Annotated in this window: 85 protein-coding genes, 4 pseudogenes and 1 riboswitch (1 of these 90 cut by a window edge); of the genes and pseudogenes, 39 read left to right on the forward strand and 50 right to left on the reverse strand. The window is 66.9% G+C overall.

What is annotated here, in order from left to right; genetic code table 11:
* Positions 1 to 14 precede the first annotated feature (14 nt).
* From ACQY39_RS23485 to ACQY39_RS23540, 12 genes and pseudogenes are all read right to left on the reverse strand, one after another.
* Entirely contained in the window at positions 15 to 6,365 is a 6,351-nt protein-coding gene (locus ACQY39_RS23485; protein WP_428510423.1) for an amino acid adenylation domain-containing protein, read from the reverse strand.
* Positions 6,366 to 6,413: 48 nt separating this feature from the next.
* The gene (locus tag ACQY39_RS23490; protein ID WP_428510425.1) at positions 6,414 to 6,620 is read right to left on the reverse strand and encodes an MbtH family protein; all 207 of its coding nucleotides are present in this window, start codon (positions 6,618 to 6,620) and stop codon (positions 6,414 to 6,416) included.
* Positions 6,621 to 9,836 (reverse strand): non-ribosomal peptide synthetase, encoded by a 3,216-nt coding sequence (locus ACQY39_RS23495; RefSeq protein WP_428510427.1) that lies wholly within the window; start codon positions 9,834 to 9,836, stop codon positions 6,621 to 6,623. It abuts the gene before it with no gap.
* A 4-nt stretch (positions 9,837 to 9,840) separates the two neighbouring features.
* Positions 9,841 to 11,160: an MFS transporter gene (locus tag ACQY39_RS23500; RefSeq protein WP_428510429.1), complete on the reverse strand. Its 1,320-nt coding sequence runs from the start codon at positions 11,158 to 11,160 to the stop codon at positions 9,841 to 9,843.
* Positions 11,153 to 11,935 (reverse strand): 4'-phosphopantetheinyl transferase family protein, encoded by a 783-nt coding sequence (locus tag ACQY39_RS23505; protein WP_428510431.1) that lies wholly within the window; start codon positions 11,933 to 11,935, stop codon positions 11,153 to 11,155. The genes ACQY39_RS23500 and ACQY39_RS23505 overlap by 8 nt, the downstream gene beginning before the upstream one ends.
* Complete coding sequence (locus ACQY39_RS23510) at positions 11,932 to 14,604, reverse strand: lantibiotic dehydratase (RefSeq protein ID WP_428510433.1); 2,673 nt, start codon at positions 14,602 to 14,604, stop codon at positions 11,932 to 11,934. Before ACQY39_RS23510 ends, ACQY39_RS23505 begins: the two co-directional genes overlap by 4 nt.
* Positions 14,601 to 17,777 (reverse strand): non-ribosomal peptide synthetase, encoded by a 3,177-nt coding sequence (locus ACQY39_RS23515; protein WP_428510435.1) that lies wholly within the window; start codon positions 17,775 to 17,777, stop codon positions 14,601 to 14,603. The genes ACQY39_RS23510 and ACQY39_RS23515 overlap by 4 nt, the downstream gene beginning before the upstream one ends.
* 560 nt (positions 17,778 to 18,337) lie before the next feature.
* A pseudogene (locus ACQY39_RS23520) lies at positions 18,338 to 18,802 on the reverse strand (transposase); the annotation flags it as partial.
* 42 nt (positions 18,803 to 18,844) lie between these two features.
* Positions 18,845 to 19,990: pseudogene (locus tag ACQY39_RS23525) on the reverse strand (IS3 family transposase); the annotation flags it as partial.
* Positions 19,965 to 21,314 (reverse strand): IS110 family transposase, encoded by a 1,350-nt coding sequence (locus ACQY39_RS23530; protein WP_428510437.1) that lies wholly within the window; start codon positions 21,312 to 21,314, stop codon positions 19,965 to 19,967. The gene ACQY39_RS23530 and the pseudogene ACQY39_RS23525, both read right to left, overlap by 26 nt.
* A 208-nt stretch (positions 21,315 to 21,522) precedes the next feature.
* Positions 21,523 to 21,975, reverse strand: a pseudogene (locus ACQY39_RS23535) (IS3-like element ISAzo10 family transposase); the annotation flags it as partial.
* Positions 21,976 to 21,984: 9 nt separating this feature from the next.
* The gene (locus ACQY39_RS23540; RefSeq protein WP_428510439.1) at positions 21,985 to 22,533 is read right to left on the reverse strand and encodes a transposase; all 549 of its coding nucleotides are present in this window, start codon (positions 22,531 to 22,533) and stop codon (positions 21,985 to 21,987) included.
* A 48-nt stretch (positions 22,534 to 22,581) separates the two neighbouring features.
* Here ACQY39_RS23540 and ACQY39_RS23545 point away from each other — a divergent pair, with 48 nt between their 5' ends.
* Together ACQY39_RS23545 and ACQY39_RS23550 are read left to right on the forward strand one after the other, a co-directional pair.
* On the forward strand, positions 22,582 to 23,349 hold the full coding sequence (locus ACQY39_RS23545; protein ID WP_428510441.1) for an SDR family NAD(P)-dependent oxidoreductase: 768 nt from the start codon (positions 22,582 to 22,584) through the stop codon (positions 23,347 to 23,349).
* 34 nt (positions 23,350 to 23,383) lie between these two features.
* Positions 23,384 to 24,439, forward strand: coding sequence for an IS630 family transposase (locus ACQY39_RS23550; RefSeq protein ID WP_428510443.1), 1,056 nt, complete (start codon positions 23,384 to 23,386; stop codon positions 24,437 to 24,439).
* 641 nt (positions 24,440 to 25,080) lie between these two features.
* On the opposite strand, the gene ACQY39_RS23555 is transcribed toward ACQY39_RS23550, so the two are convergent.
* The 3 genes and pseudogenes from ACQY39_RS23555 to ACQY39_RS23565 form a co-directional block, all read right to left on the reverse strand.
* Positions 25,081 to 25,824, reverse strand: a complete 744-nt coding sequence (locus ACQY39_RS23555; RefSeq protein WP_428510935.1) for a FecR family protein — start codon at positions 25,822 to 25,824, stop codon at positions 25,081 to 25,083.
* A 138-nt stretch (positions 25,825 to 25,962) separates the two neighbouring features.
* A pseudogene (locus ACQY39_RS23560) lies at positions 25,963 to 26,187 on the reverse strand (FecR/PupR family sigma factor regulator); the annotation flags it as partial.
* Positions 26,187 to 26,666 (reverse strand): RNA polymerase sigma factor, encoded by a 480-nt coding sequence (locus tag ACQY39_RS23565; RefSeq protein WP_428510445.1) that lies wholly within the window; start codon positions 26,664 to 26,666, stop codon positions 26,187 to 26,189. The pseudogene ACQY39_RS23560 and the gene ACQY39_RS23565, both read right to left, overlap by 1 nt.
* 392 nt (positions 26,667 to 27,058) lie before the next feature.
* Between ACQY39_RS23565 and ACQY39_RS23570 the strand changes: the two genes are divergently transcribed.
* On the forward strand, positions 27,059 to 27,286 hold the full coding sequence (locus tag ACQY39_RS23570) for a helix-turn-helix domain-containing protein (RefSeq protein WP_428510447.1): 228 nt from the start codon (positions 27,059 to 27,061) through the stop codon (positions 27,284 to 27,286).
* A gap of 1,400 nt (positions 27,287 to 28,686) precedes the next feature.
* Here the strand turns inward: ACQY39_RS23570 and ACQY39_RS23575 are convergent.
* Positions 28,687 to 28,995 (reverse strand): hypothetical protein, encoded by a 309-nt coding sequence (locus ACQY39_RS23575; protein WP_428510449.1) that lies wholly within the window; start codon positions 28,993 to 28,995, stop codon positions 28,687 to 28,689.
* Between the two features lie 445 nt (positions 28,996 to 29,440).
* Between ACQY39_RS23575 and ACQY39_RS23580 the strand changes: the two genes are divergently transcribed.
* The 4 genes from ACQY39_RS23580 (at position 29,441) to ACQY39_RS23595 (ending at position 33,996) form a co-directional block, all read left to right on the forward strand.
* Positions 29,441 to 30,682, forward strand: a complete 1,242-nt coding sequence (locus tag ACQY39_RS23580) for a hypothetical protein (RefSeq protein ID WP_428510451.1) — start codon at positions 29,441 to 29,443, stop codon at positions 30,680 to 30,682.
* The gene (locus tag ACQY39_RS23585; protein WP_428510453.1) at positions 30,679 to 31,140 is read left to right on the forward strand and encodes a three component ABC system middle component; all 462 of its coding nucleotides are present in this window, start codon (positions 30,679 to 30,681) and stop codon (positions 31,138 to 31,140) included. The genes ACQY39_RS23580 and ACQY39_RS23585 overlap by 4 nt, the downstream gene beginning before the upstream one ends.
* The gene (locus ACQY39_RS23590) at positions 31,137 to 33,242 is read left to right on the forward strand and encodes a DUF3732 domain-containing protein (protein WP_428510455.1); all 2,106 of its coding nucleotides are present in this window, start codon (positions 31,137 to 31,139) and stop codon (positions 33,240 to 33,242) included. Before ACQY39_RS23585 ends, ACQY39_RS23590 begins: the two co-directional genes overlap by 4 nt.
* Positions 33,243 to 33,768: 526 nt before the next feature.
* On the forward strand, positions 33,769 to 33,996 hold the full coding sequence (locus ACQY39_RS23595) for a hypothetical protein (protein WP_428510457.1): 228 nt from the start codon (positions 33,769 to 33,771) through the stop codon (positions 33,994 to 33,996).
* Positions 33,997 to 34,031: 35 nt separating this feature from the next.
* Here the strand turns inward: ACQY39_RS23595 and ACQY39_RS23600 are convergent, their stop codons facing one another.
* Positions 34,032 to 34,454 carry a cold-shock protein gene (locus tag ACQY39_RS23600; RefSeq protein ID WP_428510459.1) on the reverse strand — a complete coding sequence of 141 codons (423 nt, stop codon included), beginning with the start codon at positions 34,452 to 34,454 and terminating at the stop codon, positions 34,032 to 34,034.
* 367 nt (positions 34,455 to 34,821) lie between these two features.
* Here ACQY39_RS23600 and ACQY39_RS23605 point away from each other — a divergent pair, with 367 nt between their 5' ends.
* The gene (locus ACQY39_RS23605) at positions 34,822 to 35,295 is read left to right on the forward strand and encodes a (2Fe-2S)-binding protein (protein WP_428510461.1); all 474 of its coding nucleotides are present in this window, start codon (positions 34,822 to 34,824) and stop codon (positions 35,293 to 35,295) included.
* Between the two features lies 1 nt (position 35,296).
* The gene (locus ACQY39_RS23610; protein WP_428510463.1) at positions 35,297 to 37,474 is read left to right on the forward strand and encodes a molybdopterin cofactor-binding domain-containing protein; all 2,178 of its coding nucleotides are present in this window, start codon (positions 35,297 to 35,299) and stop codon (positions 37,472 to 37,474) included.
* On the opposite strand, the gene ACQY39_RS23615 is transcribed toward ACQY39_RS23610, so the two are convergent.
* Both ACQY39_RS23615 and ACQY39_RS23620 read right to left on the reverse strand, forming a co-directional pair.
* Positions 37,461 to 38,789 carry an HD-GYP domain-containing protein gene (locus tag ACQY39_RS23615; protein WP_428510465.1) on the reverse strand — a complete coding sequence of 443 codons (1,329 nt, stop codon included), beginning with the start codon at positions 38,787 to 38,789 and terminating at the stop codon, positions 37,461 to 37,463. The two genes, ACQY39_RS23610 and ACQY39_RS23615, sit on opposite strands and share 14 nt — an antisense overlap.
* Before the next feature lie 44 nt (positions 38,790 to 38,833).
* Positions 38,834 to 39,028: a heavy-metal-associated domain-containing protein gene (locus ACQY39_RS23620; RefSeq protein ID WP_428510467.1), complete on the reverse strand. Its 195-nt coding sequence runs from the start codon at positions 39,026 to 39,028 to the stop codon at positions 38,834 to 38,836.
* Positions 39,029 to 39,104: 76 nt separating this feature from the next.
* On the opposite strand from ACQY39_RS23620, the gene ACQY39_RS23625 reads away from it, so the two are divergent.
* The 3 genes from ACQY39_RS23625 (at position 39,105) to ACQY39_RS23635 (ending at position 43,383) form a co-directional block, all read left to right on the forward strand.
* Positions 39,105 to 41,540: a heavy metal translocating P-type ATPase gene (locus tag ACQY39_RS23625; protein WP_428510469.1), complete on the forward strand. Its 2,436-nt coding sequence runs from the start codon at positions 39,105 to 39,107 to the stop codon at positions 41,538 to 41,540.
* A gap of 130 nt (positions 41,541 to 41,670) precedes the next feature.
* Positions 41,671 to 42,543: an FRG domain-containing protein gene (locus ACQY39_RS23630; protein WP_428510471.1), complete on the forward strand. Its 873-nt coding sequence runs from the start codon at positions 41,671 to 41,673 to the stop codon at positions 42,541 to 42,543.
* Positions 42,544 to 42,642: 99 nt separating this feature from the next.
* Positions 42,643 to 43,383, forward strand: coding sequence for a hypothetical protein (locus tag ACQY39_RS23635; protein ID WP_428510473.1), 741 nt, complete (start codon positions 42,643 to 42,645; stop codon positions 43,381 to 43,383).
* Between the two features lie 19 nt (positions 43,384 to 43,402).
* Here ACQY39_RS23635 and ACQY39_RS23640 read toward each other — a convergent pair whose 3' ends face one another.
* Both ACQY39_RS23640 and ACQY39_RS23645 read right to left on the reverse strand, forming a co-directional pair.
* Complete coding sequence (locus ACQY39_RS23640) at positions 43,403 to 44,293, reverse strand: pirin family protein (RefSeq protein ID WP_428510475.1); 891 nt, start codon at positions 44,291 to 44,293, stop codon at positions 43,403 to 43,405.
* Positions 44,294 to 44,342: 49 nt separating this feature from the next.
* On the reverse strand, positions 44,343 to 44,966 hold the full coding sequence (locus tag ACQY39_RS23645) for an FMN-dependent NADH-azoreductase (protein ID WP_428510477.1): 624 nt from the start codon (positions 44,964 to 44,966) through the stop codon (positions 44,343 to 44,345).
* A 154-nt stretch (positions 44,967 to 45,120) separates the two neighbouring features.
* On the opposite strand from ACQY39_RS23645, the gene ACQY39_RS23650 reads away from it, so the two are divergent.
* Entirely contained in the window at positions 45,121 to 46,050 is a 930-nt protein-coding gene (locus ACQY39_RS23650) for a LysR family transcriptional regulator (protein WP_428510479.1), read from the forward strand.
* A 24-nt stretch (positions 46,051 to 46,074) separates the two neighbouring features.
* Here ACQY39_RS23650 and ACQY39_RS23655 read toward each other — a convergent pair whose 3' ends face one another.
* Both ACQY39_RS23655 and ACQY39_RS23660 read right to left on the reverse strand, forming a co-directional pair.
* Positions 46,075 to 47,121, reverse strand: coding sequence for an SGNH/GDSL hydrolase family protein (locus tag ACQY39_RS23655; RefSeq protein WP_428510481.1), 1,047 nt, complete (start codon positions 47,119 to 47,121; stop codon positions 46,075 to 46,077).
* 146 nt (positions 47,122 to 47,267) lie between these two features.
* The gene (locus tag ACQY39_RS23660; protein WP_428510937.1) at positions 47,268 to 47,606 is read right to left on the reverse strand and encodes an ArsR/SmtB family transcription factor; all 339 of its coding nucleotides are present in this window, start codon (positions 47,604 to 47,606) and stop codon (positions 47,268 to 47,270) included.
* Positions 47,607 to 47,748: 142 nt separating this feature from the next.
* On the opposite strand from ACQY39_RS23660, the gene ACQY39_RS23665 reads away from it, so the two are divergent.
* The 3 genes from ACQY39_RS23665 to ACQY39_RS23675 are packed head-to-tail and all read left to right on the forward strand — an operon-like array spanning position 47,749 to position 52,429.
* A complete protein-coding gene (locus ACQY39_RS23665) occupies positions 47,749 to 48,945 on the forward strand; it encodes an efflux RND transporter periplasmic adaptor subunit (RefSeq protein WP_428510483.1) in 1,197 nt (398 codons plus the stop codon).
* Positions 48,942 to 52,214, forward strand: coding sequence for an efflux RND transporter permease subunit (locus tag ACQY39_RS23670; RefSeq protein ID WP_428510485.1), 3,273 nt, complete (start codon positions 48,942 to 48,944; stop codon positions 52,212 to 52,214). Before ACQY39_RS23665 ends, ACQY39_RS23670 begins: the two co-directional genes overlap by 4 nt.
* Positions 52,215 to 52,219: 5 nt before the next feature.
* Complete coding sequence (locus tag ACQY39_RS23675) at positions 52,220 to 52,429, forward strand: YgaP family membrane protein (protein WP_263519176.1); 210 nt, start codon at positions 52,220 to 52,222, stop codon at positions 52,427 to 52,429.
* A 24-nt stretch (positions 52,430 to 52,453) separates the two neighbouring features.
* Here ACQY39_RS23675 and ACQY39_RS23680 read toward each other — a convergent pair whose 3' ends face one another.
* The gene (locus tag ACQY39_RS23680; RefSeq protein WP_428510487.1) at positions 52,454 to 53,257 is read right to left on the reverse strand and encodes a TonB family protein; all 804 of its coding nucleotides are present in this window, start codon (positions 53,255 to 53,257) and stop codon (positions 52,454 to 52,456) included.
* A gap of 134 nt (positions 53,258 to 53,391) precedes the next feature.
* Positions 53,392 to 53,518: riboswitch (TPP riboswitch) on the forward strand.
* A gap of 259 nt (positions 53,519 to 53,777) precedes the next feature.
* On the opposite strand from ACQY39_RS23680, the gene thiC reads away from it, so the two are divergent.
* The 6 genes from thiC to ACQY39_RS23710 are packed head-to-tail and all read left to right on the forward strand — an operon-like array spanning position 53,778 to position 60,344.
* A complete protein-coding gene (thiC, locus tag ACQY39_RS23685; RefSeq protein WP_428510489.1) occupies positions 53,778 to 55,664 on the forward strand; it encodes a phosphomethylpyrimidine synthase ThiC in 1,887 nt (628 codons plus the stop codon).
* Between the two features lies 1 nt (position 55,665).
* Positions 55,666 to 56,745, forward strand: a complete 1,080-nt coding sequence (locus tag ACQY39_RS23690) for an FAD-dependent oxidoreductase (RefSeq protein WP_428510491.1) — start codon at positions 55,666 to 55,668, stop codon at positions 56,743 to 56,745.
* A complete protein-coding gene (gene thiS, locus ACQY39_RS23695) occupies positions 56,742 to 56,957 on the forward strand; it encodes a sulfur carrier protein ThiS (RefSeq protein WP_428510493.1) in 216 nt (71 codons plus the stop codon). The genes ACQY39_RS23690 and thiS overlap by 4 nt, the downstream gene beginning before the upstream one ends.
* 24 nt (positions 56,958 to 56,981) lie before the next feature.
* Positions 56,982 to 57,791, forward strand: a complete 810-nt coding sequence (locus ACQY39_RS23700; protein ID WP_428510495.1) for a thiazole synthase — start codon at positions 56,982 to 56,984, stop codon at positions 57,789 to 57,791.
* Complete coding sequence (locus ACQY39_RS23705) at positions 57,788 to 59,446, forward strand: PfkB family carbohydrate kinase (protein ID WP_428510497.1); 1,659 nt, start codon at positions 57,788 to 57,790, stop codon at positions 59,444 to 59,446. Before ACQY39_RS23700 ends, ACQY39_RS23705 begins: the two co-directional genes overlap by 4 nt.
* Before the next feature lie 10 nt (positions 59,447 to 59,456).
* Positions 59,457 to 60,344 (forward strand): ion transporter, encoded by an 888-nt coding sequence (locus ACQY39_RS23710; protein WP_428510499.1) that lies wholly within the window; start codon positions 59,457 to 59,459, stop codon positions 60,342 to 60,344.
* A gap of 257 nt (positions 60,345 to 60,601) precedes the next feature.
* Here ACQY39_RS23710 and ACQY39_RS23715 read toward each other — a convergent pair whose 3' ends face one another.
* The 3 genes from ACQY39_RS23715 to ACQY39_RS23725 all read right to left on the reverse strand — a co-directional run bounded on the left by ACQY39_RS23715 (position 60,602) and on the right by ACQY39_RS23725 (position 64,740).
* Positions 60,602 to 61,330 carry a PEP-CTERM sorting domain-containing protein gene (locus tag ACQY39_RS23715; protein WP_428510501.1) on the reverse strand — a complete coding sequence of 243 codons (729 nt, stop codon included), beginning with the start codon at positions 61,328 to 61,330 and terminating at the stop codon, positions 60,602 to 60,604.
* Positions 61,331 to 61,522: 192 nt separating this feature from the next.
* The gene (locus ACQY39_RS23720; RefSeq protein WP_428510503.1) at positions 61,523 to 63,856 is read right to left on the reverse strand and encodes an ATP-dependent DNA helicase; all 2,334 of its coding nucleotides are present in this window, start codon (positions 63,854 to 63,856) and stop codon (positions 61,523 to 61,525) included.
* Positions 63,853 to 64,740, reverse strand: coding sequence for a hypothetical protein (locus tag ACQY39_RS23725; protein ID WP_428510505.1), 888 nt, complete (start codon positions 64,738 to 64,740; stop codon positions 63,853 to 63,855). The genes ACQY39_RS23720 and ACQY39_RS23725 overlap by 4 nt, the downstream gene beginning before the upstream one ends.
* A gap of 216 nt (positions 64,741 to 64,956) precedes the next feature.
* Here ACQY39_RS23725 and ACQY39_RS23730 point away from each other — a divergent pair, with 216 nt between their 5' ends.
* From ACQY39_RS23730 to ACQY39_RS23745, 4 genes are all read left to right on the forward strand, one after another.
* Positions 64,957 to 65,514 (forward strand): TlpA family protein disulfide reductase, encoded by a 558-nt coding sequence (locus tag ACQY39_RS23730; RefSeq protein ID WP_428510507.1) that lies wholly within the window; start codon positions 64,957 to 64,959, stop codon positions 65,512 to 65,514.
* Between the two features lie 103 nt (positions 65,515 to 65,617).
* The gene (locus ACQY39_RS23735; RefSeq protein WP_428510509.1) at positions 65,618 to 66,250 is read left to right on the forward strand and encodes a DJ-1/PfpI family protein; all 633 of its coding nucleotides are present in this window, start codon (positions 65,618 to 65,620) and stop codon (positions 66,248 to 66,250) included.
* Positions 66,251 to 66,283: 33 nt separating this feature from the next.
* Positions 66,284 to 66,754, forward strand: coding sequence for an ASCH domain-containing protein (locus tag ACQY39_RS23740; RefSeq protein WP_428510511.1), 471 nt, complete (start codon positions 66,284 to 66,286; stop codon positions 66,752 to 66,754).
* 126 nt (positions 66,755 to 66,880) lie between these two features.
* Positions 66,881 to 67,861 carry a hypothetical protein gene (locus ACQY39_RS23745; RefSeq protein ID WP_428510513.1) on the forward strand — a complete coding sequence of 327 codons (981 nt, stop codon included), beginning with the start codon at positions 66,881 to 66,883 and terminating at the stop codon, positions 67,859 to 67,861.
* 34 nt (positions 67,862 to 67,895) lie between these two features.
* Here the strand turns inward: ACQY39_RS23745 and ACQY39_RS23750 are convergent, their stop codons facing one another.
* Both ACQY39_RS23750 and ACQY39_RS23755 read right to left on the reverse strand, forming a co-directional pair.
* Positions 67,896 to 69,161, reverse strand: a complete 1,266-nt coding sequence (locus ACQY39_RS23750) for a sensor histidine kinase (RefSeq protein ID WP_428510515.1) — start codon at positions 69,159 to 69,161, stop codon at positions 67,896 to 67,898.
* A complete protein-coding gene (locus tag ACQY39_RS23755; RefSeq protein WP_428510517.1) occupies positions 69,151 to 70,482 on the reverse strand; it encodes a sigma-54-dependent transcriptional regulator in 1,332 nt (443 codons plus the stop codon). The genes ACQY39_RS23750 and ACQY39_RS23755 overlap by 11 nt, the downstream gene beginning before the upstream one ends.
* Positions 70,483 to 70,642: 160 nt before the next feature.
* Between ACQY39_RS23755 and ACQY39_RS23760 the strand changes: the two genes are divergently transcribed.
* The 4 genes from ACQY39_RS23760 (at position 70,643) to ACQY39_RS23775 (ending at position 77,672) form a co-directional block, all read left to right on the forward strand.
* Entirely contained in the window at positions 70,643 to 71,932 is a 1,290-nt protein-coding gene (locus ACQY39_RS23760) for an efflux RND transporter periplasmic adaptor subunit (protein WP_428510519.1), read from the forward strand.
* A gap of 45 nt (positions 71,933 to 71,977) precedes the next feature.
* Positions 71,978 to 72,655 carry an ABC transporter ATP-binding protein gene (locus ACQY39_RS23765; RefSeq protein ID WP_428510521.1) on the forward strand — a complete coding sequence of 226 codons (678 nt, stop codon included), beginning with the start codon at positions 71,978 to 71,980 and terminating at the stop codon, positions 72,653 to 72,655.
* A 159-nt stretch (positions 72,656 to 72,814) separates the two neighbouring features.
* Positions 72,815 to 75,220: an FtsX-like permease family protein gene (locus ACQY39_RS23770; RefSeq protein WP_428510523.1), complete on the forward strand. Its 2,406-nt coding sequence runs from the start codon at positions 72,815 to 72,817 to the stop codon at positions 75,218 to 75,220.
* Between the two features lie 22 nt (positions 75,221 to 75,242).
* Positions 75,243 to 77,672 (forward strand): FtsX-like permease family protein, encoded by a 2,430-nt coding sequence (locus ACQY39_RS23775; RefSeq protein ID WP_428510525.1) that lies wholly within the window; start codon positions 75,243 to 75,245, stop codon positions 77,670 to 77,672.
* Positions 77,673 to 77,739: 67 nt separating this feature from the next.
* Here ACQY39_RS23775 and ACQY39_RS23780 read toward each other — a convergent pair whose 3' ends face one another.
* On the reverse strand, positions 77,740 to 78,177 hold the full coding sequence (locus tag ACQY39_RS23780; protein ID WP_102766072.1) for a MerR family transcriptional regulator: 438 nt from the start codon (positions 78,175 to 78,177) through the stop codon (positions 77,740 to 77,742).
* 90 nt (positions 78,178 to 78,267) lie between these two features.
* Between ACQY39_RS23780 and ACQY39_RS23785 the strand changes: the two genes are divergently transcribed.
* Positions 78,268 to 79,413 (forward strand): MBL fold metallo-hydrolase, encoded by a 1,146-nt coding sequence (locus tag ACQY39_RS23785; RefSeq protein WP_428510528.1) that lies wholly within the window; start codon positions 78,268 to 78,270, stop codon positions 79,411 to 79,413.
* Positions 79,414 to 79,754: 341 nt separating this feature from the next.
* Here the strand turns inward: ACQY39_RS23785 and ACQY39_RS23790 are convergent, their stop codons facing one another.
* The 7 genes from ACQY39_RS23790 to ACQY39_RS23820 all read right to left on the reverse strand — a co-directional run bounded on the left by ACQY39_RS23790 (position 79,755) and on the right by ACQY39_RS23820 (position 87,548).
* Positions 79,755 to 80,570 (reverse strand): M48 family metallopeptidase, encoded by an 816-nt coding sequence (locus tag ACQY39_RS23790; RefSeq protein ID WP_428510530.1) that lies wholly within the window; start codon positions 80,568 to 80,570, stop codon positions 79,755 to 79,757.
* Positions 80,571 to 80,585: 15 nt separating this feature from the next.
* The gene (locus tag ACQY39_RS23795; RefSeq protein WP_428510532.1) at positions 80,586 to 81,398 is read right to left on the reverse strand and encodes a lysophospholipid acyltransferase family protein; all 813 of its coding nucleotides are present in this window, start codon (positions 81,396 to 81,398) and stop codon (positions 80,586 to 80,588) included.
* Positions 81,398 to 82,018 (reverse strand): D-glycero-beta-D-manno-heptose 1,7-bisphosphate 7-phosphatase, encoded by a 621-nt coding sequence (gene gmhB / locus ACQY39_RS23800; RefSeq protein WP_428510534.1) that lies wholly within the window; start codon positions 82,016 to 82,018, stop codon positions 81,398 to 81,400. Before gmhB ends, ACQY39_RS23795 begins: the two co-directional genes overlap by 1 nt.
* A gap of 63 nt (positions 82,019 to 82,081) precedes the next feature.
* A complete protein-coding gene (gene glyS, locus ACQY39_RS23805) occupies positions 82,082 to 84,187 on the reverse strand; it encodes a glycine--tRNA ligase subunit beta (protein WP_428510536.1) in 2,106 nt (701 codons plus the stop codon).
* A 3-nt stretch (positions 84,188 to 84,190) separates the two neighbouring features.
* On the reverse strand, positions 84,191 to 85,132 hold the full coding sequence (glyQ, locus tag ACQY39_RS23810; protein ID WP_428510538.1) for a glycine--tRNA ligase subunit alpha: 942 nt from the start codon (positions 85,130 to 85,132) through the stop codon (positions 84,191 to 84,193).
* 89 nt (positions 85,133 to 85,221) lie between these two features.
* Positions 85,222 to 86,739 (reverse strand): apolipoprotein N-acyltransferase, encoded by a 1,518-nt coding sequence (lnt, locus tag ACQY39_RS23815; RefSeq protein WP_428510540.1) that lies wholly within the window; start codon positions 86,737 to 86,739, stop codon positions 85,222 to 85,224.
* A 5-nt stretch (positions 86,740 to 86,744) separates the two neighbouring features.
* Entirely contained in the window at positions 86,745 to 87,548 is an 804-nt protein-coding gene (locus ACQY39_RS23820; protein WP_428510542.1) for an HlyC/CorC family transporter, read from the reverse strand.
* Between the two features lie 214 nt (positions 87,549 to 87,762).
* On the opposite strand from ACQY39_RS23820, the gene ACQY39_RS23825 reads away from it, so the two are divergent.
* The 6 genes from ACQY39_RS23825 to ACQY39_RS23850 all read left to right on the forward strand — a co-directional run bounded on the left by ACQY39_RS23825 (position 87,763) and on the right by ACQY39_RS23850 (position 94,683).
* The gene (locus tag ACQY39_RS23825) at positions 87,763 to 88,797 is read left to right on the forward strand and encodes a CobW family GTP-binding protein (protein ID WP_263519111.1); all 1,035 of its coding nucleotides are present in this window, start codon (positions 87,763 to 87,765) and stop codon (positions 88,795 to 88,797) included.
* 169 nt (positions 88,798 to 88,966) lie between these two features.
* Positions 88,967 to 89,689 (forward strand): RNA polymerase-binding protein DksA, encoded by a 723-nt coding sequence (dksA, locus tag ACQY39_RS23830; protein ID WP_428510544.1) that lies wholly within the window; start codon positions 88,967 to 88,969, stop codon positions 89,687 to 89,689.
* Between the two features lie 107 nt (positions 89,690 to 89,796).
* A complete protein-coding gene (locus ACQY39_RS23835; protein ID WP_428510546.1) occupies positions 89,797 to 91,707 on the forward strand; it encodes a hypothetical protein in 1,911 nt (636 codons plus the stop codon).
* Positions 91,708 to 91,903: 196 nt separating this feature from the next.
* Entirely contained in the window at positions 91,904 to 92,488 is a 585-nt protein-coding gene (gene hslV, locus ACQY39_RS23840; RefSeq protein ID WP_428510548.1) for an ATP-dependent protease subunit HslV, read from the forward strand.
* Positions 92,485 to 93,813 carry an ATP-dependent protease ATPase subunit HslU gene (hslU, locus tag ACQY39_RS23845; protein WP_428510550.1) on the forward strand — a complete coding sequence of 443 codons (1,329 nt, stop codon included), beginning with the start codon at positions 92,485 to 92,487 and terminating at the stop codon, positions 93,811 to 93,813. The genes hslV and hslU overlap by 4 nt, the downstream gene beginning before the upstream one ends.
* Positions 93,814 to 93,891: 78 nt before the next feature.
* Positions 93,892 to 94,683 (forward strand): potassium channel family protein, encoded by a 792-nt coding sequence (locus ACQY39_RS23850; protein ID WP_428510552.1) that lies wholly within the window; start codon positions 93,892 to 93,894, stop codon positions 94,681 to 94,683.
* On the opposite strand, the gene ACQY39_RS23855 is transcribed toward ACQY39_RS23850, so the two are convergent.
* The 9 genes from ACQY39_RS23855 to ACQY39_RS23895 form a co-directional block, all read right to left on the reverse strand.
* Complete coding sequence (locus ACQY39_RS23855; protein ID WP_263565039.1) at positions 94,684 to 95,463, reverse strand: type III pantothenate kinase; 780 nt, start codon at positions 95,461 to 95,463, stop codon at positions 94,684 to 94,686. It abuts the gene before it with no gap.
* Positions 95,464 to 95,563: 100 nt separating this feature from the next.
* The gene (cobA, locus tag ACQY39_RS23860; RefSeq protein ID WP_428510555.1) at positions 95,564 to 96,418 is read right to left on the reverse strand and encodes a uroporphyrinogen-III C-methyltransferase; all 855 of its coding nucleotides are present in this window, start codon (positions 96,416 to 96,418) and stop codon (positions 95,564 to 95,566) included.
* Complete coding sequence (locus ACQY39_RS23865; RefSeq protein ID WP_428510557.1) at positions 96,415 to 99,276, reverse strand: molybdopterin-dependent oxidoreductase; 2,862 nt, start codon at positions 99,274 to 99,276, stop codon at positions 96,415 to 96,417. The genes cobA and ACQY39_RS23865 overlap by 4 nt, the downstream gene beginning before the upstream one ends.
* 4 nt (positions 99,277 to 99,280) lie before the next feature.
* A complete protein-coding gene (gene nirD, locus ACQY39_RS23870) occupies positions 99,281 to 99,673 on the reverse strand; it encodes a nitrite reductase small subunit NirD (RefSeq protein ID WP_428510559.1) in 393 nt (130 codons plus the stop codon).
* Between the two features lie 17 nt (positions 99,674 to 99,690).
* Positions 99,691 to 102,198, reverse strand: a complete 2,508-nt coding sequence (gene nirB, locus ACQY39_RS23875) for a nitrite reductase large subunit NirB (RefSeq protein WP_428510561.1) — start codon at positions 102,196 to 102,198, stop codon at positions 99,691 to 99,693.
* Entirely contained in the window at positions 102,195 to 103,043 is an 849-nt protein-coding gene (locus ACQY39_RS23880) for an ABC transporter ATP-binding protein (protein WP_263519121.1), read from the reverse strand. Before ACQY39_RS23880 ends, nirB begins: the two co-directional genes overlap by 4 nt.
* Before the next feature lie 8 nt (positions 103,044 to 103,051).
* Positions 103,052 to 103,957, reverse strand: a complete 906-nt coding sequence (gene ntrB, locus ACQY39_RS23885) for a nitrate ABC transporter permease (protein WP_428510563.1) — start codon at positions 103,955 to 103,957, stop codon at positions 103,052 to 103,054.
* 57 nt (positions 103,958 to 104,014) lie between these two features.
* A complete protein-coding gene (locus ACQY39_RS23890) occupies positions 104,015 to 105,256 on the reverse strand; it encodes a CmpA/NrtA family ABC transporter substrate-binding protein (RefSeq protein ID WP_428510565.1) in 1,242 nt (413 codons plus the stop codon).
* A 529-nt stretch (positions 105,257 to 105,785) separates the two neighbouring features.
* Entirely contained in the window at positions 105,786 to 106,439 is a 654-nt protein-coding gene (locus ACQY39_RS23895; RefSeq protein ID WP_428510567.1) for an ANTAR domain-containing response regulator, read from the reverse strand.
* A 182-nt stretch (positions 106,440 to 106,621) separates the two neighbouring features.
* Here ACQY39_RS23895 and ACQY39_RS23900 point away from each other — a divergent pair, with 182 nt between their 5' ends.
* Together ACQY39_RS23900 and ACQY39_RS23905 are read left to right on the forward strand one after the other, a co-directional pair.
* The gene (locus ACQY39_RS23900; RefSeq protein WP_428510569.1) at positions 106,622 to 107,506 is read left to right on the forward strand and encodes an ABC transporter ATP-binding protein; all 885 of its coding nucleotides are present in this window, start codon (positions 106,622 to 106,624) and stop codon (positions 107,504 to 107,506) included.
* 11 nt (positions 107,507 to 107,517) lie between these two features.
* Positions 107,518 to 111,117 carry an ABC transporter permease/M1 family aminopeptidase gene (locus tag ACQY39_RS23905; protein ID WP_428510571.1) on the forward strand — a complete coding sequence of 1,200 codons (3,600 nt, stop codon included), beginning with the start codon at positions 107,518 to 107,520 and terminating at the stop codon, positions 111,115 to 111,117.
* A gap of 358 nt (positions 111,118 to 111,475) precedes the next feature.
* Here ACQY39_RS23905 and ACQY39_RS23910 read toward each other — a convergent pair whose 3' ends face one another.
* The 4 genes from ACQY39_RS23910 to ACQY39_RS23925 all read right to left on the reverse strand — a co-directional run.
* Positions 111,476 to 111,982, reverse strand: coding sequence for an FKBP-type peptidyl-prolyl cis-trans isomerase (locus tag ACQY39_RS23910; RefSeq protein WP_428510939.1), 507 nt, complete (start codon positions 111,980 to 111,982; stop codon positions 111,476 to 111,478).
* A 143-nt stretch (positions 111,983 to 112,125) separates the two neighbouring features.
* A complete protein-coding gene (locus ACQY39_RS23915) occupies positions 112,126 to 113,442 on the reverse strand; it encodes an MFS transporter (RefSeq protein ID WP_428510573.1) in 1,317 nt (438 codons plus the stop codon).
* Positions 113,443 to 114,216, reverse strand: coding sequence for a MerR family transcriptional regulator (locus tag ACQY39_RS23920; RefSeq protein WP_428510575.1), 774 nt, complete (start codon positions 114,214 to 114,216; stop codon positions 113,443 to 113,445). It abuts the gene before it with no gap.
* Positions 114,217 to 114,355: 139 nt separating this feature from the next.
* A protein-coding gene (locus ACQY39_RS23925) for a hypothetical protein (RefSeq protein ID WP_428510577.1) crosses the window boundary here: on the reverse strand, positions 114,356 to 115,343 show its 3' portion. It continues 869 nt past the right edge of the window; the window shows 988 of its 1,857 coding nt (coding positions 870–1,857); the start codon falls outside the window, past its right edge — the gene reads right to left on this strand; it ends in the stop codon at positions 114,356 to 114,358.

Raw genomic sequence — 115,343 nt, forward strand, 5'->3', positions numbered from 1 at the left:
AAAATAATATCGACTTACTCCACGAGCATCGATACAACTTCCGAAACATCGGCCAGTGTCGTCTGCATAAACAATTGGCGGACAGGGATGGAAACTCTGAACGCAGACCTGATTTTGGCGGCGACCCGGGGAATGTCAAGAGAAGTTCCACCCAATGAGAAGAAATTATCAGACATGCCTACGCGCTCCAACTTCAACACGTCGCACCAAATCCCGGCCATGACTTTGTCAATATCTGAAACCGGCTCGACATACTCGATCCCGGAGGCCGGACGCGAGAGCTCGGGGACGGGCAGGGCGGCCCGGTCGAGCTTGCCGTTGGCGTTCAATGGCAGGGCCGGCAGCAGCACCCAGGCTGCGGGCACCATGTGCGCTGGCAGCCGGGCCTGCGCCGCCAGCGTCAGCGCCTGGGCTGAGGGCGCCGCCCCCGCCGCGGCCACCACGTAGCCCACCAGCCGCAGGTCCGTCTCGTCCGGCCCGCTCCCCAGCACCGCGACCTCGCTCGCCAGCCCCGTCTCCAACACCGCCTGCTCCACTTCCGCCGGCTCCACCCGGAAGCCCCGGATCTTGAGCTGCTGGTCGATGCGCCCCATGTACTCAACCACCCCGCGCTCATCCATGCGCGCCAGGTCCCCGGTGCGGTACATGCGCGCCCCCGGCGCCCCGTACGGGTCCGCGATGAACCGCTCCGCGGTCTGTCCGGGCCGGTTCAGATACCCCCGCGCCACGCCGCCCCCGCCGATGTAGAGCTCCCCGGCCACCCCGGCGGGCACCGGCTCCAGCGCCGCGTCCAGCACGTACACCCGCATGCCCGCCATCGCGCGGCCCAGCGCCATGCGCTGGCGCGTCACCTCGTCACCGGTCACCTCGCCGGCCACCGCCCCGATGGTGGCCTCCGTCGGCCCATAGTGGTTGTGGATGCTCAGCCCCTCGCGCCGGCACCTCGCCACCAGCTCCGCCGTCAGCGGCTCCCCGCCGAAGACCAGCCGGCGTCGCGGCAGGAACCCCGCTGCGTCGCGTCCGCTCATCAGCGCGGCGAGGTGCGACGGCGTGATCTTCAGGCAGTCCACCCGCCACCTCGCCATCAGCTCGGCGACCCGCTCCGCGTCCAGCTGCGCCTGGGGCTCCAGCAGGCATAGCGTCCCGCCCGCGCTCAGCGCCAGGAACAGCGTCGTGTTGCCCAGGTCGGCGAAGAAGGGCGAGGCGTACAGGTAGATCATCCCCGGCTCGATGCCCAGCCGCTGCGCCGCGGCCGCCACGTAGCGGCTCAGGTTGCCCCGGGACACCATCACCGCTTTGGGCTGTCCGGTGGAGCCCGAGGTGTAGATGCAGTACGCCAGCTGCTGCGGCGAGCCCTGCTCCCCCACGCGGTTCACCGGCCCCTGCGTCCACCCGGGCTCGCCGTCGTCCAGCGCCAGCGTCACCCCCTCGTGAACCGGCAAACGCTCGCGCAGGTGTTGCTGCGTCAGCACCACCCGAACCCCCGCGTCGCGCAACTGCGCACTCAACCTCGGCCCAGGATGCTCCGGATCCATCGGCACATACGCCGCTCCCGCCTTGAGCACCCCCAGCAGCGCCACCACCATCTCCAGCGACCGCTCCATCGCAATGGCGACTCGCGACTCAGCCCTCACCCCGTATGCCTGGTGCAAGCGCCACGCCACCCGGCTCGACCACTCGTCGAGCTCCCGGTAGCTCAACGTGCGCCCCCCGCAAACCACCGCCACCGCCTCCGGCGTGCTTGCCGCCTGCGCCTCGAACAACTCATGCACCCCGCGCTCGTCCTGCGCTAGCTCTCCGGGCCCCTTGCCCACCGCCAGCACATGCTCCCGCTCCAGCTCCGACAGAACCTTTAACCCGCCTACCGCCCCCTCCGGATCCGACACCGCCGACGCCAACAGCGTCTGGAACTGCTCCGCCATGCGTAGCATCGTGGCCCGGTCGAACAGATCCGCATCGAACAGGAGCACGGATCGGATCGACTCGCTGCGGTCTGACACGTTCAGCGACAGGTCGTACTTAACGCGCTCACGCAGGCCGGCGAGGCCGCAGCTCTCGATACCGGGCAGCACGAGCCGCTGGTCCGCCGCATCGCTCATCCCCAGCATGACCTGGAACAACGGTGAATGGCCGGCGCCGCGGTCGGGCTGGAGTTCCTCGACGAGCTTCTCGAACGGCAGGTCCTGATGCGCGTCGGCATCGAGCACGCTCGCGCGCACCCGGCGAAGCAGTGCATCGAAACGCTCCGCCGGATCCAGCTTCACGCGCAGCACCAGCGTGTTGACGAAGAATCCGATCAGCCCCTCGAGCTCGGGCCTCGTGCGGCCCGCGCTGGGGTACCCCAGGCAGAAGTCGTCCTGGCCCGAGTGCCGCTGCAGCACTACGCTGAACGCGGCCGCGATCACCATGAACAGGCTGCATTGCTCGCGTCGCGCAAGCTCCCGCAAGGCGCGCACTACGTCGGCTCCGAGCTCGAACTCGACCTGCCCCGCGGGCCGCTCCGACCTCACCACCCGCGGCCGGTCCAGCGGCAGCGCCAGCAGCGGCGGCGCCCCCGCGAGCGCGTCGCGCCAGTACGCCAGTTGCTCCTGCAGCGCCGCTCCCCGCAGCCAGTCCCGCTGCCATTCGGCAAAGTCCGCGTACTGCACCGGCAAGTCCGGCAGCCCCGCGTCGCTCCCGTCGAGCGCGGCCCGGTACAGCGCGCCCAGCTCCCGCATCAGTACGCCCCCCGACCAGCCGTCCGAGACGATGTGGTGCACGGTCAGCTGCAGCACATGCACCTCCGGCGCCAACCGGTACAGCCGTGCCCGCAGCAAGGGCCCACGCGCCAGATCGAACGGCCGTGCGGCCTCTTCGTCCAGCTTGCGGCGCAGCGCCGCCTCGTCACCGTCCTCGATGGGCTCGACCCGAGGCGCCACCGACAGCCCCGGCGCGATCACCTGCACCGGCGCGCCGCCCTCGGCCTCGAAGGTCGTGCGCAGCACCTCGTGCCGCGCCACGATGGCGTCCAGCGCCAGGCCCAGCGCCCGCTCGTCCAGCAGTCCCTCCAGCCACCAGGCCTTCGGGATGTTGTACAGCGCCGTCCCCGGCTCGTACTGGTCGAGGAACCACAGGCGCTGCTGGCCGAACGAGGGGCGCACACCGAACTCGCCGGATGAACGTCGGCGCAAGGGCGGCAACGACGTGGCGGTGCCGGCGGACTCGCGCTCGGCCGATAGAAGCGACGCCACCGTCGGTGTCTCGAACAGGCTGCGCAACGCAATCGTCAGGCCCAGGGAGGCACGGGCACGCGCCACGACCCGGGCGGCCAGCAACGAGTGACCGCCAAGTGCGAAGAAATTGTCGTGAACGCCGACCCGCCCGACCTGGAGCACGTCGGCCCAGAGGGCCGCCAGCGCGGCTTCGGCGGTGGTGCGCGGGGCGACGTACAGGTCCGGCTCCGCCCGGTGCGAGAAATCCGGCGGGGGCAGCGCGCGGAGGTCGAGCTTGCCGTTGCCGTTCATGGGCAGGTCGGGCAGCAGGACCCAGGCCGTCGGCACCATGTAGGCGGGCAGCCGGGCCTGGGCGGCCAGGGTCAGGGCTTGCGGCGTCGGCGATGAGCCAGACGCAGGCACGACATAGGCCACCAGGCGCCGTTCATCCTCGCGCTCACCATGGCCCAGCACGGCCACCTGCCTCGCCAAGCCAGACTGCCGTACCGCCTGCTCGATTTCCGCCGGCTCGACCCGGAAGCCACGGATCTTCAGCTGCTGATCAGCACGACCGAGGTACTCGATCGTGCCGTCATGGGCCATTCGCGCCAGGTCGCCGGTGCGGTACATGCGGGCGCCCGGCGGGCCGAAGGGGTCGGCGATGAAGCGCTCGGCGGTCAGCCCGGGCCGGCCCAGATAACCGCGGGCCACGCCGGCGCCGCCGATGTGGAGTTGACCGGCCACGCCCGCAGGCACTGGCTCTAACGCGACATCCAGCACGTAGACCCGCATGCCGGCGAGAGCGCGACCAATCACCGGACGCGACGAGCTGTCGTCGATGGCGGCGCAAGTCGCATCCACGGTGCATTCAGTGGGACCGTAGACGTTGAAGGCCCGCACGCCCACGTCGCGCAGCGCGACGACCCGCGCCCAGAGCCTGGCGTCAACCGCTTCGCCGCCCAGCAGCAGCCGCTCCGGCCACGCCCGCGGTTCGTGGACCTCGAGCAGCGCGCGCAGCATGGACGGCGTCACGTCGAGCGAGGTGATCTCGTGACGGACGAGCCAGCGGCGCATGGCCGGCGGATCCAGGCGAACCTCGGCGGGCACGATGTACAGACCATCGCCGCGCAGCAGGCGGGTCCACTGTTTCACCGACGAATCGAAGGCGAAGGGCGCATTCATCGTCACGCGACGTGGCGCATGCGTCGCCTGTGGTCCGTCGATGGCAGCCTCCAGGGCCATCAACAGGTTCGACACCGAGGCATGGGTGACCCGCACGCCCTTGGGTTGCCCGGTCGAGCCGGAGGTGTAGATCACATAGGCTTCCCGCGCCTCGGCGGCGCGGGGCGTCGCATCGGATGGGGGATCCGTAGCCGGGCCTCCCAGCCACGGGGCGGAGTCGTCCTCGAGATCGAGCACAGCCGGTCCCTCAACGCTCGTCGACGCCGCCAGGCGGGAGCGCGAGGCCGCGTCGCAGATGAGCACCCGGGCGCCACAGTCGTCGAGCATGCGCGCCAGACGTTCCGGTGGATGTTCCGGATCCTGCGGCACAAAGGCAGCCCCCGCCTTCATCGCCGCGAGCAAGGCCACGATCTGCCCTGATCCCCGGTCCATGCGGATCGCCACGTAGTCCCCCGGACCGATGCCATGCGCCGTCTTCAACCAGTGCGCAACCCGGTTGGCCTGCGCGTTGAGAGCGCTGTAGCTCAGGCGCGTCCGGTCAGAGACCACCGCGATGGCTTCCGGCGTGGCGGCGACCTGTGCCTGGAATTGCTCGTGGAGCAGCACCCCGCCGCTGCCGCCGGCCGTCGTCCCGGAGCCGGCTTCCAGCCGTTGGCGGCGCTGCTTCGGCGTGAGCAGCCGCAGGTCCCGGACGGACGCGTCAGGTCGGGCTGCAACGTCCGCCAGCAAGGTTTGGCACTGCTCGGCAATGGCCGCCACTGTGGCGTGATCGAACAGGCAGGCGTTGTAGACCAGCGTGGCTGAGAGTGTGTGCTCGCGCATCAGGAACTCGGCCGACAGGTCGAATTTCGAGACCTGCTGCCCGTTGCGGATGCGGGTGGCCGAGATCCCGGGCAGCGCCAACTGCATATCGCCCGTTCCGCCCTCCAGGGCGTAGAGGCTCAACATGACCTGGAACAACGGTGAATGGCCGGCGCCGCGGTCGGGCTGGAGTTCCTCGACGAGCTTCTCGAACGGCAGGTCCTGATGCGCGTCGGCATCGAGCACGCTCGCGCGCACCCGGCGAAGCAGTGCATCGAAACGCTCCGCCGGATCCAGCTTCACGCGCAGCACCAGCGTGTTGACGAAGAATCCGATCAGCCCCTCGAGCTCGGGCCTCGTGCGGCCCGCGCTGGGGTACCCCAGGCAGAAGTCGTCCTGGCCCGAGTGCCGCTGCAGCACTACGCTGAACGCGGCCGCGATCACCATGAACAGGCTGCATTGCTCGCGTCGCGCAAGCTCCCGCAAGGCGCGCACTACGTCGGCTCCGAGCTCGAACTCGACCTGCCCCGCGGGCCGCTCCGACCTCACCACCCGCGGCCGGTCCAGCGGCAGCGCCAGCAGCGGCGGCGCCCCCGCGAGCGCGTCGCGCCAGTACGCCAGTTGCTCCTGCAGCGCCGCTCCCCGCAGCCAGTCCCGCTGCCATTCGGCAAAGTCCGCGTACTGCACCGGCAAGTCCGGCAGCCCCGCGTCGCTCCCGTCGAGCGCGGCCCGGTACAGCGCGCCCAGCTCCCGCATCAGTACGCCCCCCGACCAGCCGTCCGAGACGATGTGGTGCACGGTCAGCTGCAGCACATGCACCTCCGGCGCCAACCGGTACAGCCGTGCCCGCAGCAAGGGCCCACGCGCCAGATCGAACGGCCGTGCGGCCTCTTCGTCCAGCTTGCGGCGCAGCGCCGCCTCGTCACCGTCCTCGATGGGCTCGACCCGAGGCGCCACCGACAGCCCCGGCGCGATCACCTGCACCGGCGCGCCGCCCTCGGCCTCGAAGGTCGTGCGCAGCACCTCGTGCCGCGCCACGATGGCGTCCAGCGCCAGGCCCAGCGCCCGCTCGTCCAGCAGTCCCTCCAGCCGCCAGGCCTTCGGGATGTTGTACAGCGCCGTCCCCGGCTCGTACTGGTCGAGGAACCACAGGCGCTGCTGCGCGAAGGAGGTCCGGAAGCGGTCGGTCATGGGTCGATGAAGGACAAAGGAGCGCGTGGTCGCGGACGGCCTGGCCGATCAGCTTGCGGCGGTGGAAGCGGAGGACATGCCGCGCAGGCTGGCTGGCGTCATGTCCGTCCAATGGGCGTCGACGTAGGCCAGGCTCTCCGCCTTCGTCCCCGCGCCGGTCCGGGCTTCCCACCCCGCCGGAACGGGCCGGCCGGCCGGCCAGAGCGAGTACTGGCCTTCCGCATTAATGACGACGATGAACTGGTCCGATTCCATTCAATTTATCCCTTCAGAGATGGACATGGGTGATGCGCCGTTGCGGGCGCGTCGTTGAATCGTGGGAGGGGCTACGGCAGCCGGGCTTTCTGCGGCGGTCCGGTCGAGCAGTTCGGCCAGCGCCTCGAGCGTGGGCGCCGCGAACAGGTCCTTCATGGTCCATTGCCGGCCAAGACGCGCGTTGACGCGTCCAATCATCTGGACCACGAGCAGCGAGTGCCCGCCGAGCGCGAAGAAGTTGTCGTGGACCCCGACTCGCTCGATCCGGAGCACCTCGGCCCAGATTGCCGCCAGCGCCGCTTCCGTGGGCGTGCGCGGCTCGACATACTCGATCCCGGAGGCCGGACGCGAGAGCTCGGGGACGGGCAGGGCGGCCCGGTCGAGCTTGCCGTTGGCGTTCAATGGCAGGGCCGGCAGCAGCACCCAGGCTGCGGGCACCATGTGCGCTGGCAGCCGGGCCTGCGCCGCCAGCGTCAGCGCCTGGGCTGAGGGCGCCGCCCCCGCCGCGGCCACCACGTAGCCCACCAGCCGCAGGTCCGTCTCGTCCGGCCCGCTCCCCAGCACCGCGACCTCGCTCGCCAGCCCCGTCTCCAACACCGCCTGCTCCACTTCCGCCGGCTCCACCCGGAAGCCCCGGATCTTGAGCTGCTGGTCGATGCGCCCCATGTACTCAACCACCCCGCGCTCATCCATGCGCGCCAGGTCCCCGGTGCGGTACATGCGCGCCCCCGGCGCCCCGTACGGGTCCGCGATGAACCGCTCCGCGGTCTGTCCGGGCCGGTTCAGATACCCCCGCGCCACGCCGCCCCCGCCGATGTAGAGCTCCCCGGCCACCCCGGCGGGCACCGGCTCCAGCGCCGCGTCCAGCACGTACACCCGCATGCCCGCCATCGCGCGGCCCAGCGCCATGCGCTGGCGCGTCACCTCGTCACCGGTCACCTCGCCGGCCACCGCCCCGATGGTGGCCTCCGTCGGCCCATAGTGGTTGTGGATGCTCAGCCCCTCGCGCCGGCACCTCGCCACCAGCTCCGCCGTCAGCGGCTCCCCGCCGAAGACCAGCCGGCGTCGCGGCAGGAACCCCGCTGCGTCGCGTCCGCTCATCAGCGCGGCGAGGTGCGACGGCGTGATCTTCAGGCAGTCCACCCGCCACCTCGCCATCAGCTCGGCGACCCGCTCCGCGTCCAGCTGCGCCTGGGGCTCCAGCAGGCATAGCGTCCCGCCCGCGCTCAGCGCCAGGAACAGCGTCGTGTTGCCCAGGTCGGCGAAGAAGGGCGAGGCGTACAGGTAGATCATCCCCGGCTCGATGCCCAGCCGCTGCGCCGCGGCCGCCACGTAGCGGCTCAGGTTGCCCCGGGACACCATCACCGCTTTGGGCTGTCCGGTGGAGCCCGAGGTGTAGATGCAGTACGCCAGCTGCTGCGGCGAGCCCTGCTCCCCCACGCGGTTCACCGGCCCCTGCGTCCACCCGGGCTCGCCGTCGTCCAGCGCCAGCGTCACCCCCTCGTGAACCGGCAAACGCTCGCGCAGGTGTTGCTGCGTCAGCACCACCCGAACCCCCGCGTCGCGCAACTGCGCACTCAACCTCGGCCCAGGATGCTCCGGATCCATCGGCACATACGCCGCTCCCGCCTTGAGCACCCCCAGCAGCGCCACCACCATCTCCAGCGACCGCTCCATCGCAATGGCGACTCGCGACTCAGCCCTCACCCCGTATGCCTGGTGCAAGCGCCACGCCACCCGGCTCGACCACTCGTCGAGCTCCCGGTAGCTCAACGTGCGCCCCCCGCAAACCACCGCCACCGCCTCCGGCGTGCTTGCCGCCTGCGCCTCGAACAACTCATGCACCCCGCGCTCGTCCTGCGCTAGCTCTCCGGGCCCCTTGCCCACCGCCAGCACATGCTCCCGCTCCAGCTCCGACAGAACCTTTAACCCGCCTACCGCCCCCTCCGGATCCGACACCGCCGACGCCAACAGCGTCTGGAACTGTCGCAGCATCGATGCTGCGAGATCCCCGTCGAGGGCGGCGCGCTCATGGGCCAGGCGCACGACCACCGACTCGCCGCTGTCGTCGACCTCGATCTTCAGTTGGTTCTTCGCGTGCAGGACGGGCACGTGCGACACGCGCAGCACCGCCTCGCCGCAGCGCATGTCCTGCCGGGCGAGCCTCTGATAGTTGAATGCGATCTGCATCAACGGACCCTGGAGGTCCTGGCGGCTGCGCTTCAGCGCCCGGACCAGGACGGGGAACGGAAGCTGCCGCTCGTCGAGCAGGTCGAATAGGCCCTCGGAAGTCGACGCTAGTAGGGACGACAGGCTCTTGCGGGCATCGATGCGCGCGCGCAGGATCCCCAGGTTGGTCAGATATCCGATCGCGCGGTCGGTGCCGGGGGCGTCCCGGTTGCTGACCGGCAGGCTGATGCCGAAGTCCGTCTGGCCCGTGTTGCGCCAGACGAGCAGTTGCGTGACCGCCAGGTAGACCGCGGCCGGATTCACGCGCCGCTCCGCGCACACAACCCGTACCGCTTCGACCAGGGAAACGGGCAGCTCGAGTTCGAGCTCGCCTGCCAGGCCGGTCCCTACGAGGCTAGGCGCTGGATCGCGCGCTGGCCATTCGACGCGCGCGGGCAGATCGCGCAAGCGCTGCACCGCCTCGACGCACAGGTGACGTCCGGCGTCGCCCTGCAGGAAGGCGGACTCTCGGTCCGCCAGTGCCTGCGCCGATGGCGGATCAGCTTCCGCCGCACTCCGTGTCAGGGCGGCGGCGTCACCCAGCTCGTCCAGGAAGACTTGCAACGAAGGGCCGTCGAAGACCAGATGCGCGAACGTCAAAACGAGACCCTGCCGGACCGAGCCGTCCGGCGACGTCCACGACGTGAGAACCGCGCGGAACAGCGGCCCTTGCGTGTCATCCAGCGGCACCGCGCGCTCCCGCAGGGCGATGTCCGGAAGCGCGCCCTTGCACGTCGACAGCACCTCAGTGGCGGGGGCGTCCTCGTCGACCTCGAAGGACGGCGTGCCGTCCTCGACGACGACGCGGGCACGGAGCAACGGATGACGACGCGCGACCGCGTCGAGCCGCGTCGACAGCGCGATGGCGTCCAGCCGGCCCGACACGACGTTGCAGGCTATGACCACGTTGTAGGCGGTGCTCACGCTGCGGTCCGTCTGGCTCAGGAACCAGATGCCCTGCTGAGCAATCGTCATCGGAAACTTCATCTGATCAACCTTTCGTGACCGCGCCCTGGGGCAGGTCGCCCGTCGGCGTCGCCACCCCGAAACCGCCTCTCACCGCGAGCACCACGCAACCCATGGTGATGCCCAGACCCAACAGCGACAGCACCGCACCGAGCGACGCGGTGGCGCCGTCGCCCCAGAACCAGCGCGCCCAACTGGCCTGTACCAGCAGCGGCTCGCCGACATACGTCGCAAACGGCATCGATGCCAGCACCGCCACCGGACGCAGCAGGTAGGAGGTCATCAGCCGAGCCGCGAACACCTTGCCCTGGATGTCGGGTGGGACCTCGCGCTGCCACAAGGTCTGACTCGACGACATGACGAGCGAGGTCAGCACACCCGCCGCACCGGCCAGCGCGATGAGAACGGCTGTTTGCCGGCTCATGCCCCAGAGCGTCATCACCACACCGAAGGCCAGCGCGCCGAAGACGACGCCGGCTTCCGCGTCGAAGCGCCCGCGCCAACGCGCCAGCGCCAGGCCTCCCAGGAAGGCCCCGGCCCCTTGCGTGCTCAGGCCCCAGGCTAGGAGCGGCCCTGCGCCGTTCGCCAGCAGGTAGGGCGTGAAGGCCACGCCATAGACGGCGACGCCCAGATTGAGGATGGTGAAGAACAGCATCAGCCGGAACAGGCCGGGACGGGCGGCGATCCAGCGCCATCCGAAGGTCACCTCCTGCCAGAAGGTCATCCGCGCCGCGTCACGGCTGGCGCGAGACTGGTCCGGTTCCGGGATACGGATGCCCAGAAGCGTGATCGCGGCCACCACGCTCAGCGCGAGGTCGGTCGACAGCAGTCCGGCGGGGCCGACGACCTGGATCGCGGCCGCCCCCAGCGTCGGCCCGAGCACCGTGGCTGCGCCCGCGAACGATTGCTGCAGTCCGTTAATGCGCGCTCGATCAGGTGCCTCGACCAGGGTGCTGACCACGACGCCCATCACCATCCATCGCATCGTGGCGGTCACCGCCATGACGAGGTTGAGCGCGCCGACGGCCAGCGGCGTCAGGACCCCGGCCTGCATCGCGCAGAGGGCGGCCACGAGCGCCGCCATCGGAGCCAGTTCGCAACCAAGAAGCAGGTGGTGCTTTTTCCATCGATCGACGAGCATGCCTGCGAACGGCGCCAGCACTAGGTTGGGCAGCATGGTGACGATGGCCAGGATCGCGAACACGGCGTAGGACTGCGTGCGTTCAAAGATCCAGACGTTCAAGGCGAACGAGGTCAGCGCGGAACCCATGCCGCTCAGCCCGCGCGTCACCACGAGCCACAACGCGCGCGGCGGCAGGCGCGGGGCAGCCGAAGATTCATGCATATTCCGCGCCTCCTGTCGACGGGTCGGCGACAAGGCCGACGAAAAGGATGCCCGCCTGGATGCGGAAGGCTCCGCGGGCACGCGGCAGCACGCCGTCGAAGCGCGTCCGCGGCGTGGGCTCGACCGCGACGCGACCAGTCGCCGGATCGAGTTCGGCGAGCACGACTTCGTCGAACTCGACGAAATCGCGCGCCAGCGGGAACACGCACTTGTAGTACGCCTCCTTGGCAGAGAAGAGCAAGGTCGCGGCCTCGTTCTCCCGACCTAGCCTCTCCAGCCGGGGCAGTTCCTCCGCGACGGCGCAGATCGACAGGATGTCGGCCCTGGTCCGCGAGTCGACCACAACTTCCGCATCGATGCCGATGCCAGCGGGTCCCGATGCCCGCGTCGCGACGGCGTAGGCGTGGGACGCCGTATGGGAGATAGATCCCGTCCATCCCGCGGGCCACTCGGGCTGCCCCCGCGAGCCGCGCGCCACCGGTGCCTCGGGGTTCGCGCCGGCCCGCGCCAGCGCGCGCTCCGCGGCCAGCCTGCCGCCGATGAACTCGATCTGTCGACGACGAGACGCGCGCGACGGCAATCCCGGCAGATCGTCCAGACACTGCCCGTCGAACAAGTCCTCCAGGCGACGCAGGTCGGTGACGACTTGGACACGGTCGGGCCCGAGCGGGAAAGCCCGCGTCGACGCGAGCAGGCCCGGCGCGTCCAGCGGCAGTCGACCTGCGAGTGCGAGGTGCAGTCGGGTCCCGGCAACGAGCATGCGGGTGGTGCTCATGCGTCGGCTCCGGCCGCTGCGGCCCGGACATCGTCCCGGTGGACGGCGACCATACGCAGTTCGCTGGTGAAGGTCGCGCCGGTGACGTCGCGCAGCCACAGCTGCTCGAAGCACGGCAGCATCTCGCTGCAGACGATCGTGGTGCCGGGCTTCACGCCGTTGCGTTGTGCCCCGCGTAACTGCTTCAGCAGCGCGCGCACGTGCACGGGGCTCGCGAAGTCGACGAAGAAGGGCTTGTTCTCCCACGGCACCTTCACGAAGATGCGCTCTGGCAGTCCCAACGATCGTGCCGCGGCGTGTAGGGCGAGGTAGGCATCCGCCTCGCTGTCCGTCTCGAGCGGCCACCAGGCTTGGATCTCGACACGCCACGTCTCCCGCTGCCACACCACGCGGTCGACGGTAATGCGTGGCTGATGGCCCTCACGCGTAGCCAATCGGAAGCGGCTGGTGGCGGCGAGCACGATGAAGTCGCCGAAGAGGTCCAGCAGCCCGCAGCGCCAAGCGCCGCCGCGTTGACGGACGATGGTCTTTCCGTGTTCGCGGGTCAACTCCAGGTCCCCGATGGGCAGCGCGGTCCTGGCCTCGGTTGGACGCGCTCCGGTCGAAAAGAGGACCTCGATCCCTCGACGCGGATCATCGATCCATTGCGTGCGGATCGGCCTGCGCGATCCGACGCCACTGAGCTTGGGCATCACGCCCGCGCCGCCGAGATCGTGAAGCCGGGCGTCGATCAGGACCCACGGGTCCGGATGCTGCCCGACGAAACCGTTGGTCATCAGCGTGTTGCCGCCGATATGGACCTCGCCGAGGACCGCCACCGGTTCGAGGCTGACGCCGGGGACCTCGCCGGGCGCGGCGCCCTGCAACAGCAGCAGGTCCGGGCTTTGGTAGTACGCCTGTTGCCAGAGTTCCTGTCCGGGATTGACTCGGAACAGGTCTGCCGCAGGTCGGTGCAGGGTCTCGGAGGCCAGTGCAATGCGGGACAGTCCGTCCGACGCTGGCAGGATCGACCGCCAGCGGCGCGCGACCTCGTCCTCGATGTCCGCGAAGGGCAGTTCATCACCGAAGAACAGCGACTGGGCGCGCAGCCAGAAGGTGGGTAGATCTACGACGCCGGCAGTGCCGACGGCCAGTTCGGCCCACAGCGCGTCTAGTGCCTCGACATAACGAACCGCGACCGCATGCGTGAACCAGCGGCAACTCATCAGCACCAGGTCGAGCGAGGGCTGGAGCTGCTTCAGCAGCCCGTCGCCCAGGGTGACCTCAAGATCCCGTCGACAGTCCTCGTAGACAAGCGCCCGCCCGCCATAGGCCTCGCCGTGGCGCCGACGCGCCGGGGCGCCGGTGATCGAGGTGAAGACCTGCTCCATTTCGCGCAGCGCGGCACACAGTTCGTCGGGACGGCCCCGCGCGGCCTCGATCGCCGCCCGCGCCGTCTCGAGCGCCTGCAGCCGATCCAAGGCCTCGTCGCGCAGCGCCGGGGGAGCGATGCGGGCAAGCTCGGCGCGCAGCGCGCGTTCGGGCCGGGCGTCGCTGCTTGAGATGGGAAACGCGAGGTCGATTCGTCCGGCGTCGCGCAGACCCCGCAGGGTCTTGAAGACGTCCCGCGGTTCGTCGAACGCGGAGAAGGGGTTGGCCAGCAGCCGCTGGACGATCTCTGCCACGCGGCGCACGCCGTCGCAGGCGCGCAGCAGTTCGCGATCCTCGGCCGACAACGGCAGCGTCGCACCGCCTGGAAAACGCAACCCCTCGTCGACCAAGGCCAAGAAGGGCATCAGCCGGGGTGTCAGCCATGGCGTCAGGCGTTCGTCCTCGGCCAAGCCGGCGGCCAGGACCGCGATGGGCCAATCCTCGAAGTAGATCCGTCGGTCGGCCAGCGGCCCTTCGCCCGCGACGGCATGGAACGCGGGGGCGCCGTCCTCGATGGTTCCCCAAGCGATCGGACCGAAAAATCCGATCGTGTCGTTCTTAACACCGTAGCGCTGCGCGTAGTTGGCGATCAGTTCCTCGCGTTGCCGCCGTTTGGCGCCCGGCATCGTAGCGCCACGGGCGATCGGGTCGATCGCTGTCGCGACGGCCTCATGGTTCTGCCAGGCCACCGCCTCCCGGAAGCGGTCGTCGCGGGCGAGTTCCGCTAGCATGTCCGCGTTGCTGGACAGCGCGCGCGCATGCGCCGCCTCGAAGCTCGCGCGGGCCGCATCGCGACGCGCCAGCACAGCGGTCAGCCGGTCCAGGTCCGAGGTCGCCAGCACGTGATGAAGGGCATCGCCCGCTTGCCGGGCCGCTAGCAGACGCGCGGCGCGGCGCAGGTCGGCGAGCCGGGCCGGCAAGGCGGATACCGGCTTATCGCCGGGAGCCGTCACGCCATGAGCAGAGAGCATGGCTGCGATCTCCTGGCTGAGCACATGCCCGGCGTCATCCCATTGCTGTGTTACGGCAGCCTCGGCGGCGAGCCGCTCGTCCGCGGCGGCGGTCAGCTGCGGGCAGCCGAGCCGCTCGACGATATGGGCGGGGAAACCGGCACCACGGATTCCGAAGGTCCGCCAGAAGCTCCAGCCCGCGGGACTAGGCGCCGTGAGGTGTTCCGGCCACGCAAGGGTCGGATCCCGGGCCTCGTCCTGGCGGTCGGCATCGTGCGGCGCTGACGACGCCGTCGCGGCGATGTTCATGTCGACACCCGTTGATGATCGATCGCAGCCGCGATGCGCGCCACGGTCCCGCAGCGATGGACCTCGCGGGTGCGGAGGTCTACGCCGAACCGCTCTCTGCAACGGGCGATCAGCTGGATCAGGAGCAGCGAATGGAGCCCTTGCGTGAAGAGGTCGTCGTCCTTGTCCAGCACACGCTGTGGCAACAGGCCCGAAACGAGGCCAAGGACCACCGACAGCGTCGTGCCGCCGGGCTCGGTCATCCTCGATGCCTGCGCCTGATGGTCGGACGAACGGACCGCCGCGCGCTCGATGTCGGCGGCCAGTCGCCGCCGGTCCACCTTGCCATTTGGCGTCAGGGGCAGCGCGTCCATCACGAGCCAGTCGCTCGGCACCATGTGGGCGGGCACGCGCGCGCTCATGCCGGCGGAGATCCGCCCGGTAGTCCCGAGAGCCACGACGGCAGGAACCACGCACGCCACCAGCGTCCGGCCTCCGGCTTCGCCAGGCCGGTCGAGGGCGACCGCTTCGCGGACCAGGCCGGTGGCCATGATCTCATGCTCGATCTCGTCGAGCTCGACACGGAAACCCCGGATCTTCACCTGGCGATCCTCGCGACCGAGGAACTCGATCTCGCCGTCCCCGCGCATCCGGGCGAGATCTCCGGTCCGGTACATCCGGCTTCCGGGTGCTCCGAACGGGTCCGGCAGGAAACGCTCGGCGGTGAGCGCAGGCTGGTTCAAATAGCCGCGGGCGACGCCCGCGCCGGCGATGTGAAGCGCGCCCGTCACGCCGAAGGGGACTGGCTCCAGGCGGTCGTCGAGCACGTAGGCCTGGGTCCCGCGGATCGGCCGACCGATCGGCGCCCGTCCGCCCGCGAACGTCGTCGGGAAGCGGTGGGTCGTGGCGAAGGTAGTCGTCTCCGTCGGCCCGTAGCCGTTGATCATGCGGCAACGCGGCCAGCGACGCAGCACCTTGCTCACCGCCGAGGCGGACAGGACATCGCCGCCCGACAGCATCTGCCGCACGGGCGCCAGGGCGTCGATCTCGGACTCGCAGAACTGCTCGAACAGCGCCGCAGTCAACCACAATGTCGTGATGGCGTGATCCAGCACGAGTCGACCCAGCTCCGACAGCGTGGGAACGCCCGGCGGCGGCACGACCAGACAGGCGCCGTTCAGCAGGGCGCCCCAGATCTCGAAGGTCGACGCATCGAAGGCGAGCGGCGAAACCTGCAGCAGCCGGTCTTCTGGACCGAGCGTCACATAGCCGGGTTCGCACACGAGCCGGACGATGCCGCGGTGGGACACCATCACCGCTTTGGGCTGTCCGGTGGAGCCCGAGGTGTAGATGCAGTACGCCAGCTGCTGCGGCGAGCCCTGCTCCCCCACGCGGTTCACCGGCCCCTGCGTCCACCCGGGCTCGCCGTCGTCCAGCGCCAGCGTCACCCCCTCGTGAACCGGCAAACGCTCGCGCAGGTGTTGCTGCGTCAGCACCACCCGAACCCCCGCGTCGCGCAACTGCGCACTCAACCTCGGCCCAGGATGCTCCGGATCCATCGGCACATACGCCGCTCCCGCCTTGAGCACCCCCAGCAGCGCCACCACCATCTCCAGCGACCGCTCCATCGCAATGGCGACTCGCGACTCAGCCCTCACCCCGTATGCCTGGTGCAAGCGCCACGCCACCCGGCTCGACCACTCGTCGAGCTCCCGGTAGCTCAACGTGCGCCCCCCGCAAACCACCGCCACCGCCTCCGGCGTGCTTGCCGCCTGCGCCTCGAACAACTCATGCACCCCGCGCTCGTCCTGCGCTAGCTCTCCGGGCCCCTTGCCCACCGCCAGCACATGCTCCCGCTCCAGCTCCGACAGAACCTTTAACCCGCCTACCGCCCCCTCCGGATCCGACACCGCCGACGCCAACAGCGTCTGGAACTGCTCCGCCATGCGTAGCATCGTGGCCCGGTCGAACAGATCCGCACTGAACTCGATACGTCCACGTACCGCCGGTGCCGTGGACATCACCGTCCAGGACAGGTCGAAGGGCACCTGTCGCACGCCTCGCGGCAGCGGCACGACCCCTAGCCCCGCCAGTGTCAGAGCGGCCTCATAGTTCGGATTCAGGTTGACGAGGATCTGCGGAAGCAGGCGGCCGGTGCCGGAGGCCCAGGCCAGCGGAGTCGGTGCCCGCGCCGACGACGCCGCAGCAGCAAGGCCCTCGCGCTGTGCAATGATGGCCGCGCGAATGTCGCGGGCCAGCCCGTCGATCGAGGTCTCGGGTGATAGCGTGCAATGCAGCGGTACGGTCGAGACGAAGCAGCCCATGACGTCGCTTAGGGCACCGTCAAAGCGGGTTGACATCGGGCAGCCGACAGTGATGTCGGACGCGCCGGTATGGCGATGCATCAGGGCGACGATCGCAGCGGTCAGCCAGGAGAACACCGTCGACCCACCCGCCCGCGCTTGTTCCGCGAGTCGCCGGGAGATCGCCTCCGGCACTTCGATTGGCACCCAGTCGCCCGGAGACACCAGAGCGGCGTTTGGCAAATCGCTTCCGAACCGGATGTCGCCCCATCCGGTCGCACGGGGTTCCGGGACGAGTTCCGGCGGGACGCTCGCGCACGTCCCGCCCGGCGCCGCCATCAATGCCTGGAGATGTCTTCGGTAGGCGTCGCCTACTGGCGCGACCGGGGGCGCGACCGTGGCGCCGGACAGTCGGGCTTCGCACTCGCCCGCATAACGGCGCTCCAAATCTTTGACCAACAAGCCGACGGAGTAACCGTCGGAGACCAGGTGGTGAAGCGTGATGAAGAGAACATGCTCGAGCAGTCCGAGCGTAGCGAGCGCGGCCCGGATGGGCGATTCGTTGGCGAGATCGAAGGGCCGGCCGGCTTCCTCCGCCTGCCAACGGATCAGTGCGTCGGACTCCGGCTCTTGGTTGATGGGCGCGAGCCGGCGGATTGTCGGCAACGCGTGGCCCCCAAGGCGCTGTATTGGTCCATCCGGCGATTCCACGAATCGCAGCCGCAGTACCTCGTGAGCAGCCACCATGCCGTGGAAGGCCCGCTCCAGCGCAGCTACATCGAGCATGCCCTCCACCCGCCACGCGAGAGGCAGGTTGTAAAGATTCGGGGTGCCGGAAATGACTCCTGCCGCCCAAATGCGCGATTGCTCGGCAGTCAACGGGAAATGCATGGCGCTACCAATCTTTTCCTGTCGTCATTCAATTGAACGCGCAGGATCACTCCAGCCGCACAATTGCGGCGTGCATAAAGCGATTCAACTCGAACGAATGAACCGGTCAATCGATCCGAAGCGGACGGGCAGACGAGCTGGCGCCCGCCAGCGACGCGAGCATCATTGGATGCCGCGCAGCTGATCGACGAAAGACGGTTGCTGGGTCGAGGCGATTAAGTCCGAATCGGATCGGGTCCGATCGGCGCGCATAAAAGGAGCCGGACGTTAAACGTCTCGTTCCGCGCGATCTCGGCAGGTGCCGATGGATGGTCATCGCATGGCCTGTGTGGCGCACTGCGCCGCCCTCGATGTCCCGAGGTTTTCTTATTCATTTTTTCTTCTCCCATATCTACTTCTATTCGAAAATTATAGGACCGCGATAGAGTAGTCGAATTAGTGCATTCCATTAGGCTATCGACTGTAATCGCAGACTGTCAAATACTAGATCCCCCTCTTTTGGGGGTGACGGCACTCTTCAGTAGGTCTAACGAGGCTGTCCAAAAACCCGAAATCCGCGATCAAGCCCACCGCTCGGTGCACATGAAGACTTGCGAAATCAGCCTGCTGGACTCATCGGTCAATTGAGCTGTAAAAGGGGTTTGCGCACTGCCTGAGATCGATTGTGCGGCCTGCTGGCCTCCATATTGAACCCGCGCATTTCCGAATCCCGCTTTCGAGAGCTTTTCAATGTTGTGCACCATGCAGTACAGGCTCCACTGCGTCTTGACTTTGGTTTGACCGCGATAGTTCAAACGATTCAGACGCTTGTTGTGCCGCAGGTTCGCAAACACGGGCTCGACGGTGCCGATGCGCTGACTGTAGAGCTGCCGACCTCTGGGCGAATCGATGGCCTGGCGCATGCGTTCGCTGGGATGGCCGGGGTCTGGCGCCTTGGGCAAGAAGCGACTGACTTGCCGGACCCGCGGCGCCTGGCTCTCGTCTGCACCGCGACTCTTGAAACACTTCTTGTGCAGCGTGCAGCTCCCGCAGTCTGTCGGCGCGCGTCAAGCTATCTGTCGCCTGAACTAAGCAGCTATTTGCTGGTTTCCTTTTCCTCCTGAGTGCGCATCAACGATCGCTTGTCGCTCCGGATTCAGGGTCACGGCGCCGATCGGCGACCAGTTGCGCGTGTCGCCAGACCAGCGAGCCGGATTGCATTCCCTGGCCCTGAGGTAGAGCTCGTGGCGAGCTCCGAGAATCGCCGCATCGTCACCTGAATGGCGCTGCGCCGGACTCACGTACCGGATGCCGCTGTGTCGATGCTCATGGTTGTACCAGTGCACGAATCGATGCGCCCATTCTCGCGCCGCGCTCAGATCAGCGAAGCCGGCGCTGGGGAACTCCGGGCGGTACTTGGCCGTGCGGAACAGGCTCTCGACAAACGCGTTGTCGTCGCTGACCCGAGGCCGCGAGTACGACGGCTTCACGCCGAGCCAGTGCAGCATCGCCAGCACCGTCGTCGCCTTGAGCGTTGCGCCGTTGTCTCCGTGCAGCACTGGCCTGCCTTCACGCGGCACGGCGTGAATGTCCTCAGCCAGCGCTGTTCGTTGAACCAGTCGCGCGGCGTGGTCGGCATCGTCGCTGTCATGCACTTCGAAGCCCACGATCTTGCGGCTGAACACATCCAGGATCAGGTACAGGTAGTACCAGCGCCCCGCCACGTGCGAAGGCAGGTACGTCATGTCCCACGACCACAGCTGCCGCGGCCCGGTAGCCACATGCGTGCTCGGCGGCCTGCTCTGACGCGGCGCCCTGGCGCGACCCCGGTGACGTGTCTGGCCCTGTGCGCGCAGCACGCGCTGGAAGCTTGACTCGCTGGCGATGTACTGGCCTTCGTCGGCCAGCATGGGCACGATGCGCGCCGGCGGCAGGTCAGCGAAGCGCGGCTCGTTGGCCACGCTCACGATCTGCTCGCGCTCCTCGGGGGCCAAGGCGTGCGCGGGTGTCGGCCGCACCGCATCCGGCCTGCCATCGCCCGATACAAGGCCGTCCTGGGCCTTCCAGCGCTGCAGCGTGCGCGCAGCGATGCCAACGACTTTGCAAGCCTCGCTCAGCCGGGAACCGGCCTGGCAGGCGGCTTCGATGTTGCGGGCATGTTTTTGGCGATCTTCCAGGCCGATCATTCGTCCTGATCCTGCGCGTTTCCTAAGAAACACCCTCCGCTGCCGGCTGTAAAGCGAAGCCAAAGTGCGCGGCGCGCCGCTGCAACTGCTTGACGACTCGCTCCCGGTACCGTTGCTCGTACTGATCTGCGCCGGGGTCCTCATACCGCATGCCGAAGCGCATGGCTCGATAGAAGAGGATGGCGATTTTTCGTGCAGTGGCAGTCAGCGCCTTGGCCTTGCCGATGCGCGCAGCCAGCCTCCGATAGAAGGCGCCCAGCGCGGTCTCGGTACGACCTACCGCGGTGGCGACCAAGCGCAATCGCGATGCGAGGCGGTTCTTGCTTTTGCGTGTGTGTGACGACAGCACTTTACCTCCACTGATCTTGCAACCTGGTGACAGGGCTAGCCAGGACGTAAAGTGCTTTTCAGTGGGCCAGCGTGCCAAGTCGGTGCCACACTCTGCGATCAGATCCATGGCCACACTGGGGCCGATGCCATGGATCTGGGTGAGGTCTATCCCGGTCAGTTGGTACAACTGCAGTCGGACATCAAAAGAATAGTCGTTGATCTGCTTGCCGCGGCGGCGAGGCTTGGGCAAGAGCTCGTCGGGCTCGCTCATGTCAGCGTTCAATAGTTGCAAGACCTGTTGGATCTGGGCATCGCAGTCGGCGATTCGCTCCTGGTAGGCGTCAAATAGCGCCAACGCCTGCGCGAGCGCGAAGACGTGCTCGGGCTGGTAGTTACCAACCATGGCTGCACGAATGGTTTGGATGCTCTCACGGCAACGCACGTCTCGCATGGCCGCCAGCACATCGGGGTCCCGCTCACCAGCCACAATTGCCCTGACGATCTTCATGCCAGTCACACCACTGATGTCGCTGATGACATGGTGAAGCTGAAGATTCATCAGGGTCATCGCCTTCTGCATGTGTTGCATATGGGCCGCTGCATACTCAAGGAGGCGATCTCGCAGTCGGACGTACGTGCGCAGAGCCGCGATGTCGCGGCTGGGTCGGAAGCTCGCCCGTAGCAGCCCGCAAGCATGCAGGCGTTGCAGCCACTGTGCGTCGTTGACGTCGCTCTTGCGTCCCGGTACGGCCTTGCAGTCTCGGGCATTGACCAGCACGGCGGTCAGCCCTCGATCTTCCAAAATCTCATACACGGGGATCCAGTAGACGCCCGTCGACTCCATCGCCACGGTCGTGATTCCCAACGAGACAAGCCAATCAGCCATTCGCTCGATATCAGCAGTGAAACTTTGGAAGGTCTGCACCGGGGCATCGCACAGTTCAGGCGGCACAGCCGCGACCTGAATGCGCGAACCGATGTCGATTCCCGCAGCCCTTGAGTTGATGATCGGCAGCCCGATCTCCTTACCTTTCTTGGACATAGAAACCTCCTGTGGGCAAAGTGCCGGACAGGGGAGCGGTACAAATCACTTTCCTAAACGGGGTCGCACAAGGCGCCACCACAAACGGGTCCGCAAGATCCCCATGGGCCATGTTTTTTGACGGGGACGATTGCCTCCAAAAATCGAACGGCCACGATCCGGCAACTCAGTGTAGGCACCCCAGTGTTTCTTGCCATAGGGACGTGGGATCGCCACGAAGGAGGTTTTTTGAAAGCACCAGCAGTGCTGCCGCCTCCGCCAAAGCCGATTCTTTGCGCCGAAGCTCGCGCTCAAGCTCCTTGATACGGCGCCGATCCGCCTTGGTCTGCGACGGGCTCGCCCGCGTCTCTTCGGGCGCCGCCAGCGACTGCGTGGCGCTGTCCTTCCATTGCTGCAGCTGATGCGCGTACAGCCCGTTCTCGCGGCACCAGGCGTTGCGGGTGACCTCGTCCATCGCCGCCGTGACAATCACGGCCTGCAGCCTCGCTGCGGCTGTCCACACCTTGGCTTGAGCGGGCTTGCCCAGGGACTGCGAGCGCCACTTCTCCAGCGTGCTCACGCCCACACCAATCTCACGCGACACCACCTCCGGCGATGCGCTCTCCGGCGGCAGCATGCGCGCTACCGCTCGGTCTTTGAATTCTTGTCCGTATCGAGCCAACTCGTTCTCTCATCTGCGCCCCCATTCTGAATCTATGGAGACGACAGGTATTTTGACGCGGAGGGCTGTCGCTTGGGCGATGTAGGTCTGGTAGGGCTGGCCGCTAGCCGAGATGTAGATGCTTCCCCTGCTGCTCAGCACTTTGCCTGCCGGACAGGTCGCCGTGTTGTCGTCGTTGAAGCTGAAGTCCTTGGGCCGGAAGAGCTTGCCTTCGCGCTTTTGCTCAGCGGCCTGTTTGTCGTAGAGAGGGTCAGGCTTGGCCTTGTGTTTGTCTTGACCCGCGAGGCGCTCATCGCGCTTGCGCATCTGGTTGTCGGCAATCAGGGCGGGAGTGCCGTTGTCATGCAGCTGCTGCACATTGGCATCACTGTGATACCCGGCGTCTGCAGTAACCAGGGTGTTGTCGTCGCACCAGGGCTTGGCCTGCTCGATCATGGGAGCCAGCATGGCTTGCTCCGAGCCTGACCCCACCACATCGGCAGCGATGATGATCTGGTGGCTGCTGTCCACCGCCGCCTGCGCGGCATAGCCCTGCATAACACCCTTGTTGGTAGCCATCTTGGCGCTGTCGGGGTCCCAATCCTGAGATTCCCATCCCTCATTGCCATGACTAAGCGTTTCGAAAACAAAGTTGTTATTGCCACCGGAGCGGCCTCTGGTCTGGGGCTCGCGACTGCCCGGATGTTTGCTGAAGAAGGTGCAAATGTCATCCTCGTCGACCTGAACGAGGCGGACGTCAAGACTGCAGCCCAGCAACTTCGAGAGGCCGGCGCACGCGCCGAGGCCATCGTGGGCGACGTGTCCAATCCCGAGACCGTCAGGGCCGCTGTAGCTGCCGCCACCAAGGATACCGACCGCATCGACATCCTGTTCAATAACGCAGCCATCGACCCTTGGAGCGCGACCTCTCTTGAGGAGACGCCTGAGGAGATCTGGGGTCAGGTCATCGACGTGAACCTGAAGTCCGCCTACATGTTCACCCGGGCGGTCCTTCCCTTCATGCGCAAGGCGGGCGGTGGCGCCATCGTGAATACGGCTTCAACGGCGGGTCTCAAGGCTTCTCCTCGCGAATCTGTGTACGGCATCAGCAAGGCCGCCCTGATTCAGCTGACGAAGTCCGTCGCTCGAGACCATGCGGGCGAAGGAATTCGCTCGAACTGCATCTGCCCGGGCTTCCTGGAAAAGGTCATGACCGACCGTCGCGAAGACATGGACGACGAGTTGCTGGTGCGCCGAAGCGAGCGTGCATCCAGCCTCGTCCCCATGGGCCGAGAGGGGCGCTACGACGAAGTCGCGCGCGCTGTCCTGTTCCTGGCCGACCCCAAAGACTCCAGCTACATCACTGGAGCTTCCCTAGTGGACTGTAACGTTTAATTCAGTAGTAAAATCGTACCCATTGGAGGGTGCGATGAAGCTTATCGAATCCGAGTCCAGAGAGTTGCAGCGGCGAGCCAATGCGAGGACCGAGAGAGCAGAGTCCGCGCGTCATGCGCGGCTGATTCTGTTGCTGGCTGACGGCCTGACTTGGGCCGAGATCCGCGCCAAGCTTGATTGCAGCGACAGCTTCATCGACCGCTGGAGTAAGCGTTTCACTGCGGATCGGCTGGCAGGTTTGTTCACCCGGCATTGCGGACGCGCACGCTACAAGGTGACAGACCGCTTCGAAGCCCGCGTGCTCGCGCGCACGACGAAACACAAGCCCGCTGATGGCTCCACGCATTGGTCCACGCGCAAGCTGGCGGCCGAGTTGGGCGACGACATCTCGCACATGACGGTGGCGCGAATCTGGGCCAAGCATGGCATCAAACCGCATCGGCTCGAAGGCTACCTGGCCTCCAACGATCCGGACTTCGAGACCAAGGCCGCCGACGTCATCGGCCTGTACCTGAATCCGCCGCAGCACGCGGCCGTGTTCTGCGTCGATGAGAAGACGGCCATTCAAGCCCTGGATCGCAAGGACCCTGTACTTCCTTTATCGCCGGGTCGCGCCGAGCGCCACGGCTTCGAATACTTCCGACACGGCACGCTGTCGCTGTATGCAGCCTTCAACACCAAGACCGGGGAGGTGCTGGGCAAGACGGCCACGCGCCATACCTCGGCGGAGTTCGTGGCCTTCCTCAACGACATCGTCGCTAACCAGCCGCGCGGCAAGGAGATTCACATCATTGCCGACAACCTCTCGGCGCACAAGACCAAGCTGGTCGCTGTGTTCTTGGACGAGCATCCGACCGTGCACATGCACTTCACGCCGACCTATTCATCCTGGCTCAATCAGGTCGAGTTGTGGTTCGCCAAGATTGAGCGCGATGTGATCGCGCGCGGTGTCTTCACCTCGCTGACTGACCTCAAGCGCAAACTTATGCGTTACATCCGCAAGTACAACGAGCAACCAAAACCGGTGAAATGGAAGTACTTCGATCCGACCCGACGGATTACTCCCGATTCAATCGTTACAGGTCACTAGTGATTGACGGCGGTTTCACGCTCGTGTGATCTACGCCGTGAGTTGCAACTTCCACCCAACTGGAGAAATCGCATTGGCTACTGGCCTTGAGACGCCTCGCGACAACGCAAGCATCGATAGACGAGCTGCGCATTGAGATGGCTACATCTGCAACATACCGCCCCTTGCATCCAAATGCTGGCACTCAGCCTATCCTGCACTCAGTTTTTTCTACTGTTCTTGGTCTTCAAAGGTGTGGCTAGGCGCTGAAATTCAGGCCCAAATCACCGACGATGCCTAACTTTCCGAGCACGCGGTGAGCCTGGTCGCTGGCCAAACGGCAGCAACCAGACGGATGTGAACCAAAACCGGACCATATCCGGACCGTAAGCGAACCGTATCCGGACCGTATCCGGACCAAAAGCGGACCATATCCGGACCGCTCAGTGCACGATTGGCATCCCAGGCCCGACAACCAGTCGGCCGGAACGGGCTCCGGCGGCCCGGCATCGGGCGTGGCGGGTGTCAGCGGTGCCGGTCTGGCCGAAGGCCTGTCCGGCACGGGGGCGCGTTCATGCATCGCATGAATGCACTGAAGCCCCCATCCGCTGGCACGGGAGCGGGCCGCCTCTCCCCTTCCCTGCCGATGCCGCAGCTGCCCTTCAGCCCGGCGCCAGGTCCAAACGATCAGAGTGCTCTCGGACGTCCAAACCATGCAGCGCCGCCACAGCTCGCGCAAACCTCGCACTGTCGCCCGTCCTGAACAGGCCACTGACTCGCAGCGCCTTGAGCCTGGCGGCTTCGACCATCACGATGGGCTTCGAGCTATAGCGGTTCATCTCGGCCACGGCCTCATTGAGGGTGACATCGTCAAACGAGGCCTCTCCACGTGTCCAGGCCACAGCTCGGTCCAGGCCTGGCCCTTCAACTCGCACCTTGGAGACCCCTGAAGCGGCCATTGCGCCATCAACGCGCACACGCTCCCCAGCAGTCATCACGACCGGACCAGCCCCCGCCGCTACGCCAACAAGACCTGCCTGAGGCCGCAAGACAACCTGCCCCTCGATCAAAGTCACTTCGAGCGAGGTGCTGACCTCTTGACTGCTCGACTGCAAGCGCACGAGAAAGGCGGTCCCTGTCGCTTTGACCTCAGTCTCACTCGCAGTCACCAGGAAGGGGCGACTTGCGTCCTTGGCCACTTCGAACAGCGCCTCCCCGGACTCGACCACAACGACTCGTTTCGACGGACTCAGACTCGCTCGGACCTTTGTGGCAGTGTTCAAAGACATGCGACTGCCATCCGCCAGCATCACCACCCGGTGCTCCCCCACTCCCGTGGCGTACACCTCTCCGGTTTGCCACGGCTGCAGCGCCAAGACCAGCACGGAGGCCAGCACCAGGAACACGGCCGCCAAGGCCCACTGCATAGGCCTGGCGACTCTCACGCGCTGCTCTGGAGGCCTTTTGGCGTTGCTCCAGGCGTTGGCGTAGGCACTGAGACTGAGACTCGCAACCTCCTGCCATGTCTCCGTACACCGTTCAAAAGCAAGCCGATGCGCGGGTGACTGGGCCTGCCAGGCCATGCACTCGCGCACCATTGCTGGCGTACGGCTGGGGCCATGCAATCGCGCGATCCACACAGCGGCTTCGGCAGCGATGTCAGGCGTCACCAAAGGCGGTGAATGTCCTCTCGCATCCTCAGACAGCCCAAGACGTTCACTGTCCACCCGCCCTGCCCTACCGGGCTCCCCATCAAACTCAGCGACCACTACCAACCTTCCATCCAGCTAGTCAGCTGCAGGGTGGCCTTGGCGACATGCTTCTCCACCGTGCTGATGCTCAAACCATGATTCTGGGCAATCTCTTGGTAAGTCAAACCGTCGATCCGGTGCGACAGAAAAATGTCCCGGGTCTTTTCAGTCAGGCGCCCTAACCCGAGACTCAGACGCGCCATGCGCTCCCGTGCCAGCACGATTGCCTCGGTGCCCGGAGCAGTGTCGAGCAGGACCACCTCATCCACTAACAGCTGTTCACCGTGGCAGACGCTGGACCGGTGAGCATCAATGGACAGATTCAGAGCCGTTCGCATCATGAAAGCCTCAGGTTTGGCAACCACCTGCTCACCTTCATAGCAAGCCAAGCGAACCCAAGCCTCCTGTACAAGGTCGTCCGCGTCATGGGAGGAACGACCGCTGCGCATCAGCGCGGTGCGTATGCGGAGAAAGACCGGGGGTAGGTTCTTGAGCATGGGAGATCCCTCCAGGCAGGGTCAGACAGATAGAGCCGGCACCAAGACGGCCAATTCAGATCGAACAGCGGCTCGGGCCACAGCGCGGCCGACCGGATGCGACGGAAAAGGCAGCGGCGGCAGCTCGGCCCCGTCAGCCAGCACGCCCACTGCCCAGGTCACAGTCAGCTCAGTCAAGGACCCAGCGCCCCTAACGAGCACTTCGACTCGCTGCTCCTCAACGTGCGCATTGAAGTACTGCCAGCACAACGCAATCGGCGCCCATGAATTAAAAATGGTCAGTACTCCGGTCATCGCTCGCTCCTGGTGAACCGAGAGGCGTACCTGCCACTAAGTAGATTATATGAATTAGTGTTTATGTGAATTGAAGCATAGCACCGACAGTCGGCGCCGTGAGCAACGGCCTAGCAAAACAATTTGGAATTTGTGTTCGAGAGCTTCGCACCGAGGCTGGCCTTACTCAGGTCGAGTTCGCCGAGAAGTGCGGCTTCTATCAGACGTATCTGAGCCGGATAGAGACGGGTCAAGCAAACCCAACGCTAAATGCGATTGAAGTCATCGCGAACGGTTTGGGCCTTAGCGTGTTCGATCTGTTTGATCGACTGCGTCGCGTCGAGTAGGAAGGCTCGAACAAAAGTGCTGCCGTCACTTCCGACGCCATCTCACCATGGCAGATTTAAAGTGTCAGTCGCCCCCCCAGGAAGTAGGCAAGCCTCTCGGATTGCCGTTTCAAGCTGATAGCTGCTGTTTGGGCCACGCCTTTCCAGTGCCCGGTATCCACCCTGGTCTGCCACAGAACGCGCAGGATTCGCCGCCCAGAAGTAGTCCCCGGCATATGAACTCAGCCGGTCGCTAGATGAAGCGAAGACACCATCGGCCGTTCGATAGGGGTGACCGGATGAGCCGCGTGACTCTTCTACGTACGTTCGTGCTCCTCCAACATTAAGCTCCAGACGCCTCGGGAGAAAGGCAGATGGGTGTGGAATTGCACGGCAAAGCGTCGGACGACGCTTCCGGCATACGAGCGAAACGGCTTATCGGGAGCACAAGTTGTACGAAAGCATCAGCCGCGTGGAGATCGGCGGCCTGCCATTCCCGCCCGGCGCAACGACTTTGATGCCAGCCAAAATTGGCGCGATTCTGGCTAAGCAGTACCCAGAGTTGATGGCCGGGTCAGAGGCGACTGAGGCTGGCCAGACCACATAACGGGAAGGCAAGGTGTTGCCAACGCCGCCAGATTGACCCAGGGCGCCAACCCTAAATTGCCCCTGCCGCCGATGATGGTTGCCCAGCAGCAACGTCAAGCACCCCTGAAGTCGCAGGGTCAGTCGGCTGTCGGCACAAGTGCCGCAATGGGTCACTCTATGGATGGCGCACACAGCCCAGTAAGTACATGGCGGGTGGTCAGCAGTACAGGCCCAATGGATGACCTGTCCACGAACCCTGTTGCATCTGAAAGCGTGAATCCCTCGATCGTGGAACCAACATCAGCGCGATGAAGGTTTCGCGGTTTATGCGAAATGCCGTGCCTGCCGCCATGGTGAGCCCCTCGGTTGAGAGTTGTTTTTCCAGTTGTAGGAAGGGCAAGCTACCGCGCTCAGCGTCTGCAGCTACGCCCGCTCTTTGGATACTTGATGCGCCGCCCATCGGCAGGGGGAGTTCCACTCAGCGCGACACATGTCGGGTCTAGCTCGTCAATTCCGTTTGTCTCAATTGGAGGTGCGTTTAGACACCACCACCTTTGATAACCCGCGCCGTCGTCGGCGCAACCTCAAGGAGGACGAGACCATGCCCAACTTCATTGTCAACAGCAACCCGCAGCCGAACGGTGATCACGAGGTGCACAACACAACCACTGGCTGTTCGTACATGCCGGCATCTCAAAGCCAAGTTTCGCTCGGCCAACATGCCTCATGCCGGGAGGCAGTAGCTACGGCCAAAGCAAAGTGGCCGAACAACAGGATCAACGGCTGCTACTACTGCTGCAACGCCTGCCACACCACATAGGCCCACGCAGGCTTTACCCTTCGGACGAACCGAAAAAGTTGAACGGCCGCTTCTGGGCTGCAAAGTCACTGTCGGCGAGGAATGCAACGGGTCGGCACACAACCGACAGCTTGCAGAGCGTGCGCACCGCCGCAAAGCAGTCGACCCGCCAAACGCCGACGCACAGATCGTCAGGCCGGCGGCGCGCCTCCAATCCAGGCGGCCAGCTTGCGCGAGAAACTCCGAATGACAAATGACACACCCTTGCATTTTTCTCCGGGGCCTGCCGTTTGTGGTGGAACTCGCTTCGGCTGGGCTGCGCGCTCGACAGCACGACGGGCATGCTCAGGGCTGCGGGCGATCTCTGAGTCCAAGGCAGACGCCTCCCAGTCGAATGAATCGCCCAGGGGCGATTCACAAAGCTGCCCAACAAGCGGCAAGCACGAGTGGCGGCAACCGCTGCAGACCTGCCTGGCACCATTTGTTGGGCAGGTTCAGGCTGTGAGCCGCTGGTTGGCCGCCTTCCCCTAAATGACGGCTGCCAGCAAGAGCAGACACTTGAGAGCAACCGGGCTCGCTACTCATATCTGAAAACCTGATGCAGCCAGCGTGGTCAACAGCCCAAGCATTCCAATTACAGTCTGTTTACATGTCAAGAATCAATGCCAGCACTGGCCGTTTCCTGACCCATGCAGGCCGCGCGGGATGGTGACTGCGGGCATGCTCCATCAACCCAGACGCCAGAAACAGAGGAAACAGGAGACTCCGAGTTGCAGCCGACACCGCCCATGCCACCTCCGTCCAGACAGCTGCAGACCGATACGCAAGCTCTGCCCTTCGATGCAACTGTACTTTTCGTAGCGCTGCAGTACCAGTTGCTCGTGGCCGTAGAACAGTGCCACGACCTCATGCCCGGAGAGTGCCTATGGATTGAAGCGATGGGTGATGTCACCGTGCCGGGCAAGACGCAGATCGAGGTCAAGCACTACAGCGACAAGCTGACCGACAGCCACCAGAACTTCTGGAACACGATCCGGAACTGGCTGCATGAGCGGTTTGACCGCAGCAGCTACAAGTCCCTGGTGCTTCTGACGACTCAGGAGTTCGGCGCCCAGAGCCGCCTCAAGGACTGGAACATGCTGACCGCTGTTCAGCGGCTTGAGCGCATGCAGGAGATCGGCACTGACGGGGCTGGCGCGTCGCGGACGCAAATGGAGGAGCCACCCGAGCCGCAGTACGAGGCCGTCCAAACTGCTGAAACTACGGCCCGCAAGCCGTCGAAGGCGCGGGCACTACAGCAGGAGGTGCTAGCTCCCGAGAACCGCGCGGCGCTGATGGAGGTGTTGAAACGCATGCTCATCATCCCGGGCGAAGACGCCCTGCCTGAGCGCATCGACAGCTACAAGACCCGCTACCTCAAAGCCATACGACCGTCGCTGCAGCAACAGTACCTGGATGACTTGCTGGGCTTCATGTTCAGCACCGAACTCGTCCTGAACGGCTGGAAGATCACCCACGAGGCGTTCACCGCCAAGCTGACTGCTCTGAACTCCTCGTGCATGAAGCATCCGCCAGAGTTCCCTTGGAGAGATCTTCGGCCGCTGGAAGAAAAAGTCGATATCGACGTAATCAGGCCCATGCTCTTCGCCAGGAAAATCCTCGAGATTGGGGGCGAAAAATATCTCAAGCACGCGGCCCTGCACCGCCTGTTTGCGCAGGACACGATTTCCGGGCTCCTCAAGGATCAGATTCCCATCAAACCCTCTCTTGACCTTTATCTCCACAACCACCGCAGCAACCATTTTGTGGAGCGAGAAGCGGCCATTCTGGATTGCGACGGCCTGCAGGACGACGCGGCTCTCAAGAAGGCGTCACTCAGGTTCTACCTGGCACGTCTGAGAGCTTCGACGGAACCTTTTTGCGCCATGGAAAATACCATGCCCGAATTCCGCAATGGCATCTATCACATGCTGGCAGACGAGAATCCAGAAAATAAGGACGAAGAATTTCACTGGAAACTCTGGGAATGATGAATACCGCCGCCGATCATCTCTATACCTTGCATCGCAACTCGTTTGCGCTCGCGCCAGCGATCCAAAGCTTCTACCTGAACAGGGAGCCGATGGAGAAAGACATCCTGCTGAGCTATTTAGTTCTGCCCCTTGTGTCCTTTCCCGCGATGCAGGAATATTTGCATACTGCCAATCGAACCAGTTCGATCCGGACCATGACATCCGACGCCTCCCGACTGGTCGGCTTGTCGCTTCGTATATCGGAATATAAGCCCATCACCAACAAGGCGCTGTTGATATTGCGCTCGGATGAGAGCCTCCAACTCAGCGACGACCTGTCTGTTCTCGTCAATAAAAACCCACATTCAGAGAATGCAGACCCCAAGATGCTGCGTTGTGCGCGTCAGCTTGCCATGGTGTTCCGGAATGAAAGTGTCGTCACCATTTATAGATTGCTGGGATTGAAGTCGCTATGAAATGTTATGTTCGATACATCGGCGTGATCGATCAGGAAAATGAGTCGCACAGTGTGAAATTCAAGCAGGGCTTGAATATTGTTACCGGCAAGTCTTCAAAGGGCAAAAGTGCCATTCTCGACATCTTCGACTACTGCATGGGCAGTTCCGAGGACACGATTCCGCAGGGCATTATTACCCAGCGGGCGAAGATATTCTTTACTGTATGGCGCTTTTCCGAAATGGCAGTCGTCGCCGGTCGCAAGGCAGGCAACGCCAACCAATGTTTCCTGAGAGAAGTAAGTGGCGAGCAGGCCAGGGATGTATTGGCCTACGTCAAGGACGTGGACAACTTCTTCACCGCACAATACCAGCTTAGCCGGATCGAATTCTCCAAGAGCCTGGGGCGATACTTCGGCGTCACCATGGACGACATCGACACCGACCCGCTGCAGAAGCAGCTCATGGGTCAGAAAAGCCCGACGCCTTCCATCCGCAGTTTTGCCTCGTTCATGCTTCAGCATCAAAACCTGGTGGCCAACCGGCATGCGATCTTTTACCGCTTCGACGAAAAGCGAAAACGCGAACAGGCCATCGATCACTTCAAGATCTTCATGGGGATCGTGGGAGAGGACTATTTCGACTTGGCCAAGGAACTCGCCGAAGCTGAAACCGAGCTCAAGCGTGCCCAGGCCGTCATCCCCAAGCAGGAGCAGATCAAATCGGCCGGCATCGGAGAGATGGCGGGCTATCTGCGTGAGTTCCACGCCCTGGCGGGTACGCCGCTGACAGAGTTGACCGCCGAAGAAATCTGGATGCGCCCGGCGCAGGCCCTGGAACGCTTGACGGGCATCGCCGTCACGGTCGATGGGCAGTCCGATACCTTCGACGTCACCCGCAAGGAACTGCGGACACGCAAGGCCGAACTCATGGCCGAGATCCAGAAGGCCCTGAACACTCGCTACCTGCTTGACGTCTCGACACAGCAAGTCGAGGGATTCGCCGGTGCCATGACTGATTTGCCCATCCCGAAAGCGACCCATCTGGACCATGCCGTTTGCCCGGTCTGTGCGTCACCCTCGGAAGCCGCCGAAGATGAGGCCAACAGACTCTCGGCGGCCATCCACTGGCTCAACGGTGAGCTGAAGGTCTCAGCCTATGCCCGCGAGGGCTTTGGCCAGGAGCGTCGGGACATTGACGAGCAACTCAAGAAGGCGCGCCAGGCCTTGCGGCAGGTCGAACGCACACTGCGGCCACTGGACCAGGAGGCCGACCGCCTGCAGCGCTCGAAATCTGTCGATGCGGCAGCGCAGAAAGCCAAGCTCAAGCTGGAAATCGCCATTGAGCGCCGCATCGAGAGTCCGCCCACGGAGACCACGGAGTTAGTGAAGTTGCTCCGGGACCGGGTGGCGGACCTGAAATCGAAGATGGCTTTGCTCGATGTCGCGCCACGGCTGCTGGCCTTGCAGCGCGACATCAACCGGCGTCTGGAGATCGTCGGCACACATTTCGACTTCGAGGACTCCTACAAGAATGGGTCCCTGAAGTTCGACATCGATTCCTTCGACCTATGGCATGAGACACCGGGGGTAAACGGCGCGCCGGAGAAGAAAGTCTTCCTGCGGTCGATGGGCAGTGGCGCGAATTGGCTGTATTCGCACCTGACGCTGTTCCTGTCCCTGCACTACCAGTTTGCAGCCTACGCAGACTGCAAGCTGCCGCCCGTGCTGTTTCTCGACCAACCGACGCAGGTCTACTTCCCCTCCGCCGATTACGGCAAGGAATTCAATGCTGCCCAATTGCGCGCGAACAAGGACAACACATCCGCCAGCGCGCCCGGCAGCCCGCAGTCCGTAGAGACTGCGGACGAGCCCGCGACACCCGCCGCGAACTCGCCTGTGGACACCCACACACGCATCTCGACGGCCGATGACGACTTGAATACCGTCGCCAAGATGTTTACCGTCCTAGCCAAGTTCTGTGATGACACGGCACAGGAGGTCGGCAACAAGCCGCAAATCATCGTCTGCGACCATGCCGACAGACTAGAGCTCGGCGAGGGCTACGACTTCGAGGACTTCGTCGCCGACCGCTGGCGTGACCGTGGCTTCATCGCGACGTGACCCTGCAGCAGGCCCTGGCCCATATCGGCCCGCACGCATCGCCTGGATGGACCTTGCGAGCTTTGTTCTGGTGGCTTACTGGGTTAGTTCCAGATGAAAATTGACACCCAGCCGTAACGACCCAATCAACTGGCGAGCTTTCATTTCGGCTGCGTGAGCACTAGGGTAGGTCTGAGCAGGTCACCCATCGAACTCGGGTGTCGGGTTTCGCTTTCGATGCTGACGTTGGAGGCACCGAGGGCGACGACGGCAATCGCTGCGTAGCGGTAGTTGGTGCCCGGTTACCCGGCTCCGTGCAGAACGCAGTCAAATGCCATCGCCAGCAAAAATGCTGATGCCGCGAGGCTAAAAACATCCAGCAAGAGCCCTCAACAGCCAATCGCCGGTTTACCCATTGGTTTACCCATTGAGCGCAATCACTGCCGGAAAAGAAAAACGGGTTAGCCGCTTTCGCTGCCAACCCGTTGATTTACTTCAATAAAATGGTCGGAACGGTGGGATTCGAACTCACTACCCCTTGCAAGCCATGCTGGCGGTCTCTGTCACCCACCCGGCCGTGGCCAAGGAGATGCTGGCGCCGGCGATCAAGCAGTTCCGTCGCGACACCGACAGCCTCAGCAGCGAAGACATGAACGGCCTGCTGGTGGCCATCAGCAACGGCGCCCAGCAGGCCTTCGAAGCGGTGCTGCGCACGCGCAAAAACGCAGAGCGCAAAGGCGGTGGCGGTGGCGGTGTGTCCTGGGTCAAGGACTGAGGCTGGGCGCTGGAGCCAGCAACAATCGCCCACGCTCAGCGGCCGGGCGCATGGGCCAGATGCTGCGTCAAGACCGGGCCGGCATCGGCGCGGCTCAAGTCCAACCAGACCACGGTGCCCAGCGCCAGCAGCAAGGCCGCGCAGGCCGTGGCCCAACGCAGGCGGCGCTGCAGTTGCCGGCGCTGATGGTAGACGGCACCCTGCAGACGCCCGCCGGGCGAGGTTGGCGGCGGCAAGTCGGCGAGCTTGCGCGTCGAGCGCATGACGCGCTGCGCCTGCTTGCGGCCGTCCCGCCCGCTGACCACCTCGAAGCTCAAGACCTCACCCAGCACCGGCTGCTCGCCGTCGGGCGGAAATGCGGAAATGTGAACGAACAACTCCTGCCCGCCATCCAGCGGGGCGATGCTGCCGAAGCCGCGCAGGGCGGTCCACGTGCTCAGCCTGCCTTCGAATCTCATGATGTACCCCCATCGACGCCGTGAAGGGCACTGTCCTTGAACAGGCCCCACTCTTTTCGTTCTTTCTTACGCGTCTCCATGGTGCCGCGCCGGCACGGGCAAGGCTGCAACAAGGGGTAAGGCGCTGTAAAGAGTGCCAAGTTCGTCACGAAGCGCGGGGCGAGGCACGGTTCTGACAAGGTGCCGAAAAGGTGCCGAAAGCGGGCATGGATCAGCGCCCAGACTCAGAGCACGAGCCTGCCTCTCCGGCATGGCGCGGCTGGCAAGCAAGAAAGTCTGGCTCTGTGTAAGCTGCGCGACGCCCCCGCCGGGTCTTCGTGCCCGGACGCCCCGTCTTTTGCCCCGTCTTTTCCCCCAGGAGCCCCTCATGAGCATCAAGCTGACCGTGAACGGCCAGGCCGCCACCCTCGACGCCGACCCCGACATGCCCTTGCTGTGGGCGCTGCGCGAAGACCTTCAATTGACCGGCACCAAGTTCGGCTGCGGCATGGCTTTGTGCGGCGCCTGCACCGTGCATCTGGACGGCCAACCCGTGCGCGCCTGTTCCACGCCCTTGTCGGCCGCTGCCGGCAAGAAAATCACCACCATCGAAGGCGTGGGCGCCAGCAAGACCGGGCGTGCCGTGCAGGCCTCCTGGGTCAAGCTCGATGTGCCGCAGTGCGGCTACTGCCAGAGCGGCCAGATCATGAGCGCCTGCGCCCTGCTGGCCGCCAAGAAGAAGCCCAGTGACGCCGACATCGACCAGGCCATGAGCGGCAATATCTGCCGCTGCGGCACCTACCAGCAGATCCGGGTCGCCATCCACGACGCCTCGGCCACGCTCAGCCAGAAGGGAGCTTGAGATGGACGCCCGCCAGCCTAACACCGCCACCCTGAACCGCCGCCAGCTGCTGCAGGCCGGCGCCAGCGGCGCCGCCGCCCTGAGCATCGGTTTCGCCCTGCCGCTGGCCGCGCGCCGCGCCCAGGCACAAACCGCCAGCAACACCTTTGCCCCCAATGCCTGGTTGCGCCTGACGCCGGACAACCGCGTCACCGTCATCTGCGGCAGCTCGGAAATGGGCCAGGGCGTGCTGACCGCCATCCCCATGCTGCTGGCCGAAGAGCTGGATGCCGACTGGCGCCTGGTCGGCGTCGAGCAGGCGCCGGCCGATGGCCGCTACAACAACCCCATGTTCGGCATGCAGGCCACCGGCGGCAGCACCACGGTGCGCGCCCACTGGACGCCGCTGCGCCAGGCCGGCGCCGCGGCACGCGAGATGCTGGTGGAGGCTGCAGCGGCCCAGTGGCAGCTGCCCGCCGCCCAGCTGCGCACCGAGCGCGGCCATGTGCTGGGCCCAGCCGGACAGAAAGTGGCCTACGGCGCCCTGGTCGCTGCGGCCTCGCAGCTGCCCGTGCCCAGCGCGCCCAAGCTCAAGGCCTCGGCCGACTTCAAGATTCTGGGCCGCCCCACCCGCCGCCTGGACACACCGGCCAAGACCAATGGCTCGGCCCGCTACGGCATCGACGCCCAGGTCGAGGGCATGTTGATCGCCGTGCTGTCGCGCGCGCCCTTCGATGGCGCAAAACCCAAACGCATGGACGAAGCGGCAGCACGCGCCGTCAAGGGCGTGGCGCAAGTCATCACCCTGCCCTTCGGCGTGGCGGTGCTGGCCCAAGGCTACTGGGCCGCACAACAAGGCCGCCAGGCCCTCAAGCTGGAATGGGATCTGAGCGCCAAGCCCGAGCAGGCGGCGCTGTCCACAGCCCAGGTCAGCGCCCTGCTGCAGCAAGGTGCCGAGCAGGCCTCGGCCGTGGCCGTGGATCAGGGCAATCTGAAACACGCAGTGGCCGAATCCTCCAAGACCCTGAACGCGCGCTACGAGGTGCCCTATCTGGCCCATGCCTGCATGGAGCCTCTCAACTGCCTGGCCTGGGTGCAGGCCGACCGGGCTGAGGTCTGGACCGGCACCCAAGGCTCCGGGCCGACACAAATGGTGGTGGCCCAGGTGGCCGGCGTGCCGCAAGCCAATGTCAAGGTCAACACCAGCTTGCTGGGCGGCGGCTTCGGCCGGCGCTTTGCGCATGATGTGACCATTGCCGCGACCCTGCTGTCCAAGATCAGCGGCCGGCCGGTCAAGCTGATCTACGACCGTGCCGACGACATGGCCGCCGGCTTCTACCGCCCCGCCTCGGTGGTGCAGTTCGAAGGCGCGCTGGACGCCCAGGGCCGGCCGACCATGCTGCGCGCCGATGTGGGTTCGCCGTCCATCATGGCGGCCTCGGGCTTTATGAAGATCCCCGAGAACGGCGTGGACTCCATGGCCGTGGAGGGCCTGGCCGACCAGCCCTACGACATCGCCAATCTGCGCATCGCCTATGGCCGCGCCGAGCCGGGCCCGCAGGTCTGGTTCTGGCGCTCGGTGGGGCATTCACAGAACGCCTTCTTCCTGGAGAGCTTCATCGACGAAATGGCCCACGCGGCCGGCGCCGACCCGCTGCAGTTCCGCCTCGCGGCTCTGGGCAAACAGCCGCGTATGCAGGCGGTGCTGCGCCTGGCAGCAAGCAAGGCCGGCTGGGGCAAGAAGCTGCCCAAGGGCGTGTTCCGTGGCATAGCCGTGGCCGAAAGCTTTGGCAGCTTTGTCGCCGAGGTGGCCGAGGTCTCGGTCGGCAAGGACGGCGTGCCCAAGGTGCACCGCGTGGTGGCGGCCGTGGACTGCGGCCAGACGGTCAACCCGCTGACCATCCAGCACCAGGTCGAGAGCGCCATCTGCTACGGGCTCTCGGCTGCGCTCTACGGCAAGATCACGCACAAAGACGGGCGCGTCGAGCAGAGCAATTTCCACGACTACCCGGTGCTGCGCATGAACGAAATGCCCAAGGTGGAGGTGCATCTGGTGGCCAGCCAAGAAGCGCCTGGTGGCATCGGCGAACCCGGCACGCCGCCGCTGGCGCCGGCAGTGACGAACGCCATCTTTGCCGCCACCGGCGTGCGCCTGCGCCAGCTGCCGATCGACCCGGCCCAGCTGATCAAGAAGGGCTGAGGTCGGCCTTGAGCGTGTCGATCAGGCCCTGCAACAGGGCCTGATCTTCGGCGCTGAACTGGCTGGCGCGCATCAGCGACTCGCGCTCCAGCTCGCGCATGCGCCAGCTGAATTCGCGCACCAGAGAGACCGTCTCGACCTTGACCTGGCCAGCCTCCGCGACCAGCTCACCGAACACGGTCGCAGGCGCGCCGGTGTCCAAGCCGGCGCTGCTGAAGGACGTCTGCAGCTGCTGCATGCGATGGAGCAGCAGCTCCAGCATGCGCCGCAAGGCCGGGCTGGCGTAGGCCATGCGCGCGTCGATCAGCTCGCGCGAGGCGCGGAAGCTGCGCAGCACGGCTGCAACGCGCACCACCTTGGGCAGGGCATCAGCCAGGCTGGCCGCCTCATCGGGCAGGGCATTGGGCCCAGCGCAGGCCAGCGACACCCGGCGCAGTTCCTCCAACAAGCCGCTGCCGAACTCGCCCGGGATCAGCTTGGTGGCGATGCTGGCGTGCACGACGGCGCTGGCGCCGCTCTCCATCAGGCCGACCAACCACTCAGCCGCGGCCAGGATCTGCGCCGGCAGACCCAGCTGAGCCTCGCCGCGCAGGCCTTGCGGGTAGCCAAAGCCATCCAGGCGCTCATGGTGGCTGATCACCAAGTCGGCCAGGGCCGGGCCACCGCCGGCAATGCCGCTCAGAACCCGGTGGCTGATGATGGAATGGCTGACCAGATGGCGCCACTGCTCGGCATGCAAAGGCAGGTCGCGGCGCAGGTACTCGGGCTGCAGATAGAGCTCACCGACATCGTGCAGCAGGCCGGCACGAGCCAGCAGGCGGTGGCCCTCGATGTCGCCGGGCAGCAGGCGGCGGGCCAGGCCCAGCGCGGCCAGGGCCACGCCGACGGCGTGTTCAAGCCGATCCGGGCCATGCTGGGCGTAGACGGTCAGCAAGGCTTGCAAGGGCTGCGACAAGGGCAACTGCCCCAGTGATTCGGCCGCCGGACGGGCGCGCTCGTGCTGGCACAGCTGCAGCAGCAGCGGGTGACGTTGCATCAGCGCCTGCGCCAGCGCGCTCAAGCGCTGCGGCGCGATGCCCTCGCTCAGGCCCAGGCAATGCTCGAGCGGCTTTTGCAATTTGTGCTGCAGCAGGCGCTCGCGCTGGCTGGCGCTGATCTTGCTGCCGCGCGCCAGCAGCTTGACACCGCTGCCGCTGACGATGTCCTCGGTGGCCTCGATCTCGCGCTGCTCGGCGGTGGCAACCAGATGGTCGAGGTAATGCGGGTTGACCGAGCCGTCGTCTTCGGCTGCGGCGCGCTTGATGGCGTCCAGCATGGGCAGTGCGGGGCGAGCTGCAGGGGAAGAAGCGCCGGCGCCGCTCAGGCCGGCGGGTAGCCCGCTTCGCTCAGCGCCAGAGCCAGCGCGGCCTCGCTCTGGGCGCCGCCCTCGACCTGCAGGCGATGGGCGGGCAGATCGAAGCTCAGCTTCGCTTGCGGGTCCAGCGCCTTCAGGGCCGCGGTGATGGCGGCCACGCAATGGCCACAACTCATATCGGGGAGGGTGAATTCACTCATGGGGTTCCCGGCGCAAAAAGGTCAATGGCTGCCAGTCTAGGGCAGCCCGGGCGGCTTGGCCCGACACTAGCCGCATATGAATGCCACCTTTGCACGCCATGAGTCCTCCGCCAGCCTGCGCCTGCCGCTCTCGGGCATGAGCTGCGCTTCCTGCGTCGCCCGCGTCGAGACCTTGCTGCGCAAACAAACCGGGGTGCTGGCGGCCGAGGTCAATCTGGCCACCGAAACCGCCGTGCTGACGGGTTCGCCGGATTTGCCCAGCCTGGCCGCCGCCCTGGCGCAGGCCGGCTATCCGCTCAAACTGAAAACCTGGCGCCTGCGCATCCAGGGCATGACCTGCGCCTCCTGCGTCGGCCGGGTCGAGCGGGCGCTGCTGAAGCTGCCGGGCGTGCTGACGGCCGAAGTGAACCTGGCCATCGAAAGCGCCAACGTTCAGGTGCTGGAAGGCATCACGGCGGCGACGCTGACGGCCGCCGTCGGCAAAGCCGGTTACGAAGCCAGCCTGCTGGACACCCAGGATGCCGGCGCGAGCGGCCCGCCCTGGTCCGCCAGCGTCTGGCCGGTGCTGATCGCCGCCCTGCTCTGCGCGCCCCTGGTGCTGCCCATGCTGGGCATGCTGGTCGGCCAGCACTGGATGCTGAACAGCTACTGGCAGCTGGCTCTGGCGGCACCGGTGCAATTCTGGCTGGGCGCACGCTTTTACAAGGCCGGCTGGGCCGCCCTGCGCGCCGGCAGCGGCAATATGGACTTGCTGGTGGCCCTGGGCACCAGCGCGGCCTTTGGTTTGTCGCTGTACGAGCTCTGGGCCCATGGGCCGATGAGCATGGCCTTGTATTTCGAATCGGCGGCCGTGGTCATCTGTCTGGTGCTGCTGGGCAAATGGCTGGAGGCGCGAGCCAAGCGCCAAACCACCGAGGCCATCCGCGCCCTGCAGGCCCTGCAGCCGCAGAGCGCACGCGTGCTGCGCGAGGGCCGGGAACAGGAGCTGCCGCTGGAGCAGCTGCGCCTGGGTGACGAGGTGCTGGTGCGGCCGGGCGAACGAATTCCGGTCGACGGACTGGTGCTGGAGGGCCGCAGCCAGGTCGACGAATCGCTGATCACCGGCGAGAGCCTGCCGGTGGCCAAGCAGGCCGGCGAACACCTGACCGGCGGCGCCGTCAATGGCGAAGGCCTGCTGCGCCTGCGTTGCACAGCCCTGGGTGCGGAATCGACCCTGGCCCGCATCGCCCGCATGGTGGAAGACGCCCAAGGCCACAAGGCGCCGATTCAGCGCCTGGTCGACCGGGTCAGCGCGGTGTTCGTGCCCGTGGTCCTGTTGCTGTCCCTGCTGACCTTGCTGGGCTGGGGTCTGGGCACGGGGCTGTGGGAGCCCGCCCTGCTGCATGCCGTCTCGGTGCTGGTGATCGCCTGCCCCTGTGCCCTGGGCCTGGCCACGCCGACCGCCATCATGGCCGGCACCGGCGTGGCGGCGCGTTATGGAATCCTGATCAAAGACGCCCAAGCCCTGGAGCTGGCCCACAGCCTCAAGCTGGTGGCTTTCGACAAGACCGGCACCCTGACCGAGGGCCGGCCGCGTTTGCTGGCGCACGAGGGCCATGCCGATCTGCTCGCCCTGGCCGCCGCCGTGCAGGCCGGCAGCGAGCACCCGCTGGCCCGCGCCGTGCGCGAGGCGGCGGCCGAGCAGGCAGGGCTGCAGATCCCGGCCGCGCGCGAGATGCGGGCCGTGGCCGGCCGCGGCGTCGCCGCCCAGGTCGACTGGCAGGGCGAAGCCCGCGAGCTGCGCCTGGGCAGCAGCCGCTATATGAACGAGCTCAAGCTGGACCTGGCGCCGCTGCAGGCGCGCGCCACCGCCTTGCAGGACGAAGGGCGCAGCCTGTCCTGGCTGGCGGCACTGAGCCGCAACGAGCAGGAAGCGCCGCAGCTGCTCGGCTTGCTTGCCTTTGGCGACCGGCTCAAGCCCAGCGCCGCGCAAGCGATCTTGCGCTTGCACGCCATGGGCGTACAGACGGCCCTGATCAGCGGCGACAACCGCGGAAGTGCCGGCACGGTGGCCCGGCAGCTGGGCATTGACGAGGTCCATGCCGAGGTGCTGCCGAAAGACAAGGCCGACATCGTCAGCCAGCTCAAGCGCGGCCCGGATGGGCAGACCCGCAGCGTGGCCATGGTCGGCGACGGCATCAACGACGCGCCGGCCCTGGCCGCGGCCGATGTGGGCCTGGCCATGTCCAGCGGCACCGAGGTCGCCATGGCCGCCGCCGGCATCACCCTGATGCGCGGCGACCCGGCCCTGGTGGCTGACGCCATCGCCATCTCGCGCCGGACCTACGCCAAGATCCGCCAGAACCTGTTCTGGGCCTTTGCCTACAACGCCATCGGCATTCCGCTCGCGGCCTTCGGCTTGCTCAACCCGGTGCTGGCCGGCGCGGCCATGGCGTTCTCCAGCGTGTCGGTGGTCAGCAATGCCTTGTTGCTGCGGCGCTGGCGGCCAGAAACCGGCGAGCCTCGCACCTGACGATTCGTCGCCCCAGGCGCGGCTGAGCCTTCTTTCAGGGACAGGGCCTGGGGAATGTTCAGCTCGGCAGGAGCCGGGTCTGAAGGCATGCTGCCGGCTGCGGGCGAGCAGTGCCCGGCAGGAGGCACCCATGAAGCTCGACGCCCAGGAACTACAAGCCATCACGGCACCGTCCGCCATCACCGCCGTGGCGGAACTGATTGACCTGTTCGAAAGCCACCGCAACCAAAACCGGAGGTGGGCCTACCGCGGCCAATCGCGCCTGTTCGGCAGCCTGCAGCCCTCGTTCCAGCGCCAGTTCACCCGCCCGTCCAGCGCCACGGCCGAGCTGATCGAACGCCATCTGGCGCAGGCTTTTCGTGAGCACTATGTCAAGCTGCCCGATCGGCATGGCGATATGCCCACCCCCAGCCAGATCGACGACTTCCACACCTTGCGCTGCCTCAGCGTCATGCAGCATTACGAGATTCCGACCCGCCTGCTGGATTGGAGCGCCGACTACTGGACCTCGCTCTACTTCGCCTGCGCCAGTGATCCCGGCGAAGACGCCGAACTCTGGTTCTACGACCGCTACATCTTCATCGAACAAAGGACCGAGGATGGACGCTGGAACGCCCTGCAAGATGCCAGCCCGCACCCGCCCGCGGAACCCGCCTATCTTTACCAGCCTGATGTGCCGCCCCTGGTGGAGCTGGACCCAAAGATCTCGCCGCGCATGCGCACCCAGCAAGGCCACCACACGGTGGCCAGCGAGGTGTTCTCAGACCACGCCAGCCTGATCCGCGCACTCGATCTGAAAAGGCAAGGGCTGCGGGCCGACAACGGGCTTGATGCACAGCCACATCTCGGCCGCGTCACCATCACCGCCGCGTGCAAGAGCCGCGCCCTGCAGTTCCTGGCCGAGCACCACCAGATCACCGCCAGCAGCATCTTCCCGGACGTGGTCGGCCTGGGCCGCTTCCTGCGCTGGCAATTCGACTCACTGCGAACCATGTTGCTCTGAATACCCGCTGCACAGCGCTGCGGGGGTCACAGCCGAGGAGCCGTGAAGCTGACGCAAAATATGCGCTGACTCCGCCACGCTGGACCCAAGCCAATGTCAATGCCCACACCTCTACGCCGGCCCACACACTCAAGCACCTCAGGGCGCCCGGCGCGCGCCGCACTGGCGGCTCTGCTGAGCACCCTGCTGCTGGGCCAGGCGCCGGCCAACGCACAGGAAGATGCGCAAGCGCTGGCACTGAGCAGCTCGCGGGACCGCTACGAGGTCTGGGCCGATGTGCTGTTCGGGCCGGACGGCCGCAACCTGGCCTTCAACCTGCCGCAGGAATCGGAGCTGCCGACGCCCTTCGCTGAGCTGGTCAAGCGCCAGCTCCAGGGCGCGCGCATCACAGCCAGGCAAGACAAGGACGGTTCGCCGGCCACCTTCCGCACCGGCGTGCGCCTGGTCTACCAGCTGCTGCCCGCCGCCACCGAGGGCGAAGTGAGCCAGGTCAAGTTTCTGGGGCTGAACCTGGCGCCTTTGCCCGTCAAGCGCTACCTGGCCAGCTACCCCAAGGACATCCGCAGAAGCGCCGGCTGGGAAGGCGGCGTCCAGGCACGTTGCCAGGTCAGCGTCGAGGGCCTCTGCCACAAGGTGGATGTGGACATGCTGCCGGGCATGCCGGCCTCGGTGCGGCGCTTTGCCAAGGCGTCGTTCGAGGGCTGGGCCTTCGATGCCCAGCGCATCAATGACCGCCCGATCGAGGGCGAATTCAGCGTGCGCTTCGCCTTGCGCACGGAAGACACCCTGCCCACCAATTTCCGTATTCCGGCCTTCGAGCGCTACATTCGGGAGCGCTGAGGCCCCGGCCCGTTCTCGCTCAGGCCAGCACGCCGGCCTGATAGTCGCGCACCGCCTGCACCAGCTCCTCGTGGCTGTTCATCACGAAAGGGCCATGTTGGGCGATCGGCTCGCGCAGCGGTCGGCCGGCGATCAGGATGGCGCGGGTCGCCGTGTCCGCCGCGGCCTGCAGCACCAGGCCGTCGCTGCCCGGCGTGTTGGCCAAGATGGCCATGCGCTGAGCCGGCACGCGGCAGCCGCTCGGGAAATCCAGAGCACCCCGGTACACATAGACGAAGGCGTTATGCCCCTCGGGCAAGGCCTGCTCGAAGCGAGCACCGGCCGGCAGGTGCAGGTCCAGATACAGCGGCTCGGTGTGCTCGCGCTGCACCGCGCCGGCCACGCCGTGGCTGTGGCCAGCGATCACGCGCACGGTGACGCCGGCCTCGGTTTGGAACTCGGGAATCTCGCCGGAGGGGATGTCGCGGTACCAGGGCGCGCGCATCTTGTCGTGGCTGGGCAGATTGAGCCAGAGCTGGAAGCCCTCCATGCGGCCCTCTTCCTGCTCGGGCAGCTCGCTGTGGATGACACCGCGGCCGGCCGTCATCCACTGCACCCCGCCATTGCCGAGCAGGCCTTCGTTGCCGGCGGAATCGCGGTGGCGCATGCGGCCTTCGAGCATGTAGGTGACGGTCTCGAAGCCACGATGCGGATGGCTGGGGAAACCAGCGATGTAGTCGTCGGCCTTGTCCGAGCCGAAGGCATCGAGCATGAGGAAGGGGTCGAGGCGGCGCTGCAGGTCCTGGGTCAGCACGCGGGTCAGCTTGACTCCGGCGCCGTCGCTGGTGGCCTGGCCGGCGACCAGGCGCTCCACCGCACGAGGCGTGCGCACGGGGGCTTGCACAGAGACTTGGGGCTTGCTGCTGCTCATCGGGTGTGACCTTTCTTCGTTCTCGTTGGCTTCAGTGGCAAGAAGCGGCTCAGGCGATGGTAGCGAGCGCGCCGCTGATCTGTTCGCGCGCGGCTTCCCAGGCGGCCGCTTCCGCATCGGGGCCCATGGCCAGACCTTCGGCGTAGATGAACTGCACATCGCTCATGCCCAGGAAACCCAACACCGTGCGCAAATAGGGCACGACCGTGTCGCTGGGCTGGTCGCGGTAGATGCCGCCGCGCGCCAGCAGTACATAGACCTTCTTGTTCTTGAGCAGGCCTTCCGGGCCGTTCGCCGTGTACTGGAAGGTCACACGGGCCCGTGAGATGGCATCAATCCAGTTCTTCAGCTGGGCGCTAACGCCGAAATTGATCATGGGCGAGCCGATCACCAGCACATCGGCGGCCTGCACCTCGGCGATCAAGGCGTCATCCAGGGCGACACGGGCGGCCTGCTCGATGCTGCGTTGCTCGGCCGGGGTGAACAAGGCTTGCAGGGCCGCCTCGTCCAGCACCGGATGGGGCTGCAGGGCCAGGTCGCGCACGGTCAGTTCACTGCCGGGCTGCTGGGCTTGCAGGCATGCGACCAGCTCCTGGGCCAGACGGGTGGACACGGAGCCCTGGCCGTCGACGACACGGCGGGCGCTGGAGTTGATTTGCAGAATGCGGCTCATGGGGGTTTCCTTCGCTGTGGGTCAATGCCGCATCCCTTGAAGCGGCGATGGGCTCACTGTATTGAGAACCCCGGAGCTACAGAAGCCATCGGTTTGGATAAGATTGTTCCACCAAAGCATCAATCAAAGCATCATTCAAAGGAACCACGCCACCATGAGCCCCGATGCCGACGACCTGCTGCTCTTCGCCCGTGTGATGGACAGCGGCAGCTTCAGCCGTGCTGCCGAACGGGTGCAGCTGCCCAAATCGAGCGTGTCCCGGCGCATCGCCGCGCTGGAGCAGCGCCTGGGCGAAAAGCTGCTTCAGCGCAGCACCCGGCGCCTGGCCTTGACCGAATTCGGCGCCGGCGTGCTCGAGCATGCGCGAGCGCTGACGGCCGAGGTCGAGAGCGCCCTGGCCCTGGCCTCAGAGCGCCAGCTGCGGCCCAGCGGCCGCCTGCGGGTGTCCATGCCGGCCGATCTGGCCCACCATGCTTTTGGCGAGATGCTGGCGGAGTTCACACGCCGCCACCCTGACATCACCTTGATGCTGGACCTGTCGCCGCGCCGTGTTGACCTGATTGCCGAGGGCTTTGACCTGGCGGTGCGCGTCGGGGAGCTGCCCAGCGACAGCCAGCTGGCTGCGCGCCGCCTGGCCGTCTTCAACAACGGCCTCTACGCTTCGCCCGCGTACCTGCAAGCCCATGGCGAGCCACAGGACCCCGAAGACCTGCTGGACCAGCATGGCCTGATGATCCTCAACCGCGCCGGCGACGCGCCGCCCTGGCAGCTGCAGCGCAGCGCTGCCGATGGTTCAACACAAAGCTGGAGCGGGACACCGGCCCGCCGCAGCCTGGTCAACGCCCCCGACATGCTGCTGCGCCTGGCCTGCGCCGGTGTCGGCATCACCGCCGTGGGCGAGCATTTCGCCGGACCCTGGGTCGCCGGCGGCCAGCTGCGGCGCGTGCTGCCGGGCTGGAGTCTGCCGACCGTGAGCTGCTGGGCCGTGTTCCCAGAGCGCCGTTTGATGCCGCTGCGCACCCGGGTGTTTTTGGAAGCCGCCGCGGCGACCCTGGCCAGTTGCCCGGGCCAGCCGGCCGGCTGAGGCGGCTGAGGCGGCTGAGGCGGCTCAGGCCGGCTCGGCCTGACGGCGCCGACGCGCCAGCACACAAACGCCACCCAGCAGCAACAAGACAGCGCTGCTTGGCTCCGGCACCGCGGAGCTGAAGACCAGGTCGGCAATCAACCGGTGGCCATAGGCGGTGGGGTGCTGGCCGTCGTAGAACAAGGCCGTGGCGGGATCACAGGCGTTGATCAAGGCGCCGCAGGCCTGGCTGACATTGCTGAGCCCATAGTCCGAGCCATGGGCCACCACCTGGTTCAGGCTGCCGTACAGATCGAACACGCGCACGCCGGGCTCGGTGTTGAGGGCCAGTCCCAGGGCATCGTTCATCAGGCCGGCGGCCAGCGAGCCCAGCGCGGCGACCTGGGGCCCATAGCTCTGCGCGCGCGGCGTCAGGCCGAAGTTCGGCACATTGAGCACCAGGATGTGCTCGGCGCCAGCGACCTGCAGGCCGTCGACCATGGCGGCGATGTCGAAGGCATAGGCCTGGGCCGAGGCCGACAGGATGCCGAAGGCCTGCTCGGGATGCAGGGCTGCGGCCTCCATGGCCGCGCTGACATTGACCGAGCCGCCCGACAGCACAAACAAGCTCTGCGCCGGCGCCGGCGTGCCGGCCATGGGCACGGTGGCCAGGTACTGGCCAAGCTGGCTGCGCATGCTGTAGGGGAAACCGGGGATGGGCGTGCCCGTGCCATCGCTGCCGGTGGCGGCGCCGCCATAGGCGAAATTGCTGCCACCCAGCTGCGAGGCCGTGGCGCTCAGGCCCAGCCGCTCGGCCAGATGCTCAACCCACACCGGCCCATTGCTGTAGCGGCCGGTGGCAAAGGGCAGGCTGGCGAAGTAGCTGTCACCTGTGATCTGCTGCGTCGGGTCGGTGCCGACCAGGAGGGCGTTGTTGCCGCTGTCGGCCAGGCTGTCGCCGAACACGACCAGACCGGCGTAGCCCGATGTCGGCAGCAGGCCCGTCGCCGAGGCCTGAGCGCGCACCTGCGCTGTGCTCAGGGTCAGCGCGGCCAGCAAGAGCAAGCGGGCCGCGTTCAATGCCTTCTTCATATCGACTCCCTGTTGAGGCGCCTGCGCTCACGGGCGAGTGGACGGGCAGGCGAAAGCCGGCAAGGTTCCGCCAAAGCGTCGGGCGCGTCAATGCGCCCGGCCAGGGATTGACCCTTGAAGGGCCACCGTTTTTGTAACGGAATATGTCAGCGGGTCTTGAGAAAGGCCGCGCCCGCCTCGGCGGCACGCGCATTGTTTCCGGCGATGCTGCCGCAGACCAGATCGCAGAGCTGGTAGACCGCCGGATCGGCGATCCGGAAAAAGGCACTGGTGCCGCGGCTCTCGCGCTCAACCAAGCCTTGCTGCTGCAGCACGCCGAGATGGCGGGAGACATTGGCCACGCTGCAGCCGCAGAGCTCGGCCAACTCGCCCACCTTGCACTCACGCTGGCGCAGCAGATTGAGGATCTGCAAACGGGTCGGCTCGGACAAGGCCTGGAAATAGGCCGCCACCTGGGTCAGCGCGGCAAGGGGCAGGTCTTCCATGGTGTGCAGGATTCGGCAGGAGGCTGGCAAGCTTGTCATTCTAAAGGCTCCTTGCGTGTTCACTTGATTGACTATTTGCGTGATTGCGCAAATAATGAACCATCAATCATCTTTCGTCCAGCCCCGCGCTGGTCTGCCGACCATGAATCTGCCCCACGCTTTCATGACCTTGCGCGCTGCAGCCGCAGCGGCGCTTCCGGCTCGCGCCCTGCTGCGGCACGGGGCGGCCGGCCTGCTGCTGCTCAGCGCTGCCGCGACCGCAGCACCAGCAGCAAGCACAGCTTCTGCGCCCAGCTTGCAAAGCCTGGTGGTGCAGGCGAGCGGAGCCACACGCAGGCAAAGTGTTGACGGCGTGGTCGAGGCCCAGCGCCAGACGGTGCTGGCGGCCCAGGTGGCCGGCGCCATCGTCGAAATTGCCGTGCGACCGGGCGACCGGGTGCGCGCCGGACAAATGCTGATGCGCCTGGACGCACGTGCCGCCGAACAAGCGGCCAGCGCCAGCGAAGCGCAAGGCCAGGCGGCACGCGCCGGCCTGCAGCTGGCCCAGCGCGAGCTGGAGCGCCAGCAGCAGCTGTTCAAGCAGCACTACATCAGCCAAGCGGCGCTGGACCAGGCCCTGAACCAATACCAGGCCACACGCGCCCAGCTGGACGCTCAGCTGGCCCAGCTGGGCGTGGCGCGCACGCAAAGCGGCCAGCATCTGCTGCGCAGCCCCTACGACGCGGTGGTGGCCGAGATCCCGGTGTCCCTGGGCGATATGGCCATGCCCGGCCGCCCCCTGCTGACCGTCTACGACCCGAAGGCCCTGCGCGTGACGGCCCATGTGCCCCAAAGCCAGGCCGGAGCACAGACCACCGAGGGCCTGATCGAGATCGAGATCCCGGGCCAGGCCGCACGCCTGCTGCCGCTGCGCCGCCAGTGGATGCCCACCGTGGACGCGGCCACGCACAGCCAGCAGCTGCGCCTGGATCTGCCACAAACGTCCGCACGAACGGAGGCGGAAGTGGCGGCAGGAACGGCAGCTCAGCCCGCCCTGAGCCCGGGCATGTTCGCCCGCGTCTGGCTGGACGACGCCAGCCCGGCGCCGGCCGTGCAAGCCGGCCGGCCACTGCTGATCCCACGCAGTGCCGTGCTGCGCCGCGCCGAACTGAATCTCGTCTATGTGATCGTGCCGCAGACCGGCCAGGCCCTGCTGCGCCAGCTGCGCCTGGGCGCCAAGCGAGGTGATCAGGTCGAAGTACTCAGCGGCCTCAGCGCCGGTGAACGCATTGCCACCGACCCGGCCGTTGCCGCCCGCCAACCGGTTCCACCGCTGGCACAAGGAGGACAAAAGCCATGACTCCGACCCCTGTTCAAGAGACGCCCGAGCACAAGCTGGGCGTGTCAGGCCGCATCGCGGCCTACTTCCAGTCGGCACAGATCACGCCGCTGCTGGCCTTGCTGGCCCTGCTCCTGGGTGTCTTCGCCGTGCTGGTGACGCCGCGCGAGGAGGAGCCACAGATCGATGTGACCATGGCCCAGGTGATGGTCGCTTTTCCGGGTGCGGGCGTCGGCGACGTCGAGCAGATGGTGGCCACACCGGCCGAGCAAATCCTGTCGCAGATGACGGGCGTCGAGCATGTGATGTCGCTGTCGCGCCCCGGCATGGCACTGCTGACCGTGCAATTCAAGGTCGGCGTGCCACGCAGCGAGGCGCTGGTGCGCCTGCAAGAAGCGGTGGGCGGCCATGCCGACTGGCTGCCGCGCGGCCTCGGCGTTCAACCGCCGCTGATCAAGCCCATGGGCATCGCCGATGTGCCGATGATGAGCTTCACCCTGTTCAGCCGCAAACCCGAGATCGGCGCCTATGAGCTGGAGCGGGTGGCGCGCAGCCTGGAGATCGAGCTCAAGCGTGCGCCCGGCACACGCGAAGTCAAGACCATCGGCGGCCCGGGTCGGGCCCTGCGCATAGCGATGGACCCGGCGCGCCTGGCCAGCATGGATCTGACCGTGGCCGATTTGCGCCAAGCCCTGCAGGGCGCGCACGGCTCAGCCGAGCTGGGCTCGCTGCTGATCAACAACCAGGCCCTGGCCCTGGAGGCCGGCGCCTGGCTGGGCACGGCCGAAGAGGTGCAGCAGCTGGTGGTCGGCGTGCATGCGGGCAAGCCTGTCTTCCTCAGCGAGGTGGCGAGCATCAGCGAAGGGCCGATGCGAGCGAGCCAGTCGGTCTGGCACGGCGAAGCCGGCGGCAAGGAATACCCGGCGGTGACCCTGTCGATCAGCAAGAACGCCGGCGAAAACGCCATCGACGTGGCCCTGGCCCTGCGCGAACGCATGGAGAGCCTGCGCAACAGCTTGATCCCGGCCGACATCGAGGTTGCCGAGACCCGCAACTACGGCGCCACCGCCAATGACAAGGCGCAGAAGCTGATCCAGAAACTGCTGTTCGCCACGGCGGCCGTCGTGGCCCTGGTCTTCTTCGCCCTGGGCCGGCGCGAGGCCGCCATCGTCGGCACCGCCGTCATCCTGACGCTGATGCTGACCCTGTTTGCCAGCTGGGCCTGGGGCTTCACCTTGAACCGGGTGTCGCTGTTTGCGCTGATCTTCTCGATCGGCATCCTGGTGGACGATGCCATCGTGGTGGTCGAGAACATCCACCGCCACCAACAGCTCTTTCCCGGCAAGCCCCTGGTCGAGCTGATCCCCGGCGCGGTGGACGAGGTCGGTGGGCCCACCATCCTGGCCACGCTGACCGTCATCGCCGCCCTGCTGCCGATGGCGTTTGTCAGCGGCCTGATGGGCCCGTATATGAGCCCCATCCCCATCAACGCCAGCATGGGCATGCTGCTGTCACTGGCCATCGCCTTTGTGCTCACGCCCTGGCTGGCCCGGCTGTGGATGAAGCCTTCGCTGCCGGCTGCACCAGACACAGGCAAACCCGCAGACGCCCATGCTCTGCACGGCTTCAGCGCCCGGCTCGCGCCCCTGTTCGAGCGCATCTTCCGCCCCCTGCTGGACGCCCGCAGCGGCCGGCGCATGCGCGGCCTGCTGGGTCTGGCCGTCGCCGCCCTGATCGCTGTTTCACTGGCCTTGCCGGCCACGGGCCTGGTCTTGCTCAAGATGCTGCCCTTTGACAACAAGTCGGAGTTCCAGCTGATCGTCGACCTGCCCGTGGGCACGCCGATGGAGCGCAGCGCCGGCGTGCTGCGCGAGCTCGGTGCCCTGCTCGCTCGCCAGCCCGAGGTCCTGAACTACCAGGCCTATGCCGGCACGGCCTCGCCGATCAACTTCAATGGCCTGGTGCGTCAGTACGGCTTGCGCAGCGCGCCGGAGCAGGCCGACATCCAAGTCAATCTGCTCGACCGCCATCAGCGCAGCGAGCAAAGCCATGCCATCGCCACCCGCCTGCGGCCGCTGCTGCAGGAGATTGCCCGACGCCATGGCGCGACGCTGAAAGTCGTGGAAGTGCCACCGGGCCCGCCGGTGCTGTCGCCCATCGTGGCCGAGGTCTACGGCCCCGACGCCGCCGGACGCCAGCAGGTGGCCCAGCAACTGCGCGCCCTGTTCGAGCGCACACCGGGCCTGGTCGACATCGACGACTCGGGCATCGCCAGCGCACCGCGCCAGCTGCTGCAGGTCGATCGCCGCAAGGCCGCCCTCCTCGGTGTGCCGCAGAGCGCCATCGTTAGCACCCTGGCGGCCGGCCTGGGCGGCGAGGCGGCCATCTATCTGCACGACCAGAGCAAGCTGCCCATGCCGGCCTGGCTGCAACTGCCCGACAGCACGCAAGGGGATATCGCGGCCTTGCTGGCCTTGACCGTGCGCGGCAGTGCCGGGCAGGCCGTGCCGCTGCGCGAATTGGTCCAGATCAGCGACAGCACACGCGAACAGCCCATCTTTCACAAGGACTTGCTGCCGGTCCACTTCGTCTACGCCGACATGGCCGGGCGCATCGACAGCCCGCTCTACGGCATGTTCAGCCTGCGCGGTGAACTCAAGGACATCCAAGTGCCCGGTGGCGGGCCGCTGCTCGAGTACTTCGTCCGGCCGCCCAAGGAAGCCCAGCGGGACTATGCGGTCAAGTGGGACGGCGAATGGCAGATCACCTACGAGACCTTCCGGGACATGGGCCTGGCCTATGCCGTGGGCCTGGTGCTGATCTACTTGCTGGTGGTGGCCCAGTTCGGCTCCTACCTGACGCCGCTGATCATCATGGCGCCCATCCCGCTGACCCTGGTCGGCGTGATGCCCGGACACGCCTTGCTCCATGCCCAGTACACCGCCACCAGCATGATCGGCATGATCGCCCTGGCCGGCATCATCGTGCGCAACAGCATCCTGCTGGTCGACTTCATCGAAGTGCAGCTGCGCAGCGGCATGAGCCTGGAACGCGCCGTCGTCAGCGCCGCCATCACCCGCGCTCAGCCGATTCTGCTGACCGGCCTGGCGGCCATGCTGGGTGCCTTCTTCATCCTCGACGACCCGATCTTCAATGGCCTGGCCATTTCGCTGATCTTCGGCATCGCCGTCTCCACCGCGCTGACGCTGGTGGTGATTCCGCTGCTGTACTTCATGGCCTATCGCCAGCCAACCGTCTCTACCACCCAAGCCGAAAGGAACTTCACATGAACACTCTGAGCACCTGGCAAATCGTGCGCATCGCCGCCGGCAGCTTCATCCTGATTTCGCTGGCCCTGGGCCTGCCGTCCAGCCCGCTGTTTGTCTCCAGCTGGTGGCTGGCCTTCACCGCCTTCGTCGGGCTCAATCTGCTGCAGAGCGGCGTGACGAAATGGTGTCTGATGGAAAGCCTGCTGGCGCGACTGGGCGTGCGCCGCGGCAATTGAGAAGGGCCGCTCGCGCGGCTGCCTTCACTCGACCCGGAAGACCAGCTCGACCGTGGCCTCGCGGGCCTTGGCAATCGGCTCGAAGCGCCACTGATTGACCGCATCGAGAGCGGCCGTGTTGAGCCGGCGATGCGTGGTCTGGATGGCCTCGGCGCGGCCCACTGAGCCGTCCGGCATGACCGTGAAGCGCACCTGAACAGTGCCCGAGCGCAGCGTCGATTGCAGCTGGCGAGGGAACTCCGGCTCCACCATCTTGATGGCCTTGAGCGGGGTTTCCACCACCGGTGGCGGTTCGGCAAAGACAGCGGCGGCAGCAGCCGGTGCGGCCGTCGGCGCCAAGGTCTCGGGCAGCACGGCCGGCACATTTGTCGCGCTCAAGCTGGCCGCGGCCAGCTGGGTGGCTTCAGGGCTCAGGGCCGCGGTCGATTCAGCGCGGCCCGCCTCGACCGCCACATCAGCGACCGTTTCGGTGATACCACGCCGGTCAGGGTTGCCCGCAGCAGCATTGCGCCGCGCACCGGCCGCATCGGCATTGCGCTCAGGGGCCCGGTTATTGTTGGGCTTGGCGGCCACCGCGGCGGGCGCCGCAGCGCCCTGCCCCGGCAAGATGATGGCCGGCTTGGCGCCCGGCTTGTCGGCGTGAAAGCGAATCCACTGGAACACCTTGTCGGCGTCACGCTGGGCCCGCTCGGTGGGGCTCAACTCCGTTTTGGCCTTGCTGGCGTCCGCTCCGGCTTGCGCCTGGGCGGCCGGCACGGCGGCCAGACTGGTGACCAGGGCCACGGCCAGACCCACCAGACTCGGGGCCCGGCGCTTGCTTCGACACATGCTGTGCTCCTTGAAAATGGGGGAATGCGCGCGGCCGCAGACTGCGGCGAACCGAAGTTTAGGGAAGGCCGGGCCTTGCGCTTGCTCGGGTTTGCCCGCAGTACAGAGTGCTGCACCTAATGTGGATATACTGCGGCCTCGCTCCGGGGGGCCCTGTTGTGCAATCGTTCACGATGCACCGGGCTGAGATGTGGTGGAAGCCACGGACCCGCTGAACTTGATCCGGTTGATACCGGCGTAAGAAGAGCCCGACCCCCGCCTGGGGTGCGGGCCCTGGACATGCATCGCACCAGGGCCAGCCGCAGTGAACGCGAACGAGACCACGCCTCAAAGGTGGCGCCCAGTCCGCCCTCACCGCCGCTGTGACACCCCGGCACCATGCCCGTCCTGGGCGCCCGCGTTCCCCAGTCCTGTTGAAGCAGCCCCGCAGCTGCCCGGTCGTGCCCGCCCTTGTGCCGCGCCGCAGCCATGTCAATGCCAGCCCTCGCAGCCCCACCAGCACAGCGAGGAATGCATCACCATGAACAGCATCACCGACCCCGGCCTGCAAACCGCCAGCGCCAGCGACAGCCTTAACACCAGCCTTGAGCTGACCCGCACGCCCCTGCCCGGCTCCAGCAAGATCTATCTCGCCGGCCAGCAACACCCCGAGCTGCGCGTGCCCATGCGCGCCATCGCGCTCAGCAACGGCGAGGTGGTCAGCGTGTACGACGCGTCCGGCCCTTACACCGATGCAGCCGCAGCCATCGATGTGAAGCGTGGCCTGCCCACGCCGCGCGCCGCCTGGGTCGAAGCGCGCCAAGACACCGAGCCCTACGCCGGCCGCGCCATCCAGCTGATGGACGACGGCCTGCGCGAGAGCGCGCAGCAAGAAGCTCTGCTGGCCCTGAGCGCCGGCCTGCGCCGCACGCCGCGCCGCGCCAAGGCTGGCTTCAATGTCACCCAGCTGCACTACGCCCGCCGCGGCATCGTCACGCCCGAAATGGAGTACATCGCCATCCGCGAGAACCAGCGCCATGAATGGATGCGCGAGTACGAGGCCGATGCCGAGCGCGAAGCCCGCCTCGCCGGCACGCCCATGGGTGCAGCCATCCCGCGCATCATCACGCCCGAGTTCGTGCGCGAGGAGGTGGCACGCGGCCGCGCCATCATCCCGGCCAATATCAACCACACGGAACTGGAGCCGATGATCATCGGCCGCAACTTCCTGGTGAAGGTCAACGCCAATATCGGTAACTCGGCCGTCACCTCTTCCATCGAGGAGGAAGTGGAAAAGCTGGTCTGGAGCACCCGCTGGGGCGCCGACACGGTGATGGACCTGTCCACCGGCCGCAACATCCACACCACCCGCGACTGGATCATCCGCAACAGCCCCGTGCCCATTGGCACCGTGCCGATTTACCAGGCGCTGGAGAAGGTCGGCGGCGTGGCCGAAGACCTGACCTGGGCGCTGTTCCGCGACACCTTGATCGAGCAGGCCGAGCAAGGCGTCGACTACTTCACCATCCATGCCGGCGTGCGCCTGCCCTTCATCCCGATGACGGTCAAGCGCCGCACCGGCATCGTCTCGCGCGGCGGCTCCATCCTGGCCAAGTGGTGCATTGCCCACCACCAAGAAAACTTCCTCTACACGCACTTCGAAGAGATCTGCGAAATCATGAAGGCCTATGACGTCAGCTTCTCGCTGGGCGACGGCCTGCGCCCCGGTAGCCTCTCGGACGCCAACGACGAGGCCCAGTTTGCCGAACTGCGCACGCTCGGCGAGCTGACAAAGATCGCCTGGAAGCACGATGTGCAGACCATGATCGAAGGCCCCGGCCATGTGCCCATGCACCTGATCCAGGCGAACATGACCGAGCAGCTCAAGCACTGCGACGAGGCGCCCTTCTACACACTCGGCCCGCTGACCACCGACATCGCCCCAGGCTACGACCACATCACCAGCGGCATCGGCGCGGCGATGATCGGCTGGTTCGGCTGCGCCATGCTCTGCTACGTCACGCCCAAGGAACACCTGGGCCTGCCCAACCGTGACGATGTGAAAGCCGGCCTGATGGCCTACAAGATCGCCGCCCATGCGGCCGACATCGCCAAGGGCCACCCAGGCGCCCGCGCCCGCGATGACGCGCTGTCCAAGGCCCGCTTCGAGTTCCGTTGGCAAGACCAGTTCAACCTCGGCCTGGACCCCGAAACCGCACGCGATTTCCACGACGAAACCCTGCCCAAGGACAGCGCCAAGGTCGCGCATTTCTGCTCCATGTGCGGCCCCAAGTTCTGCTCGATGAAGATCACGCAGGACGTGCGCGAGTACTCGGCCCAGCTGGAGGCCGAGGCCGGCATGGCGGCCAAGAGCGCGGAGTTCAAGGCTCAGGGCAGCGAGATCTACATCCCCATCCAGCCCGTCTGAGATGGGCTTGCAGATCGCCATCGCGGGCGCCGGCCTGGCCGGGCGCCTGTTCGCTTGGGCGCTGAGCCGAGCCGGTCATGAGGTCGAGGTCTTCGAGGCCGGTCCCGGCCCGGAGCCGCGCTTTGACGGCCAGGGCGCGGCCGCCTTCACCGCCGCCGGCATGCTCAGCCCCCTGGCCGAGCTGGACCGGGCCGAGGCCGAGGTGGCCGCGCTCGGTTGGCGCTCGCTGCAGCTCTGGCCCCAGGTCTGCGAGGCGCTGGGGCTCAGGTCTTGCCTGCAAACCCAGGGCAGCCTGCTGCTCGCGCACCGCCAGGACCTGGGTGCGGCCGAGCGGGTGCTGTCCCGCCTGAGTGAGCACCCCGAACTCGGCCGGGCGCAGGCCTTGAGCGAGGCCGAGCTGCAGTACCTGGAGCCCAGCCTTTTGCGCGGGCCGCGCGCCTGGCTGCTGCCCGGCGAAGGCTTGATCCACCCGCCGCGGATGATGGCTGCGCTCCACGATCAAGCCACCGGCGTGCGCTGGCATTGGCAATCGCCGGTGGAGGCCGTGCATGCCGGCGAAATTCGTCTGCACACCGGCCAGCGCATCGCCGCGGACTGGGCCATCGACTGCCGCGGCCTGGGCGCCCGGCCGCAGGCCACGGGCCTGCGCGGCGTGCGCGGCGAGGTCGTGCACCTGAGCCTCAGCGGCCACGGCCTGCAACGGCCGCTGCGCCTGCTGCATCCGCGCCATCGCATCTATCTCGTGCCGCGCACGCCGGATAGCCTGCTGCTCGGCGCCAGCGAGATCGAGAGCGAAGACCGTTCGCCCGTCAGCCTGCAAAGCGCCGTCGAGCTGATGGCCGCCGCCCACAGCGTCATGCCCTCGCTGGCAGAGGCGCGCATCACGCGGCTCGATGTCAATCTGCGCCCCGCCCTGCCCGACCACCGCCCGCTGAGCCTGGCTGAGCCCGGACTGCTGCGCCTGAACGGCCTCTACCGCCACGGCTGGTTGCTGGCCCCCGCCCTGGTTCAGCAGCTCTTGCTGCAATGCGGCCTGGCCTCGCTCGCGGCCCACGAAGAATCTTGCAACGCCCCGACATGAACGCCACCCACATCACCATCCGCCTCGACGAGCAAGACCTGACCCTGCCGGCCGGCCACACCGTGGCCGATCTGCTGGCGCAGCTGCAACGCCCGCCCGAGAGCGTGGGCACGGCGCTGAACGGCCAGTTCCTGCGCCGCGAAGCGCGGGCCAGCACCACGCTTCAAGCGGGCGATCAAGTGCTCTTGTTTCAACCCATCGTCGGCGGCTAAGCCCGATTGCAATACCCCTCCGCCATGACCGTCAACACCGATCTTTTCCAAGTCCCCGGCGCGGCGCTGAACAGCCGCTTCCTGCTCGGCAGCGCCGGCTACCCGGACCCGCAGACCCTGGCGCGCGCGATTGCCGCCTCGGGCACCCAGGTCCTGACGGTCGGCCTCAAACGCACGCTGCAGGCGGGAGACAACGGCTTTGTGGCCGGTGCCCTGCAAGCGGCGCAAGCCCAGGGCGCGCGCCTGCTGCCCAATACCGCCGGCTGCCGCAGCGCGCGCGAGGCCATCAACCTGGCGCAGATGGCGCGCGAGCTCTACGGCACGCGCTGGATCAAGCTGGAAGTGATCGGCGACGAGCACACGCTGCAGCCCGATCCCTTCGAGCTGCTCAGCGCCGCCCAGACCCTGGTGCGAGAAGGCTTCGAGGTCTTCCCCTACTGCACCGAAGACCTGGTGCTGTGCCGCCGCCTGCTCGATGCCGGCTGCCCCCTGCTCATGCCCTGGGGCGCACCGATCGGCTCGGGCCAGGGCCTGAACAACATCGCCGGCCTGCGCAGCCTGCGTCAGCGCCTGCCCGACACCACCTTGATCATCGACGCCGGCATTGGCGCGCCCTCGCATGCCGCCCAGGCCCTGGAGCTGGGCTTCGATGCCGTACTGCTCAATTCCGCGGTCTCGCAGGCGCGCGACCCGGTGGCCATGGCAGGCGCTTTCAAGTCCGCCATCGAGGGCGGCCGCGCCGCCTACCGCGCCGGGCTGATGGCCACACAGGATTTCGCCGTGCCATCGACCCCCGTCAGCGGCCATGCCTTTCTGCTCGGGAGCGCGCCATGAGCGAAGGTGCAAGCTCAACCGTCACAGCGAGGCTCTACCCCCACCCCAGCCTGCCCTCGCCCTGGCCGGCCGAGCCGCCGCTGGCGGACTGGCTGCAAGACCCGGCGCCGCCCGTGATCTGGAGCCTGGCCGGCCACGACAGCGGCGGCGGCGCGGGCCTCTCGGCCGACACGCGCGCAGCGGCAGCCTTTGGCGTGCATCTCTGCCCAGTGCTGGCCGCCGTGACGGCGCAGAACTCGCAAGGCGTGGCGGCCGTCTTCCCGCTGCCCGCCGACCAGGTCCGCGCCCAGTTGCAGGCCCTTGCGCAAGACCTGACCCCGCGAGTGATCAAGACCGGCCTGCTGGCTTCGGTCGCCGCCGTGCAGGCTTTGTGCGAGATCATCGACGCCTTGCGGCGCGATCAAACGGTGCTGCTGGTCATCGACCCGGTGCTGGGCGCCACGGCCGGCGGCGCGGCGTTTTGCGACGAGGCCTTGCTACAGGCCTACCGCGAGCAGCTGCTGCCGCGCTGCGATCTGCTGACCCCCAACCGCCGCGAGGCCGAGCGCCTGCTGGGCCTGCCGCCCGGCAGCTCCGACAGCCCACCGGCCCTGGCCGCAGCCCTGCGCGAGCTGGGCCCGCGCGCGATCTGCATCACTGGTGGTGACGACTCCTCCGCCCCGGCCCAGCGCGAGCTGGCCTTGGATTGGATCGATGTGCAGGCGCCAGACCATCAAGCCCAGGGCTGGCTGGCCCTGCCCCGCCTGCCCAGCCGCCACCACCATGGCACCGGCTGCAGCTTTGCCAGCTCCGCGGCGGCAGCCCTGGCACGCGGCTTTGCCCTGGCCGACGCCCTGGTGCTGGCCAAGATGGCCACCTGGAGCGCCTTGCGCGCCGGCCACGCGGCGGGCGCGGGCGCCGGGCCGGTGCGTGCCGCGCCCGGCTTCATCGCCGACCCCAGCGCCATGCCGGTGCTGAGCTTCGGAGCTGAACCGCTCAATGCCGGCACCGTGGAACGTTGGCGTCATGTTCTGGAAGCAGCGACCAAGGTGCAGCCGTTGGAGATGGGCCTGTACGCCATCACCGAGGACCCGCGGCGCCTGCCCGCGTTGGCCGAGGCCGGCTATGCGCAGCTGCAGCTACGTATCAAATCACGGCCGGGCTTGAGCGAAGCGGCGCTGCGCCAGGCGATCGCTGCCGCCGTCGACGGCTTGAACTCGCACCCGCACGCCACCCTGTGGATCAATGACCACTGGCAGCTGGCTCTGCAAGCTGGCGCCCGCGCCCTGCACATGGGCCAGGAAGACTGGTCGGCTTTGGCGGCCGACCAGCGCCAGCAGATTCTGGACAGCGGCGCTCTGCTGGGCCTGTCCAGCCACAGCCTCTGGGAGCTGGCGCGCGCGCGCAGCATCGCGCCGCACTACATCGCCTGCGGCCCGGTCTGGGCCACGGTCACCAAGGACATGCCCTGGCGGCCGCAAGGCCTGGACAACCTGGCCTGGTGGGTGCGCATGGCCGGCCGGCCGGTGGTGGCCATCGGCGGCATCACCGAGGCCGAGCGCGTGACGGCCACGCGCCGGGCCGGTGCGGCCTCGGCCTGCCTGGTGCGGGCACTTGACCAGGCCGATGCGGCACACTGGCGGACAGCTTGGAAAGCGGGCGGCGCAGAGACCTAGCAGCGGCACAATGACCAGCATGACTTCGTCTTCACGCCACTCCGTCAAGCCGCCCGAGTTCGGTCGCCCCCTGCAAGGCTGGCGCCTGCGCTGTTACACCATCATCTTCGAGGCCGACACCCGCGCCGGCCGGCTCTTCGACCTGGGCCTGATTGCCCTGGTGCTGCTGAGCCTGTTGACCGTGATGCTGGACAGCGTGGCCAGCATTCACGCCGAGCATGGCGGCTGGCTGACCGGGCTGGAGATCTTCTTCACCGCCATCTTCACGGTCGAGTACCTGCTGCGCCTGGCTTGCGTGCGTCAGCCGCTACGCTATGCGCTGAGCTTCTATGGCATCGTCGACCTGCTGGCCGTGCTGCCCACCTACCTGGCCTTCTTCGTACCCGAGCTCTATGCCCTGGTCGATGTGCGTGTGCTGCGCCTGCTGCGGGTGTTCCGCATCCTCAAGCTCAATGCCTATGTGGCCGAGTACGCCAGCCTCGCGCATGCGCTGCGGGCCAGCTCACGCAAGATCTCGGTCTTCATCACCGGCGTGCTGATGATCGTGCTGGTCATGGGCACAGTGATGTATGTGGTCGAGGGGCCGGCCAACGGCTTCACCAGCATCCCGACCTCCGTCTACTGGGCCATCACCACCATGACCACGGTGGGCTTTGGCGACATCACGCCCAAGACCGATCTGGGCCGCGCGATTGCCTCACTGATGATGCTGCTGGGCTGGGGCGTACTGGCCGTCCCCACCGGCATCGTGACGGCGGAAATGAGCGCACTTCGCATGGGCGCCCCTCTCAAGGCCACCACACGCAGCTGCCACGCCTGCCTCAGCGAAGGCCATCAGGCCGATTCCAAGTTCTGTCGGCATTGCGGGGCGGCACTGCCTGCCTATCAGCGCGATTGAGAGCGAAGCAGAGCCAGGGCGGGCGCACTGCGGCAACTGGCGGACTGCGGCCGATCACAGGTCGCGAAGGACTGTCACTTCGCGCCCATTGCAGGCAAGCATCCTCCGCAAAAAGCACCCATTCGCACCGGCGCTTTGCCAGCCGAGCGGGACTATGAGCTGAGGCTTGCCGGCCGCACGGGATTCGAGCCTCGATCGGCGCCAACAGCCCACCGTCCTGCCGGCGCCTGAGCTCAGCGCCCCCCAGACTCAAAGCCTCAGAAAGTGCGCCGGCGACTGGCCCACAGTGCGCCGGTCAAGGCGAGCAGCGTCAGAGCCAGGCTCTGGGGCTCCGGCACTGCGGCGAAGACATCTCCATCGCGCACAGCCAGCACGTACCTGGCGGTGTTCTTGGAGGCGATGTCCTGGAAGCCCAAAAGCATGTGGAAGCCCCAGGCGCTGCTTTTGGGATTGGTCACGTTGTCCGTACCGGACCAGTAGCCACGGGAATCCAGATGTTCGAAATCACCCGAGTTCGTCAAACCATAACCCTCTTGCTGAGCGTAGCTGCCTGGTACCCGTATGCTCTTGTTGCCCAGAACCTGAAAGAACAGGTGCGCCATCTCACTGCCGGTGGTGACGCTGCTGTCCGGGTTGTAGCCACAATCGGTGCCACCCGTGTTGCTGTAGCTGCATCCGTCCTTGCCCTTGTCCACCGTGGTCGGCAAGCGCCAGCCGCTCAGGCCGAAGCGATCCTGCTCGGCCCAACTCTTGGCTGTTGCCCAGACCATCCCTTTGCTGCTGCCGGCACGCAGCCAGGTGACCTTGAAGACCGTGTCGTAGAAGGCTTCAAAGCCATTCGCGGCATTGCCGTCGAGATCACGCCCCAGCAAGGTGGTTTCCCAGGTACCTTGCCCAGACACCGGGCCGGCTTGCGCCAGGCCCGCGCAGCTCAAGGCGCCCAGCAGGGCGACCGTCTTCAAGGTCTGTTTGGTCAAAGCATGCATCGGTTTCTCTCGGGTTGAAGGGTGTGGAAGGCACGGCGGGCTGGCTTCGCCCCACAGGCTCACCAACACTTCAGCCGGGTCAGTGTCCGAACATGCGGACTGCTGCGCAATCCGACCTTGGACCCAAGACCTGGTCTCGAGACCCATCGGCACAAGCGCTGCCGAGCCAAGCGCCGCTCATGAGCCCAGGCCTCAGCCCTCCACCCGCCACCAGCTCGGCAGCAAAGCCCGCACTTCGCGCCGCGCGAAGCGGTCGTCCAGCAGATGGATCACGCCTCGATCTTCGGTCGTGCGGATCACGCGGCCGGCGGCTTGCACCACTTTTTGCAGGCCCGGGTAGAGGTAGGTGTAGTCGTAACCCGCACCCTTGAGTTGCTCTAGGCGGGCGCGGAATTGCTCATTGACCGGGTTGACCTGGGGCAGGCCCAGGGTGGCGATGAAGGCGCCGATCAGGCGCGCGCCTGGCAGGTCCACACCTTCCGAGAAGGAGCCTCCCAGCACCACAAAGCCGATGCCCTGGCTTTCGGGCGTGAAGCGCTGCAGAAAGGCCTGCTGCTCGGCCTCGCTCATGCGCCGCGCCTGCGGCCAGAGCGGCACGCCGGGATGCTCGCGCGCGAACAGCTCGGCCGCTTGCTGCAGGTAATCGTGGCTGCTGAAAAAAGCCAGGTAGTTGCCGGGCCGGGCCTCGAATTGCGCGCCGATCTGGGCCACCAGGGCGGCCAGAGAACGCTGGCGGTCGGCATAGCGGGTGGAGATCTGGCGTGCCACCTTGACCTCCAACTGCGCCGCCTCAAACGGCGAATCCACTTCCAGATAGGCCCAGTTCTCGGGCAGGCCCAGCAGGTCGGCGTAAAAGCCGGCGGGCTGCACCGTGGCCGAGAACAAGGTGGCCGTGTGGGCGGCCAGCAGGCGCGGCCGCAAAAAGGGCGCGGGCACGATGTTGCGAATCGCCAGGGTGGTGTGCAGCTTGGCTTGGCTCTTCGCGAAGCCCGGGGCATTGCTGTTGCGCAAGGTCAAGTCGCAGAGCGAATTGGCGTCAAGCTGCTCGGCCAGGCGGGCAAAGGCCAGGGCTTCGAAGAAGAAGTTCTGCAGCGCCGGCTCCAGCGGCTTGGCCGAGCCGGCCTGTTGTTGCTCGCTGATGGCCGCGGTGGCCTGCTGCAAGGCCTGCATCCAGGCCTCAGGCAGCGCTTTCAAGACTTGGTAGGGTTCGGCCGCTTCATCGCCGGCCGTGCTTTTGCTCAGCTTGGTCCAGGCCCGCTGCAGGCGGTCAAGCGGCGCTTTCAGCGAGGGCGGCGCCACCAGCTTGGCGCCGCGCAAGCTGTCCTGCTCCAACTCGGCCGAGTACATCTTGCGGCCACGCTCGAGCAGGTTGTGCGCCTCGTCCGCCAGCAGGCCCACGCGCCAGCCGTTCTGCTGGGAGAGGCCATGCAAGAGCGCGCTGCTGTCGAAGAAGTAGTTGTAGTCGCCGACCACCACATCGGCCCAGCGCACCAGCTCCTGGCTCAGGTAGTAGGGGCAGACCTCGAAGGCCAGGGCCAGGGCGCGCACGGCGGCCCGCTCCAGCGCCAGGCCACTTTGCACAGCGGCAGCGCGAGCCTGCGGCAAGCGGTCGTAAAAGCCCTGAGCCAACGGGCAGCTCTCACCGTGGCAGGCCTTGTCGGGGTGCTCGCAGGCCTTGTCGCGCGCCACCAACTCCAACACACGCAGGCTGCCCGGGGGGGTCTTCAGCTTCCCCACGCCTTCCAGTGCCAGCTGGCGACCGGAGCTCTTGGCCGTGAGGAAAAACAGCTTGTCCAGCTTCTGGCCCGGCATGGCCTTGAGCATGGGGAAGATGGTGCCCACCGTCTTGCCGATGCCGGTGGGCGCTTGGGCCAGCAGCACCCGGCCCGAGACCGCGGCCTTGTAGACCCCCTCGGCCAGGGCGCGCTGGCCGCGGCGAAAGTCGGCATGGGGAAAGGCCAGAGCCAGCAGGGCTGCTTCGCGCGCCTCGCGGTGCGCCTGCTCTTGCTGCGCCCAGGCGACATAACGCCCGCATTGTTCGGCAAAGAATGCCTGCAGATCGACGGCGCTGTGCGTCTCCGCGAACACGGTTTCGCTCTGCGCCATGACGTCGAAATACACCAAGGCCAGCTCGACCCGGGCCAAGCCCTCCTGCGCGCACAGCAGGGCACCGTAGACCTTGAGCTGGGCCCAGTGCAGTGCGCGGTGGTTGGCGGGCTGAGCGTCCAGGCTGCCTTTGTGGGTCTTGATTTCCTCCAGGCGCTGGCGGCCAGCGTCCCAGCCATCGGCGCGGCCGCGCACGCGCAGACGGGTGCCGCTGTCTGACTCCAGGAAAACGCCGCTGAGGCTCAACTCGGTCTGGTAGCCGCTGCCACGCCGGCCGGCCACCAGGGCATGGCCGGCCATGCCCTCCAACGCCGTGGGTGCCGGCGTGAAGCGCAGATCCAGATCGCCGGCCTTGGCGCTGAACTCGCACAGGGCGCGGACGGCGACGAGCAGCTCTTCGGCTGCAACGAGATCGCTCACACCGTGCTGCCTGGATCGCCGAGCAGATCCGCCTCGGGCTGCGCCCCCGGCTCGCCCAGATGGGCTTGCGGGCTCTCGCCCTCCAGCCGATCGGGCGTGGCCTTGGCCAGCGCCATCCAGACGGCAAATGGCAGCTCGCAAGGCTGGTAGCGCGCCGGGCGCAGCAACTCCATCCGGCCAGTCTCGACCTCGCCATGCAGCACCCAAACGCCGAATTCAGGCGGCAACTCTTCCGGCTCGGCCACGCCCGCTGGGAAGACGTAGTAGCAGGCGCTGCACAGCCATTGGTAGGACTCGCGCTTGGCCGCATGGCGCAGATCGGACTGCAAATCGGCCCGGCTGGCCTTGATCTCGTGCACCACGGGCTGCAGATAGGCCGCCACCGAGGTGTTGCGCACGGAAAAAAGATCGGGGCGGGCCATGCGCCAGGGCCGCTTCGAGCGGGCCTCGTTCGGCGCGTCCAGCAGGTCTTCGCCGAACAACAAGGGCGTCGGCGAAGCCGCCATGGTGGGCACCATCTCCTCGGCCTGAACTTGCGCCCGCAGCGACAGCTCGCGCCAGACGACGCGGCCGTCTTTCTGCATCAGCTGCTCGCTCATGCGCCGGGCCAGACGGTCATGCAGACTCAAGGCCCGCTGGCCACGCTGGCGCGAGGCCGCCAACGCGGCGATACCGGCCGGCGTCAGCTGCAAGGTCTCGTGGCCGCCGGGCGGGCAGCGCAGCTCGACCCAGCCGCCGGCCAGCAGATCGATCTCCAGCGGGTCGCGGCAGGGCCAGCCGCCCGAGCGCCAAATCTTCATCAGGCGGCTGAGCTGGGCACGGCCCAGCGCCGGAGCGGATGCTGCAGAGGCGGCGGAGAGGCTGGAGTCGTCGGAGGCAATCACTGGATAAGTTTACAGTGGCCACTGGGTGATATTACCCCCCCCCTGAATCGCAGTTGAATTCCTGGCCCAAGCTGATCATGCTGGCCTTCACCCAACAGCCCAGGACACTCAGCGATGCCACTGACGTCATCACGCAAGCCCAGCCCCTTGTCTCGCCACAAAGGCTCTATCCTTGGTTTTCGACCCGTTCGCCTCGCCGCACTCGCCCTCGCTGCCTTGAGCCCGAGCGCCTTTTGTCAAACCCAGACTCCGATTCAGGCCCCGGCCAGCCCCAAGCCCGCCGCGACCCTGCTCGCCAAGGCTGCCAGCAATGCCGCCGCCGACCCCGGCCAGCTTCTGATGAGCAACCCGAGCAGCGCGGGCATCCCCAGCAACTGGCAGGTGCAGGCCAGCAGCCTGAGCGGCGAGGTCTTCGCGCCCAAGCAACTCCAGGGCCGGGTGGCCGTGGTGTTCTATTGGTCCACCAACTGCGCCGTCTGCCGCGACACCTTGCCCGAGCTGCGCAGCAACCTCGAAGGCTGGCGCAAGAAACCGGTGGCCGTGGTGCAGGTCAACGTCGACAAGCAGGCCGCGGACTGGCGCAGCTATGAACAGATCCGCAACGTCATGCACAAGCCCGTGCCCGGCCTGTTCTCCTTGCGCATGGACGCCGGCCTGTCGCCGACCAAGCTGCCCCTGACCCTGGTGGTCGACGCTCAGAACCGGGTGGTGCGCCGCTACGAGGGGCGCATCGCGCCGGAGGCCTGGAACGACGTGGCGGATCTGCTGCCCTGAGGCCGCCACCCAGCCCACAGAATGTCGAACACCAGCCGGCCGCTTCATGCAGCAGCCGCCTGCATCGCTTTCCACACTCTGTTTCGCACTGGACCCACGCCGCATGCACATTGCCATCCTCACCTTCGACGGCTTCAACGAGCTCGACTCCCTGATCGCCTACGGCGTCCTGATGCGCGCGCGAACGCCTGATTGGCGCGTCAGCATCGCCAGCCCCGTGGCCCGACCGGTCTCGATGAATGGGCTGACCATCGAAGCTCATTGCACGGTGGAAGACGCGGTCTCCGCGGATGCCGTCTTGATCGGCAGCGGCATCAAGACCCGCGAGCTGGTTCAAGATCCAGCCCTGATGCAACAACTGAAAGGCCTGGACCCGCAGCGGCAGCTGCTGGCCGCGCAATGTTCGGGCGCTTTGATCCTGGCAAAGCTGGGCTTGCTGGGCGGCCAGCCCGCCTGCACCGATCTGACGACCAAGCCTTGGGTGCAGGAAGCCGGTGTCGAAGTGCTGAACCAGCCCTTCTTCGCCCGCGGCAATGTCGCCACCGCCGGAGGCTGCCTGGCCTCCAGCTACCTAGCCGCCTGGTTGATCGCTCGATTGCAAGGCGTCGAGGCGGCGCGCGAGGCGATTCACTATGTGGCGCCGGTGGGGGAGAAGGAGGATGTGGTGAGGCGGACCATGGCTTTGCTCGAAGCCCATATGCCGCTTGGATTGATGGCTAGCGACGCAGCACCTTGAACTGGCTTTTCGCCCCGAGACAGAATGCGAGTCATGACCCAGATCCCATCCCATCTGCGACCCATCTGGCAGGCCTATGCCGACCATATTGGCGACCTCGACGATGAACGCTTCTACGAGGCCTGCCAGTTCGGAGACTCACCAGCCATGATCGACGAACTGGCGCAGCTGGTGCTGGCCGGCCGCAAGCAAGCGACGGCTGGCGCCGTCTGGAGCTACGAAGCCTCAGGTCTTGGGCTGCCGCGCGCCGGCCTGCTCAGCATCGTCACCGATTCACACGAACGCGCGCTGTGCATCATCGAGACCACGCAGGTAAATCTCGTTCCCTTCAATCAAGTCACGGCAGAGTTCGCGGCCACCGAGGGCGAAGGCGATGGCTCCCTGGCCTATTGGCAGCGTGAACACCGAGCCTACTTTCAACGCGAGTGTGAGCTAGCAGAACGCAGCTTCAGCGAAGACCTGCTGCTGGCCTGTGAGCGCTTTCGCGTGGTGTGGCCGCGCTGAAGGCTCCGCAACAGCAAGCACGCAAGCAAGGTCTCTCCTGATCCGAGCTTGGATCAAAGGCCCACTCAAAGCCGACATAATCTTCAGAATGCAGGCCATTTCCCGCGCCAAAAGGCTGCCTTCGACATGATCGTTCCCGAGTACTGGGCTGAGGCCCGAAGAACCGCACAGCTTGGCACCAAGGCCATCGAATTGCGCCGTTTCGGCTGGTCCAACATCAGCCCGGAGGACGCACAAGCCATGGCCGAGGCGCGCGTCGAGGAGGCTTGGGCTCGCCTGCGGGCCGGTGAGACGCTGCCGCACCGGGAACCCAAACTGCCCTATAACGGCAGCGAGGGCGTGCCGATCCGCGAGGAGGTGCTGGCCCGGCATGGCGAGGCCGTGATCACCCGCAATGCCTATGGCGCCCATTGCCTGAACACCGAGCAGGCCTTGTTTGCCGACATCGACTTCACGTCTGAGTTCAGCCTCAAGTCAGGCCTGCTTGGTTTCGCCCTGCTGAACTTCCTGAATCTATTGCTTGCGCTGCAACTGCGCAGCAGCGGCGTTTTCCTTCTATGCATGCTGGTCTCGATGCCCTTCTCGGCGGCAGCGGCCCGGCAGGTCGAGCGCCTGTTGGTGGGCTTGCGCGGTGGCCGCTTGCACCTGGCCCGGCAGCGCATGCAGGTATTTCTGTCGACGCACCCTGACTGGAGCCTGCGCCTGTATCAGACGCCGGCGGGCCTGCGCGTGCTGGCCACTCAACAGCCCTTGGCAGCGCGCTCGGCCGAGGTGCGGGCCTTCTTCCAGGCCGTTGCAACAGACCCTGTCTATGTGCGCATGTGCCTGCACCAGAACTGCTTTCGCGCTCGCCTGAGTGCCAAGCCCTGGCGCATCGGCATTTCGAACTCGATGCGGCCGCGCCCCGGCGTCTGGCCGGTGAGCCCAGAAAAGCTGCCCATTCGTTCCGCCTGGATTGAAGGGTACGAGGCCAAGGCCGCAGGCTATGCCGCCTGCCGCTACCTGGAGACGCTGGGCACGGGCCAGATTCACGCCGAGCTGCAAGACCTGGTGGACCTGCATGACCGCGAGTCCGGCGCCTTGCGCCAGGATGCGCCCCTGGCCTGAGGGAAACGCGCAGCGCCAGCGGCCGCAACTGCCCTCAGAAACTCAGAACAAAACACGCCCCACCCGCCACCGGCTTGACGTAGCGCACCGTTCCGCCCATGCCATGGATCAGCTTGCGGACCAGGGCCAGGCCGATGCCGTGGCTGCCGTCGTCCCGAGCCAGGGGGGCGCTGCGGGTGCTGAAGAAGGGCAGGAAGATGTCGTTCTCCAGACCCGGAGGCACGCCGGGGCCGTTGTCGCGCACCTCCAGGGCCAGGCGGCCGCCGCGCACCAGGCGTGCGCGTACGTTCAGGCGCGGTTGGGCCAGGCCGGCGGTGGCCTGGGCGGCGTTCTTGATCAGGTTGAGCAAGGCCTGTTCCAGCTGGCCCGGGTCGGCGCGCAGGCTCAGGCTCTCGGGCTCGACGGTGAAGCTGGCCTCGCCGCCACGGGCGCGCCAGTCGGCAGCCACCAGTTGCTCCAAACGCGCAAACAGCTCGGACAGCTGCAGCACCTCGGGCTGGGGCGCTGGCAGCTCGCTGATGCTGCGGTAATGGCCCACGAAGGCCGCGAGCGAGGCGGCGCGGCGGGCGATGGTGTCCAGGGCCAGGTTGAGGTCGGGGCCGGCCTCGGGGTCGCCCAGCATCTCGCGCGCGGTGCGCGAGAGCGAGGCGATGGGGGTCAGCGAATTCATGATCTCGTGCGTCAGCACATGGACCAGTTGGCGCCAGGCCTTGAGGGTTTCCGCCTCCAGCTCCGACTCCAGCGGCAGCAGGGCCAGCAGGCGTGCGTCCACGCCCCCCAAGCTCAGATGGCTGCCGGCCAGCAACCAGCGCTCCTGGCCGCGCTCGGTGGCGATGCTGAGCAGCTCGCGCCCGGCCTCGCCGCGGGCCTCGCGCAGCTGGGCCAGCAGGGCCTCGCGCTCCAGCGCCCCACCCGGCGCCAGCAGGCGGCGTGCGCGCACATTGAGCGCCGTCACATGTTCGCCGCTGATGCGCAGCAAGGCCACCGGCACATGCTCGAGCTCGCCCTCCAGCAGGCTCAGCTTTTGCTGCAGATCGGCCTGCAGCGCTGAATTGCCCTGCGGCTGATCGAGGGCGGGCGCGGGCAGCTGCAAACGCCCCAAAGCCAGCCAGCCCCAACGCATCACGGCCAGCTGGGCCAGCAGGATCAGCACCTGCCAGCGCGGCGAGCCTTGCTGCCAGACCAGGCCCGCGGCGCCCAGCGCCAGCAGGAAGGCGGCGAGCAGCACGCGGCCCCGCAGGCGCTGGCTGCGCCCCTGCTGAAGCTGTGCCGGCGACAGCGGCGTGTGCTCAGAGCCCATGCTTTTCCATGCGCCGGTAGAGCGCTGCGCGGCTCAGGCCCAGCAGACGCGCGGCCTGGCTGATATTGCCCTCGGCCTGGCGCAGGGCTTCGTCCAGGGCCTCGCGCTCGCGCTCGTGCAGGCTGAGGCTCGGGCCGGCGCTCGATGTCGCGGCAGCCGCTGGGACGAGCATGGTGACGGCGCTCAAGCCAAAGTCTGCCGCCTCCAGCTGCGCGCCCTGCCCCAGGATCACGGCCCGCTCGCAGGCATGGCGCAGCGCGCGCACATTGCCCGGCCAGTCGTTCGCCTGCAAGGCCTGCCAGGCGGCGGCACTGCAGTCGCGCAGGGGCTTGCCGTACTGCTGGGCATAGGCGGCCAGGTAGTGGCGGGCGAGCAAGGGGATGTCTTCACGGCGCTCGCGCAGCGGCGGCACGCGCAGCACGATGGTGTTGAGGCGGTAGAGCAAATCGGGGCGGAAGCGCTGCGGGTCGAACAGCGCCGCCTCGTCGAGATTGGTGGCGCTGACGATGCGCACATCGACCGGCAGCGCCCGGTCGGCGCCCAACGGCGTCACCTCGCGGCGCTCCAGCACGGTCAGCAGCTTGGCCTGGCCGGTCAGGGGAAGGTTGGCCACCTCGTCAAGGAACAGGGTGCCTCCGGCCGCCGCCTGAAAACGGCCGGGCCGCTCCTGGCGCGCATCGGTGAAGCTGCCGCGCTTGTGGCCGAAGAGCTCGCTCTCCAGCGTGGTCTCGGACAGGGCGCCCAGATCCACGGCCAGGAAAGTCTCGCCGCTGCGTTTGCTCCAGGCATGGATCTCGCGTGCCACCAGCTCCTTGCCCGAGCCCATCTCGCCCAGCACCAGTACATTGGCCTCGGTTGGCGCCACGCTCTGGATCAGGGCCCGCAGCTCGCGCATGGCCGGTGCTTCGCCTAGCAAGGTCGAAGGCTGGCCGGCTCCGCCCTGCGACGCGCGCCGGGCCAGAGCCGCGGCCACGGTGGCGCAGAGCTTGGCGTTGTCCCAGGGCTTGGTGACGAAATCGAAAGCGCCCGCCTTGAGCGCGGCCACGGCCAGGTTCACTTCGGCGTAGGCCGTCATCACGATCACCGGCAGCTCGGGGCTGTGCGCCAGAGCGCGCTGCAGCAGCTCCAAACCCTGAGCTCCATCGGTGCGGCCGGGCAGGAAATTCATGTCCAGCAGCAGCAGTTCCACATCGCCCGAGTCCAGGGCCGGGGCCAGGTCCTCGGGCTGCTGCAGCAGACGCACCGGGCCGAAGCGGCGCTGCAGCAGCAAGCGCGCCGCCAGGGCCACATCGGGGTCGTCGTCCAGAATCAAAATCGCCATGGCGCGAGGTTAGCAGCGCGCTGGGCCGGCCACCTGTCCGATTCCGGACAGGTGTTCAGGCGAAGCGGCAGCCGGGTGCCCGCTCCCGGACAGCCCCGGCGCCATTGCGCCCCAAAACCAGTCTGTACTGCCTGGCACGCGCTTTGCGTACAGAGGTGGCATGAATGCGAATTTGCACAGTCTGCCCCCCGTCACCGGCGCCGCCATGGACCGCCCCCTGCCGAAGAAGAAATACGCCCGCGCCCTGCGCTGGGCCGGCTTCAGCCTGGCCGCGCTGGCGGTGGCCTCCGCGCTCTACCTCAGCGTGCCGCGCGGCTTGTCGGTGCCGCTGAGCGAGCTGAGCCTGTCGACCGTGGCCGACGGCGAATTCCGCGATGAGCTGACCCTGCGCGCCCAGGTCGTGCCCGCCCACCAGGTGCTGCTGGATGCGACCGACGCCGGCCGCGTCGACGCGGTGCTGGTGCGCGACGGCGACATGCTCAAGGCCGGCGCCCTGCTCTACCGCCTGTCCAACCCGCAGCGCGAGCAGGAGGTGCTGCAGCGCTCGGCCGAGGTGGCCCAGCAGCAGGCCAATCTGGCCATGCAGCGCACGGCGCTGGCCAATGCGCAAAGCATGCTGCGCCGCGACCTCAGCAGCCTGCAGCACGAGCTGACCCGCGCCGAGAACGACCTGGCCCGCCAGCAAAGCCTGGCCGCGCAGGGCTTTGTCTCCAAGTCAGTGCTGGAGGATGCCCAGCTCAAACGCGAGCAGCAACAGCGCCTGCTGGCCCAGGCGCGCGAGGACGGCGCCGCCGAGATCCGCACCCGTGAGCAGGCCGTGGCCGAGATGGAACGCGCGGTCAAGGGCCTCAGCGAAGGCCTGGCCGTGGTGCGCCAGGCCGCCGCCGGCCTCTCCGCCCGGGCGCCGCGCGACGGCCAGCTCAGCGGCTTCAGCCTGCAGGTGGGCAGCAGCGTCAAGCCGGGCGACCGGCTCGGCCGCATCGACGACATCGCCAGCTTCAAGCTGGCCGGCAATGTCGATGAGTTCTACCTGGCGCGCGTGCAGAAAGGCCTGCAAGCGACGCTGGAGGCCGCAGGCAAGACCTGGCCCCTGACGGTCAGCCAGCGCCTGCCGCAGGTGAAGGACGGCCGCTTCGGTGTCGAGCTGGAATTCAGCCAGGGCATGCCGCCGGCCCTGCAGGCCGGCCAGAGCCTGGATGCACGCATCGTGCTGGGCCAGCCCAGCCGCGCCCGCCTGATCGCCGACGGCGCCTTCTACGGCGACAGCGGCGGCGCCTGGGTCTATGTGCTCAATGCTGAAGGAAGCGCCGCCGAGCGCCGCACGGTGCGCCTGGGCCGCCGTGCAGCCGGCCGCATCGAGGTGCTGGACGGCCTGCAGCCCGGCGAGCGCGTGATCGTTTCCAAGGTGCGCGCCTACGGCGACGCGCCGCTGCTCAAGCTCAAGACCTGACCCCACCCCATTTGCCCAGAACACTCCACGAGGAAGGAACACCCCATGATCCAACTGAAAAACCTCAGCAAGCTGCACCGCAACAGCGAGGTCGAAACCACCGCTCTGAACCAGATCGACCTGCAGATCGAGGCCGGCGAATACCTGGCCATCACGGGGCCCTCGGGCTGCGGCAAATCGAGCCTGCTGTCCATCCTGGGCTTGCTGGACGCACCGAGCAGCGGCGAGTACTGGTTCGAGGGCCAGAACGTCACCGGCTGGAACGAGCGCCAGCTCAGCGCCCTGCGCCGCGGCCGCATCGGCTTTGTGTTCCAGAGCTTCAACCTGATCGACGACCTGAGCGTGCGCGAGAACATCGAGCTGGCCCTGGAGTACGGCGATGTACCGCGCAGCGAACACGCCGGCCGAGTGGATGCCGCCATGCAGCGCCTGGGCATTGACCACCGCGCCAATCACCGGCCTTCACAGCTCTCGGGCGGCCAGCAGCAGCGCGTGGCGATCGCCCGCGCCATCGTCTCGCGCCCGGCCCTGCTGCTGGCCGACGAGCCGACCGGCAACCTCGACAGCGCGCAAGGCGACGAGGTGATGCGCATCCTGCGGGAGCTCAACGAGGAAGGCACGACCCTGGTGATGGTGACGCACTCGCCGGCCCATGCCGCCCAGGCCTCGCGCTGCCTGCGACTCCTGGACGGCCGCATCCTCGTCGATGCCATGGCGGCTTGAGAGCTTGTGAATTTTCTACTGCGCGACTGCCATGCGTCGTTGGTCCGGTGCTCGGAATCCTCACGTACAGGAAGTACGTTCCGGTTCCTGTGCTCCGTCCGCCTAGCCTGACAGCCGCTCGCTACAAAAATTCTCAAGCTCAGGCCTGAAAGGACTCTCATGAAACTCAAAGACCTGCGCGTCAGCTGGCGCCAGCTGCTGGCCGAACCTGCCTACTCCCTGGTGGTGGTGCTGGGCCTGGCCGTGGCCATCGCCGCGGCCTATCTGATCGCCCTGCTGCTCAATGACCGCTGGCTGCCTGATCCCAGCGTGCCGCGGCCCGACCGGGTCGTACGCCTGGAATTCAAGGGCAACATCCCCGGTCGCAACGACGACTGGTTCAGCTCCATGCCCTATGTCTTCCGCTCCGCCCTGCGGGATGCGAAAGCTCCGCTCAGCCATGTGGCGCGGGTGACGGAGAGCAACCTCGGCCTGCGCGTGGGCGAACAGATCAGCAAGAACCGCATCATGTTCGCCGACCCGGAGCTGGCCGACATCTTCGGCCTCAAGGCCTTGAGCGGCGATGTGAAGGCGGCGCTGAGCAAGCCGGACACGGTGGCACTCACCACCAGCGCCGCCGAGCGCCTGTTCGGCCGCAGCAGCGATGTGCTGGGCCAGCGCCTGCGCATGCGCGGCCAGGAGATGACCGTGGCCGCCTTGCTGCCGCGCCAGGCCGCCAACAGCGAGCTGGAGTTCGATGTGCTGGCCAGTTTCGAATCGCCAGCGGCCAACCAAGCGCCGTGGATGCTGAGCGCCTGGTACTACATCAACGGCAATGTCTACGCCCGCCTGGCCGACGGCGCCGGCGCGGCGCAGATCGGTACCCTGATGCAGTCCATCTTCGACCGCAGTCCGGGCACGACCGAGGTGCCGCCCGAGTGGCGCGCCGGTGGCCGCAAGACTGCTTTCGTGCGCGCCGTGCCCCTGAACCGCATCCCCTTCGAGGGCAGCGGCAGCCAGACCCGGCTGATGCTGTACAGCGCACTCAGCCTCATGGCGCTGACCATGCTGGCCCTGGCCGCCATCAACTACGTCAACCTCAGCAGCGTGCGCACCCTGCGCCGCCAACGCGAGATTGCGGTGCGCAAGAGCCTGGGCGCCAGCCCGGCGCGCCTGGGACTGCAGTTCGTGCTGGAGTCCAGCCTGGTGGCCTTGCTGGCCGGCGGCGTGGGCCTGCTGCTGGCCTGGTTGCTGGCACCGGGCTTTGCCGATTTGCTCGATGTGAAGTTCGCCACCAAGTTGTTCGCCCCGGCGCAGCTGATCAGCCTGGCCCTGGCTTGCCTGCTGCTGGGTGCGCTGACCGGGCTCTACCCGGCGCGCGTGGCCCTGGGCGTGCACTGTGCACCGGCTTTGCAAGGCCGCAAGCAAAGCGAAGGTGCAGCCGGCCGCCGCCTGCGCCGCGCCATGACGGTGCTGCAGTTCGGCGCAGCGCTGACCTTGTCGGGCGCCGCCGTGGTGGTGGTCTGGCAAAGCGAGTTCGTGGCCCGCATCAACCCCGGTTTCAAGACCGAAGGCCTGTTGGCTATCGACCTGCCCGAGACCGCCAAGCGAGAGGCCAAGCGCGGCCTGTTCGATGTCCTGCAAGCCCAGGCTGCGGTCAAGCAGTTGGGAATGAGCGACGACATCCCGGGCCGCAACGGCATCGGCAGCGTGACCACCATGGTGCGCGGCGAGACCAAGGTCTCGACCCGCAACAGCGCCGGCGATGCGGGCTTCTTCCGCAGCTACGAGATCCCTTTCCTGGCCGGCAGCCTGGAGGGTGTTCAGATCCCCGAGCAGCCGCCCCGCGGCCCCGATGCGGCCAAAGAAGTCTGGCCCGTGGTGATCGACGCCACGGCCGCCCAGTCGCTCGGTTATGCCTCGCCCCAGCAAGCCTTGGGCGAGATCATCCGCTCCGATGATTTGCAAGTGCGCGTGGTCGCCGTGGCCGGCGCCATCCGCCAAGAGTCGGCGCGCCAGCTGCAACAGCCCCAGCTCTTCATGCTGCATCAGAACGGCCACAGCGTGCTGACCCTCAACGGCCCGGACATGGCCGCCCTGCGTGCGGCCGTGAGCGAGGCCTGGCCGCGCTACTTTCCGGACGATGTGCTGGTGATGAACAGCGTGAACGAAGAGCTGGCCCAGCGCTACCGCCTGGACCGCAATATCGGCCGCCTGATCGCCGCGACCAGCCTGCTGGCCCTGCTGCTGGCCGCCTTTGGCGTCTACGCCCTGGCGGCCTACACGGTGCGCCGCGCGGCGCTGGAGATCGTCATCCGCAAGCTGCACGGTGCCGGCCACCGCCACATCGCCGCGCTCTTGATCAAGGAGTTCGCGCCCCTGCTGGGCCTGGCTGCCCTGATCAGCCTGCCGCTGATCTGGTGGATCGCCCAGCAATACCTGAGCGGCTTTGTCGAGCGCGCGCAGATGGGCGGCTGGCCGCTGCTGGCGGCCTTGCTGGTCACCTTGCTGATGAGTGGCCTGGCCGGCCTGCGCCATGCCCTGGCGGCCATGTCCATGCGGCCCATCCTGGCCTTGCGCGACTGAGACTGAAGGAGGCCGCCGCACCATGCGCTTTCTGGACCTTCGTGTGGCGGCCCGTCAGCTGCGGGCCGACCCTTTCAATGCCTCGGTGCTGATCTTGGGCCTGGCCCTGGCCCTGGCCGCGAGCTACCTGCTGGCGGTGATGCTGGGCGAGCGCTACCGGCCCGACCCGGCGCTGCAGGAACCCGAGCGCATCGTGATGCTCGATTTCCACGGCAATATGCCGGGCCGCCAGGAAGACTGGTTTCTGGGTGCGCCCTTTGCCCTGCACGAGGCGCTGCAGAAATCCGGCGCGCCGCTCCAGCACTTGAGCCGCAGCAGCAGCGACTGGCTGACCTTGCACGTGGGCGAGCGCCAGCAGCGCAGCGCCGTGCTGGCCCTGGACGCCAGCGCCGTCGAGCTGTTCGGCCTGCGCAGCCTGCAGGGCGATCTGCGGGCCTGCCTGGCCCGGCCCGACACCATCGTCCTGCGCCAGAGCCTGGCCCGCCAGCTCTTCGGCGAGCAGCGGGCACTGGGCCGCGTGCTCCGTGCCGGCAAGCACCCGCTCAACGTCTGCGCCCTGCTGCCCGATGCCGGCTCGCAGAGCACGCTGCGCGAGCCGGCTTTCGTCGGCTTCAACTCGCCCGCCGCCGAGCTGGACGAAGAGATGCGCAGCGCCTGGTTCCAGATCACCGGGCGGATCTACGGCCGCCTGGCACCCGGCGCCAGCGCCGAGCAGATCGGCACGCTGGCGCAAGCCCTGCTCGACGCCAGCCCCATCATGAAGATGCTGCCGCCGGACTGGACGGCCGGAGGCCGCAAGGCCGCTTTCATGCGCGCCCTGCCCATCACCCGCCTGCCCTTCGAGGGCCGCGAGGGCCGCCTGCGCGTGCAGGCCTTGCTGGCCCTGGGCGGGGTGGCGGCCTTGCTGCTGAGCCTGGCCCTGCTCAATTTCATCAACCTCAGCAGCGTGCGCACGCTGCAGCGCCAACGCGAGATCGCCGTGCGCAAAAGCCTGGGCCTGGGCCCCCTGCGACTGCTGCTGCAGTTCGCGGCCGAGGCGCAGCTGAGCATCGCGCTGGCGGCCGCGCTGGCGGTGCTGCTGGCCTGGCTGATGGTGCCCTGGCTGGCCGGCGTGCTGCAGCTGCCGGTGCCGGACAGCCTCCTGCAAGCCTTGCCCCTGCTGGGTCTGGCAGCTGGCTGCACGCTGCTGGGCGGCATGGTCTGCCTCTACCCGGCCTGGCTGGCCTGGCGGCAGAGTGCGGCCGCCGCCCTGCAGGGCCGGCAGGCCAGCGAAGGCACCTCCGGCCGCTGGCTGCGCCGCACGCTGACGGTGCTGCAGTTCGGCGTGGCCCTGCTGGCCAGCAGCCTGGCCTTGGTCCTGAGCTTGCAGAACCGCCATGTGCTGGCGCGTGAGCTGGGCTTTGACCCCCACGGCGTGCTAGCCCTGCGCATGCCCGATGGCGCCAGCCCGGCCCTGGCGGAAGACCTGCGCCAGGCCCTGGCTCAGCGCCCCGAGGTGCAGGCCCTGGCCTGGAGCGACAGCGTGCCCGGCAGCGGTCGAATCGAGCGCGAGGGCGGCTTTCTGCGCGAGGGCCAAGCCGGAGAAGCCAGCAAGCTGCGTGTCATCCATGTCGATGCCGACTTCTTTGCGCTCTACCGCATCCCCCTGCTGAGCGGCGAGCTGCGTGCGGGCACGCAGGACACCGCGGTGCTGGACCTGCCGGCACTGCGCGCCATGGGCTGGAACCAGCCCGCTGAGGCTTTGGGTCAGGAACTGCGCTTCGCCTACACCGGCTTGGGCCAGCGTCAGCAGAGCTGGCGCGTTGCCGCCGTGGTGCCACGGCAGGTGCTGGAGAACACGCGCCAACCCAGCCAGCCCCATGCCTTCGCGCTCAAGACCAGCGAGCAGGTGCTGGCCACAGGGCGCGGCGCCTGGGTGCTCAATCTGCGCCTGCGCGATGGTGAAGCCGCCAGCCTGGCGCGGGCCGAGGCCTTCATCGCGCCGATCTGGACGCGCTATGTGCCGGATCAACCCTTGCAGCTGGAAGCGGTGGAAGAGGCCATGCAGGAGCCCTACCGCGCCGATCTGCGCTTGGCCGAGCTGGTCACGGCCAGCAGCGTGCTGGCCCTGGCCCTGGCGGGCTTCGGCGTCTATGCGCTGGCGGCCTATCTGGTGCAGCGCCATGCGCGCGAGTTGGTGCTGCGCAAGCTCTACGGCGCCTCGCCGCGCCAGGCCCTGACCCGGCTGCTGCGCGAGTTCGCCGGCCTGCTGCTGATCGCTGCACTGCTGGCCCTGCCGCTGTCCTGGTTCCTGGGCCAGAGCTATCTGAGCCAGTTTGCCGACCGGGCAGCCATGGGCTTGTGGCCGCAAGCCCTGGCCCTGCTGGGCCTGCTCTTGGTGAGCTTGATCGCCAGCCTGCACCATGGCTTGAAGGCCATGGCCATGCGGCCGGTGCTGGCCTTGAAGAGCTGAGTGAATACGCCGTTATCGTTGGATCAAGGGCCACTGACATGCGGCCCTTTTCTCTTCGTGCTGGCTCTTACTTGACCTGCTTGAGCAGGCTCTTGCAACGGTCCTCGTGCTGGGCGATCTCAGCCAGGGTGACCTCAATATCGTCCAACTGCTGCTCGAGCTGTCGGCGGTGCTGCTGCAGCACCTCAAGAAATGCGCGCAGCTGCGGCGCAGCGCCGCTGGAGGCGTCGTACATATCGACCAGTTGCTTGATCTCCTGCAAGCTCAGACCCAGGCGCTTGCCGCGCAGGGTCAGCTTGAGGCGGGTGCGGTCGCGGTGGGTGTAGACGCGGTTGCGGCCGGCGCGCGAGGGCTCGAGCAGGCCCATGTCTTCATAAAAACGAATGGCCCGCGGGGTGATGTCGAACTCATGGGCCAGCTCGGTGATGGTGAACTGGCGGGCACCCTCGCTCGCGGCATTCGGTGGGGTGACGGTGCTCATGGCTAAACTGGGGCTCGCTCGCATTGACGTTGACGTAAGCGGCAATTCTATGCACCTGCGAGGCTGGCCCGAGTCCGGCCTTGCCCGCCCCCTTCTAGCCCCAAGCGAAACACCATGGCCAATCCCCGCGAATCGGAACTGCACTACCCGCTCGGTGAAGCCCGCCCCGGCCCGGGCGAGCTGATCGAGCTGGCGCCCGGCGTGCGCTGGCTGCGCATGGGCCTGCCGTTTGCGCTGGACCACATCAACCTCTGGCTGCTGCGCGACGAGATCGACGGCACGGGTGAAGCCATGGGCACCAAGGTCCAAGGCTGGACCATCGTCGATTGCGGCGTGGCCAATGAAGCGACGCAGGCGAACTGGGAGGCCATCTTTGCGGATCAACTCGAAGGCTTGCCAGTGCTGCGAGTGATGGTTACCCACTTCCACCCCGACCACATCGGCCTGGCCCACTGGCTCTGCCAGCGCTGGAGCGGCGCCGTGGCGCCGGGCCTGCCGGCGCATCACGAATGCCGGCTGTGGATCAGCGCCACCGACTTTCACCTGGCCCGCCTGGCCAGCGGCTCGACCGTGGGCATGGGCGGCGAAACCGCCGCGGCCTTCTTCGCCAGCCATGGCCTGAGCGACCCGGAGGCCTTGACCAAGATCCGCGCTCGCAGCAGCTACTACCCGAGCATGGTGCCGCAAGTGCCGGCCAGCTTTCGCCGCCTGATGGGCGGCAAGACCTTGCAGATCGGCGGCCAGAGCTGGCAATGCCTGGTCGGCTACGGCCATGCGCCCGAGCACATCAGCCTCTACTGCGCCGCACTCGGCCTGATGATCTCGGGCGATATGGTGCTGCCGCGCATCTCGACCAACGTCTCGGTTGTCGATGTCGAGCCCGAGGCCGACCCGCTGCGCCTCTACCTCGACTCGCTGCAGCGCCTGCTCAGTCTGCCGACCGACACCTTGGTGCTGCCGGCCCATGGCCTGCCCTTCCGCGGGCTGCATGCGCGCATCGAGCAGTTGCAGGAGCACCATGTCGAGCGCCTGGCCGATGTGCGCCAGGCCTGCGCCGACAAGCCCTGCCATGCGGCCGAGCTGCTGGAGCTGCTGTTCAAGCGCAAGCTGGACCTGCACCAGACCACCTTCGCCATGGGCGAATCGGTGGCCCACCTGAACTCGCTCTGGCTGGGCGGCCAGCTGCGCCGCGAGCGCGGCGCCGACGGCATCTACCGCTTCAGCACCCTGGCCACGCCAGCGGCGGCACCCAAAACCTGAACCAGCCCGAAGCGCTGCGCCCAAAAGAAATCCGCCATCGCTGAGGCTGCCGGCAGTGGCAGCGTCAAGGATGGCGGACTCTCGGCCCCTTTTAGCCCCCCTCGGCAGCCGGGCTGCGAGTGATTCCACGCCGTATGGAATCTAGAACTGGGTGCGGGTGATGACAGCGTTGGCCCAGAGTGTCTATCGTCACCCTCTTAGGGGACAAGCCCCCCCAAAGAGGGATAGGCCCTGCGAGCCAGCCACATTCACCCGTTCACCCGTTCACCCGTTCACCTGTTCACTTCGCGGGGTGAACGAGTGAACAGGTGAACAAGTGAATCCGGAGTGAATGGTCGCGCTCATTCACTGACGATCGACTCTTCGCGCAGGCGGCCGCGGGCGGTTTCGAAGTCGGGCAGCACCGAGCGCACCACGGCCCAGAAGGCCGGGCTGTGGTTCATCTCGCGCAGATGGGCCAGCTCATGGGCGACCACGTAATCGATGATGGCCGGCGCGAAATGGATCAGGCGCCAGTTCAGGCGGATGGAGCCATCGGCACTGGCGCTGCCCCAGCGCGTCTGGGCCGAGCTCAGGCGCAGCTGGGTCATCTGCACGCCCAAGGCGGCGCCGAAACGCTGGCAGCGCGGCTCGAAATCGGCACGCGCGCGGCGCTTGAGCCAGGCCTGCACGGTGTCGCGCAGCTGTTCCTCGCTGGCCGCCAAAGGCAGGCCGATGCGCAGCATGCGCTCTGCCTCATCAAACTGCACGCCGCTGCGCTGCGGCTCCAGTCGCAGGGTGATGGGTGCGCCGAGGTAAGGCAAGCTGGCGCCGTCGCGCCACTCGATGCGAGAGGCTTCGACACGGCGGGCGCGTTCGCGCTGCTCGACCAGCTTGCGCAGGATCCAATCAGCCTTGTGGTGCAAGGCGCGTTCAATGTCGGCCTGCGGCAGCCAGCGCGGCGCGCTGACGCGCAGGCCCTGGGCGCCAACGACAAAGCCGATGCTGCGCCGACGCGCCCGCTTGAGCTCGTAGGCCACACGATGTTCGCCCAGGCTCAGCTCGCGCTGGGCGCGCGGATTCTGCAGCACCTCGGCCTCGCTGCGGGCCGGCACCGGCTCCTGGCCGAAGAGACTGAGCTGGGCGCCTTGCAGCAAGGGAAGGAGGTTCTTGAGCATGGGATACGACAGGCCTCAGGCCTGCAAGGCGGCCGAAGATCGGCCCGCGCCCTGTGCCGCCGCCGAAGGATAGGCCTCGGGGTCCAGACGCTGCATCTCGGCCTCGATCCAGGCCTCGACTTCGCGCATCAGCTCGCCGGCCTCGCGGCCTTGCGGTGCGATCGCCCGGCCGATGGAGATGTCCACCACACCCGGGCGCAGTAGAAAACTCTTGCGTGGCCAGCAGCGTCCCGAGGTGGCCGCAATCGGCACCACCGGCACACCGGTCTCGATGGCAAGGCGGGTGCCGCCGGTCTTGTACTCGCCCTTCTGGCCGCGCGCGGTGCGCGTGCCTTCGGGGAACATGATGACCCAGTTGCCCTGTGCGGCCAGGCGCTTGCCTTGCTCGGCCACCTTGGCCCAAGCCTCTGCGCGCTTGCTGCGGTCGATGTGGATCATGTCCATGCGTGCCATGGCCCAGCCGAAAAAGGGCACATAGAGCAACTCGCGTTTGAAGACATAGGCCAGCGGGTGCGACATCAGGGCCGGGAAGGCAAAGGTCTCCCAGGTGCTTTGGTGCTTGGGCAGCAGGATCACGGCCGAGCGGCGGGCGGCCTGGCTGGGCAGGTTTTCCATGCCCTGGATGCGCCACTGCACGCCGCAGATCCAGCGCGCGCTGTGGATGGCCAGGCGCAACCAGCCGGCGCAGGCCCAGTAGACCCGGTCACCCTTGGCAAACAGCGAGATCAACAAGACGGCCGTCGCCCAGGGCGCGACCGTCACGGTCAGCCAGAGCACGAACAGCAGCGAGCGCAGAGCCGCGATCAAGCTGGCCAGCGGCGAGGCCATCAGTTCAGCGCTCCCGGAGCGGTGTCAGGGGCCAGGGCTTCGCCGCGCGCATCGGCCTTGCTGCGGCGCTCTTTCTGGATCAGGCTCTCGGCGAAAGCGCCCAGGCTGGCATGAACCCTGGCGCCCGGCACCGTGGCCAGCAAACTGGCCAGTTGCTCGTCATCGAGCGCGCCCAGGCGGGCACCACGGATCAGATGTGGCACACAGCCGGCCGCTTGCGCCGTCTGCAAGTCCCGCAAGCTGGCGCCGACCATATGAATGGTGGGCAGCTCGACGCCAAAGCGCTCACCGATCTGCTGCACCAGGCCCGGCAGGGGCTTGCGGCAGTCACAGCCCTCCTCGGGCGTGTGTGGGCAGAAGAAGGCGGCAGCCAGCCGGCCACCCTTCTCCGCCAGCAGCTGGTTGAGCCGGATGTGGATGGCGTTCAGCGACACCATGTCCAGCAAGCCACGGCCGATGCCGGGCTGGTTGGTGGCCATCACCGTGTGCCAGCCGGCATGGTTGAGCCGCGCCACCGCTTCCAGCGCACCGGGCACAGGCACCAACTCGTCCACCGATTTGACATGGTCGTCGCGGTACTCGTTGAGCGTGCCATCACGGCCCAGGATGACCAGTTTCATGCTGTGGCTGTGATCAGAACGCATGCGCTTGCCTGTCTGCTTAGGGGTGGAGTTGCTAAAAACTCAGGAGGCCAGACGCGCCAGCTCGGCCACCCGGTTCATGGCCTCGTGCAGGGTCTTGAGCAGGCCCAAGCGGTTGGCGCGCAGGGCCGGGTCTTCGGCATTGACCATGACGCCATCAAAGAAGGCATCAACCGGGCCTTTGAGCACTGCCAGCTCGCGCAGCGAGGCGGCGTACTCGCCGTTGTGGAACAGGCTGTCGGCGATGGGCTGGACGTTCTTCAGTGCGCCAGCCAACTGCTGCTCGCCGGCTTCCACCAGCAGCGACTCATTGACCTGAGCCTGCACCGGCTCTTCGCTCTTTTTCAGGATGTTGCCAATGCGCTTGTTGGCGGCGGCCAGGGCGGCGGCTTCCGGCAGGGCGGCAAAGGCGCGCACGGCCGTCAGGCGCGCGGCCACATCGGCCAAGCGCTGCGGGCGCAGGGCCAGCACAGCGTCGACTTCCTGGGCGCTGTAACCCTGCTCGCGCAGCGAGCCGGACAGACGGTCGAAAACAAAGTCGGAAAGCGGGCCGGCGGGGTTCTGGATCAGGGCACCGAAGGCCGGCACAGCCGCTTCGATCAAGGCGTCCAACGCCAGCGTGGGCGCGCGCTCGCTGAGCATGCGCACCAGGCCCAGGGCATGGCGGCGCAGGGCAAACGGGTCCTTGTCGCCGGTGGGCAGCTGGCCGATGCCGAACAGGCCGACCAGAGTCTCCAGCTTGTCGGCCAAGGCCACGACCAAGCCGACCTCGTTGCGCGGCAGCTCGTCGCCAGCAAAGCGCGGCTTGTAATGGTCTTCCACAGCCAAGGCCACGGCCTCGCTGAGGCCGTCATGGCGGGCGTAGTAACCACCCATGATGCCTTGCAGCTCGGGGAACTCCCCGACCATATCGGTCAGCAGATCGGACTTGGCCAGCAGTGCAGCCTGGTCGGCTTGCTCGGTCAGCGCGCCGCCGCCCAGCAGGCCGGCGATGGCGCGAGCGATCGCGCGCACGCGCTCGACGCGGTCGCCTTGCGTACCGAGCTTGCCGTGGTAGACCACCTTGGCAAGACCTGGCACCCGGTCGGCCAGAGTCTTCTTGCGGTCTTGGTCGAAGAAGAATTTCGCATCGGCCAGGCGTGGGCGCACGACACGCTCATTGCCCTGGATCACGGCACTGGCATCGGTCGGGCTGATGGCGCTGACGACGAGGAAGTGGTTCGTTAGTTTTCCAGCGGCATCCAGCAGCGGGAAATACTTCTGATTGGCCTTCATGGTCAGAATCAGGCATTCCTGCGGCACGGCCAGGAACTCGGGCTCGAACTGGCAGCTCAGCACATTCGGCCGCTCGACCAGGCCGGTGACCTCGTCCAGCAAAGCCTCGTCCTCGATGGGCTTCAGCCCTTGCAAAGCGGCAGCCGCCTGCAGCTGGCGCGCGATCTCGGCGCGGCGCTCGGCAAAGCCGGCGATCACGGCGCCCTGCTCGCGCATCTGCGCGGCATAGCTGTCGGCGCTTTCAATCGTCAGCTCGGGCGCGCTGGCCTCGAAGCGGTGGCCGCGCGTCGTGCGGCCCGATTGCAGACCCAGGGCCGACACGGCCACCAGCTCAGCGCCGTGCAGGGCGACGATGCCATGGGCCGGGCGCACAAACTTCACATCGGTCCAGCCGTCTTTCAGCTGGTAGCTCATGACCTTGGGGATGGGCAGCTTGGCCAGACTTTCGTCCAGGGCTTTCTGCAAGCCCTCGGCCAGGGTGGCGCCGGGCACCAACTGATCCAGGAACAGGGCTTCGGCCTTGCCATCGGGCAAGCGCTTGAGCTGGGGCAGCACCGAGGCGTCGGCGCCGACGCTGGCCAGCTTCTTCAGCAGGGCCGGCGTGGCCTGGCCCTCGGCCGTCAGCGCCACCGCGACCGGCATCAGCTTTTGCTGCACGGCGCGGTCGGCGGCCTTGGGTGACACATGCGTCAAATGCAGGCCAAGACGGCGCGGCGTGGCGATGGCGGTCGCTTGCGCGCCCTCACCCACCAGGCCCTGGGCCTTGAGGCTGTCCACCAGCACGGCGGAGAAAGCCTCGCCCAGCTTCTTGAGCGCCTTGGGCGGCAGCTCTTCGACAAACAATTCAATCAGCAGATTCTTGTGCGCGCTCATGACTCAGGCCGCCTTTGCTTTCTTTTCAATCTGGGCGATGACTTGATAGGCCCATTCCTTCGGCGCCATGGGGAAGCCCAGGCGTGCGCGGCTTTCCAGATAGCTCTGCGCCACGGCGCGTGCCAGATTGCGGATGCGGCCGATGTAGGCGGCGCGTTCGGTGACGCTGATGGCGCCGCGGGCGTCCAGCAGATTGAAGCTGTGGCCGGCCTTGAGCAGCTGCTCGTAGGCAGGCAGCGCCAGCTGCTGCTCCATCAGGTGCTTGGATTGCTTCTCGTGCGCTGCGAATGCGGTCAGCAGGAAATCGACGTCACTGTGCTCGAAGTTGTAGGTCGATTGCTCGACCTCGTTCTGGTGGAAGACATCGCCGTACTTGATGTCCGGCGCGCCGTCCTTGCCTTCGACATAGACCAGGTCATAGACCGACTCCACGCCCTGCAGATACATGGCCAGGCGCTCCAGGCCGTAGGTGATCTCGCCGGTGATGGGCTTGCAGTCGATGCCGCCGACCTGCTGGAAGTAGGTGAACTGGGTCACTTCCATGCCGTTGAGCCAGACCTCCCAGCCCAGGCCCCAGCAGCCGAGGGTCGGGTTTTCCCAATCGTCCTCGACGAAGCGCACATCGTTCTTCTTCAGGTCAAAGCCCAGGGCTTCGAGCGAGCCGAGGTAGAGCTCCAGGATGTTGGCCGGCGCGGGCTTGAGCACCACCTGGTATTGGTAGTAATGCTGCAAGCGGTTGGGGTTCTCGCCGTAGCGGCCGTCCTTGGGGCGGCGGCTGGGCTGAACGTAGGCGGCCTTCCAGGGCTCAGGGCCCAGGGCGCGCAGGAAGGTGGCGGTGTGGCTGGTGCCAGCGCCGACTTCCATGTCGTAGGGCTGGAGGAGTGCGCAGCCCTGCTTGGACCAGTAGTCCTGCAGGGTCAAGATGATGTGCTGGAAGCTCAGCATAGAGGTGATGGCATCGGGCTTGCGCCGCTGACAAGAAAGAAGTGGTGGGATGCGGCGGGGCCCAGCCCCGCCATCGCTTGGGGCCGATTCTACGAGGCGCGGCGGGCGGCTTGCGCCCGCCATGCCAGGGCCAGCGGAAGTGCCAGGGCCACAAGCCAGAGCGGCCATAGGCCCAGGGCATACAGCCAACGGGCGTAAGGGGTTTCGCCCTGCCGCCCTTCGACCTCGGCTTCCAGCACACCGGCCTGGGCCGGAGGCAACTGGGCCGTGAGCTCAGCGCGGTGGTCGAGCACCGCCGTGGCGCCGGTGTTGGTCGAGCGGATGAAGGGCCGCTGGAACTCCAGCGCCCGCATGCGCGAGAACTGCAGATGCTGGTCTTGCACCATCAGCGTGCCGAACCAGGCCAGATTGCTGACATTGGCCAGCACGGTGGCGGCCTCGGGACCACGCACGCTTGCGACAAAGTCCTCGCCGAACAGATCCTCGTAACAGATCAAGGGGCGCAGGCGCTGGCCCGCCACGGCAAAGGCGCGCTGATGCTGGCCACGCGCCTGGTCGTCCATGGGAATGCCCATCAGACGCACAAACCAGTGGAAGCCAGGCGGGATGAACTCACCAAAAGGCAGCAAATGGCGCTTGCCATAGTTGTAGCTGGGCAGGCTGCCAAAGCTCTGCAGGGAGTTGACGAAACCTTCCTTCTCGCTGCCCAGAAAGCTGCCCAGCAACAAGGGCCGGTCGACCGAGGCGGCCTGCAAACGGAGCAGGTAGTCGGGGTCCAGATAGGCCATGGGCACCGGCACCACCGACTCTGGGGTCAGCACCAGCTGCCCGCGCGCCGACTCGATCAGCTGGGCCAAATGCTCGAGATTGCCGTCGATGCGCTCACGGTCGAACTTCTGGTCCTGCGGCACATTGGGCTGCAGCAGGGACACTTTCAGAAAACCGGTGGAGCGGGTGAATTCCTGCGGCAGCAAGAGCGCGGCTGCGGTCAGCAGCCCCAGCACGGCCGCCGCCGGCCGCCAGGCGCGCACGGCCGGCAAGGCCAAGGCCGCAAGCGCCGCCGCGGCCAGCGCCGCCAGGGCCGAGATGCCGTAGATGCCGACCCAGGGCGCCCAGGCCGCCAGCGGCCCGGTGGTGTGGGCATAGCCGCTGGCCAACCAGGGGAAGCCGCCGAACACGGTGGCGCGCAGCAACTCGGCCAACAGCCAGACACTGGCAAACAAGAGCGCGTGCAGGCCCGCGCCCGGCTGGGTGCGCAGGCGCAGCTGCGCCAGCAAAGCCAACATGACCGCGTAATAGCTGGACAGAAACGCCGCCAGCAGCAGCACGGCGAGAGCCGCCAAGAGCCAGGGAATGCCGCCGAACTGGTGCATGCTGATGTGCAGCCACCACAAACCACTGCTCAGCCAGCCCAAGCCAAAGCCCGCACCCAGCCAAGCGGCGCGGCGCGGTGTGGCGGACCAGCTCAAGGCCGCCAAGCCGGCCAGGGCCAGGATCTGCAGCCACCAGGCGTCGAGCGGCGCAAAGGCCGCGGTGTGCAACACCCCGGCCAGCAGTGCCGCAAAAAAGGCCACCCGGGGGGCGGCCTTGAGGGAGTCGTGAGGCATGAACATCAAGTCTCGGTTTTGGGAATGCGCGTGACCTTGAACCAGCGCACCGAGCCGCCGCGCGTCAACATCACGGCGAAGCGCAGGCCGGCCAGCTCGACCACCTCGCCGCGGCGCGGCACCCGGCCATGCTCCTGGGCGACCAGGCCGCCGATGGTGTCGAACTCATCCACCGCCAGCGCCACCGTGAAGGCCTGGTTGACCTGGACGATGGGCGTGTCCCCGGCCACGCGTTGGCTGCCATCGGCAAGGGTGTAGATGCCGGATTCGCCGTCCTTGTCGTCGAACTCGTCTTCGATCTCACCGACGATTTCCTCCAGCACATCCTCGATGGTGATCAGGCCGGCGGTGTTGCCGAACTCATCGATGACGATGGCCAGGTGGTTGCGGTTAGAGCGGAAGTCGCGCAGCAGATCATTGAGGCCCTTGCTCTCGGGCACAAAGATGGTCGGCCGCAGCAGGGCGCGCAGATTCAGCTCAGGGGCACGCTGGATCTTGAGCAGGTCCTTGGCCAGCAGAATGCCGATGATGTTCTGGCGCGAGCCCTCGAAGACCGGGAAGCGCGAGTGACCGGAATCGATCACCGCCGCCAGCAACTCGTCATAGGGCGCGTCAATATCGAGCAGATCCATGCGCGGCGCCGCCACCATCACATCGCCGGCGCTGAGCTCGGCCATGCGCAGCACGCCTTCCAGCATCTGCCGCGATTCGGGCTCGATCAGCTCGCGCTGCTCGGCATCGGCCAGCGCTTCGAGCAGTTCACTCTTGGAATCCGGGCCGGGATGGAGAAACTCCAGAATGCGCACCATGAGGCCGCGCGGCACAGCGGATGGTTTTCTTTCGCCCCCTTTTGCATGATTTGCAGAGGGCCGACTAGGCTGAGGTTCAGACACTGGGACTGCGTGTCGTAGTTACACAAGCTTGCAGAATAACCGATTGACATGACAGGGCTCTTGCAGGACATTCACCCGCCCCCATATCCAGGGCTGGTTTTTCTAGCAGAGCGCCGCGCGCGAACCCATCATGTCCAAAGGTCTCATCCCCGTCACCATCCTCACCGGCTTCCTCGGATCCGGCAAGACCACCCTGCTCAAGCGCGTGCTCTCGGAAGCCCACGGCCAAAAGATCGCCGTGATCGAAAACGAGTTCGGTGAAGAGGACATCGACACCGAGATCCTGGTGGCCGACACCGAGGAACAGATCATTCAGATGAACAACGGCTGCGTCTGCTGCACCATCCGTGAAGATCTGCGCACCACGCTGTCCGACCTGGCTGCCAAGAAGCGCCGCGGCGAGCTCAACTTCGAGCGCGTCATCATTGAAACCACCGGCGTGGCCGACCCCGGCCCGGTGGCCCAGACCTTCTTCATGGACGACGAGATCGCCGAGGCCTATCTGCTGGACGGCGTGCTGACCCTGGTCGATGCCGTGCACGCCAACCAGCAGCTGGACAGCCGCCAGGAAGCGCGCCGCCAGGTCGGATTTGCCGACCAGATCTTCATCAGCAAGTCGGACCTGGTCGACAGCGCCGCCGTCGATGCCCTGAGCCACCGCCTCAAGCACATGAACCCGCGTGCGCCGCAGCAACGCGTGCACTTCGGCGAAGTGGAGCTGTCGCGCGTGCTGGATCTGCGCGGTTTCAATCTGAACGCCAAGCTGGAAATCGACCCGGACTTCCTGAAGATTGACGATCACCACCACCATGATCACGACCATGAGCATGGCGAGCATTGCGACCACCCGCACCACCATGTCCATGACGATGACGTGAAGTCCTTCGTCTTCAAGTCAGACCGCGCCTTCAACCCGGCCAAGCTGGAAGACTTCTTGGGCGCCATCGTTCAGGTCTACGGCCCCAAGCTGCTGCGCTACAAGGGCGTGCTGAATATGAAGGGCACGGACAAGCGGGTGATCTTCCAGGGCGTGCACCAGCTGATGGGTTCCGACCTCGGCCCACGCTGGATGCCAGGCGAGAAAAAGACGAGCAAAATGGTTTTCATCGGCATCGACCTGCCCAAGGAGATCCTCTTGCAAGGCCTGGAAGGCTGCCTGGCCTGAGGCCGCAGCGCCGGCTCACGAGCTGGGGGAAAACTCCCCTAATTCGGGCGTTCTGGGCGCACACTCAAGCTGGCTACAATCCGCGGCGCCCGAAAAAGCGATTCAGCTGATCCCGATTGCAATCTAGCCCGGCAGAGACCTCTTCAACTGCCGGAGCGAGGAGAGAAACGTGAGCAAGATCCAGGCCCCACATCCGACACCGACGTCAGCCACCAAGCCTGACGGCGATGCCAAGCCAAGCAGCAAAACCAGCAAGGCGGCATCCAAGTCCAAGACCGATGCAGGGGTTCAGCCAGCGGTCGCTTTGCTGGATGCCGCCCCCCCACCGACCGGAAACAGCCGCTTCGCTGACCGATTCGCCCCCCCGAAGCCGCCCACCCGACAGATGAATACGCCCGTGATCGAAAGCCCCCAGAACTCCAACAACAAGGCCGCCAAGGCCGACCCCAAGCTGGCCAATGCCTGGAAGACCAAGACCGGCGCCGAGCTCAGCGATGCCGAAGTGCTGGCCATGCCCGACACCGAGTACATGGGCGCCAAGCAGATTGAGTTCTTCCGCGCCAAGCTGACCGAACTGAAGAACGGTGTGCTGTCCAATGCCGGCGAGACCACCGAGCACCTGCGCGAAGACACCTCCATCGTGCCCGACCCGGCCGACCGCGCCACCATCGAGGAAGAGCATGCCTTGGAGCTGCGCACCCGCGACCGCGAGCGCAAGCTGCTGAAGAAGATCATGCAATCGCTGTCGCGCCTGGACAGCGGCGAGTACGGCTACTGCGACGAAACCGGCGAGCCGATCGGCCTGGGCCGACTGATCGCCCGTCCGACCGCCTCGCTGTCGCTGGAAGCCCAGCAACGTCGCGAAATGAAGCAGAAGATGTTCGGTGACTGATGAGCGGCACCAGCGGGGCCGGCTGCCTGCCGCCCTGCACACGCAGCGCTCTCACGACGCTGCCGCCCTCTCCACACCACCCTCCATCCAGCCAAGGTCCAGCGCGCATGACAGAACCGAAAGACGGCGAGAGCTTCTTCCGCAAGGTCGCGCGCTTTGTGGCCAACCCGACCACGGACTGGGCCGAGATCAACTCGCGCCAGGATGACCCGGAAGGCGACCAGGCCAAGGCCGAGCTGCGCGCCATGGTCGAGCGCAAGCGCCGCAATGACTTTGTGCGCAAGCGCGAGCTCGACATGCTGCGCCGCATCCGCCGCGAAGGCCTGACCCCCGAGCAGCTGGCCGCCCTGGGCTCATCGAATTCCAAGCTGGAAGAAGTCGAGCGCGCCAGCGCCAGCGGCAACAGCGAGGTCAATTCCAAGATCGATCTGGGCGTCAAGGCCAAGATCGACGAGATCGAACAACAAATGGCCGGCGAAAGCTTCGCGCCGACCCAGGTACAGAGCACGCACCCGCCCGGCTTCTTCGAAACCAGCACCCGGCCGGTGCATTTCTCGCCGACCACCATCACGGCCGAGCCCGGCGCCAGCCGGATCAGCCGCGTCAGCGAATTCGCCAGCGCCGCCGAGAAAGAGCGCATGGACAGCAAGGCCGGCCCGGCCGCCTTGGTCATGGGCGCCGGTATGGCGCCGCTGTCCGATGCCAAGCCGAGCCGCCTGCCCAGCCTCGGCGCCCTGCCGGCCGCACCGTTCCCGCCGGCCAAATCCACGTCCGCCAAGGCGGCCCGGCAAGCCGCACCGGCCGCCGCCGAGCGCGCCAAGCCAGCGCCAGCCCCCGCTCCAGCTGCACGACCTCCAGCCACCGCCCTGCCCGTGCTGGATCAAGCCCTGAGCTTCCTGGCAGCAGAGAAAGCACCGGTTGAAGTCCATGAGCTGATCCATGACCCGGAGCTGGACGAGGCCGTGATCGCCTTTGCCAATGCCGACTACGAAAGCTGCGAGCGCGCCCTGGTCGAGCTGACCCGCTCGGGGGGCCGCCGTCATGGTGACGGCGAAACCTGGCTGGTGCTGTTTGACCACTACCGCGCCACTGGCCAGCAAGCCAAGTTCGAGGCCCTGGCCCTGACCTATGCCCAGCAGTTCGGCCGCTCGGCACCCCAGTGGTTCTCCCTGCCCAAGCTGGTGGCCGAAGCGGCCGCCAAGCAGGTCCGCGCGCCCATGGCCAAGTCCAGCAACATCAGCTGGGCGGCGCCCGAGGCCTTGACCGAAGAGGCCGTGGCCCTGCTGCAGAAGCGCTGCCAGAACATGCCCATGCCCTGGGTGCTCGATTGGTCGGCGGCGCGTCAGGTTGACCCGGTGGCCTGTGTACAGCTGCGCGATCTGTTCCGCAGCTGGGCCGGCCAGCAAGTCGATATGCGCTGGTTGGCCGGTGAGGCCTTCTTGCAGGCACTCAAAGAGTTGACCCCGATTGGCGTGCGCGAAGTCGACCCCCAACTCTGGATGCTGCGCCTGGAGGCGTTGCGCCTGGTCAACCGACCGGACCAGTTCGACGAAGCCGCCATCGACTACTGCGTCACCTATGAAGTCTCGCCACCATCCTGGGAGCGCACGCGCTGCCGGGTCAGTGTCAGCGGCACCAGCCTGTCCACCACCGGGCCGACCACCAGCACGGCCACGCAGGAAGGCATCTCGACCTCCTTCATGGAGTCCCAGATCACCGAGCAGGCCGGCCTGGAGGCCAGCGTGCAGCTGGAACTCAGCGGCCAGCTCAGCGGCGACATCTCCGAGCTGCTGCGCAAACTGAGCGGCGAACTCGGCGCGGCCACCGTCATCAATGTCAGCTGCCCACGCCTGATCCGCCTCGACTTCATGGCCGCCGGCGACCTGCTGAACTGGGTGCTCAGCCGCCGCAGCGAGAACCGCAGCGTCAGCTTCAGCGAACCGCACCGCCTGGTGGCCATGTTCTTTGCCGCCATGGGTATCAACGAGCACGCCAAGATCAAGGTCCGCACCGTTTAGAGCGGCGATCCAAGCCCTTCTGGCGGCGTTGGCCTGGCTTGCCGTACTGCGCGTACTGTCTGCGCTAGGCCGCCTAGCCAAAACCGCTGCGCTGGGCTTTGCTCGCAGCTCTTGGCGAGCGGCACCGACAGCCACGATTGAAACCTGCGGGTCGCATGCTTGAAAGCTGCGACCCGCAGCCCCATCTGGAGCCGCTATGGACTCTTCATACTCCCTGGGCCACAGCGCCCCGCCGTCCTTCCACGGCACCACCATCGTCAGCGTACGCCGGCCTTTGCCCGACGGCCGCATGCAGGTCGCCATTGGCGGCGACGGCCAGGTCACCTTGGGCACCATCGTCGTCAAGGCCAGCGCACGCAAGGTGCGCAAGCTGCACCGCGACCAGGTGCTGGCCGGTTTCGCCGGTGCCACCGCCGATGCCTTCACCCTGTTCGAACGCTTCGAGGCCAAGCTGGAAAAGCACCAAGGCCATCTGGTGCGGGCCGCCGTCGAGCTGACGCGCGACTGGCGCACCGACCGTGTGCTGCGCCGCCTGGAGGCCATGCTGGCCGTGGCCGACCGCACGGCCTCGCTGATCATCACCGGCAACGGCGATGTGCTCGAACCCGAGCTGGGCATCGTCGCCATCGGCTCGGGTGGCGCCTACGCTCAGGCTGCCGCGCGCGCCCTGCTGCAGCACAGCACGCTCACAGCCGCCGAGATCGTCAAGCAGTCGCTGGAAATCGCCGGCGAGATCTGCATCTACACCAACGGCAACCACACCATCGAGGTGCTCGAATGAGCTCCATGACCCCCCAAGAAATCGTCTCCGAACTCGACCAGCACATCGTCGGCCAGAACGCCGCCAAGCGGGCCGTGGCCATCGCCATGCGCAACCGCTGGCGCCGCCAGCAGGTGGACGAGAAGCTGCGCGGCGAGATCACGCCCAAGAACATCCTGATGATCGGCCCCACCGGCGTCGGCAAGACCGAGATCGCCCGCCGCCTGGCCCGCCTGGCCGGCGCGCCCTTCATCAAGGTCGAGGCGACCAAGTTCACCGAAGTCGGCTATGTCGGCAAGAACGTAGACAGCATCATCCGCGACTTGATAGAGACCGCCGTCAAGCAGGAGCGCGAGGTGCAGATGCGCCGCCAGCGCCTGCGCGCCGAGGACGCCGCCGAGGACCGGGTGCTGGACATCCTGGTGCCCCCCGCCCGCCTGGAAGCCGAAAGCAGCAGCCCCGCCCCCGACAGCACAGCCCGCCAGATCATGCGCAAGCGCCTGCGTGAAGGCAGCATGAACGACAAGGAAATCGAGCTCGACCTGCTGGAGGCGAAACCGACCATGGAGATCCTGGGCGGCCAGGGCATGGAGGAGATGGCCGAGCAGATCAAAGGCATGTTTTCGCAAATGGGCGCGGGCAAGAAGAAGACCCGCAAGCTCAAGATCGGCGAGGCGCTCAAGCTGCTGGTCGAGGAAGAGGCGGCCAAGCTGCTCAACGAAGACGAGATCAAGACCGCCGCCCTGCAGAGCGCGCAGGAGATGGGCATCGTCTTCATCGACGAAATTGACAAGGTATGCTCGCGTTCGGACACCGGCACCGCTGAAGTTTCGCGTCAGGGCGTGCAGCGCGATCTGCTGCCCCTGGTCGAGGGCACGACGGTCAACACCAAGTACGGCATGGTCAAGACCGACCACATGCTCTTCATCGCCTCGGGCGCCTTCCATCTGGCCAAGCCCAGCGACTTGATCCCCGAACTGCAAGGTCGCTTCCCGATCCGGGTCGAGCTGGGCTCGCTGTCGGTCGATGATTTCGAAGCCATCCTCAGCAGCACCCACGCCAGCCTGATCAAGCAATACCAGGCCCTGCTGGCGACCGAAGGCGTGACACTGGAGATCACGGCCGAAGGCATTCGCCGCCTCGCCGAGATCGCCTATGACGTCAACGAGCGCACCGAGAACATCGGCGCCCGCCGCCTGGCGACCGTGATGGAACGCCTGCTCGACGAGATCAGCTTCGATGCACCCAAGCTCGGCGGCCAGACGGTGCAGCTGGGTGCGGCCGAGGTCGATGCCAAGCTCGGCGAGTTGTCGCGCAACGAAGATCTGTCGCGCTTCATTCTCTAAGCCCAGGCCGGGCCGCTCGGCCCGGCAGCTTGTCTTACATCAATTCGCAGGCTCAGCGCGGCGCTTAAGCTGCGGCTCATGCCACACCGCCTTCCCACCCGAAGCTGGGGCCTGAGCCGGCCCAGCGCCCTCAATGCCGGCGCCGTGCGCGCCGAGAAGTTCTGGCGCTGGCCGGTGCTGGTGGCCTTGATGTGCACGATTCCGGCCTTCTACATCGAGCTGCTGGAATCGCTGCCCACACCGCTGGCCGTGGCCATCTACCTGGTGGCCGCCGCCCTGGTGACCACCTCGCTCTGGCGGGTGGCACGGCAATGCAGCCATCCGCGCCAATACCTGCGAGGCAATCTGCTCGATCTCTGTCTGGTCGTGCTGCTGCCGGTGGCGGCCTTGATACCGCCCAGCAATGAATCTCAGGCCGCCTTGGCCATCCGACTGGTGATTGCCATGCTGACCTTGCTGCGCATGGTCTGGGCGGTCAAGAGCTGGGTGACGCGTGGCGGCCTGGGCTATCTGCTCTTGCTGTCCCTGCTGGTGCTGGGCATGTGCGGCGTCGGCTTCTGGGCTTTGGAGCCGCGTGCCAGCACCCTGGGCGACGGCCTCTGGCTGGCCTTCACCACCGCGGCCACCGTGGGCTTCGGTGACATCGTGCCGACCACGGCCGCGTCCAAGATCTTCTCGGTCTTCGTCGTGCTGCTCGGTTATGCCGTGCTGTCTCTGGTCACGGCGGCGATTGCGGCCATGTGGGTGGAGACCTCGGAGCGGCGCATGGAGGAAGACATCCTGCGCGACCTGCACGCGCAGCTGCGCAGCGTGCACCAAGAGCTGGCCGAGCTCAAAGACGAGCTTCGCCAGCGACGCGAGCCAGGCTGACTACAGCGCCAGCCGATGCGACTGCAGCGCCAGCATGCCGTCGAAGATCAGCGAGTCGACCAGCTCGTGCTCGATGTCCAGGGTCGGTGATACCTTCCAGCCGGCACCGCCGGTCATCAGGGTCAAGGGCATGGCGCCCTCGCGCTTCTGCAGGTGGCGATGCATGCGTTCGATGGCGCCGGTGATGGCGTAAGTGCCGCCGCTGGTCAGCGCGTCCGAGGTGTTGGTCGGGAACTCGCGCACCTCGCCGGTGGGCACGCGCAGGCCGGCCGTGCCGCCTTCCAGCGCGCGCAGCATGATGCCGTGGCCGGGCATGATCAGCCCGCCCAGAAAACGCCCGCTGGCGTCGAGCGCATCGACCGTCACCGCCGTGCCAATCATCACCACCAAGGCCGCGCGCGCCGGCCGCTCGGCCGTGACCCGCGCCAGCACATGGGCGCGGGCGCCGATCAAGGCCACGAAGCGATCGGTACCGAGGCGGCCCGGATGGTCATAGCCATTGGTGACGCCGCCCGCCTGCGCGCTGCTGACCACCCAGCGCGGCTCGATGTCCCAGAGCTCCAGCTGTTCCTCGACACGGCGGCGCACCGCATCGCCGGCCACATTGCAGCCCAGCACGCTGTGCGGCGCCGGCAAGGCGCGCCAGTCGCTGTCGGCCAGCTGGTCGATGTTCTCCAGGAACACGGCCCCATGCGCCAAGAGCACCGCGCCCGGCTGGGGCGAGGCGTAAAGCGCCCATTTCAGGCGCGTGTTGCCGATATCGATGGCAAGAAAGCTCATGGCAAGAAGGGCGACCGCAGACGCAACAGTGGCATTGCGCGCAGCCTACCAGCAGTTTCGGGCTGCTCGCGCGTGCAGACCCTCGGCCGCACAGGAAGCTTCAGGCCTGGCGCAAGCTCCGCTGCAGTTCCACCAGCGGTTCCCCCAGCGGTTTCCCCAAGGAATCCGGCTGCAAATCCAGCGGCAAACCCGAGGCCCCAGCATGGGCCTGCAAGACGACGGTGCCGATGACGATGATGGCCGGGCTGGCCAGGCCCTGCTCGCGCACGGTGGTGGCGAGACTCTCCAGGGTGCAGACGGCTTGGCGCTGCTGCGGCGTGTGGGCCGCGGCAATGACGGCCGCCGGCGTGGCGCCGGCCATGCCTCCGGCGCACAAGGCGGCCACCGTGTCCTCGATGCGGCTCAAACCCATATAGATGACCAAGCTCAGCCCGCTGCGCGCGAGCGCGGCCCAGTCGGGGCCGGCCGGGCCCGCGTCCTGGCCGAGCTCCGGCCGGCTGTGGCCGGTGACAAAAGCCACGCCGGGCGCATGGCGCCGGTCGGTGACCGGAATGCCAATGCTGGCCGGGGCGGCAATGCCCGCGGTGATGCCCGGCAGCACCTCAACAGAAAGGCCCGCGGCGCGCAGCGCATCGACCTCCTCGGCACCGCGGCCGAAGACAAAGGGGTCGCCGCCCTTGAGGCGCAACACGCGCCGTCCGGCGCGCGCCTCGCGGATCATCAGCTCATGGATGAAGCTCTGCTCGGTCGAGACGCAGCCGCCGCGCTTGCCGACCCGCAAGACCCGCGCCGCCGGGTGGGCCAGGGCCAGCACGCGGGCATCGACCAGGTCGTCGCAGAGGATGAGCTCGGCCGCTTGCAGGCGCTTCAAGGCCTGCAGGGTCAGCAGCTCCGGGTCACCGGGGCCGGCTCCGACCAGGCTGACCGGATGCAAGCAAGCAGATGAGTTCTTCATGGCTGAGACTCCAGGCAAGGGGCTGAAGGGGCTGAAGGGGCTGAAGAAACAAGAGTAGGCGCCGTGCTGCGCTCCAGCCGGCGCAGCGCCGGCAGGCAGGAGCCGCACTGCGTGCCGCAGGCCAGGGCCTGCTGCAGCGCGGCCAGGCGCTCGGCCGGACTGCCAGCGCAGCTCGCCAGTTGCGCGCGGATACGCGCCTCGCTGACATCGAGGCAGTTGCAGACCTGGGGGCTGGGCGCAGCAGCCGGAGGTCCAGCGTCCGAGAGATCAACTTCGGCCGGCTCCAGCAGACGTCGGCCATAGGGTGCAGCCAGGGCCGCACTGCGCCACAGTGCTTGCACCCAAGCGCCCTCACCGACCGAGCCCACCGTCAGGACGGCGCGCAGCCGGGCCTGATGACCGCCCTCGTCCAGCAGCGCCAGGCGGCTGCGACCACGCTGGCCGTCCACATAACGGAGCAGGCGCGCGCCACGCAGGCCGAGCAGATCGCCAATCCGCCGCAAAAGCTCCGGCGCCACCGGCGCGGCGCTGGCCGCCTCCAAGCTCCAGCCCTGCAAGCCCTCCTCAGGCGGCAGCCCGGCCGGCGCCGCCACCGGCAGGCAGTGCGCATAGTCGAACTCGGACAGCAGCGCCGACAAGGCCCGACCCACAGTGGCCACCGCATCGCCCGACACCCAGACCGCGGCACTGAGCCGCCAGGGCAGGTTCAGCTTGTGAACGGCCACGGCGGCGAATTTAAGCTCGGGCTGGCGGGAGTCCGGGCAAAAATCCGGCTGACTCAGTGCATTGACACCCAGCAGCGGCCGGCCCTGGCTGTCCAGCCCGGACACATAGTCCTGGCCCCAGTGCATGGGCAGATCGGCCAGGGTGGGCCGCACGCGGGCATCGCCCTGCACCGCCAAAACCATCTCGCCGCGGCGCGAGCTCAAGCGGACCAGATCACCATCGGCCAGGCCGCGGCGCGGCATGTCCTGCGGATTCAGCCGCAGCAGCGGCCGGGGTTCATGGCCAAACAGACGCGGCACCTGGCCGCTGCGGCTCATGCCATGCCAGTGCTCACGCAGGCGGCCGGTGTTCAGGCCCAAGGGGTATTTGGCATCGATCTTGTCGCGCGGCGCCTGCCAGGGCCGGGCGATGAAGCGCGCCCGGCCGTCGGGCGTGGCAAAACGCCCGTCCTGGTACAGCCGGGCCTGGCCGCGCAGGGCGCCGGCCGGAAACGGCCATTGCTGCGGGCCCTGGGCGTCCAGCAAGGCATAGCTGAGGCCACCGATGTCGAGGTCACGGCCCAAGGTAGCGGCGCGGTGCTCCAGCCACAGCTGCTCACTGCGCTCAAACTCGAACAAGCCCGGCCGGCCCGGACGCAGCAGCGGCTCCAGATGCTGGGCCAGATCGCGCACGATCTGCCAGTCCGGCCGCGCCTCGCCGGGCGGCGCGATGGCGGCGCGCACCCGGCTGATGCGGCGCTCGCTGTTGCTGACCGTGCCTTCTTTCTCGCCCCAGCCGGCAGCGGGCAGCAAGACATCGGCATAGGGCGCGGTGGCGGTGTCGGCAAAGCAGTCCTGCAGGATGACCAGCTCGCAGGCCTCCAGTGCGCGCCGCACCAGGGCCTGATCGGGCATGGACTGGGCCGGGTTGGTGCAGGCGATCCAGAGCGCCTTGATCTCGCCCCGCGCAGCGGCCTCGAACAGCTCGACCGCACTCTTGCCCGGCCGCTCCGGCAGCGCGTCCACGCCCCAGAGCGCGGCGATCTCGGCGCGGTGTGCGGCGTCGGCCGGGTCGCGGTGGCCGGGCAGCAGCGTCGCCATGCCGCCGGCTTCGCGCCCGCCCATGGCATTGGGCTGGCCGGTCAGCGAAAAAGGCCCGGTCCCGGGCCGGCCGATCTGGGCCGTGGCCAGGTGCAGATTGATCAGGGCGCTGTTTTTGTCGCTGCCGCTGCTGCTCTGGTTCAGGCCTTGGCAGTAAAGCGACAGGCTGGCCGGGCTGAGCGCGAACCAGCGCGCGGCCGTCAACAGGTCGGCCTCCTGGATGCCGCACAAGCGCGCGGCCTCGCGCGGCGTGTAGCCGCGCGCCAGCTCCTTCAAGGCGGCAAAGCCTTCGGTGTGGGCGGCGATGAAGTCCTCGGCAATCCAGCCTTCCCAGATGCAGGCGTTCAGCAGACCCAGGCAGAGCGCGACATCGCTGCCCGGCAGGATCTGCAGATGCAGATCGGCGAACTCGGCGCTTTCGGTGCGACGCGGGTCGACGACGATGATCTTCATCTCGGGCCGGGCGGCGCGCGCGGCCTCCAGGCGACGGAAGAGGATGGGGTGAGCCCAGGCCGGATTGGCGCCGCTGATCAGCACGCAGCCGGCCTGCTCGATGTCCTCATAGCAGCAAGGCGGGGCGTCAGCGCCCAGGTTCTGCTTGTAGCCGACCACGGCCGAACTCATGCACAGGCGCGAGTTGCTGTCGATGTTGTTGGTGCCGACCAGGCCGCGCGCCAGCTTGTTGAAGGCGTGGTAGTCCTCCGTCAGCAATTGGCCCGAGATGTAGAAGCCGATCGCATCCGGCCCATGGCTGCGGTGGATCTCGGCCAGGCGCTCGGCCAGGCGCGGCAGGGTCTGATCCCAGCGCTGCGCCTGCGCCGGCGCGCCGCGCTCGGGCCGCCAGGCCGGCTGCAAGAGCCGGCGGCTGCGCTGGATCAGCGGCGTGGCCGTCAGATGCAGGGTGGCGCCCTTGCTGCACAAACGGCCGGCATTGGCCGGATGCTCGGGGTCACCGCGCACGCCGCGGATCTCACCGGCCACGCTTTCGATGATGAGGCCGCAACCGACGCCGCAGTAGGGGCAAGTGGAACGGGTGTCCTTGGCCTCGTTCATGGTTTCAAGCACCGCAAGGCCCGGCCTGCAGCGGCGCGAACTCCAGGCCCAGGCTGTCCAGCTCGCTGCGGCGCAGCCAGACCTCGCCCTCGCGCAACTGCACGCTGAAGCGGGCCGAACAGCCCTGATCGGGCGCCAGGGCCTGGCCGCTGTCCAGGGCAATGGTCCAGTTGTGCAAGGGGCAGGCGACCGCATGGCCGAAGACCAGGCCTTGGCTCAGCGGCCCGCCCTTGTGCGGGCAACGGTCGAGCAGAGCAAACACGCGCTCGTCCGCGGTCCTGAACAAAGCCACGGCCGGCCCTTGCGGGCGCTGCAGCTGGCGCGCGCCGAGCACTGGAATTTCCTTGATGTGGCAGACCCGCGTCCAGTCCGCCGCTTGAGTGACCATCGTTGTCATTGAGGTCTCCATGGTCTTCATGCCAGCAACTCGAACTGGCGCCGGTCGACCCGCGCCTGATCCAGCTCCACCCAGGGGTCGGGCTCGCCGTCGAGCGCGAATTGCAGCTCGGCCCAGAGGGCGCGCCGGCCCTCGGCGTCGTCGAGGATGCGCTGCTTGACGTGGGCCATACCCACGCGCGCCAGGTAGTGCACGGTGCGCTCCAGATACCAGCCCTCCTTGCGGTAGAGCTGCATGAAGGCGCCGGTGTACTCCAGCACCTCCTCGGCCGTCTTGAGCTTGGTGAAGAACTGCGCCACCTCGGTCTTGATGCCGCCATTGCCGCCGATGTACATCTCCCAGCCGCTGTCCACGCCGATGATGCCCACGTCCTTGATGCCGGACTCCGCGCAGTTGCGCGGGCAGCCCGAGACGGCGAACTTGACCTTGTGCGGCGCGTACATGCGCCACATGGCCCGCTCCAGGGTCTTGCCCATGGCCGTGCTGTCCTGCGTGCCGACACGGCACCAATCGGAACCAACGCAGGTCTTCACGGTGCGCAAGGCCTTGGCATAGGCGTGGCCCGAGGGCATGCCGATGTCCTTCCAGACCGCCGGCAGGTCCTCCTTGCGCACGCCCAGCAGATCGATGCGCTGGCCACCGGTGACCTTGACCGTGCGGATCTTGTATTTGTCGACCGCGTCGGCGATGCGGCGCAGCTCGTCGGCCGAGGTCTCGCCGCCCCACATGCGCGGGATCACGCTGTAGCTGCCGTCCTTCTGGATGTTGGCATGGGCGCGCTCGTTGATCAGGCGCGACTGCGGGTCGTCCTGCGCCTCCTTGGGCCAGCTGGAAATCAGGTAGTAATTCAAGGCCGGCCGGCAGCTGACGCAGCCATTGGGGCTGCGCCAGGACAGCGCCGCGTAGAGCTCATCCAGCCGGGTCAGATGCCGCTCGACGATGGCGTCACGAACCTCCTGGTGGCTCAGCTCGGTGCAGCCGCACATCGCTTTTTTGCCGGGCGCGGCCGAATAGTCCCCGCCGGCCGTGGCCATCAGCAGTTGCTCGACCAGGCCGGTGCAGGAGCCACAGGAGGCGCTGGCCTTGGTGTGCTTGCGCACATCCTCGATCGTGAACAGGCCCTTGTCCTTGATGGCCTTGCAGATCGCGCCCTTGCTGACCCCATTGCAGCCGCAGACCTCGTCGCTGTCGGCCATGGCTGCGGCTCGGTTGTGCCCCTGGTGGCCAACATCGCCAATGTTCGATTCGCCGAACATCAGGCGGTCGCGGATGTCGCTGATCTTGCGGCCCTCGCGCAGCAGCTTGAAGTACCAGCTGCCGTCCACCGTGTCGCCGTAGAGGCAGGCGCCGACCAGGCGGTCCGCCTGGATCACCAGCTTCTTGTAGACGCCGGCGAACGGGTCGCTCATGACGATTTCTTCGGTGCCTTCGCCGCCGCTGAAGTTGCCGGCCGAGAACAGGTCAATGCCGGTGACCTTGAGCTTGGTGCTGGTCTGAGAACCGAGGTAGCGACCCAGCCCCAGCTGCGCCAGGTGGTTGGCACAGACCTTGGCCTGCTCGAACAGCGGTGCCACCAGGCCATAGGCGATGCCGCGGTGCGCCGCGCATTCGCCGACGGCATAGATGCGCGGATCGGTGCGGGTCTGCAGGCTGTCGCTGACGACGATGCCGCGCTCGCACAGCAGGCCGGCCGACTCGGCCAGGGCGGTGTTGGGGCGGATGCCGGCCGCCATGACGACCAGGTCGGCCGGGATCTCGCGGCCGTCCTTAAACTGCACGGCCAGCACGCGGGGCCGGGCTGGGCTTGTTTCACCCTGCGCAGTGCTCGCGGCCGGGCGCTCGGCGATCAGCGCCTGGGTCTGCGCACCGAGCAGAAAGCGCAGGCCGCGCGCCTGCAGGGACTGGCGCAAGAGATCGCCGGCGGTCTCGTCGAGCTGGCGCTCCATCAGGCTCTCGCCGAGATGGACCACGGTCACTTGCATGCCGCGCAGCATCAGCCCGTTGGCCGCCTCCAGGCCCAGCAAGCCGCCGCCGATGACGACCGCATGCTGGTAGCGTGCCGCGGCCGCAATCATGGCCTCGGTGTCGGCGATGTCGCGGTAGGCCAGCACGCCATCCAGGTCCTTGCCCGGAATCGGGGGCACGAAGGGCACGGAGCCGGTGGCGATCAGCAGACGGTCATAGGGCGCCTCGCTGCCGTCGCTGGCCGTGACCACGCGCCGCAGGCGGTCGATCGCGGTGACCGTCTTGCCCAGATGCAGGGTGATGCCGTTCTCGACATACCAGTCCAGCGGGTTGAGGATGATCTCGTCCAGCGTCTGCTCGCCGGCCAGCACCGGGCTGAGGAGGATGCGGTTGTAGTTGGGGTGGGGCTCGGCGCCAAAGACGGTGATGTCATAGAGATCGGGCTCCAGCTTGAGCAGTTCTTCCAGCGTGCGCACGCCGGCCATGCCATTGCCGATCAGCACCAATCGCAGCTTCCTGGCCGCGGGCTTGAGCCCGGCGTTCGGGGTCGGGGCGTTCATGCGGCACGCTCCACAGGGGCATGGCGGGTGTAGAGGAAATCGATCACCGCCTTGCGCGCACGCGCATACGCGGGCTGCTCGGCCAGGGCCACACGCTCGCGCGGTCGTGGCAGGTTCACGTCCAGGATCTCGCCGATGGTGGCGGCCGGGCCGTTGCTCATCATGACGATGCGGTCCGACAGCAGCACGGCCTCGTCGACATCGTGGGTCACCATCACCACCGTGCTCTGGGTGCGGGCCACGATCTTGAGCAGCTCGTCCTGCAAATGGGTGCGGGTCAGCGCATCGAGCGCGCCGAAGGGCTCGTCCATCAACAAGACCTTGGGTTCCATGGCCAGCGCGCGGGCGATGCCGATGCGCTGCTTCATGCCGCCCGAGATCTCCTGCGGCCGCTTCTGCGCCGCGTGGGCCATGCCGACCAACTCCAGAGCCGCCTGGCTGCGTTCCTGCAGGCGCGCGCGCGACTCGCTCTTGCCGAACACCGCATGCACGCCCAGCAGCACATTGTCGAAACAGCTGAGCCAGGGCAGCAGCGAATGGTTCTGGAACACCACGGCGCGTTCGGGGCCGGGCTCACGGATCTCGCGGTTGTCGCACAACAGCACACCGGCGCTGGGCTGCAGCAGGCCAGCAATCAGATTGAGCAGGGTCGACTTGCCGCAACCCGAATGGCCGATCAAGGTGAGGAACTCGCCGCGCCGAACCTGCAGATGGATGTTCTGCAGGGCGTGGAAGCTGCCCTTGCGGCTGTGGAACACCATCTCGGCGCCCTGCACCTCGATGAAGGGCCGCGTACTGTGGGGCTCGGGCGAGGCCAGCTCGGGCCGTGCAATGTATGTGTTCATGGTGAGACTCACTCCTCGAAACTGAAGCGGCGGGCCACAGCCATCAGCGCCCATTCCAGGGCCAGGCCGACGATGCCAATGACAAAGATGGCGACGATGATGTGTTTGACATTGAGGTTGTTCCACTCGTCCCAGACCCAGAAGCCAATGCCGACGCCGCCGGTCAGCATCTCGGCCGCGACGATGACCAACCAGGCCGTGCCCACCGACAGGCGCACGCCGGTCAACACATGGGGCAGCACGGCCGGGAACAGGATCTGCGTGAACACCCGCCACTCGGACAGCTTGAGCACCCGGGCCACGTTCAGATAGTCCTCCGGCACCCGCTGCACGCCGGCGGCGGTGTTGACCACCATGGGCCAGATCGAGCAGATGAAGATGGTCCAGATCGCGGCCGGGTTGGCGCTCTGGAAGACCAGCAGGCCGATCGGCAACCAGGCCAGAGGCGAGACCGGCTTGAGCAGGCTGATCAGCGGCGCCACCATGCGCTGGGCAAACTGGAAGCGCCCGATCACAAAGCCCAGCGGTATGCCCACCGCTGCGGCCAAACCAAAGCCCAGCGCCACCCGCTGCAGCGAGAACAAGATGTTCCAGCCTATGCCCTGGTCATTGGGGCCGCGGCTGTAGAAGGGGTCGGCGAAGAGTTTGACGGCGGCCTCGAAGGTGGCCAGCGGCGTTGGGAAGGGCCCGCCCGCCTTCTGCGTGGCCAGAGCCCAGAAACCCAGCAGCAGGGCCAGGCCCAGCAGAGGCGGCAGCAGCCGCAGGGCCAGTTCGCGGCCGTCGAAGCCGGGGCGCGGTGCGGCCTTGGCCGGCGCCGAAGCAGCCGTCGGGGCCGCCGGGGCCGCGTGCGCGGGGGCGGCCGGCGGGGCGTCGGCGAGCAGCTCGCCGGGTGAATGAAAGACAGCGCTGACCATGGCATGGTCCTCCGGGTTGATCGCAGAAAAGAAAGGGATCAGGGATCAGATCAAGGCTCAGGCCTTGATCTTGAAACCGTCGGCATAACGAGCCGGGTCCCGGCCATCCCAGACCACACCGTCGATCAGCTTGGCGCTGCGCAGCACATCCTTGGGCGTGTTGATCTTCAAGGCCCCGGCCGCCTCGCGGTAGAGCGCGACCTGGTTGATCTGGCGGGCGACGCCCAGATAGTCCGGGTGCTCCTTGATCAGGCCCCAGCGCTTGTGCTGGGTCAGGAACCACATGCCGTCGCTGAGGTAGGGGAAGTTGACCGCCCCATCGCGGAAGAACTTCATGTGGTTGGGGTCGTCCCAGGTCTTGCCCAGGCCGTTCTGGTAGCGGCCAAGGATGCGCTGGTTGATCGCGTCCACGCCGGTGTTGACATAGGACTTCTCGGCAATGGTCTCGGCCATCTTCAGCTTGTTGCTGAGGCTGGCATCGATCCAGCGGCTGGCTTCCAGCACGGCCATGATGACGGCACGCGCCGTGTTCGGGTACTTGCGGGCAAAGTCGCCGCTGCAGGCCAGCACCTTCTCCGGATGGTCGGTCCAGATTTCCTGCGTGGTCGCGGCCGTGATGCCGATGCCGTCCATGATGGCGCGGTGGTTCCAGGGTTCGCCGACACAGAAGCCGTCCATGGCCGAGGCGCGCATATTGGCCACCATCTGCGGCGGCGGCACGGTGATGACCTTGGCCTCCTTCAGCGGATGGATGCCGTGCGCCGCCATCCAGTAATACAGCCACATGGCGTGGGTGCCGGTCGGGAAGGTCTGAGCAAAGGTGCGTGCGTCATCAGGGCCGCGCTTCTCGGCCGCCATCAGCTTGGACAGCGAGGCGCCATCGACCGCGCCCTTGTCGGCGAGCTTGCGCGACAAAGTGATGGCCTGGCCGTTCTGGTTCAGCGTCATCAGCACGGCCATGTCTTTCTTCGGGCCCGCCACGCCCAGGTGAACGCCGTAGACCAGGCCGTAGAGCGCATGCGCCATGTCCAACTCGCCATTGACCAGCTTGTCGCGCACGCCGGCCCAGGAGGCTTCCTTGCTGGCGACGATGCGCACGCCGTACTTCTTGTCAAAACCCAGCACCGAGGCCATCACCACCGAGGCGCAATCGGTCAGCGGAATGAAGCCGATGCGCACCTCCTCTTTCTCGGGCTTGTCGGAGCCGGCGGCCCAGGCCTGGATGCTCAGGCCGCTGCCCGCCGTACTGACGGCCGCGGCCGCGCCGCTGACCAGCAGCTTGCGTCTGTCTTCACTCATCAAACCGACTCCTGTTGCGGTGGCGCTTTGGGCTGCGTCGCCGGGGTGTTGCTGCGCCTGCGTCTTCTCAAGCAAGTGAAGGGCCGCTCCCGAATTTGCTTGCCCCCCTCGGGGGGCCTGACGCGCAGCGGCAGGTCTGGGGGCGCTCTGTGGCTGCTGGCGGGGTTTGCCGAATCGCATGGTCTGGCTCCGTCACTGAATGAACATGTAGAAAGAAAAAAGGAAACGAAAAAAGGCGTCGCGATCCGCCGCAAGCCCGACCCCGATGAAGGGAGCGGTTTGCGGACATGGATCGGACGCCTTTGTCCGGGACCTGCAGGCGGTGCAGCCTGCGGTTCCTACGTTCGTGAATACAAAATTCGTACGTGTCGCGGGCCTGCGCCGTTGCAGGCCCGCAGTCCGTATCTAGCAGAACTCGTGCCAGCAGCCTTTGCCCGGAGGGAGCGGCGCCATGTGCACGATTCGAAGGCAGAGCGCGGCCTCTTCACGCCACATTGGTGCGAGCGCGCCCCAAAGGGTGGCCACCAGCTCAGCCCGGCCGCAGCAGCGATTGCGCGTCGATGATGCGCTCGGCCACCTCGGCCAAGGCCTGGCCGCGGTCCATGGCCAGGCGGCGCAGGCGCTTGTAGGCAGCGTCCTCGTCCAGGCCCAGCTCGCTCATCAGAATGCCCTTGGCCCGCTCGATACCCTTGCGCGCGCTGAGTTGGGCCTGAGCCCGGCTCAGCTCCTGGCGCAGGGCCAGGTCTTGCTCGAAGCGGGCGATCGCCACTTGCAGCACCGATGCCAGGCGCTCCGGCTGCAGGCCGGCCACCACATAGGCACTGACCCCGGCCTTCAAGGCCCGGTGCATGGGTGCGCTGCTGGCGTCCTCCGAGAACATCACCACCGGGTGCGGCAGCTGGGCCGAGAGTGTGGCCAGGTTTTCCAGGGTGTCGCGGGTCGGCGATTCGCTGTCGACGATGACGACATCGGGCTTGAGCCGCAGCACGCAGTCGTGGATCAGGGTGGCCTGTTCGATCACGCCGACCACCTCGCAGCCGCGCCGCACCAGTTCCTCGCGGATCAGTTGCACGCGGTGGGCGCCGTCATCAATGAGGAGCACGCGCAAACCCAGCTCGGGCAGGGGGGCGCCGGGTTCATCCGTCGGCAGTGACGGCAAGGGTGCGGAGGAATCGATGGACATGGCAGCGGCTTGGATGAACGAGCGCTTGCAAGCATCGTGCCCATGGACGGCGCTCTGCAGTTCATCCCGCGGATTCGCCGCCTGCTCGCATGCCGCTGGCAGCGGCAGGTACGGGCCACCACACTGCGCCCAACCCTCTTCGTCATGCCATCGCCGGCGCCGCCGCCGCTCCAAGGAAGACCATGCTGCAAATCCGGGCCCTGAGCCACACCTACCCCAACGGCACCGTCGCACTCGACGATGTGAACCTCGACATCCCCACCGGCATGTTCGGCCTGCTCGGTCCCAACGGCGCCGGCAAGTCCTCGCTGATGCGCTGCATCGCCACGCTGCAAACACCGAGCGCCGGCAGCATCCGCTTCGATGACATCGATGTCATCCAGCAGCCCGAGCGCCTGCGCGCCACCCTGGGCTACTTGCCGCAGGACTTCGGCGTCTACCCGCGCGTGTCGGCGCTGGAGCTGCTGGACCACCTGGCCGTGCTCAAGGGCATGAGCGACAAGGCCGAGCGGCGCGAAACGGTCGAGACCCTGCTGGCCCAGGTCAACCTCTGGGGCGTGCGCAAGAAGGCCGTGGCCGGCTTTTCGGGCGGCATGCGCCAGCGCTTCGGCGTGGCCCAGGCCTTGATTGGCCAGCCCCGCCTGATCATCGTCGACGAACCCACGGCCGGCCTGGACCCCGAGGAACGCAACCGCTTCAACAATCTGCTGGCCGCCATCGGCGAACAGGTGGTGGTGATCCTGTCCACCCACATCGTCGAGGATGTGGCCGACCTGTGCCCACGCATGGCCATCCTGTCCGGCGGCCGCATCGTCCTGAGCGGCGCGCCGCAGGAGCTGATGCGCAGCCTGGCCGGTCGGGTCTGGCGCCGCCGCGTCAGCGCGGCCGAGCTGCCGCGCATGCAGATGGAGCACCAGCTGATCTCGCACCGCCTGCGCGGCGGAGACACCGTCATCCATGTGCTGGCCGATGCCGCGCCCGAGGCGGGCTTCGAGCCGGTCAGCGCCGATCTGGAGGACCTGTACTTCGCCACCTTGACGGCTTCGCGCCAGCGCGCCAGCGCCTGAGGACGGCCATCATGATAATGATGAAACACATCGCCGCCTTCGAGGCGCGCTACCAGCTGCGCTCGCCCCTGTTCGTGCTGAGCTTCGTGATCTTCTTCCTGCTCAGCTTCGGCGCCATCACCTCGCCCGACATCCAGATCGGTGGCCCCAAGGGCAGCACCCATCTGAATGCGCCGCACTCCATCTTGATGACCGTGGCCGTCATGCATCTGATGGCGCTGTTCGTGGTCTGCGCCTTCGTCGCCAATGTGGTGATCCGCGATGAGGAGTTCGGCTTCGCCGCCCTGCTGCGCGCCACTCGGGTCAGCAAGTTCGACTACCTGGTCGGCCGCTTCCTCGGCGCCATGGGCGTGGCCTTTCTGGTCACCCTGGCCGTTCCGCTGGCGATTGCCATCGGCTCGCTGATGCCCTGGCTCGACGCGGAACAGCTCGGCCCCTTCGTGCTGCAGCACTACCTCTATGCCCAGCTGGTGATCGGCCTGCCCAGCTTGCTGCTGGCGGGCACGGCGCTGTTCGCCTTGGCGACGCTGACGCGCTCGATGATGTGGAGCTATGTCGGCGCGGTCGCCCTGCTGGTGCTCTACGGCGCCTCGCGTGCCTTGCTGCGCGACCCCAGCCTCGATGCGGCGGCCTCGCTCAGCGACCCTTTTGCCCTGAGCACCCTGGGCCGGGTCACCAAGTACTGGACCACCGCCGACCGCAACAGCCTGCTGCCTCCACTCGAAGGCCTGCTGCTGCAGAACCGCCTGATCTGGCTGGGCGTGTCGGCGCTGCTGTTCGGCCTGGCCTATCGCGGCTTCAGCTTCGAGCCGCGCGCCGCACGGCTCAAGCCTGCAAGCCAGACGCAGGCCGAGGCTGCCGCGCCAGCCGCCAAGCCGCTCGCGGCGCCGCGCCACGGTGCGGCCGCCAGCCGCGCCCAGTTCTGGGCCCTGGCGCGCTTTGACATGCGTTTCGTCTTCAAGAGCCCGGCCTTCTTCGTGCTGTTGGCCATGGGCGTGGCCAATGCCTTGGCGTCTCTGATGATGACCGTCACCGAGCGTGGCATCGACTACTTCCCGGTCACGCGCAGCGTGGTCGAGGCCCTGGCCGGCAGCTTCAACCTGATCCCCATGCTGGTGGCGATCTACTACGCCGGCGAGCTGGTCTGGCGCGACCGCGAGCGCCGCATGCACGAGATCATCGACGCCAGCGCGGCGCCGAACTGGGCCTTTCTGGCACCCAAGGTGCTGGCCATCACCGGCGTGCTGCTGGGCTGCTACCTGGTGGCCATGCTGACCGGCATGGGCTTCCAGCTGGCCCATGGCTACACCCATCTGCAAATCGACGCCTACCTGCTCTGGCTGGTGCTGCCGGGACTGGTCACCATGCTGCTGCTGGCCATTCTGGCGATCTTTGTCCAGGCCCTGGTGCCGCACAAGTTCGTCGGCTGGGCGGTGATGCTGGTCTTCATGGTCTCCAGCATGGTGATGTCCAGCCTGGGACTGGAGCACAAGCTCTACAACTATGCGGATACGGCGAACGTGCCTTTGTCCGATATGAACGCCATGGGCCGCTTCTGGATCGCCCGCGCCTGGCACCAGGCCTACTGGCTGGCCTTCGGCCTGATGCTGCTGGTGGCCAGCCACCTGATGTGGCGCCGTGGTGTAGAGACCCGGTTGCGCCCGCGTCTGGCCCAGCTGCGCCACCGCCTGGCCGGCCCGTCGGGCCTGCTGCTGGCCGCCGCCTGCCTGGCCTGGCTGGGCAGCGGCGCCTGGATCTTCTACAACAGCAATGTGCTGAACCGCTACGAAACCAAGGACGATGCCGAGCGCCTGGCCGCCGACTACGAGAAAGCGCTCTGGGCCTTTGCCTCGCGGCCCCAGCCGACCATCACCGATGTGAAGCTCAAGATCGAGCTTTTCCCCCGGGAAACCCGCGCCGACACCGAGGGGCGCTACGAGCTGGAGAACCGCAGCGGACAGGCGCTGGACCGCATCCATGTGCAATGGCCGCTAGCGCTGCAGATACGAACGCTGGAACTCGACGGTGCCGTGCTTGAAAAAGACTACCCGCAGTTTCACCACCGCATCTACAAGCTGAGCACGCCCATGCAGGCCGGAGAGCGGCGCCAGCTGCGCTTTGCCACGCGCCTGGAAGAACGCGGCTTCGTGAACCATGACCCGCTGACCCGCATCGTCGCCAACGGCAGCTTCCTCAACAACGCCAGCATCAGCCCGCAGCTGGGCGTGCCCCAAAGCCTGCTGCTGCAAGACCGCAGCAAGCGCCGCAAGCATGGCCTGGTGCCCGATATGCGACCGCCGCTGCTGGAAGACGACAGAGCCAATGCCCACAACTACCTGCGCCGCGACAGCGACTTCGTCAATGCCGAGATCAGCTTCAGCACCGACGCCGACCAGACGCCGGTGGCACCGGGCATGACGGTCAGCGACCAGAGCCACGACGGCCGCCGCACCTTGGTGACGCGCAGCGAGGTGCCTATTGCGCATTTCTTCTCCCTGCAATCGGCCCGTTATGCGCTCAAGGAGTCCAGCTGGACCGGGCCGGATGGCCGAGCCGTCCAGCTGCAGGTTTTCTATCACCCGGAGCATGTGGCCAATGTGCAGCGCATGCTGGACGGCATGAAGGCCTCGCTGGAGGTGTTCAGCCAGCAGTTCGGCCCCAACCCCTTCCGCCACGCCCGCATCATCGAGTTCCCGGCCTACGAGCGCTTTGCCCAGGCCTTTGCCGGCACGGTGCCCTTTTCGGAAGGCATCGGCTTCATCCAGAACTTCAAGAACGACGCCGATCACAAGATCGATCTGGGCAGCTTCGTCACCGCCCACGAGATGGCGCACCAGTGGTGGGGCCACCAGGTCAATGGCGCCGACAAGCAAGGCATGACCCTGCTGACCGAATCCTTCGCACAGTACTCGGCCATGCTGGTGATGGAGAAGCTCTACGGCAAAGAACAGATCCGCCAGTTTCTCAAGTTCGAGCTGGACCGCTATCTGCGCGAGCGCGGCAACGAGCTGATCGAGGAGTTGCCCCTGGCCCGGGTGGAGAACCAGGCCTACATCCACTATCGCAAGGGCGCGGTGGTCATGTATTCGCTCAAGGAGCTGGTCGGCGAAGCGCCCGTCAACCGGGCGATGCGCCGGCTGATCCAGGAATTCGGCTTCAAGGGCGCGCCCTATGCCGACAGCCGCGACTTCCTGCGCCTGCTGCGCGCCGAGGCCGGGCCCCAGCATGAAGCCTTGATCCAGGACCTGTTCGAACGCATCACCCTGTTCGACCTCAAGGCCAGCGAAGCGACGGCCACGAAGCGCAGTGATGGTCGCTATGAAGTCAGCTTCCGGGTCGACGCTCGCAAGGTCTACGCCGACGGCAAGGGCAAAGAGACCGAGGCTGTGCTCGACGAAGCCTTCGACATCGGCGCCTTCACCGAAGAGCCCGGCAAGCCCGAATTCCAGCGCAACTCGGTGCTGAAGATGGAACGCCAGCGGCTCAAGTCGGGCTCACAGCAGATCCACTTGCTGTTGGACCGCCTGCCCAGCTTCGTCGGCGTGGACCCGTACAACCTACGCATCGACCGCAACTCGGATGACAACCTGACGCCGGTGAAGCTGCGCTGAGCAGTGGGTTGCAATCGGCACGAAGCGGCCGTTGCGTCCGGCGGTGATCGGGCCGACTGGGCACTCCGCTCCGTTCATGTCCCCCGGCCCCAGCCTGCGGCTGGCACCTCCTCCTTGACTTCACTTCGCGAAGCACCCAGCCGTCCCAATCCAGCACGGCCTTGCCCCTTCGACGAAAACGCCGACCGGTTGAACTGACAAGGGGTGTCGGGTGAGTGGTGAAGCGAAGTAAAGGAGGAGGTCCGCGTGCAGCGCGGGCCGGGGGACATGAGCGGAAGCACTCGCCCGGCGACGCTTGGCACCCGCCCCAGCGTCAACCACTGCTATGCGCCGCGGAATCCGGCCTACCCGGCCGCAATCAAGGAGCCACGATATCCAGCAGCTCGACTTCAAACTGCAGGTCGCTGTTCGGCGGGATCACGCCGCCGCCAGCGCCGCGCTCACCGTAGGCCAGCGCCGAGGGGCAATGCAAGCGAGCCTTGCCGCCGACCTTCATCAGCTGCACGCCTTCGGTCCAGCACTTGATCACACGGCCCAGCGGGAACTCGGCCGGTGTGCCGCGCTTGATCGAGCTGTCGAACTCGCGGCCATCGAGAAAAGTGCCAACGTAATGCACGCGCACCTTGTCGGCTGCCGTCGGATGGGCGCCGGTGCCAGTGCGAAGCTCTTCATAACGCAGCCCCGAAGCGGTGAGCACCGGGGCCGGCGCCGCTGCGGGTGCCGGTGCCGATGCAGCAGCAGTGGCAGCCGCTGCCGCCGCGCCGGTGGCGGCGACGGCTGCGGCCTTCTTGCTGTCTGCGGCCTTTTTGACGACCTTCTTGACGGCCGGCTTGGCCGGCTCTTCGGCGGCCCGAGCAGGCTGCAGGGCCAAGCTCAGGCTCAAGGCCAGTGCGGTCGAAGAAGCCAGAAATTGGAACTTGGAGTTCATGGTCAGAGCGCTCTCGCTTGATAAGAAATGAGGTGCGACCATCATCGCAGTTTGCGCAGGCCTGCCGATCGCTCCAGCCTTCAAGCGCCGGCTCGCGGAACCGCCGGCACCAAGTAGGCGATGCGCCGGATCGGCGTCAGCCACAGGCCGAGAAGCACGATCAGCAGCAAGCAGACGCCCGCAGCCGTGAACAGATCGGCCACGGCCAAGACCCGCAGTGCAGCACCAGCCAAGGCCGCAGCCAAAGGCGCCACGCCCATGAAGATGAACATGAACACACTCATGGCCCGGCCCAGCATGGCCGGCGGCACGCGCTGCTGCATCCAACTGAACACCGCCACCTGCACCAGGCCGCCCAAGACGCCCAAGGGCAAGAGCAGCGCTGCCCCCTGCCAGCTGGCATGGATGTGGCCGAAGGGCATGAAGACCAGCGCGGCCACGGTGTCGATCAAGAGCACCGTGCCGCCCAGCGTGGACAGACGCCAGCTCGGCCGCAGGCCGGCAATGGCCATGCCGATCAGGCTGCCGACGCCATGCACGGTGAGCAGCAAGCCCAAGCCCGCGGCCCCCTCCGGCAGCTGGTTCTTGGCCAACACCGGCAGCGCCACCTGCAAGGGCCCAGCGACAAAGAATGAAACGGCCGCAAAGTAGAGGCAGAGGCTGCGCAACTCGACATCGCGCCAGCACCAGCGCAAGGCCTCGGCCACGGCTTGCAGCACCGACTGAGCATCAGCCAGGGGCGCCGTGCGCGGCAGCAAGCGCACGCGGCTGAGGGTCCAGCTGGACAGCACAAAGCTCAGGGCATCGAGCGCAAAGGCCCAGGCCAGGCCGCTGCGCCCAGGCGCCTCGCTGGTGTCGAGCCCCGAGGCCTGGCCCGCGATCAGCAGGCCCGCCGTGACCGGCCCCAGCAAGGCAGAGAGCTGGCGCAAGGCCATCAGCAGGCCATTGGCCGGCTGCAGCAGGGCCGGCGGCAGCGCCTGAGGCAGGATGGAGCTGCCGGCGGGATAGCTGAAGGCCGTGGCCAGGCCGATCAGCAGGCTGATCGCATAGACGGCCTGAAGACTGACCGTTCCCGAAGCCACCATGGCCGCCAGCGCGCCCAGCAGCAGGGCATTGGCCCATTTGCTCAGCTGCAGCACGGTTTGCGAGGAATAGCGGTCGACGATGGCACCGCCGACCAGGATGAAGACCGCGCGCGGCAGGCTGGCCAGCGCCAGCACGGTGCCCAGCACCAGCGGGTCGCTGCTGAGTTGCAGCACCAACCAGGGCAAGGCCAGCAAAGTGAACTGATCGCCGAGCATGGACAAAAATCCACCGCCCAGCAGCCAGCGGAAGTTGGCATTGGCGAACAGGGCGCGGGTCGGCCGCCGGCGCGGCCTTGAAGTCGCTCGCGGCACTCATGCCTGCGCCTCGCCGGTGGGTGCTGCCTCGCCGGATGCGGCCACGGCCTGACGCAAGTAGCCGATCAACTCAGGCGTCACGCCGGTGAGGCGCTGCAGGTCAGGCTCCTGCGCATACATGGTCGTGACCTTGCTGCGCAGCGCCGGGCTGTCACCCACGAACTGCTGGGTCAGGGCCATCCAGCGCTGCGCCAGGGTGCGCACACGCGGACTGCCAGACGGTGTGCCTCGCGCCATTTCCTGCTGCACGCTTCGAATCAGGGCCGGCCACTCGGCCTCGGCCGCGAGCACGCGCTCGGGCCCCATTTGCGCCTTCTGCTGCGCCAGCACCAGGCGGTCCTCAGCGCTGAAGTACTTGTCCTGCACGCGCATCATGGACATGGCGAACAACAGGTGTTCGATCAAGCTTGGTTCGGTATCCGCACCCGCGCCCTGCCCTTCCGCCTGACGGGCGACATGCTGCAGCGCATCGAGCAGCTGCTGTTGCTGCAGCATCTGCGCCTGCAAAGCCGCCACCTGGCGCGCCAGCACCTCGCGCAGCGCCGGGCTTTCACTGTCCAGCAAGGGCCCGATGTCCTTCAAGGCCATGCCGGTCTGGCGCCATGCCAACAGCCGGTGCAAGCGCAGCACATCGGCCTCGCTGTACAGACGGTAACCCGCCTCGCTGCGTGCCGAGGGGCGCAGCAGCCCCAGCTTTTCATAATGGTGCAAGGCGCGCACCGTCAGCCCGCTGCGCTGGGCCAGTTCGCCCACGCTGTAGTTCTTGTTCATACGCGATTCTCTGGTCTTCCGGTCTCAATGACGCTTGATGCCGCCCGCCAAGCTGCGAGCCCGACGGAATCTTGAAGCCTCACCCTGGGTCAGGGTCAAGCGGAATACCAGAGCTTTCGTTCTCTTCGCAGCGGCGCCCTCAGACCCGCGTGACCACGAGCCAGATCAGGTTCAGATAGGCCAGGATGGCCAGCACCTTCAGCCCTTCGCGCACCTGCCAGCGCCACAGCCCCCACAGGCCCAGCGCCAGCACAGCCAGCAGGCCGGCCCACAGCAGCAAGCCCCAGCGCGCGGCCCAGTCGACCCACACTTCTGGCTTGGCCACGACGGGCAGGCCGGCCTGATCCAGCTGGCCTTGGGCCACAAACTGCGCGATGGTGCGCCAGGCGTGCTCCTCCACCGCCGTGCCATGCGAGCCTTCGACGTAGGCGAGCACGCCCTCGCGCAGCGGGCCATTGGTCAGGCCCGAGGGGGTGTCCTCAAAGCCACGGAAGCCGGCACCGCCGAGGTCCTGCCAGCCGATGTGTTCCATGGTGTTCGGGAAGATCGCCACCACCCAGTCGGCACTGGCGCGCAGATTGAGCAGCTGCTTGACCTGGCCGCTGGCAAAAAAGGGCTGCCAATGCTCGCCCGCGCGCAAGACGCTGCCCGCCAGCACCACCTTGTCGAAACGCACCCCCCGCACCTGGCGCAGGGCTTCGCGCAAGAGGTAGGTGCCATGGCTGTGGCCGACGTAATGAAACTGGGCCTTGGGGTACTGGGCCCGGGCCTCGGCATAGCGGTCCAGCAACCAGGCGGCCTTCTCGTGGCGCGCAGCGGGGCGCAAGAAGGACAGCATGGGAAAGTAGCCGTAAGACGATATCTCGAAAGCGATCCGGGGTTCGCGGTGGCCTCGGCATTCGAGGGCATCGGGTGCCAGGCTAGGTTCCAGGGCGTCTTCGACCGTCGCCGCCACCCGCTCCGTCCAATGCCCCTCGTCGCGGATGCCGTGCATCACAAACACCACATGCTGGACGCAGGGGTCGTGTCGCGAGCGGCGCACGGCCAGGGGCATGGCGTCACTCTCGGGCGAGGCATCGTTCCAAGCATGGGCCAGCACGGCGGCGCGCGCTGCAGCGGCGCCGGGC

The organism is Roseateles sp., from assembly GCF_965262435.1.
In the GTDB taxonomy this organism is placed as follows: domain Bacteria; phylum Pseudomonadota; class Gammaproteobacteria; order Burkholderiales; family Burkholderiaceae_C; genus Paucibacter_A.

Excerpts from the sequence above, each read along its gene's own strand:
- ACQY39_RS23545 (WP_428510441.1), top strand. The coding sequence starts at position 22,582 with ATGACTAAGCGTTTCGAAAACAAAGTTGTTATTGCCACCGGAGCGGCC.
- ACQY39_RS23495 (WP_428510427.1), bottom strand. The coding sequence starts at position 9,836 with ATGAAGTTTCCGATGACGATTGCTCAGCAGGGCATCTGGTTCCTGAGC.
- gmhB (WP_428510534.1), bottom strand. The coding sequence starts at position 82,018 with ATGAAACTGGTCATCCTGGGCCGTGATGGCACGCTCAACGAGTACCGC.
- ACQY39_RS23655 (WP_428510481.1), bottom strand. The coding sequence starts at position 47,121 with ATGAAGAAGGCATTGAACGCGGCCCGCTTGCTCTTGCTGGCCGCGCTG.
- ACQY39_RS23710 (WP_428510499.1), top strand. The coding sequence starts at position 59,457 with ATGACCAGCATGACTTCGTCTTCACGCCACTCCGTCAAGCCGCCCGAG.
- glyS (WP_428510536.1), bottom strand. The coding sequence starts at position 84,187 with ATGAGCGCGCACAAGAATCTGCTGATTGAATTGTTTGTCGAAGAGCTG.
- ACQY39_RS23705 (WP_428510497.1), top strand. The coding sequence starts at position 57,788 with ATGAGCGAAGGTGCAAGCTCAACCGTCACAGCGAGGCTCTACCCCCAC.
- ACQY39_RS23510 (WP_428510433.1), bottom strand. The coding sequence starts at position 14,604 with ATGAACATCGCCGCGACGGCGTCGTCAGCGCCGCACGATGCCGACCGC.
- ACQY39_RS23880 (WP_263519121.1), bottom strand. The coding sequence starts at position 103,043 with ATGAACACATACATTGCACGGCCCGAGCTGGCCTCGCCCGAGCCCCAC.
- hslU (WP_428510550.1), top strand. The coding sequence starts at position 92,485 with ATGAGCTCCATGACCCCCCAAGAAATCGTCTCCGAACTCGACCAGCAC.
- ACQY39_RS23600 (WP_428510459.1), bottom strand. The coding sequence starts at position 34,454 with ATGAGATTCGAAGGCAGGCTGAGCACGTGGACCGCCCTGCGCGGCTTC.
- ACQY39_RS23825 (WP_263519111.1), top strand. The coding sequence starts at position 87,763 with ATGTCCAAAGGTCTCATCCCCGTCACCATCCTCACCGGCTTCCTCGGA.
- ACQY39_RS23565 (WP_428510445.1), bottom strand. The coding sequence starts at position 26,666 with ATGCTCAAGAACCTACCCCCGGTCTTTCTCCGCATACGCACCGCGCTG.
- ACQY39_RS23835 (WP_428510546.1), top strand. The coding sequence starts at position 89,797 with ATGACAGAACCGAAAGACGGCGAGAGCTTCTTCCGCAAGGTCGCGCGC.
- ACQY39_RS23775 (WP_428510525.1), top strand. The coding sequence starts at position 75,243 with ATGCGCTTTCTGGACCTTCGTGTGGCGGCCCGTCAGCTGCGGGCCGAC.
- ACQY39_RS23615 (WP_428510465.1), bottom strand. The coding sequence starts at position 38,789 with ATGCTGGACGCCATCAAGCGCGCCGCAGCCGAAGACGACGGCTCGGTC.
- ACQY39_RS23530 (WP_428510437.1), bottom strand. The coding sequence starts at position 21,314 with ATGTCCAAGAAAGGTAAGGAGATCGGGCTGCCGATCATCAACTCAAGG.
- ACQY39_RS23895 (WP_428510567.1), bottom strand. The coding sequence starts at position 106,439 with ATGTCCATCGATTCCTCCGCACCCTTGCCGTCACTGCCGACGGATGAA.
- ACQY39_RS23890 (WP_428510565.1), bottom strand. The coding sequence starts at position 105,256 with ATGAGTGAAGACAGACGCAAGCTGCTGGTCAGCGGCGCGGCCGCGGCC.
- ACQY39_RS23795 (WP_428510532.1), bottom strand. The coding sequence starts at position 81,398 with ATGGCCTCGCCGCTGGCCAGCTTGATCGCGGCTCTGCGCTCGCTGCTG.
- cobA (WP_428510555.1), bottom strand. The coding sequence starts at position 96,418 with ATGAAGAACTCATCTGCTTGCTTGCATCCGGTCAGCCTGGTCGGAGCC.
- ACQY39_RS23690 (WP_428510491.1), top strand. The coding sequence starts at position 55,666 with ATGGGCTTGCAGATCGCCATCGCGGGCGCCGGCCTGGCCGGGCGCCTG.
- ACQY39_RS23505 (WP_428510431.1), bottom strand. The coding sequence starts at position 11,935 with ATGAGCACCACCCGCATGCTCGTTGCCGGGACCCGACTGCACCTCGCA.
- hslV (WP_428510548.1), top strand. The coding sequence starts at position 91,904 with ATGGACTCTTCATACTCCCTGGGCCACAGCGCCCCGCCGTCCTTCCAC.
- lnt (WP_428510540.1), bottom strand. The coding sequence starts at position 86,739 with ATGCCTCACGACTCCCTCAAGGCCGCCCCCCGGGTGGCCTTTTTTGCG.
- ACQY39_RS23850 (WP_428510552.1), top strand. The coding sequence starts at position 93,892 with ATGCCACACCGCCTTCCCACCCGAAGCTGGGGCCTGAGCCGGCCCAGC.
- ACQY39_RS23865 (WP_428510557.1), bottom strand. The coding sequence starts at position 99,276 with ATGAACGAGGCCAAGGACACCCGTTCCACTTGCCCCTACTGCGGCGTC.
- nirB (WP_428510561.1), bottom strand. The coding sequence starts at position 102,198 with ATGAACGCCCCGACCCCGAACGCCGGGCTCAAGCCCGCGGCCAGGAAG.
- ACQY39_RS23500 (WP_428510429.1), bottom strand. The coding sequence starts at position 11,160 with ATGCATGAATCTTCGGCTGCCCCGCGCCTGCCGCCGCGCGCGTTGTGG.
- ACQY39_RS23760 (WP_428510519.1), top strand. The coding sequence starts at position 70,643 with ATGAATGCGAATTTGCACAGTCTGCCCCCCGTCACCGGCGCCGCCATG.
- ACQY39_RS23715 (WP_428510501.1), bottom strand. The coding sequence starts at position 61,330 with ATGCATGCTTTGACCAAACAGACCTTGAAGACGGTCGCCCTGCTGGGC.
- ACQY39_RS23490 (WP_428510425.1), bottom strand. The coding sequence starts at position 6,620 with ATGGAATCGGACCAGTTCATCGTCGTCATTAATGCGGAAGGCCAGTAC.
- ntrB (WP_428510563.1), bottom strand. The coding sequence starts at position 103,957 with ATGGTCAGCGCTGTCTTTCATTCACCCGGCGAGCTGCTCGCCGACGCC.
- thiC (WP_428510489.1), top strand. The coding sequence starts at position 53,778 with ATGAACAGCATCACCGACCCCGGCCTGCAAACCGCCAGCGCCAGCGAC.
- nirD (WP_428510559.1), bottom strand. The coding sequence starts at position 99,673 with ATGACAACGATGGTCACTCAAGCGGCGGACTGGACGCGGGTCTGCCAC.
- ACQY39_RS23820 (WP_428510542.1), bottom strand. The coding sequence starts at position 87,548 with ATGGTGCGCATTCTGGAGTTTCTCCATCCCGGCCCGGATTCCAAGAGT.
- ACQY39_RS23595 (WP_428510457.1), top strand. The coding sequence starts at position 33,769 with ATGCTGGCGGTCTCTGTCACCCACCCGGCCGTGGCCAAGGAGATGCTG.
- ACQY39_RS23575 (WP_428510449.1), bottom strand. The coding sequence starts at position 28,995 with ATGCCCGTCGTGCTGTCGAGCGCGCAGCCCAGCCGAAGCGAGTTCCAC.
- ACQY39_RS23485 (WP_428510423.1), bottom strand. The coding sequence starts at position 6,365 with ATGACCGACCGCTTCCGGACCTCCTTCGCGCAGCAGCGCCTGTGGTTC.
- ACQY39_RS23900 (WP_428510569.1), top strand. The coding sequence starts at position 106,622 with ATGCTGCAAATCCGGGCCCTGAGCCACACCTACCCCAACGGCACCGTC.
- ACQY39_RS23605 (WP_428510461.1), top strand. The coding sequence starts at position 34,822 with ATGAGCATCAAGCTGACCGTGAACGGCCAGGCCGCCACCCTCGACGCC.
- ACQY39_RS23650 (WP_428510479.1), top strand. The coding sequence starts at position 45,121 with ATGAGCCCCGATGCCGACGACCTGCTGCTCTTCGCCCGTGTGATGGAC.
- ACQY39_RS23540 (WP_428510439.1), bottom strand. The coding sequence starts at position 22,533 with ATGGCTACCAACAAGGGTGTTATGCAGGGCTATGCCGCGCAGGCGGCG.
- ACQY39_RS23790 (WP_428510530.1), bottom strand. The coding sequence starts at position 80,570 with ATGCTCAAGAACCTCCTTCCCTTGCTGCAAGGCGCCCAGCTCAGTCTC.
- ACQY39_RS23855 (WP_263565039.1), bottom strand. The coding sequence starts at position 95,463 with ATGAGCTTTCTTGCCATCGATATCGGCAACACGCGCCTGAAATGGGCG.
- glyQ (WP_428510538.1), bottom strand. The coding sequence starts at position 85,132 with ATGCTGAGCTTCCAGCACATCATCTTGACCCTGCAGGACTACTGGTCC.
- ACQY39_RS23550 (WP_428510443.1), top strand. The coding sequence starts at position 23,384 with ATGAAGCTTATCGAATCCGAGTCCAGAGAGTTGCAGCGGCGAGCCAAT.
- ACQY39_RS23920 (WP_428510575.1), bottom strand. The coding sequence starts at position 114,216 with ATGAACAAGAACTACAGCGTGGGCGAACTGGCCCAGCGCAGCGGGCTG.
- thiS (WP_428510493.1), top strand. The coding sequence starts at position 56,742 with ATGAACGCCACCCACATCACCATCCGCCTCGACGAGCAAGACCTGACC.
- ACQY39_RS23745 (WP_428510513.1), top strand. The coding sequence starts at position 66,881 with ATGATCGTTCCCGAGTACTGGGCTGAGGCCCGAAGAACCGCACAGCTT.
- ACQY39_RS23590 (WP_428510455.1), top strand. The coding sequence starts at position 31,137 with ATGAAATGTTATGTTCGATACATCGGCGTGATCGATCAGGAAAATGAG.
- ACQY39_RS23750 (WP_428510515.1), bottom strand. The coding sequence starts at position 69,161 with ATGGGCTCTGAGCACACGCCGCTGTCGCCGGCACAGCTTCAGCAGGGG.
- ACQY39_RS23645 (WP_428510477.1), bottom strand. The coding sequence starts at position 44,966 with ATGAGCCGCATTCTGCAAATCAACTCCAGCGCCCGCCGTGTCGTCGAC.
- ACQY39_RS23680 (WP_428510487.1), bottom strand. The coding sequence starts at position 53,257 with ATGTGTCGAAGCAAGCGCCGGGCCCCGAGTCTGGTGGGTCTGGCCGTG.
- ACQY39_RS23755 (WP_428510517.1), bottom strand. The coding sequence starts at position 70,482 with ATGGCGATTTTGATTCTGGACGACGACCCCGATGTGGCCCTGGCGGCG.
- ACQY39_RS23700 (WP_428510495.1), top strand. The coding sequence starts at position 56,982 with ATGACCGTCAACACCGATCTTTTCCAAGTCCCCGGCGCGGCGCTGAAC.
- ACQY39_RS23635 (WP_428510473.1), top strand. The coding sequence starts at position 42,643 with ATGCCCACACCTCTACGCCGGCCCACACACTCAAGCACCTCAGGGCGC.
- ACQY39_RS23580 (WP_428510451.1), top strand. The coding sequence starts at position 29,441 with ATGCCACCTCCGTCCAGACAGCTGCAGACCGATACGCAAGCTCTGCCC.
- ACQY39_RS23780 (WP_102766072.1), bottom strand. The coding sequence starts at position 78,177 with ATGCGAGCGAGCCCCAGTTTAGCCATGAGCACCGTCACCCCACCGAAT.
- ACQY39_RS23640 (WP_428510475.1), bottom strand. The coding sequence starts at position 44,293 with ATGAGCAGCAGCAAGCCCCAAGTCTCTGTGCAAGCCCCCGTGCGCACG.
- ACQY39_RS23610 (WP_428510463.1), top strand. The coding sequence starts at position 35,297 with ATGGACGCCCGCCAGCCTAACACCGCCACCCTGAACCGCCGCCAGCTG.
- ACQY39_RS23620 (WP_428510467.1), bottom strand. The coding sequence starts at position 39,028 with ATGAGTGAATTCACCCTCCCCGATATGAGTTGTGGCCATTGCGTGGCC.
- ACQY39_RS23740 (WP_428510511.1), top strand. The coding sequence starts at position 66,284 with ATGACCCAGATCCCATCCCATCTGCGACCCATCTGGCAGGCCTATGCC.
- ACQY39_RS23515 (WP_428510435.1), bottom strand. The coding sequence starts at position 17,777 with ATGCATTTCCCGTTGACTGCCGAGCAATCGCGCATTTGGGCGGCAGGA.
- ACQY39_RS23765 (WP_428510521.1), top strand. The coding sequence starts at position 71,978 with ATGATCCAACTGAAAAACCTCAGCAAGCTGCACCGCAACAGCGAGGTC.
- ACQY39_RS23735 (WP_428510509.1), top strand. The coding sequence starts at position 65,618 with ATGCACATTGCCATCCTCACCTTCGACGGCTTCAACGAGCTCGACTCC.
- ACQY39_RS23785 (WP_428510528.1), top strand. The coding sequence starts at position 78,268 with ATGGCCAATCCCCGCGAATCGGAACTGCACTACCCGCTCGGTGAAGCC.
- ACQY39_RS23630 (WP_428510471.1), top strand. The coding sequence starts at position 41,671 with ATGAAGCTCGACGCCCAGGAACTACAAGCCATCACGGCACCGTCCGCC.
- ACQY39_RS23670 (WP_428510485.1), top strand. The coding sequence starts at position 48,942 with ATGACTCCGACCCCTGTTCAAGAGACGCCCGAGCACAAGCTGGGCGTG.
- ACQY39_RS23585 (WP_428510453.1), top strand. The coding sequence starts at position 30,679 with ATGATGAATACCGCCGCCGATCATCTCTATACCTTGCATCGCAACTCG.
- ACQY39_RS23665 (WP_428510483.1), top strand. The coding sequence starts at position 47,749 with ATGAATCTGCCCCACGCTTTCATGACCTTGCGCGCTGCAGCCGCAGCG.
- ACQY39_RS23660 (WP_428510937.1), bottom strand. The coding sequence starts at position 47,606 with ATGGAAGACCTGCCCCTTGCCGCGCTGACCCAGGTGGCGGCCTATTTC.
- ACQY39_RS23770 (WP_428510523.1), top strand. The coding sequence starts at position 72,815 with ATGAAACTCAAAGACCTGCGCGTCAGCTGGCGCCAGCTGCTGGCCGAA.
- ACQY39_RS23625 (WP_428510469.1), top strand. The coding sequence starts at position 39,105 with ATGAATGCCACCTTTGCACGCCATGAGTCCTCCGCCAGCCTGCGCCTG.
- ACQY39_RS23905 (WP_428510571.1), top strand. The coding sequence starts at position 107,518 with ATGATAATGATGAAACACATCGCCGCCTTCGAGGCGCGCTACCAGCTG.